The sequence below is a fragment of the Rhodococcus sp. 14-2470-1a genome (assembly GCF_002259425.1).
In the GTDB taxonomy this organism is placed as follows: domain Bacteria; phylum Actinomycetota; class Actinomycetes; order Mycobacteriales; family Mycobacteriaceae; genus Rhodococcoides; species Rhodococcoides fascians_E.
Window position 1 is genome coordinate 171817 of record NZ_NPFZ01000032.1, and the last position, 108897, is coordinate 280713.

At 64.5% G+C, this 108897-nt stretch carries 102 protein-coding genes and 1 riboswitch (1 of these 103 only partly in view); of the genes, 63 read left to right on the forward strand and 39 right to left on the reverse strand.

Annotation, left to right across the window (positions count from 1 at the left end):
• Window positions 1-215: the beginning of a carboxyl transferase domain-containing protein gene (locus tag CH292_RS21765; protein ID WP_020113272.1), read on the reverse strand. The gene continues 1363 nt to the left of window position 1, outside the view; 215 of the gene's 1578 nt are visible here — the first part of the coding sequence; the start codon lies at window positions 213-215; its stop codon lies off the left edge, out of view.
• 115 nt (window positions 216-330) lie between these two features.
• Between CH292_RS21765 and CH292_RS21770 the strand changes: the two genes are divergently transcribed.
• The gene (locus CH292_RS21770; RefSeq protein ID WP_037181186.1) at window positions 331-945 is read left to right on the forward strand and encodes a TetR/AcrR family transcriptional regulator; all 615 of its coding nucleotides are present in this window, start codon (window positions 331-333) and stop codon (window positions 943-945) included.
• A 76-nt stretch (window positions 946-1021) separates the two neighbouring features.
• Window positions 1022-1804, forward strand: a complete 783-nt coding sequence (locus tag CH292_RS21775; RefSeq protein ID WP_033188750.1) for an IclR family transcriptional regulator — start codon at window positions 1022-1024, stop codon at window positions 1802-1804.
• On the opposite strand, the gene CH292_RS21780 is transcribed toward CH292_RS21775, so the two are convergent.
• From CH292_RS21780 to CH292_RS21805, 6 genes are all read right to left on the reverse strand, one after another.
• Window positions 1792-2781 carry a D-glycerate dehydrogenase gene (locus CH292_RS21780; protein WP_094655729.1) on the reverse strand — a complete coding sequence of 330 codons (990 nt, stop codon included), beginning with the start codon at window positions 2779-2781 and terminating at the stop codon, window positions 1792-1794. The genes CH292_RS21775 and CH292_RS21780 overlap by 13 nt on opposite strands.
• Window positions 2778-3731 carry a hypothetical protein gene (locus CH292_RS21785; RefSeq protein WP_019667753.1) on the reverse strand — a complete coding sequence of 318 codons (954 nt, stop codon included), beginning with the start codon at window positions 3729-3731 and terminating at the stop codon, window positions 2778-2780. Before CH292_RS21785 ends, CH292_RS21780 begins: the two co-directional genes overlap by 4 nt.
• Entirely contained in the window at window positions 3731-4936 is a 1206-nt protein-coding gene (locus tag CH292_RS21790; protein ID WP_094655777.1) for a CaiB/BaiF CoA-transferase family protein, read from the reverse strand. The genes CH292_RS21785 and CH292_RS21790 overlap by 1 nt, the downstream gene beginning before the upstream one ends.
• 68 nt (window positions 4937-5004) lie before the next feature.
• Window positions 5005-6465, reverse strand: a complete 1461-nt coding sequence (locus CH292_RS21795; RefSeq protein ID WP_019667751.1) for a GntP family permease — start codon at window positions 6463-6465, stop codon at window positions 5005-5007.
• 264 nt (window positions 6466-6729) lie between these two features.
• Window positions 6730-7155, reverse strand: a complete 426-nt coding sequence (locus CH292_RS21800; RefSeq protein WP_094655730.1) for a hypothetical protein — start codon at window positions 7153-7155, stop codon at window positions 6730-6732.
• Window positions 7156-7275: 120 nt separating this feature from the next.
• Window positions 7276-8823: an acyl-CoA synthetase gene (locus CH292_RS21805; RefSeq protein ID WP_094655731.1), complete on the reverse strand. Its 1548-nt coding sequence runs from the start codon at window positions 8821-8823 to the stop codon at window positions 7276-7278.
• A gap of 207 nt (window positions 8824-9030) precedes the next feature.
• Here CH292_RS21805 and CH292_RS21810 point away from each other — a divergent pair, with 207 nt between their 5' ends.
• From CH292_RS21810 to CH292_RS21875, 14 genes are all read left to right on the forward strand, one after another.
• Window positions 9031-10428, forward strand: a complete 1398-nt coding sequence (locus CH292_RS21810; RefSeq protein WP_094655732.1) for a 4-hydroxyphenylacetate 3-hydroxylase N-terminal domain-containing protein — start codon at window positions 9031-9033, stop codon at window positions 10426-10428.
• A 29-nt stretch (window positions 10429-10457) separates the two neighbouring features.
• Window positions 10458-11648 (forward strand): thiolase family protein, encoded by a 1191-nt coding sequence (locus CH292_RS21815; protein WP_020113278.1) that lies wholly within the window; start codon window positions 10458-10460, stop codon window positions 11646-11648.
• 12 nt (window positions 11649-11660) lie between these two features.
• Window positions 11661-12491, forward strand: coding sequence for an NAD(P)-dependent oxidoreductase (locus CH292_RS21820; protein WP_033188746.1), 831 nt, complete (start codon window positions 11661-11663; stop codon window positions 12489-12491).
• 103 nt (window positions 12492-12594) lie between these two features.
• The gene (locus CH292_RS21825) at window positions 12595-13356 is read left to right on the forward strand and encodes a 3-hydroxyacyl-CoA dehydrogenase (RefSeq protein WP_094626729.1); all 762 of its coding nucleotides are present in this window, start codon (window positions 12595-12597) and stop codon (window positions 13354-13356) included.
• Window positions 13353-14126: an enoyl-CoA hydratase/isomerase family protein gene (locus CH292_RS21830; protein WP_033188745.1), complete on the forward strand. Its 774-nt coding sequence runs from the start codon at window positions 13353-13355 to the stop codon at window positions 14124-14126. The genes CH292_RS21825 and CH292_RS21830 overlap by 4 nt, the downstream gene beginning before the upstream one ends.
• A gap of 111 nt (window positions 14127-14237) precedes the next feature.
• The gene (locus CH292_RS21835; protein ID WP_037181198.1) at window positions 14238-15104 is read left to right on the forward strand and encodes a TetR family transcriptional regulator; all 867 of its coding nucleotides are present in this window, start codon (window positions 14238-14240) and stop codon (window positions 15102-15104) included.
• A gap of 38 nt (window positions 15105-15142) precedes the next feature.
• On the forward strand, window positions 15143-16021 hold the full coding sequence (locus tag CH292_RS21840) for a sulfurtransferase (protein WP_094655733.1): 879 nt from the start codon (window positions 15143-15145) through the stop codon (window positions 16019-16021).
• A 70-nt stretch (window positions 16022-16091) separates the two neighbouring features.
• Window positions 16092-17705 carry an ABC transporter substrate-binding protein gene (locus CH292_RS21845; protein ID WP_037181202.1) on the forward strand — a complete coding sequence of 538 codons (1614 nt, stop codon included), beginning with the start codon at window positions 16092-16094 and terminating at the stop codon, window positions 17703-17705.
• A complete protein-coding gene (locus CH292_RS21850) occupies window positions 17660-18730 on the forward strand; it encodes an ABC transporter permease (RefSeq protein ID WP_094655734.1) in 1071 nt (356 codons plus the stop codon). The genes CH292_RS21845 and CH292_RS21850 overlap by 46 nt, the downstream gene beginning before the upstream one ends.
• Window positions 18723-19544: an ABC transporter permease gene (locus CH292_RS21855; protein ID WP_033188743.1), complete on the forward strand. Its 822-nt coding sequence runs from the start codon at window positions 18723-18725 to the stop codon at window positions 19542-19544. Before CH292_RS21850 ends, CH292_RS21855 begins: the two co-directional genes overlap by 8 nt.
• Window positions 19541-20452, forward strand: a complete 912-nt coding sequence (locus CH292_RS21860) for an ABC transporter ATP-binding protein (RefSeq protein ID WP_094655735.1) — start codon at window positions 19541-19543, stop codon at window positions 20450-20452. The genes CH292_RS21855 and CH292_RS21860 overlap by 4 nt, the downstream gene beginning before the upstream one ends.
• A complete protein-coding gene (locus tag CH292_RS21865; RefSeq protein WP_094655736.1) occupies window positions 20449-21087 on the forward strand; it encodes an ABC transporter ATP-binding protein in 639 nt (212 codons plus the stop codon). The genes CH292_RS21860 and CH292_RS21865 overlap by 4 nt, the downstream gene beginning before the upstream one ends.
• A gap of 168 nt (window positions 21088-21255) precedes the next feature.
• Complete coding sequence (locus CH292_RS21870; protein WP_094655737.1) at window positions 21256-22287, forward strand: Gfo/Idh/MocA family oxidoreductase; 1032 nt, start codon at window positions 21256-21258, stop codon at window positions 22285-22287.
• A complete protein-coding gene (locus CH292_RS21875) occupies window positions 22284-23075 on the forward strand; it encodes a TIM barrel protein (protein ID WP_020113289.1) in 792 nt (263 codons plus the stop codon). Before CH292_RS21870 ends, CH292_RS21875 begins: the two co-directional genes overlap by 4 nt.
• Before the next feature lie 79 nt (window positions 23076-23154).
• On the opposite strand, the gene CH292_RS21880 is transcribed toward CH292_RS21875, so the two are convergent.
• Window positions 23155-24519, reverse strand: a complete 1365-nt coding sequence (locus CH292_RS21880; RefSeq protein WP_037139123.1) for an MFS transporter — start codon at window positions 24517-24519, stop codon at window positions 23155-23157.
• Window positions 24520-24699: 180 nt separating this feature from the next.
• Here CH292_RS21880 and CH292_RS21885 point away from each other — a divergent pair, with 180 nt between their 5' ends.
• Window positions 24700-25311 (forward strand): GyrI-like domain-containing protein, encoded by a 612-nt coding sequence (locus tag CH292_RS21885; protein ID WP_094655738.1) that lies wholly within the window; start codon window positions 24700-24702, stop codon window positions 25309-25311.
• On the opposite strand, the gene CH292_RS21890 is transcribed toward CH292_RS21885, so the two are convergent.
• Window positions 25293-26747 carry an MATE family efflux transporter gene (locus CH292_RS21890; protein ID WP_094655739.1) on the reverse strand — a complete coding sequence of 485 codons (1455 nt, stop codon included), beginning with the start codon at window positions 26745-26747 and terminating at the stop codon, window positions 25293-25295. The two genes, CH292_RS21885 and CH292_RS21890, sit on opposite strands and share 19 nt — an antisense overlap.
• A gap of 146 nt (window positions 26748-26893) precedes the next feature.
• A complete protein-coding gene (locus tag CH292_RS21895; RefSeq protein ID WP_019667730.1) occupies window positions 26894-27340 on the reverse strand; it encodes a MarR family winged helix-turn-helix transcriptional regulator in 447 nt (148 codons plus the stop codon).
• Between the two features lie 64 nt (window positions 27341-27404).
• On the opposite strand from CH292_RS21895, the gene CH292_RS21900 reads away from it, so the two are divergent.
• The gene (locus CH292_RS21900; RefSeq protein WP_020113293.1) at window positions 27405-28706 is read left to right on the forward strand and encodes an MFS transporter; all 1302 of its coding nucleotides are present in this window, start codon (window positions 27405-27407) and stop codon (window positions 28704-28706) included.
• A gap of 54 nt (window positions 28707-28760) precedes the next feature.
• On the opposite strand, the gene CH292_RS21905 is transcribed toward CH292_RS21900, so the two are convergent.
• Together CH292_RS21905 and CH292_RS21910 are read right to left on the reverse strand one after the other, a co-directional pair.
• Entirely contained in the window at window positions 28761-29714 is a 954-nt protein-coding gene (locus tag CH292_RS21905) for a hypothetical protein (RefSeq protein WP_094655740.1), read from the reverse strand.
• A gap of 123 nt (window positions 29715-29837) precedes the next feature.
• The gene (locus CH292_RS21910; protein ID WP_020113295.1) at window positions 29838-30869 is read right to left on the reverse strand and encodes a LacI family DNA-binding transcriptional regulator; all 1032 of its coding nucleotides are present in this window, start codon (window positions 30867-30869) and stop codon (window positions 29838-29840) included.
• 212 nt (window positions 30870-31081) lie between these two features.
• Between CH292_RS21910 and CH292_RS21915 the strand changes: the two genes are divergently transcribed.
• Together CH292_RS21915 and CH292_RS21920 are read left to right on the forward strand one after the other, a co-directional pair.
• A complete protein-coding gene (locus tag CH292_RS21915) occupies window positions 31082-32005 on the forward strand; it encodes a sugar phosphate isomerase/epimerase (RefSeq protein WP_019667726.1) in 924 nt (307 codons plus the stop codon).
• A 34-nt stretch (window positions 32006-32039) separates the two neighbouring features.
• Complete coding sequence (locus CH292_RS21920; protein WP_037181215.1) at window positions 32040-33065, forward strand: Gfo/Idh/MocA family protein; 1026 nt, start codon at window positions 32040-32042, stop codon at window positions 33063-33065.
• 10 nt (window positions 33066-33075) lie between these two features.
• Here the strand turns inward: CH292_RS21920 and CH292_RS21925 are convergent, their stop codons facing one another.
• A complete protein-coding gene (locus CH292_RS21925; protein ID WP_026348236.1) occupies window positions 33076-34266 on the reverse strand; it encodes an ROK family protein in 1191 nt (396 codons plus the stop codon).
• Between the two features lie 53 nt (window positions 34267-34319).
• On the opposite strand from CH292_RS21925, the gene CH292_RS21930 reads away from it, so the two are divergent.
• From CH292_RS21930 to CH292_RS21940, 3 genes are all read left to right on the forward strand, one after another.
• Window positions 34320-35507 (forward strand): MFS transporter, encoded by a 1188-nt coding sequence (locus tag CH292_RS21930; RefSeq protein WP_019667723.1) that lies wholly within the window; start codon window positions 34320-34322, stop codon window positions 35505-35507.
• A 94-nt stretch (window positions 35508-35601) separates the two neighbouring features.
• Entirely contained in the window at window positions 35602-36456 is an 855-nt protein-coding gene (locus CH292_RS21935; RefSeq protein ID WP_019667722.1) for a CPBP family intramembrane glutamic endopeptidase, read from the forward strand.
• 155 nt (window positions 36457-36611) lie between these two features.
• Window positions 36612-37982 (forward strand): MCE family protein, encoded by a 1371-nt coding sequence (locus CH292_RS21940; RefSeq protein WP_094655741.1) that lies wholly within the window; start codon window positions 36612-36614, stop codon window positions 37980-37982.
• Here the strand turns inward: CH292_RS21940 and CH292_RS21945 are convergent.
• Together CH292_RS21945 and CH292_RS21950 are read right to left on the reverse strand one after the other, a co-directional pair.
• On the reverse strand, window positions 37971-39125 hold the full coding sequence (locus tag CH292_RS21945) for an alpha/beta fold hydrolase (RefSeq protein ID WP_019667973.1): 1155 nt from the start codon (window positions 39123-39125) through the stop codon (window positions 37971-37973). The genes CH292_RS21940 and CH292_RS21945 overlap by 12 nt on opposite strands.
• A gap of 180 nt (window positions 39126-39305) precedes the next feature.
• Complete coding sequence (locus CH292_RS21950; protein WP_033190244.1) at window positions 39306-40073, reverse strand: PIG-L family deacetylase; 768 nt, start codon at window positions 40071-40073, stop codon at window positions 39306-39308.
• Between the two features lie 198 nt (window positions 40074-40271).
• On the opposite strand from CH292_RS21950, the gene CH292_RS21955 reads away from it, so the two are divergent.
• Window positions 40272-40556 (forward strand): DUF1490 family protein, encoded by a 285-nt coding sequence (locus CH292_RS21955; RefSeq protein ID WP_019667971.1) that lies wholly within the window; start codon window positions 40272-40274, stop codon window positions 40554-40556.
• A 2-nt stretch (window positions 40557-40558) separates the two neighbouring features.
• Window positions 40559-42790 (forward strand): cation-translocating P-type ATPase, encoded by a 2232-nt coding sequence (locus CH292_RS21960; RefSeq protein ID WP_094655742.1) that lies wholly within the window; start codon window positions 40559-40561, stop codon window positions 42788-42790.
• Window positions 42791-42835: 45 nt separating this feature from the next.
• On the opposite strand, the gene CH292_RS21965 is transcribed toward CH292_RS21960, so the two are convergent.
• Together CH292_RS21965 and CH292_RS21970 are read right to left on the reverse strand one after the other, a co-directional pair.
• Window positions 42836-43132 (reverse strand): protealysin inhibitor emfourin, encoded by a 297-nt coding sequence (locus tag CH292_RS21965; protein WP_019667969.1) that lies wholly within the window; start codon window positions 43130-43132, stop codon window positions 42836-42838.
• A 17-nt stretch (window positions 43133-43149) separates the two neighbouring features.
• Entirely contained in the window at window positions 43150-44337 is a 1188-nt protein-coding gene (locus CH292_RS21970; RefSeq protein ID WP_094655743.1) for a M4 family metallopeptidase, read from the reverse strand.
• Window positions 44338-44485: 148 nt separating this feature from the next.
• Between CH292_RS21970 and CH292_RS21975 the strand changes: the two genes are divergently transcribed.
• The 12 genes from CH292_RS21975 (at window position 44486) to gcvP (ending at window position 56098) form a co-directional block, all read left to right on the forward strand.
• Window positions 44486-46147, forward strand: a complete 1662-nt coding sequence (locus CH292_RS21975) for an FAD-binding dehydrogenase (RefSeq protein ID WP_218830197.1) — start codon at window positions 44486-44488, stop codon at window positions 46145-46147.
• Between the two features lie 138 nt (window positions 46148-46285).
• Entirely contained in the window at window positions 46286-46690 is a 405-nt protein-coding gene (locus CH292_RS21980) for a nitroreductase family deazaflavin-dependent oxidoreductase (RefSeq protein ID WP_019667966.1), read from the forward strand.
• Between the two features lie 49 nt (window positions 46691-46739).
• Window positions 46740-47357, forward strand: coding sequence for a CDP-alcohol phosphatidyltransferase family protein (locus CH292_RS21985; protein ID WP_019667965.1), 618 nt, complete (start codon window positions 46740-46742; stop codon window positions 47355-47357).
• Between the two features lie 43 nt (window positions 47358-47400).
• Complete coding sequence (locus CH292_RS21990; RefSeq protein ID WP_094628232.1) at window positions 47401-48192, forward strand: DUF881 domain-containing protein; 792 nt, start codon at window positions 47401-47403, stop codon at window positions 48190-48192.
• A gap of 101 nt (window positions 48193-48293) precedes the next feature.
• Entirely contained in the window at window positions 48294-48608 is a 315-nt protein-coding gene (locus CH292_RS21995) for a small basic family protein (RefSeq protein WP_094653437.1), read from the forward strand.
• Window positions 48609-48616: 8 nt separating this feature from the next.
• Window positions 48617-49375, forward strand: coding sequence for a DUF881 domain-containing protein (locus tag CH292_RS22000; protein ID WP_371828309.1), 759 nt, complete (start codon window positions 48617-48619; stop codon window positions 49373-49375).
• 51 nt (window positions 49376-49426) lie between these two features.
• Window positions 49427-49831: a glycine cleavage system protein GcvH gene (gene gcvH / locus CH292_RS22005; RefSeq protein WP_019667961.1), complete on the forward strand. Its 405-nt coding sequence runs from the start codon at window positions 49427-49429 to the stop codon at window positions 49829-49831.
• Between the two features lie 251 nt (window positions 49832-50082).
• The gene (gene garA, locus CH292_RS22010) at window positions 50083-50580 is read left to right on the forward strand and encodes a glycogen accumulation regulator GarA (RefSeq protein ID WP_019667960.1); all 498 of its coding nucleotides are present in this window, start codon (window positions 50083-50085) and stop codon (window positions 50578-50580) included.
• A complete protein-coding gene (locus CH292_RS22015; protein WP_019667959.1) occupies window positions 50577-51314 on the forward strand; it encodes a MerR family transcriptional regulator in 738 nt (245 codons plus the stop codon). Before garA ends, CH292_RS22015 begins: the two co-directional genes overlap by 4 nt.
• 116 nt (window positions 51315-51430) lie before the next feature.
• The gene (locus CH292_RS22020) at window positions 51431-51904 is read left to right on the forward strand and encodes a bifunctional nuclease family protein (protein ID WP_026348282.1); all 474 of its coding nucleotides are present in this window, start codon (window positions 51431-51433) and stop codon (window positions 51902-51904) included.
• Between the two features lie 297 nt (window positions 51905-52201).
• On the forward strand, window positions 52202-52891 hold the full coding sequence (locus CH292_RS22025; protein WP_371828046.1) for a MerR family transcriptional regulator: 690 nt from the start codon (window positions 52202-52204) through the stop codon (window positions 52889-52891).
• 12 nt (window positions 52892-52903) lie between these two features.
• A riboswitch (glycine riboswitch) is annotated at window positions 52904-53001 on the forward strand.
• 184 nt (window positions 53002-53185) lie between these two features.
• Window positions 53186-56098: an aminomethyl-transferring glycine dehydrogenase gene (gcvP, locus tag CH292_RS22030; RefSeq protein ID WP_094655778.1), complete on the forward strand. Its 2913-nt coding sequence runs from the start codon at window positions 53186-53188 to the stop codon at window positions 56096-56098.
• Here gcvP and CH292_RS22035 read toward each other — a convergent pair.
• From CH292_RS22035 to CH292_RS22075, 9 genes are all read right to left on the reverse strand, one after another.
• Window positions 56095-57234 carry a metallophosphoesterase gene (locus tag CH292_RS22035; protein WP_033190248.1) on the reverse strand — a complete coding sequence of 380 codons (1140 nt, stop codon included), beginning with the start codon at window positions 57232-57234 and terminating at the stop codon, window positions 56095-56097. The two genes, gcvP and CH292_RS22035, sit on opposite strands and share 4 nt — an antisense overlap.
• Window positions 57235-57237: 3 nt before the next feature.
• Window positions 57238-58980 carry a substrate-binding domain-containing protein gene (locus CH292_RS22040; protein WP_244164820.1) on the reverse strand — a complete coding sequence of 581 codons (1743 nt, stop codon included), beginning with the start codon at window positions 58978-58980 and terminating at the stop codon, window positions 57238-57240.
• A gap of 167 nt (window positions 58981-59147) precedes the next feature.
• A complete protein-coding gene (locus CH292_RS22045; protein WP_094655779.1) occupies window positions 59148-61352 on the reverse strand; it encodes a malate synthase G in 2205 nt (734 codons plus the stop codon).
• Window positions 61353-61414: 62 nt separating this feature from the next.
• On the reverse strand, window positions 61415-62314 hold the full coding sequence (locus CH292_RS22050) for a 3-methyladenine DNA glycosylase (RefSeq protein WP_094655745.1): 900 nt from the start codon (window positions 62312-62314) through the stop codon (window positions 61415-61417).
• Window positions 62311-63417 (reverse strand): hemolysin family protein, encoded by a 1107-nt coding sequence (locus CH292_RS22055; protein WP_037142184.1) that lies wholly within the window; start codon window positions 63415-63417, stop codon window positions 62311-62313. Before CH292_RS22055 ends, CH292_RS22050 begins: the two co-directional genes overlap by 4 nt.
• Window positions 63410-64792: a hemolysin family protein gene (locus tag CH292_RS22060; protein ID WP_094655746.1), complete on the reverse strand. Its 1383-nt coding sequence runs from the start codon at window positions 64790-64792 to the stop codon at window positions 63410-63412. The genes CH292_RS22055 and CH292_RS22060 overlap by 8 nt, the downstream gene beginning before the upstream one ends.
• Before the next feature lie 318 nt (window positions 64793-65110).
• A complete protein-coding gene (locus CH292_RS22065) occupies window positions 65111-66547 on the reverse strand; it encodes a GuaB1 family IMP dehydrogenase-related protein (RefSeq protein ID WP_094655747.1) in 1437 nt (478 codons plus the stop codon).
• A gap of 18 nt (window positions 66548-66565) precedes the next feature.
• Window positions 66566-67432 carry a DMT family transporter gene (locus tag CH292_RS22070; protein WP_094628228.1) on the reverse strand — a complete coding sequence of 289 codons (867 nt, stop codon included), beginning with the start codon at window positions 67430-67432 and terminating at the stop codon, window positions 66566-66568.
• Window positions 67429-68742, reverse strand: coding sequence for a DEAD/DEAH box helicase (locus tag CH292_RS22075; protein ID WP_037161774.1), 1314 nt, complete (start codon window positions 68740-68742; stop codon window positions 67429-67431). The genes CH292_RS22070 and CH292_RS22075 overlap by 4 nt, the downstream gene beginning before the upstream one ends.
• Before the next feature lie 178 nt (window positions 68743-68920).
• Between CH292_RS22075 and CH292_RS22080 the strand changes: the two genes are divergently transcribed.
• Window positions 68921-69445 (forward strand): DUF4262 domain-containing protein, encoded by a 525-nt coding sequence (locus tag CH292_RS22080; protein WP_230594195.1) that lies wholly within the window; start codon window positions 68921-68923, stop codon window positions 69443-69445.
• A gap of 96 nt (window positions 69446-69541) precedes the next feature.
• On the opposite strand, the gene gndA is transcribed toward CH292_RS22080, so the two are convergent.
• The 4 genes from gndA to CH292_RS22100 form a co-directional block, all read right to left on the reverse strand.
• Complete coding sequence (gndA, locus tag CH292_RS22085; RefSeq protein ID WP_094655748.1) at window positions 69542-70993, reverse strand: NADP-dependent phosphogluconate dehydrogenase; 1452 nt, start codon at window positions 70991-70993, stop codon at window positions 69542-69544.
• A 174-nt stretch (window positions 70994-71167) separates the two neighbouring features.
• The gene (locus CH292_RS22090; RefSeq protein ID WP_373454694.1) at window positions 71168-72826 is read right to left on the reverse strand and encodes a DEAD/DEAH box helicase; all 1659 of its coding nucleotides are present in this window, start codon (window positions 72824-72826) and stop codon (window positions 71168-71170) included.
• A gap of 264 nt (window positions 72827-73090) precedes the next feature.
• Window positions 73091-74053: a M56 family metallopeptidase gene (locus CH292_RS22095; RefSeq protein WP_033188817.1), complete on the reverse strand. Its 963-nt coding sequence runs from the start codon at window positions 74051-74053 to the stop codon at window positions 73091-73093.
• 24 nt (window positions 74054-74077) lie between these two features.
• The gene (locus tag CH292_RS22100; RefSeq protein ID WP_094655750.1) at window positions 74078-74485 is read right to left on the reverse strand and encodes a BlaI/MecI/CopY family transcriptional regulator; all 408 of its coding nucleotides are present in this window, start codon (window positions 74483-74485) and stop codon (window positions 74078-74080) included.
• A 173-nt stretch (window positions 74486-74658) separates the two neighbouring features.
• Between CH292_RS22100 and CH292_RS22105 the strand changes: the two genes are divergently transcribed.
• Both CH292_RS22105 and CH292_RS22110 read left to right on the forward strand, forming a co-directional pair.
• Window positions 74659-75960: an esterase family protein gene (locus tag CH292_RS22105; RefSeq protein WP_094655751.1), complete on the forward strand. Its 1302-nt coding sequence runs from the start codon at window positions 74659-74661 to the stop codon at window positions 75958-75960.
• Window positions 75957-78581, forward strand: a complete 2625-nt coding sequence (locus CH292_RS22110; protein WP_094655752.1) for a bifunctional lysylphosphatidylglycerol flippase/synthetase MprF — start codon at window positions 75957-75959, stop codon at window positions 78579-78581. Before CH292_RS22105 ends, CH292_RS22110 begins: the two co-directional genes overlap by 4 nt.
• Here the strand turns inward: CH292_RS22110 and CH292_RS22115 are convergent.
• The 3 genes from CH292_RS22115 to CH292_RS22125 form a co-directional block, all read right to left on the reverse strand.
• A complete protein-coding gene (locus CH292_RS22115; RefSeq protein WP_020113193.1) occupies window positions 78578-79438 on the reverse strand; it encodes an ABC transporter ATP-binding protein in 861 nt (286 codons plus the stop codon). The two genes, CH292_RS22110 and CH292_RS22115, sit on opposite strands and share 4 nt — an antisense overlap.
• Entirely contained in the window at window positions 79435-80430 is a 996-nt protein-coding gene (locus CH292_RS22120) for an iron chelate uptake ABC transporter family permease subunit (protein ID WP_230594197.1), read from the reverse strand. The genes CH292_RS22115 and CH292_RS22120 overlap by 4 nt, the downstream gene beginning before the upstream one ends.
• A 119-nt stretch (window positions 80431-80549) precedes the next feature.
• Complete coding sequence (locus tag CH292_RS22125) at window positions 80550-82025, reverse strand: iron chelate uptake ABC transporter family permease subunit (RefSeq protein ID WP_080738324.1); 1476 nt, start codon at window positions 82023-82025, stop codon at window positions 80550-80552.
• 246 nt (window positions 82026-82271) lie between these two features.
• Between CH292_RS22125 and CH292_RS22130 the strand changes: the two genes are divergently transcribed.
• From CH292_RS22130 to CH292_RS22170, 9 genes are all read left to right on the forward strand, one after another.
• Window positions 82272-82988, forward strand: a complete 717-nt coding sequence (locus tag CH292_RS22130) for a hypothetical protein (protein ID WP_230595725.1) — start codon at window positions 82272-82274, stop codon at window positions 82986-82988.
• A gap of 210 nt (window positions 82989-83198) precedes the next feature.
• On the forward strand, window positions 83199-83660 hold the full coding sequence (locus CH292_RS22135) for a PaaI family thioesterase (protein ID WP_019667618.1): 462 nt from the start codon (window positions 83199-83201) through the stop codon (window positions 83658-83660).
• Window positions 83661-83708: 48 nt separating this feature from the next.
• The gene (locus CH292_RS22140; protein WP_033188822.1) at window positions 83709-85007 is read left to right on the forward strand and encodes an aldolase/citrate lyase family protein; all 1299 of its coding nucleotides are present in this window, start codon (window positions 83709-83711) and stop codon (window positions 85005-85007) included.
• Window positions 85008-85102: 95 nt separating this feature from the next.
• Window positions 85103-85735, forward strand: coding sequence for an urease subunit gamma (locus tag CH292_RS22145; RefSeq protein WP_094655753.1), 633 nt, complete (start codon window positions 85103-85105; stop codon window positions 85733-85735).
• On the forward strand, window positions 85735-87456 hold the full coding sequence (locus tag CH292_RS22150; RefSeq protein WP_020113199.1) for an urease subunit alpha: 1722 nt from the start codon (window positions 85735-85737) through the stop codon (window positions 87454-87456). The genes CH292_RS22145 and CH292_RS22150 overlap by 1 nt, the downstream gene beginning before the upstream one ends.
• 23 nt (window positions 87457-87479) lie before the next feature.
• Window positions 87480-88109, forward strand: coding sequence for an urease accessory protein UreF (locus CH292_RS22155; RefSeq protein ID WP_033188863.1), 630 nt, complete (start codon window positions 87480-87482; stop codon window positions 88107-88109).
• 63 nt (window positions 88110-88172) lie between these two features.
• On the forward strand, window positions 88173-88865 hold the full coding sequence (gene ureG / locus CH292_RS22160; RefSeq protein WP_020113201.1) for an urease accessory protein UreG: 693 nt from the start codon (window positions 88173-88175) through the stop codon (window positions 88863-88865).
• Entirely contained in the window at window positions 88855-89532 is a 678-nt protein-coding gene (locus tag CH292_RS22165) for an urease accessory protein UreD (RefSeq protein WP_094655754.1), read from the forward strand. The genes ureG and CH292_RS22165 overlap by 11 nt, the downstream gene beginning before the upstream one ends.
• Complete coding sequence (locus CH292_RS22170) at window positions 89529-89912, forward strand: helix-turn-helix transcriptional regulator (RefSeq protein ID WP_033188824.1); 384 nt, start codon at window positions 89529-89531, stop codon at window positions 89910-89912. Before CH292_RS22165 ends, CH292_RS22170 begins: the two co-directional genes overlap by 4 nt.
• A 28-nt stretch (window positions 89913-89940) precedes the next feature.
• On the opposite strand, the gene CH292_RS22175 is transcribed toward CH292_RS22170, so the two are convergent.
• Entirely contained in the window at window positions 89941-91350 is a 1410-nt protein-coding gene (locus tag CH292_RS22175) for an NAD(P)/FAD-dependent oxidoreductase (protein WP_020113204.1), read from the reverse strand.
• 285 nt (window positions 91351-91635) lie between these two features.
• Here CH292_RS22175 and CH292_RS22180 point away from each other — a divergent pair, with 285 nt between their 5' ends.
• The 9 genes from CH292_RS22180 (at window position 91636) to CH292_RS22220 (ending at window position 99912) form a co-directional block, all read left to right on the forward strand.
• The gene (locus CH292_RS22180) at window positions 91636-93534 is read left to right on the forward strand and encodes a hypothetical protein (RefSeq protein ID WP_019667627.1); all 1899 of its coding nucleotides are present in this window, start codon (window positions 91636-91638) and stop codon (window positions 93532-93534) included.
• Window positions 93531-93764 carry a hypothetical protein gene (locus tag CH292_RS22185; protein WP_019667628.1) on the forward strand — a complete coding sequence of 78 codons (234 nt, stop codon included), beginning with the start codon at window positions 93531-93533 and terminating at the stop codon, window positions 93762-93764. Before CH292_RS22180 ends, CH292_RS22185 begins: the two co-directional genes overlap by 4 nt.
• On the forward strand, window positions 93761-94174 hold the full coding sequence (locus CH292_RS22190; protein ID WP_094655755.1) for a hypothetical protein: 414 nt from the start codon (window positions 93761-93763) through the stop codon (window positions 94172-94174). The genes CH292_RS22185 and CH292_RS22190 overlap by 4 nt, the downstream gene beginning before the upstream one ends.
• A complete protein-coding gene (locus CH292_RS22195) occupies window positions 94171-95496 on the forward strand; it encodes a hypothetical protein (protein WP_094655756.1) in 1326 nt (441 codons plus the stop codon). Before CH292_RS22190 ends, CH292_RS22195 begins: the two co-directional genes overlap by 4 nt.
• Window positions 95497-95706: 210 nt before the next feature.
• On the forward strand, window positions 95707-96693 hold the full coding sequence (locus CH292_RS22200; protein ID WP_019667631.1) for a substrate-binding domain-containing protein: 987 nt from the start codon (window positions 95707-95709) through the stop codon (window positions 96691-96693).
• Between the two features lie 63 nt (window positions 96694-96756).
• The gene (locus CH292_RS22205; RefSeq protein ID WP_019667632.1) at window positions 96757-97815 is read left to right on the forward strand and encodes an ABC transporter permease; all 1059 of its coding nucleotides are present in this window, start codon (window positions 96757-96759) and stop codon (window positions 97813-97815) included.
• A 6-nt stretch (window positions 97816-97821) separates the two neighbouring features.
• A complete protein-coding gene (locus tag CH292_RS22210) occupies window positions 97822-98634 on the forward strand; it encodes an ATP-binding cassette domain-containing protein (RefSeq protein WP_037181875.1) in 813 nt (270 codons plus the stop codon).
• 184 nt (window positions 98635-98818) lie between these two features.
• The gene (locus CH292_RS22215; RefSeq protein ID WP_094655757.1) at window positions 98819-99229 is read left to right on the forward strand and encodes an MmcQ/YjbR family DNA-binding protein; all 411 of its coding nucleotides are present in this window, start codon (window positions 98819-98821) and stop codon (window positions 99227-99229) included.
• Window positions 99230-99255: 26 nt separating this feature from the next.
• Window positions 99256-99912 carry a nitroreductase family protein gene (locus CH292_RS22220; RefSeq protein ID WP_019667635.1) on the forward strand — a complete coding sequence of 219 codons (657 nt, stop codon included), beginning with the start codon at window positions 99256-99258 and terminating at the stop codon, window positions 99910-99912.
• A 35-nt stretch (window positions 99913-99947) separates the two neighbouring features.
• Here the strand turns inward: CH292_RS22220 and CH292_RS22225 are convergent, their stop codons facing one another.
• On the reverse strand, window positions 99948-100742 hold the full coding sequence (locus CH292_RS22225; protein ID WP_033188830.1) for a HugZ family protein: 795 nt from the start codon (window positions 100740-100742) through the stop codon (window positions 99948-99950).
• 88 nt (window positions 100743-100830) lie between these two features.
• On the opposite strand from CH292_RS22225, the gene CH292_RS22230 reads away from it, so the two are divergent.
• A complete protein-coding gene (locus tag CH292_RS22230) occupies window positions 100831-101070 on the forward strand; it encodes a hypothetical protein (RefSeq protein ID WP_230595687.1) in 240 nt (79 codons plus the stop codon).
• Window positions 101071-101156: 86 nt separating this feature from the next.
• On the opposite strand, the gene CH292_RS22235 is transcribed toward CH292_RS22230, so the two are convergent.
• Window positions 101157-101426, reverse strand: coding sequence for a putative quinol monooxygenase (locus CH292_RS22235; RefSeq protein ID WP_019667638.1), 270 nt, complete (start codon window positions 101424-101426; stop codon window positions 101157-101159).
• Between the two features lie 49 nt (window positions 101427-101475).
• On the opposite strand from CH292_RS22235, the gene CH292_RS22240 reads away from it, so the two are divergent.
• Window positions 101476-101832 carry a VOC family protein gene (locus CH292_RS22240; protein ID WP_020113213.1) on the forward strand — a complete coding sequence of 119 codons (357 nt, stop codon included), beginning with the start codon at window positions 101476-101478 and terminating at the stop codon, window positions 101830-101832.
• A gap of 55 nt (window positions 101833-101887) precedes the next feature.
• Here CH292_RS22240 and helR read toward each other — a convergent pair whose 3' ends face one another.
• Together helR and CH292_RS22250 are read right to left on the reverse strand one after the other, a co-directional pair.
• Entirely contained in the window at window positions 101888-104083 is a 2196-nt protein-coding gene (gene helR / locus CH292_RS22245; RefSeq protein ID WP_094655758.1) for an RNA polymerase recycling motor ATPase HelR, read from the reverse strand.
• Between the two features lie 314 nt (window positions 104084-104397).
• A complete protein-coding gene (locus CH292_RS22250; protein WP_019667641.1) occupies window positions 104398-105048 on the reverse strand; it encodes a DedA family protein in 651 nt (216 codons plus the stop codon).
• A 179-nt stretch (window positions 105049-105227) separates the two neighbouring features.
• On the opposite strand from CH292_RS22250, the gene CH292_RS22255 reads away from it, so the two are divergent.
• The 3 genes from CH292_RS22255 (at window position 105228) to CH292_RS22265 (ending at window position 107700) form a co-directional block, all read left to right on the forward strand.
• Window positions 105228-106439 (forward strand): sensor histidine kinase, encoded by a 1212-nt coding sequence (locus CH292_RS22255; protein ID WP_094655759.1) that lies wholly within the window; start codon window positions 105228-105230, stop codon window positions 106437-106439.
• The gene (locus CH292_RS22260) at window positions 106430-107074 is read left to right on the forward strand and encodes a response regulator transcription factor (protein WP_094655760.1); all 645 of its coding nucleotides are present in this window, start codon (window positions 106430-106432) and stop codon (window positions 107072-107074) included. The genes CH292_RS22255 and CH292_RS22260 overlap by 10 nt, the downstream gene beginning before the upstream one ends.
• A gap of 77 nt (window positions 107075-107151) precedes the next feature.
• Window positions 107152-107700 carry a dihydrofolate reductase family protein gene (locus CH292_RS22265; protein ID WP_037164802.1) on the forward strand — a complete coding sequence of 183 codons (549 nt, stop codon included), beginning with the start codon at window positions 107152-107154 and terminating at the stop codon, window positions 107698-107700.
• On the opposite strand, the gene CH292_RS22270 is transcribed toward CH292_RS22265, so the two are convergent.
• On the reverse strand, window positions 107682-108446 hold the full coding sequence (locus CH292_RS22270; RefSeq protein ID WP_230595688.1) for a YqjF family protein: 765 nt from the start codon (window positions 108444-108446) through the stop codon (window positions 107682-107684). The two genes, CH292_RS22265 and CH292_RS22270, sit on opposite strands and share 19 nt — an antisense overlap.
• Window positions 108447-108897: the final 451 nt, after the last annotated feature.

Sequence of the window (108897 nt, forward strand, 5' to 3'; positions counted from 1 at the left end):
TACAGGCCGTTGGCTGCGAGCGGAGCGATCTCGAGGAAGGGGCTTCCCGGGTCGAGCAGTTCGTTCACGCGATCGCGGGGGAGCAGCTTGCCTCGGGCAACGTGACGTTCTCTCGACTTCTCGCTACCGCCGAGCGCGGCGCCGGCGAGGCGTTCGGAGAGTTCGGCGGTGAGGAGCTGGTGTTCTGCCCTGCTGGCGTTGGGTTCATGTGCCATGTGGTGCGCGCCTTCGGTCCGATCCTGCGAAACGAATGATTTCAGTTAACTAGAAATAACTGAACTTATAGTAAACTAGAATTAACCGAGTTGTCCAGGATGGGGAGGGGAATCGATGGCCGAACAGACCGTGGAAGGCGAGTCCAAGCCGGAAACGCTGCGCGAGCGCCGTAAGGCGGAACGGCGTGCGCAGCTACTGTCCGCGGCGGCCGAACTGTTCGCCGACCGCGGTTTCGCATCCGTGCGGCTCGAAGATCTGGGCGCTGCAGTGGGTGTCAGTGGGCCGGCCGTCTACCGGCACTTTCCCAACAAGGAGTCCGTTCTCGTGGAACTTCTCGTCGGCATTTCCGAGTACCTACTCGACGGTGGACGGCGAGTGGCAGAGCGCGAGCCTGCAGGTCGTACCGTGCTGGACGACCTGATCGAGTTCCACCTCGACTTCGCCTTCGAATCCCCGGCGCTCATTCGAATCCAGGACCGCGACCTGCAGAATTTGCCGGACGCCGCCCGGCGAAAGGTGCGCCGGATGCAACGTGAATACGTCGAGCTGTGGGTTGCCCAACTGAGGGCTCACGACACGAACCTCAGCGAAAGCGATGCTCGCACAAAAGCGCACGCGGTGTTCGGTTTGATCAACTCGACTCCCTACAGCGCCGGGCGCACTAGGTCCAAGAATGTCCGCCCGTTGCTGCGGGAGATGACCACCGGTGCGCTGGGGATCGATGCATGATGCTCGCCAGAATGCGGGCCGCTTCTGCGGTTCGGATGTGTCGGACCGTAGCGGCATATCGGGATACATTTGAGTCGTGAGCACGGACAACTCTTCGGGATCCAAGCAGCAGCCCTTGCTCGTTCTGGGCAAGATCACCGAGATCCTCGACGCCTTCTCCTTCGATCGTCCGTCGTTGACACTGGGTGAAATCCAGCACGCCACCGGTCTTCCGACGTCGACGGTTCAGCGGCTGGTCACCAACCTGGTGCAACAGGGTTTTCTCGATCGAAGCGGCGACCGGATTCGGATCGGCGTGCGAATGTCCTACTGGGCCGCGACTGCCGCCAAGGACCTCGACGTGTTGTCCATCGTGACCCCGATCCTGAAGAACTTGCGGGACGAGACCACCGAGACGACGTGCTTTTTTCGAGCGGAACAGAACTATCGAGTGTGTGTCGCGTTGGCGGAGACGCGGCATCCCCTCCGGCGCGACATGTACGTGGGCAAGATCGCTCCGTTGAACGCGGGTTCTGCGGGGCGAGTACTTCTTGCGTACGACGACGACTTGGCGGAAGAGATTCTGGCACAGGAACTTCAGCCGGTGACGGACCGAACGGTGACCGATACCGACATTCTTCGGGAACTGCTGCGGAAAACCAGATCCGACGGTTACGCCATCACGACGGGCGAGCGGGACACAGGAGCATCCGGATTGTCGGCCCCGGTGTTCAATTCCGCGGCCGACGTCATCGGCGCCGTGTTGATCAGTGGCCCGACTCTCCGGATGCCTCTCTCGAAATGCGAGGAGTGGGTGGATCTGCTGGTCTCGCACGCCGAGCAGATCACCCGAACTCTCGGTGGTCGCTACCCGGCGTGAGTCCACGCTTCGGGGTTGACCGGGTGCGGAGGAAGAGAACCTCCGAACATCGCGGCGGCGTTCTCGGCGCACAATCTGGCCATCTCCGATCGCACCGACACCGTCGCGCTGCCCACATGGGGGAGTAGCACAGCGTTCGGGAGCTCCGCGAGACCCGGCGCAAGTGCAGGCTCGCGTTCGAACACGTCCAGTCCTGCAGCGGCGATCGTTCGGTGTCCGAGTGCCTCCACGAGCGCGGCCTCGTCGACGACGGGTCCGCGAGCTGTGTTGATCAGAATTGCCGAGTCCTTCATCGCCTTCATCACGCCGGCGTCGACGAGGTGATGCGTCGCGTCGTTCAGCGGAACGTGAAGGGACAGAAAGTCACTTGTCGTCACCAGCTCGTCCCACGTCACGTGCTCGACGCGCCCGGCGAATTCACCGAGTTCGGCGTCGCTGACGTCTCGATCCGACGGTGGACGTGGGCAGAACTTGACCTGCATACCGAAACCGAGTGCACGCCGTGCCGTCGCGCGCGCAATCCGGCCGAAACCGGCGAGTCCGAGAACCCTCCCGGACACGTCCGTGCCGAGCATGAACTCAGGGGCCCACCCGGTGAAGCCTCCGGATCGCACGAGGCTGTCCGCCTCCACCGCGCGGCGTGCCGTCGACAGCATCAGAAGCAACGCGATGTCTGCCGTCGAGTCGGTCAGCACACCAGGGGTGTTTCCGACGGTGATGCCGCGCGCGGTTGCCGCTGCCACGTCGATGTTGTCGAATCCGACTGCGTAATTGGATATTCCGGTGAGCTTGGCCGATTCCAGCAACTCGGCGTCGAATTTGTCGCGAAGTTGGGACACGACGACCGAATACTCACCCGACGCACATCGTTCGACGAGGCCCGCGTGATCGAGCGCGAGCACCTCGACCTCACCGGCTGCAGCCAGGATGTCCATGCCGGGAGCCGGGATGGGGATCGTGACCAGAATCTTGCTCATATGACCCACTCGAATGCGTTGGCGGATCCGGTGCCCTCGGTGCGGGTGCCGCGACTCGAGCGTGCACCCTGAACGGTCTTGGACCGCATGGGTTCACCGAGCTCGGCAAGCAGTTTCTCCGATAGTTCGACCATGGTGGCGAGTTTATCGGGGTCGAACCAGTCCGGACGAGTGGCGAAGAGGATGTCCTCGGTCGAGGTGTTTCCGCTCGCACCGGGAGCGAACGGGCAACCCCCGAGACCGCCGAGAGACCCATCGACCAGAGTGGCACCTGCAGTGATCGCGGCGAGCGTGTTCGCAACCCCGAGGCCCCACGTGTCGTGACCGTGATAGACGATGCGTCGCTGCGGGGACTCGGCAGCAACTCGCTGAACGAGCGATGTCACCTGAGCGGGAACGGCCTGTCCGAGAGTGTCACAGATGACGATGTCGACCGATCCGGCCGTTCTGTCGTCGTTGGCGATGGACAGTACGCGATCCTCGGGAACGTGGCCGTCGAACGGGCAGGTGAACGACGTGGCGATGCACAGTTCGATCTTGCCCCCGACCGACTCGGCGATCGCGGTGGCGTCGGGCATCGCGGCGATCGAGGTCTCCGTCGAACGGCCGATGTTGGCCTGATTGTGTGCATCCGACGCCGACAGACAGTACTGGAAATTACGTGCACCGGCGGCTGCGGCCTTCTCGACGTGGCGCGGCGTGGCGACCCACACCCAGCACCGCTCGAGCTCCTCCGGTGTCAGTTCGCCGATCAGCTCGAGTGTTCCCGCCATCGGGGGAACCTTGTCCGGTCTGGCGAGCGAGCCCAACTCGATCTCGGGCACACCGAGAGCGATGAGCTGTCGGGTGATGTCGAGCTTGCGTTCGACGGAGAGCAACTTGCCCGTCAGCTGGAGTCCGTCGCGCAACGTGACGTCGCGCAAGTGCGCTGTGGGAGTGAACGTGTACATCAGGCGCCTATCTCTTCGGATTCTCTACCCAGTAGGTTTTTCAGTACTTCTGCTGTGTGTTCGCCCAGCTCGGGGCCGACGGATCGGATCGGTAGCGACGCGTCGCCGATGACGGGAACGATGCCCACGAAACCGACGTCCGCCGGTTCACTGTCACCGGTGTCGACCTGGAAGTTCTGAATCATGTTGCGCGCGTTGTACTGCGCGTCCGCCACCACGTCGGCGGCAGTGTAGATCGGGCCGGACGGAACACCGGCAGCATCGAGGAGCTTCAGGGCGTCGTCACGAGAATGCATCCCGGTCCACGCACTGATCGCGGCGTCGAGCTCGTCGCGACGCTTCCATCTGCCGGCATTGGACTGGAGGTCGGGATCTGCGCCCAGGTCGGGTCGCTCGATGGTCTCCATGTAGCGCTGGAAGATCGCATCGCCGTTACCCGCGATGATGATGGAGTGACCGTCGTTGCACGGGTAGGCGTTCGACGGTGCGATGCCCTCCATGCGGCCTCCGACGCGTTCGCGTTCGACGCCGTAGGCAAGATAGTCCGGAATCAGGGATTCCATCATCGACAGGATGGATTCGTTCAGGGCCACGTCGATGGACCGTTGTGTCAGAGACAGAGTGGATTTCGCGGTCTGCCGTTGGAACAGGGCCATGACGCATCCGAACGCCGCGTAGAGACCTGCGATCGAATCGCCGATCGAGACTCCGACGCGCACCGGTGGTCGGTCGGGATCGCCGACGAGGTTGCGGAAACCCCCGTATGCCTCGGCAACTGCGGCGAATCCGGGACGCTCGGACATGGGTCCGGTCTGTCCGAATGCGGAGATCCTGGTGATGATGAGGTCGGGATTCTTGCGGCTGAGAACTTCCGGCGAGATTCCCCATTTTTCGAGCGTCCCTGGGCGGAAGTTCTCCAGAACGATGTCGCATTTCTCGGCGAGGTCGATGACGTCCTGCCGGCCCTGGTCGGTTCGAAGATCGAGAACGATGGACTTCTTGTTGCGATTGATCGTGCGGTAGAGCATCGAGGTGGTGCCGGAGTACAGACGCCAGTTGCGGAGTTCGTCGCCGGTGCCCGGTCGCTCGACCTTGATCACCTCGGCGCCGAAATCGGCCAGCATACGGGCAGCAGTCGGTGCGGCGATGTAGTTACCGAGCTCGAGTACCCGTACTCCGCTCAGTGGTAGGGCTTGGCCGGTCATGGTGTTCCTTTCGGTACTCGGCACTGCATTCTGGTCGTGTGCACGGTCCGTGCGGCTCGAGTCGGGTGTCACAGTACGAGGCTCATCGGCATGATCAGCAGGATGGCGATCACGGAGGCGACGGACACGCCGACCGAGCACGTCTTGAGCGTTCCGCGGGTGGTCTGGCCCATCAGTGACTGCAGTAGCCAGAAGGTGTTGCTCGTGACGTGAACCGCGAACAGTGAACCGGCGCCTGCCGCAAGAGCGATGAAGACGGGGTCTAGTCCGATCAGCGGCGCGACAGGGGCCAGGATTCCGGCCGAGGTGATGGCGGAGATCGTGACGGAGCCGACGGCGATGTGCAGTGCGGCAGCGATGACCCACACCATCAACAACGGCGCTGCGGTGCTCGCGGTGAAGTACTGCCCCAGAATCTCACCGAGTCCTGCCTCGTTGATGACTGCCGCCAACGATCCGCCGACACCGGTGAGGATGAGGATCTGCCCACTCTCGGCGAATCCTCGTGCCAACGCCTTCTCGACGCGCTTCTGCCCGACGTGGTACCGGCCGATCAGGCACGTACCGACGAGACCGAACAGCAGAGCGATGACCGGGCTCGCTACGAACTCCACGATGGGCTGGGAAAGTTCGGCGACTTCGAAGACCGCGCCGGTGGCGATCAGGAAAAGCGAGAGCAGCAACGGGGAGAGCAACACGATGAGGCGGGTCTGCTTTTCCTCACGCACCTTCTCGGCGACACCGACCGCGCCCGAGCCACCGTTTCCGGACGCACCGTCGTTCGACGTACCGCTGACGGAACCTCCTGCAGCGGGCGTTCCGCCCAGCTCGTCGTTCGTGTCCGCACCGTCGATGGGCCCGACCGTCTCGTCGATGACCGCGACCTGCTCCTCGTCCTTCTCCTCGTTCCACCAGCCGTGACGGAAGACGAACGACATGATCGCGACCGAGAGCACGACGACGGGGACGATGAGGATGAGTCCGTAGATCATCATCTTGCCGAGCGGCACACCGAGTAGGCCCGCAAGAGCCAGGGCGGCAACACCGGGAACCATGAACACGATGCCGCACTCGAGTGCGATGGCCAGCGCCGTGGCCATGCGGGCGGTGCCGTACTTACCGATCTTGGGTCCGAGGTTCCGGGCGAGTGGTGCAGAGATGACGAGCAGAACGTCCAGGAAGATGGATTGAAGTACGGTCGCGATCGTCAGCGACAACGCGTACGGCATCCGTTTCGGGCCGAAGGTGCGCAGCAGTGTGCCCACCAGCCGTTGAATGGCGTTCATCTCCTGGAGCACGGAGCCCATGAGAACGCCGAATGCAATGAGTAGGCCGACTTCGGCCATGATCTCGCCGAAACCGCCGGCAATGGTGTCGACCGTCTTCTCGACGCCCAGTTTGGTGGCGAGGCCGAGGTAGGCGGCACCGAGAACGAGCGAAACGACGGGGTTGAAACGAAAACGCACGATGAAGATAACGACCGCCAGCACTGCTATGGCGGTGTTGATCACGATCCACATGTCGGACATCGGTTGGTCTTCCCACGAGTTGTGAGTGGCGTCATGGAGGAAACTTGGCTGTGACGCGCCACACTGTCACCCACATTATGGGCATACATTTACTTCGTGAGCAAGCTTGGATTCGGCGGAGTTTGCAACACTCCCGGGGTGCGCTGATAAGAGTCCAGAAGTGGTGCAGATATCGGCCGTGTGGGAGAGGCCCGCCCTCGCTCGCAGGCGCCTTCGATGTGTAGGGGTTACCGGCTCACCCGTTCGGTGCCCGTTGTAGCTGTTTCAGGGGTTCGACGTGGTGCTCGATTCGGTTGAAACGTCTGCATGCTCGCGTTGCCGGACGAGAACAAGAACGACGACCGCACCGACGATGCCGAGCGCACCGGCGGTCGCGAAGGCGCTGCCGTAGTGGTCGCCCGCGACGATGACGCCGGTGACGGTCGGGACGGTGGTGAACAAAGACATGTCACGGAGGCTGACGCCTTGCACGTCGACGAGATATTCGGGGAACCACGTCATGAAGAAGAACAGGATGTAGTTGTAGCAGAACAGGGACAACGCGATTGCGAGCACGGAGGGCTGAACCACTGCCCGCCAGGCCGAGTGGCTCGCACCGGCAATTTCCTGCGCAGTGCGCTGCTCGGTGCCGGCGTCCTTCCTGATCAATGCGAGCTCGGCGGCGTCGACCCGTGAACTGTCGCTGCACACTGCGGGAGGATCTCGTCGAGACCATCGGAGCGCTGGCCCTCGAGCGCAGGTCGAGGTCCTGCCGCATCGGTGAATCCTAGGGCAACGAACTTCCCGTTTTCGGGCGGTCCGATGTTGTGGTCATCCAAGTACGACGCTGTCGTACTTGCCCTTCAGGCGTCCCTTGACGAGCTTGCCCGTCGGTGTGCGCGGGAGGTCCGAAGTGAAGACGATGTGACGCGGAACTTTGTACCGTGCCAACGAGTTTCGTGCCTCGCTCAGGATCGACTCGGCCAGATCGTCGGAAGATTCGACACCCGGCAACAATTGCACGACGGCGAGCACCTGCTCGCCCATTTCCGGGTCGGGTACGCCGATCACAGCAACATCGAGGATGCTCGGATGCGAGGCCAGGACGTTCTCGATCTCCTGCGGATAGATGTTCACCCCACCGGAGATGATCATGAACGTTGCACGATCGGTGAGGAACAGATAGCGATCCTCGTCGAGGTAGCCGACATCCCCTGTTGTGGACCAGTTCTCGTGCAGTGGGTGCTGTGCGCTCTTCGTCTTGGCAGGGTCGTTGTGATAGGCGAACGGCATGACGTCTCGTTCGAAATAGACGTCGCCGATTTCGCCGGGAGGCAGGACCTCGCCGTCAGGACCACAGATGCGCACTGTGCCCAGAAACCCGTCCTTACCGACCGAACCGGGCTTCTTCAGCCACTCCGCAGATGTGATGCTCGTCAATCCGGCCAGTTCGGTGGAGGAGTAGTACTCGACGAGAATCGGCCCCCACCACTCGATCATGGCGTGTTTGACGTCGACCGGGCAGGGCGCCGCTGCATGGATCGCCACCCGCAGCGTCGACAAGTCGTACTTCGCTCGGACCTCGTCGGGGAGTTTCAGCATACGAACGAACATCGTCGGCACCCACTGACTGTGCGTGACAGCGAACTTCTCGATGTAGGACAGTGCGCGCTCGGCATCGAACTTCCCCATCACGACGACCGTTCCGCCGAGAGCCTGTACCGCTGCGGCGGTGCGAAGGGGAGCAGCGTGGTAGAGAGGGGCCGGCGAGAGATAGACCGTCGACGAATCCACACTCCAGATCGTCGACGCCAACGCAGCCATCGTGTCTCCGGGTTCTTCGATCTGCCGATTCGGAAGTGACGGCTCGATCCCCTTGGGCTTGCCCGTGGTTCCGGAGGAGTACAGCATGTCCGCGCCGCGCGGCTGATCGGCCAAGGGTTCGTCCGACAGGTCGACGATCGCGTCGTCGAGGTCGTCGAACCCCGGAACCGGACCCCCGAAGGCCAAGCGGATGTCCACGCCGTCGACCAAGTCGGCAACCTTCGTGGCAGTGTCCCCGAGCGCAGCGGAGGTGATGACAGCGCGGGCTCCGCAGTCGTCGACTATGTACGCCATCTCGGCGGGGGTGAGATGACGGTTGACGGCAGTGATGTACAGACCTGACCGGAGCGCAGCCCAATACACTTCGAACACCCTGACCGTGTTGTCGCTGACGAGCGCAATGTGGTCGCCTACGCGAAGTCCGGCGTCGCGCAGATAGCGAGCAATGCGGACGGACTGGGATTCCAGTTCGGCAAACGTCACTGTCTCACCGGTTTCGGCCATGACTACAGCAGCTTTGCTCGGGTGGGTCGCAACGTGGGCCCCGGGATACATGGCATGCCTTTCGCTGAACAGAGAACGTTCGATCGATGCAACCGTATCAACGATCGGGGTCGCACTCCGCGAGTATCAAGGTCAAGGATTGAAATTCAGACGTTGACACATAAATGCACCGCTGACAAACTAAACAGAAGTCGAACGATTGAACGGTCTGTTGTACCGTTGTAGTCATGTGCAAGTCACTTCCGAGAGGTTCGTCAGATGGGCATTCGCACAGCACGCCAGTACCGAGAGGGGCTGCGAGACGGCCGTAACGTCGTGTACCAGGGCCAGAAGGTCGACGACGTCACGGCGTTCTCCGAGTTCGACACGGCGATCTCTCACTCGGGGCTTGCGTACGACATCGCGGAACTCGAACCCGATCTGGCCATCGCCGACGATGGACAGGGTCCGTACACCGCGTTCTATCGAGTACCACGTACCGCCGAGGACATCGAGCGTCGCGGGCGGCTGATCGAAAGTGTGTGCAAACTCGGCACTGGCACGATCGTCTTGAAGGAGGTCGGTAGCGACGCACTGTTCGGTCTCCTGCGGGCTCTGTCCGGGGAGGGATTGGAGAACGCCAAGGCGTTCTACGAGCATTGCTGCGCGAACGACGTCGCGATCGCGGTCGCACAGACCGACGTCAAGGGTGACCGGATGCTCGCACCACATCAGCAGGCCGATCCCGATCTGTACCTGCACATCGTCGACGAGGATGCCGACACGATCACGGTTCGTGGCGCGAAGGTGCACACCTCCTTCTCCGCGAACGCAGACGAAATCCTGGTCCTGCCCACGCGCGCAATGGGTCCCGCGGACGCGGACTATGCACTCAGCTTCGCTGTGCCGGTGGACACACCCGGGCTCACCCTGTACGTCTCGCCCTACCTGCACGGAGACAGGGACGAGTTCACCCACCCGCTCTCCTCCAAGCACAAGCTTCTGGAGAGCCTGACCGTCTTCGACGACGTTCGGGTCCCGAAGAACCGCGTGTTCCTCGCTCGGCAACCCGAACTGGCAGGTCCGCTTGCGATCGCATTCGTCGACTACCACCGGTACACCGCCATCAATTACAAGTTGCCTCTGCTCGACCTGCTCGTCGGATCGGCGACGATGGTCGCCGAGGCCAACGGAATCTCCAAGGCCGGTCACGTGAAAAGCAAGTTGACCGAGCTGATTTCGTACACAGAAACCGTTCGTGGCTTCGGCCAACTCGCCGCGATCCGGTCGACACAGGGCGACAACGGCGTTCAGCTGCCCGACCCTCTCGCTGTGAACATGGCCAAGTATCACTTCGCACATGGATTCCATGCGGCGACCGCAGCGGTTCTCGACCTCGCAGGCGGACTGGTGGCCACAGGGCCCGGCGCGGGCGACTGGGCAGACCCCGACACCCGCAAGGTCCTCGAGAAGTACTTCGCGGCAGCAGTTCCGGCCGAGCAAAGACTTCGGCTGATCAATCTGATCGGCGATCTCTGCACCGGCAGCTGGGGTGGGTACCAGTCGGTACTCGCTACCCATGCAGAAGGTTCGGCCGAGGCCGAAAAGATGCAGATTGCACGGTCCTTCGACGCATCCAGAGCTCGGGGCTACGTGTCCGAGCTTCTCGGCTTCTGATATTCGATCAACTCCAGCGAGGAATTCCCATGAGTACAGCAGTCATCGTCGATGTCATCCGCACACCGTCGGGCAAGGGCAAGCCCGGCGGTTCGCTGTCATCGGTACACCCGGCCACCCTTCTCGCCGATCTGTTGGCGGAGCTGGTTCGCAAGCACGATCTCGACCCGGCTCTCGTCGACGACGTCATCGCAGGCTGCGTCACCCAGTCCGGCGAGCAGGCCGTGAACATCGCTCGTACCGCTGTTCTTGCTGCCGGATTTCCCGAATCCGTACCGGCCACCACCATCGATCGCCAGTGCGGTTCCAGCCAGCAGGCCGCAGCATTCGCAGCTCAAGGCGTCGCCGCGGGTGCGTACGACATCGTCATCGCCTGCGGTGTGGAGTCGATGAGCCGAGCTCCGATGTTCTCGAACGTCGGGGGCGCCGATCCCAACGTGGGACCGTTGAAGGCGCGATTCCCCGAGGGGCTCGTGTCACAGGGCATCGGAGCCGAACTGATCGCAGCACGGTGGAAGTTCGGTCGTGAGGAACTGGACGCGTACGCAGCCCGCTCGCATCGGCTCGCGTCGCAGGCAGCCGAGCGCCTGCAGGCAGACCAGATCGTGCCTGTCAGGACCACGGACGCATCAGGAAACGACGTATTGGTGAGCGTCGACGAGACCGTCCGATCGTCCACTACCGCAGAGTCGTTGGCATCGCTTCGTCCGGTGTTCCGCACCGACGAGATGTCCGCCCGGTTCCCGGAGATCGACTGGTCGATCACCGCCGGAAACTCCTCGCCACTGACCGACGGCGCGTCGGCGGCCCTCATCATGAGCGAGGAGAAGGCGTCGGCGCTCGGGTTGACCCCCCGCGCTCGGTTCCACAGCTTCAGCGTCGCAGGTAGTGATCCGCTCCTGATGCTGACCGGTCCGATTCCGGCAACCGAGAAGATTCTCGCCAAGTCGGGTCTGACGCTCGACCGGATCGACGCGTACGAGGTCAACGAAGCGTTCGCGCCGGTTCCGTTGCTGTGGCAGAGCCACTTCGACACCGACCCCGAGCGCTTGAACCCCGCAGGCGGCGCGATCGCGCTCGGGCATCCCCTCGGAGCGTCCGGCGGTCGACTTCTGGCCTCGATGCTGACCTACCTGGAGCACACGGGCGGTCGGTACGGCCTGCAGACCATGTGCGAAGGCGGCGGCATGGCCAACGCGACGATCATCGAACGAATCTGACGGAGGAACATCATGAGCGACCTACGCTTCGACGGACTCACCGCGGTGATGTCCGGTGGCAGCCGAGGAATCGGCTTGGCCATCGCCACACAGCTGGCGAAGGGTGGTGCCAACCTGGTCCTGCTGGCCAAGACCGACAACCCGGACCCCCGGCTTCCCGGGACCATTCACTCCGCCGTCGAACAGATCGAGGCCGCAGGCGGGAAGGCCGTCGGAGTCGTCGGAGACGTGCGCATCGACGCCGACGTTCAGCGAGCTGCCCAGACCGCGATGGACACGTTCGGCGGAATCGATTTCTGCATCAACAATGCGAGCGTGCTGAATCTCGCGAAGACAGAGGACCTGCCGCTCAAACGGTTCGACCTCATTCAGCAGGTCAACGTGCGCGGGACGTTTGCGCTGACGCAGGCGTGCCTTCCGCACCTGAAGAAGTCCGATTCCGCGCAGGTTCTGACGCTGTCTCCACCGATGAACATGTCGAACGAATGGTTGGGCAAACATCCCGGGTACATGCTCGGAAAATACGGAATGACCCTGCTTGCACTCGGTTTCGCCGCCGAGTTCGCCGAGTTCGGTATTGCAAGCAACTGCCTGTGGCCCGAGACCACGATCGCAACCGCTGCCGTCAAGAACCTGCTGGGCGGAGAAGAAGGCACTTCGCACGCGCGCGATCCGCAGATCATGGCGGATGCAGCGGCGCTGCTGCTGGCCCACCGCCCGAGCCGCCGAACGGGACGAACGACCATCGATGTCGACGTGCTGGCCGAGGCCGGAGTCACGGACCTGCAGCAGTACGGGGGAGTCGAACCACTCGACTACGACATCTTCGTCGATCCACGCTGACATCGCCGCGGTCCGACCGGACTGCTTCCCCCGCCCGTGCACGATCCGAACCAGTACTCATGACGGAACACACTCGTCGTGGACACAGAACAGGAGCTTTTCGTTGAAGACCGACAACATCACCGCATTGGTCACGGGAGGTGCGTCCGGTCTCGGACTGGCCACCACCGAGGCGCTCGTGGCTGCAGGAGCTCAAGTGGGCATCCTCGACCTGCCGGGATCACCCGGTGAGGCCGTCGCGCAAGCACACGCGGGTTCCGTCACGTTCCTTCCCGGAGACGTGACTTCGACCGAGGACGTGTCGCAGGCACTGGACGTACTGTCGGAGCAGGGACCGCTCCGAGTCGTGGTGAACTGCGCAGGCGTCGGCCCTCCCGGAAAGGTCCTCGGCAAGAACGGCCCGCTTCCCCTCGAGGACTTCGAACGTATCGTTCGGATCAACCTGTTCGGCACGTTCAACGTCATTCGCCTTGCAGCAGAGAGGATTGCGGCCACCGACAGTGTCGACGGCGAGCGCGGCGTCATCGTGAACACTGCGTCCGTGGCGGCGTTCGACGGCCAGATCGGTCAGCCTGCCTACGCGGCATCCAAGGGCGGCATCGTGTCGATGGCTCTCCCCATCGCCCGTGAGCTCGCGCGTCACCAGATCCGTGTCGCGACCATCGCACCGGGAATCTTCGACACACCTCTGCTGAAGTCGCTGCCGGAAGACGCACGGGCATCTCTCGGCGCGCAGGTGCCACACCCGTCGCGGTTGGGTGACCCGGACGAGTTCGGCGCGCTCGTACGGCACATCGTCGAGAACCCGATGCTGAACGGTGAGGTCATCCGATTGGACGGCGCCATCCGTATGGCACCACGATGACCGACGCGATCGTCGACGAGCCGGTGATTTACTCGACAGACGGCGCGCTTGCTCGCATCCGTCTCTCGCGCGGCGCCGCGTCCAACTCCATCGATACGGATCTGGCCGAGGCGTTCGAACGAGCAGTCGAGAATGTCGCCGCGGACCCGTCGGTCCGCGTGGTCCTGCTGAGCGGAGACGGCAAGAACTTCTGCGCCGGTGGCGACGTACGGCAGATGGCGGCGGCGGAGGACACTCCCGGATTTCTACGCGATCTGGCCGGTGTGGTTCACCGGGCACTGGCGAAGCTCGACACGCTGCCGGTCATCGTCGTTGCTGCCGTGCAGGGTTCGGCCGCGGGTGCAGGGCTCGGCCTCGTTCTCGCTTCCGATTTCGTCGTCGCCGGGCCGTCGAGCAAGTTCGCCGCGGCGTACTCGGGCGTGGGTCTGTCTCCGGATTGCGGAGTGTCCGCGCTGCTGCCGGCGGTCGTGGGCGCACGCAATGCCGCTCGGATGTTGCTGACATCCCGCGTCGTCTCCGCCCAGGAAGCGCTCGACACGGGCCTGATCACCGACCTCGTGGACGATTCCGACATCACCACCCGCGCAGAAGAACTGGCGGCAACCCTCGTTGCCGGCGCCCATCCGGCACTCGGTGAAACACGGCGGCTGATGCGCAAGGCAATGACGTCGTCGTATCAGGAGCATCTGGACGACGAAGCCGAGACGATCGCCAGGGTCGGTACGTCCGACGATGCCCAAGGCCGTATCGGCCGTTTCGCCGGCAGATGATCGATCCGGCACGGTGCGGGGTGCCAGAACGAGGGGATCAACCGCAGAACAGGTGGACCCGGCACCGCTGTTCAGTGCTGGTGAACGGCAGTGGGTTGGTAGGCTGAACGCATGACCAGTGCAGAATCGTCGACCAGTCCCGGCGCGTATGTCGGTGCCCGGGTCAGGGACATGCGTACTCAGCAGGGGATATCCCTCCGGGAGCTGGCGCGCCGGCTGGACCTGAGCCCGGCTACCATCACGGCTCTCGAGACCGGTCGAACCACGATGAGCATCGATCGTTTGCACGCTATCGCGACTGTCCTCGACATCGCGCCCGGCGATCTGTTCACGGGCGCCCCAGCAGCGTCCGGCAGCGCGAACTCGAACGCTGCTGGAGATCGGCCCCCGAACTGGCGTGAGTACGGTGAGCTCGACATGGACGTCGTGCTGCGAGCTGCGGTGGCGTGCATCGTGCGGAAGGGATACGAGGGCTCTTCCATTCGCGACATAGCCGAGGAAGCGAGCTCGAGTGTATCCGCTCTCTACCACTATTACCCGAGTAAACAGGCAATGCTCGTAGCCATCTTCGAGCTCACGATGACCGACCTCCTACGTCGTGTCACCGCCGCCCGTGACGAGGTGGAAGGAGATTCTCCGATCAGTCGATTCGCCCGGCTGATCGAGAGCCTGACGCTCTATCACAGTTACCGCAAGGAGCTCGGATTCATCGGGTCCAGTGAAATGCGTAGTCTCGAGGACTCCAATTACTCGCGCATCGCAGCCAAACGCGTCGAGGTCCAGCGCATGGTGGATGCCGAGGTCTACGCGGGGGTGGAGCAGGGGTTGTTCGGCACCACAAGGCCGCGTGAGGCCGCACGCGCCGTCGTGGCGATGTGCGTCGCCGTGGCCCAGTGGTTCGACACCGCGCGCAACGAGCGACCGGAGGACGTCGCAGCCGCATACATCGAGTTCGCATTGGACCTGGTCAAGCACTGATCGAAAGGTCTTAGTCTCACCAACCATAGGACAGAAAGATGACTTCGCAGACATCCCGCAGTTCGGTGCTCGTCAGCGTCGAGGAACTCGGTCGTGCCGCGTCTGCGGACGGACTCGTCGTGGTTCTCGACGTGCGGTGGGCACTCGGACGAAGCGACGGCCACGAGCTGTACCGGCAGTCGCACATACCGGGCGCAGTCTACGTGGACCTGGACACCGAACTCGCCGGGAACGCGGGGCCGGAAGCAGGGCGGCACCCGTTGCCGGACATCGCCGATCTTCAGGCGTCCGCCCGTCGGTGGGGATTGGACAACGGAGACGACGTCGTCGTGTACGACGCGGGTCCGAGTACGTCGGCGGCGCGGGCGTGGTGGCTACTGAGGTGGGCCGGAATCGCGAACGTGCGGATCCTCGACGGCGGTTTCGCTGCGTGGACCCGATCGCATCGTCCAGTCGAATCGGGCGAGGCATCGGTCGAATCCGGCAACGTGACGCTGAGTGCAGGCGGCCTCACAACGGTGGACGCCGATGGCGCGGCACGGTTCGCCGAGTCGGGCCGACTTGTGGACGCACGCGCAGCCGAACGCTTTCGAGGCGAGGTCGAACCGGTGGATCCGAAGGCCGGTCACATTCCAGGCGCGAAGAATTTCCCGACCAGCGCTCTGCTGGCGGAGGACGGGACATTTCTTGCCGACGACGAGCTTCGATCGGCGCTGACCGACCACGTGGGGGACGGCACCGACGTTGCCGCTGTGTACTGCGGATCTGGAGTCACCGCCGCTCATGTGATCGCGGGCTTGAACATTCTGGGCATGGAGGCGGCCCTGTACCCGGGTTCGTGGTCCCAGTGGTCGAACGACTCGACCCGATCTGTCGCGATCGGACCGGCGTCGGCCGGCGAATTGCGTCGCGAGTGAGTGCACCGCCGACGCGCATTTTCATCTGAACGTTTGTACATTTGAACTTCCGTACGAACGAAGAAGGTAGATGAACACACGTTTCGGACATCGCTGCGCCGCGGGAGCGGTCTGCATCCTCGCGCTCGCGTCCTGCGGTGCGCCCACCGGTTCGACAAATGTGTCGTCCGAGGGGGGCATCGTCCTCGCCGACGGGCATCAACTCGGTGGCTACAACCCGATCGCGGGTTACGGCTCCGCAGGCGAGGCCAAGATGTACGACGGGCTCCTACGCCTGGATGGCACACCAGGTCTCCCTGGGTTCACACCTGCTCTCGCCACCGAGATCCCTACAGCCAACGCGGATGCGACGGTGTGGACGGTGCCGCTGCGCGGCGGCGTCACGTTCTCCGACGGCTCGGAATTCGATGCCGCCGACGTGGTGGCAACCTACCGTGCGATCCTCGACCCGGCATCGGCTTCGGAAGCGCGGTCGTCGTTCGACATGATCAGCGACGTCGTTGCGGTGGACGACAGTACGGTCGAGTTCCGTCTCGCCTATCCGTACTCGGCGCTGCCCACGAAACTGCTGATCGGCATAGTTCCCTCGGAATCGGTGGCCACGCCGGGGCTTGCTGCGGAATCGAGCCTCAACACCGCGCCGATCGGCACCGGACCCTACACTCTCGTCGGCCTGACACCGGACCGCGCGATATTCGAGGCGAACGAGAAGTACTTCGGTGGCGCGCCCGAGGTGAAGAAATTGACCCTGCTGTACGTGCCGGACGACAACACGCGCGCCCAACGCATGGCGGCCGGGGAGATCGACGGTACGAACCTTCCTCCGCTGCTCGCCGAGTCGATCGGCGTGCGCGACGGAATGTCGCTGGCGTCCAACACTTCCGCGGACTGGCGCGGGGTGTCCCTCCCGACGGACAACCCGGTGGCGGGGGACGAGGCCGTGCGGATGGCGTTGAACCTCGCGGTGAATCGGCAATCGATGGTCGACGGCATCCTGGGTGGGTTCGGGCGGCCGGCGGCTACGCCGATCCCGGAGGTCTACGGTGACGCGTACGAACCGTCGGCGGTGTTCTCGTACGACCCCGGGAGTGCGGCGCGTGTCCTCGACGGCGCGGGGTGGCGGCTCGGCGCGGACGGGGTGCGCGCCAGGAACGGCACCCGCGCGGCGTTCACCGTCATGTACAACTCGACGGACACAGTACGTCGAGACCTTGCTCAGGCCTTCGCGTCCGACGCATCGGCGGTCGGTATCGACGTGAGTCTGGAGGCGTTGTCCTGGGACCGGATCGATACCAGGATTTCGTACGACGGGACACTCCTCGGCGGTGGTTCCGAACCGTACGACCCGGACACGCAGGCATACAACGCGTTGAACTCCGTGTTTCTTCGCCCCGATGTCGGCAGCGTGTACGACAACGCGAGCGATTACTCGAACGCGAACGTCGATGCTGCGTTGGAGCGGGGGCGTCGAAGTCTGGACACCGCGGAGCGTGACCGTGCCTACCGCGACATGCAGCGAGCCTACGTCGAGGATCCGGGGTACGTGTACTTGGTGTTTCTCGATCACACCTACGTCGCGAAGGACTCGGACTGGACAGTGTCGGGCCCGATTCTGGAGCCGCACTCTCACGGCGTCACGTGGGGACCATGGTGGTCCTTGCAGACCTGGACGACAACACCGTGACCTCCACACTGCTTCGGCGACGGGTGACGGCTCGGCGGGATCGCCACGCCCGACGGCGTTCGATCGTCGCCATGGTGCGTAGGCGACTGCTGTTCGTGGTGCCGGTCTGCGTGGCCGTCTCGGTCGGGCTGTTCGCGGCTGCGGCGGCGTCGCCGTTCGATCCTCTCGTGGCATACCTGGGTGTGCGGTACACCACGACATCGGAGGCGGACAAGGCTGTTCTCACCGAACAACTCGGTCTGGACCGTTCGTGGTACGACGCGTACGGACAATGGGTACAGGGCGTGTTCACCGGCGATCTGGGAACGTCGAGATCGTTCGGACAACCAGTGACTCAGGTGGTGGTGGAGCGCGTCCCGTGGACTCTGCTGCTCGCAGGACTCGGTCTGCTGCTTGCCGCGACCCTTGCGCTGGTGCTCGGCGTCCTTGCCGGTAGTCGTCGCCGAGGATGGCTCGACCGCGTGACGACCGGAGTCTGCCTAGCTGTGCAAGGAGTGCCGCCGTACGTGCTGTCTCTCGGCGCGATCGCGCTGTTCGCGCTCGGACTGGGATGGCTACCGGTAGCAGGACTCACCGAGGCTGGTGCCGACCCGACTCCTGTCGGAGTGCTCGAACACCTCGCGCTTCCGGTGTCGGTGCTCGCCCTGTCACAGCTACCGTGGTTGCTGCTGGCGGTGCGCGAATCGGTATCGACCTCTCGTGGTGAGGACTTCGTGGCGGGCGCTGTCGCGCGAGGAATTCCGGGCCGGACGGTCACGACTCGACATATCGTCCCGGCCTCGCTCGCCCCGTTCGTCAACGTCGTGGGAGCCCGATTACCGGAGCTCGTCGTCGGAGCCGTACTCGTCGAGGAAGTGTTCTCGTGGCCCGGCATCGCAGGCGCCCTCGTTCAGTCCGCGCGGGATCTCGACATGGCGTTGCTGGCCGTTCTGACGGTCGGTACGACCGTTGCGGTCATGCTCGGCTCCCTGATCGCCGACGTGTCCGCAGCCGTGTTGGATCCCCGGGTGAACACCGATGGCTAGGCGACGCTCGGTCGTCGCTGTCGCCGTTCTCTCGCTCCTCGCGCTGTACGCCGTCGGCGTTCCCTGGTTGTCCGGCGTCGACGATCGCATCACCGATTTCGAGCAAGCAAGGTTGGCGCCATCGTTCTCGCACTGGTTCGGTACCGATTCGGCAGGCCGAGATCTGTTCGTACGCAGCGCAAGCGCGATACGGACGTCCCTCCTGATCGCCGCGTCGTGCGCGGTGCTCGCCACGCTGATCGGGACCGCCGTCGGTGCAGCGGCCGGACTCCGTGGTGGCTGGTTCGACCGGGTCGTCATGCGGGGCACCGACGCCGTCAATGCGCTCCCGCATCTGCTGCTCGGTATCGTCATCGTCGCGATGTTCCGAGGCAGTGCGACCGCGGTGATGCTGTCGATCGCACTCACACATTGGACGCAGGTCGCTCGCATCGTTCGATCGGAGATACTCGGACTGAGGGGCAGGCCCTACATCGACGCCGCCATCCTCGCCGGCGCGAGTCGACGTCACGTCACAGTGCGGCACCTGCTGCCTGCAGTGATGCCGCAAGCCCTGATCGCTGTCGTACTCCTGTTGCCTCACGCGATCTGGCACGAGTCGACGTTGTCGTTCCTGGGCTTCGGACTTCCACCGCACCAGCCGAGCCTCGGAACTCTGTTGTCCGAAGCGAGAAGCTCGTTGCTCCTCGGAGGATGGTGGACACTGGTGTTTCCGGCGGGAATTCTCGTGCTCGCAACGATGTCCGTGGCGCTGGCGGGCTCGGCCTTGCGCTCGTCGATCGCACCACCCGTGCCATCGGAGCTGCGGTTGTGAGCGCTCTGACGATCGAGAATCTGACCGTCAGGATTCCGGTGCGCGGCGGTGGCGTCGTGCACGCGGCCAGCAACGTGGACGTCTCGGTCGAACGGGGTACCATCACGGCGCTTGTCGGCGAATCCGGCTGTGGCAAATCGATTCTCGCGTCTGCCGTGATGTCGATGCTCCCGAGGGAATCGTCGGTGACGGGCTCGATTTCGGTCAGGACCGACACCCGGACGGTCGACGTGTTCACCGACAAGTCCTTCCGCGGACGGGACGTTGCACTGATTCCGCAGTCGGCTTCGTCCTATCTGACCCCGGTACGGACAGCGCGCTCACAACTGAACGAAACGATTCGGGTGCTCGGGTCCACCCACACCGCGGACGACTTGGCCCTTCGAGTCGGGTTGGACCCGGCGGCGCTGGACTGCCATCCACACGAGTTGTCCGGGGGCATGGCGCAACGGGTCGCGATTGCCGGGGCGCTCGTCGGGGATCCCTCGGTGATCGTCGCCGACGAACCGACGGCCAACCTCGACACCGAACTCGCCGATCGCGTGCTGGCACTGCTGCGTCGGTCGGCGGACAACGGTGCCGCCGTCCTGCTCATCACCCACGACCTGTCGTCCCTCCTCAGATCGTCCGTCGCCGATCGAGTCGCCGTCATGTACGCGTCGCGCATCATGGAAACGGGTCCAGCTCGGTCCGTGCTAGACGATCCGTTGCACGACTACACCCGCGACCTCCTGAACGCCCTTCCGTCCCGTGGCCTGAACCCGATGCCGGGAATACCGCCGCAGCTGACCGACCTGCCCGACGAGTGCGTGTACCACCTCCGACGACCGGACACGATGTTCTCGGGTGGACCGACGAAGCTGATCACCGTCGGGGCCAGGTCCTACAGAACGAAGGCGACATCATGAGCCTCGACGCATCGGATATCACGGCCGCGTACCCCGGCACGAACGATGTACTCGTCCGGCAGTCCTTGTCGGTGCCTGCCGGCGAACTCGTCGGTCTCGCGGGACCGTCCGGTTCCGGCAAATCCACCATGGCGCGAGTCCTCGCGTTACTTCTCGCGCCGCGCGAAGGTGTCGTCCGCATCGACGGCGTGGACGTGAGCGGGGTGGGGTTCTCCGTCCCACCCGATGTGCGGCGGAAGGTTGCGCTGCTCTTCCAATCTCCGCGATCGGCGACCGATCCACGCATGACGTTGCGGTCGATCATCGAGCAACCCGCTGTGATCGCGCGTCGTGCCGCGGATGTCGACGAGCTCGCCGACAGTGTCGGATTGACCACCGACCTCCTGGCCAGGAAGCCTTACCAGGTCAGCGACGGTCAACTTCAACGTGCCTGCGTGGCACGAGCTCTCGCGCAGCAACCGAAGTATCTGATCTGCGACGAGGCCACGGCCATGCTCGATGCCGCGACCACGGCGGCGATCGTCCGTTTGATCCAACGAACTGCGGATGCGGCCGGCATGGGTGTGTTGATGATCAGTCACGACGTCGAACTCCTGTCTGCGATCGGCGCCGACACCACGTTCATCGGGAGCTGAAGACGAAGTGGCCCGAGGATTGTGATTCGCCGGCAACCAGAGCTGCCGGGAAGGTGGTAGCGCTTTAGAGCACTCTCGGACGCCACGTGGTTGACCGTCGACCGGTGTAGCCCTAGTCTGCACTGGAACGTACTACTAGTACGTACTAGTCGTCAGAACGGAATAACGATGTCCACGAAGAATTCAGTTCGACTGGCCCTGATCGGTGCCGGACGAATCGGCTCCAGCCACGCCGAACTCATCGCCCGCCACGTCCCCGGAGCCGAGCTCGTCGCCATTGCGGACCCGACGCCGAGCGGTGAACGGCTGGCCGATCTACTCGGCATCGACATCGCGGAGACATCCGCAGCGGCGATCCTCGCGCGCGCCGACGTCGACGCAGTTGTCATCACCACGCCGGCCAGGACGCATACAGAGCTCGTGGTCGCGGCCGCCGAAGCCGGCAAACACGTCTTCGTCGAGAAGCCGATGGCCATCACGCTGGCCGACGCCGATCGAGCGATCGCCGCTGCCGGCGCTGCGAACGTGGTGCTGCAGGTCGGGTTCAATCGCCGCTTCGCGGCCGGCTGGATCGCTGCTCGCGCCGCAATCGACTCCGGACGAGTCGGCACCCCTCAGCTTCTGAGGTCGGTGACCCGCGATCCAGGTCCATTCACAGCCGATCCGGCACGAATACCGCCCGGAACGATCTTCCTCGAGACACTCATCCACGATTTCGACGCACTGGCGTTCCTCAATCCGGGCGCGAGCCCCACGCGCGTGACCGCAATCGCCGATGCGCTGATCCGTCCCGACGCGAAAGCCGACGGCCACCTCGACACTGCCGTCGTCACCGTCGAATTCGACAACGGCGCAATTGCTGTTGCCGAGGCCAACTTCAGTGCGCTGTACGGGTACGACGTACGCGCCGAAGTGTTCGGATCGGGCGGCATGGTCACCGCAGGCAACGCACGGTCGAGCGACATGACCTACTACGGTCCGGGCGGAATCGGAGTCGACACTGCCCGTCGCGACACCGATCTGCTGCGCGACGCGTACCTGGGTGAGTTCGTCGCATTCGTGAATGCGATCCGTGAGGGAACCGATGCGCCGGTGACCGGTCAGGACGCGCGCACAGCACTGACCGTCGCACTCGCGGCCATGGAGAGCGCAGCCACCGCACGCTCCGTGGACATCGACGCAACCGGGTTCGACGCATGATCGGCGGGGTCGACCTTGCCGCGTGCGCGGAGATGCTCTATCTCGATCTGCCGATGCTCGAACGAGTTCGGCGCATATCCGACCGTGGCCTGCTGGTGGAAATTTGGGACTGGTCGAACAAGGACATCGATGCTCTCGCCTCGTCCGGGGCCGAATTCTCTTCCATGACAGGCTATCTCACCGGGAACCTGACCGAACCCGACGGTATCGCGGAGATACTCGCGTCCGCCGCGCGGTCCCTGGACGTTGCCGACCGTCTCGCATGCCCTCGGCTGAATCTGCACGGTACCGGCCTCGGCGAGGGCGGTCTGCCACTACGGCCCGTACAGGTGGTCACACCGACGATGTGGCTCACGGCTGCCGACACGTTGCGCACGCTCGCGGAGTTGGGGGAGAAGGCAGGCCGCACGTTCGTGCTCGAAAATCTCAACGTCGCCGTCGATCATCCCGGCACACCGTTCGCATCCGCCGCGGACACCCTGTCCCTGGTGCGCGCTGTCGACCATCCCCACCTTCGTCTGAATCTCGACCTCTACCACGCTCAGATCGGGGAGGGGAATCTGATCGAGTCGGTCACGGAAGCTCTGCCGTACATCGGTGAGATCCAAGTCGCGGACGTGCCCGGCAGGTGTGAGCCCGGTACCGGAGAGATCAACTACGCCGCAATTGCGTCCGCGCTGAAACGCATCGGCTACACCGGGGTCGTGGGGCTCGAGGCATGGGCGTCCGCAGACTCCGACGATGCTCTCGACGCGTTCGAGACAGCCTTTGCCGCAGCCAGGCGTTGACCTGGGACGACACAGACACGGACAAGGCCCGGGGACACCGTCGGTGGCGTCCCCGGGCAGTCGACCCGCTACGTGGGGGTCAGGTCATGTCCACAGCCTTCGTCTCTACGAGGGCCTTGGTGCAGGCGAGGCTGAGAACGGACAGCAGTGCAAGCATCACGCCGACGGCGATACTGCCGAACTGCGCGGTCAACGGGGCCGCAAGCAGAGGAGGAATCGCGCCACCCAGTACACCCGCCAGGTTGTACCCGAGTCCCGCTCCGGTGTACCTGAACCTGGTCTGAAACAGCTCGGGAAGCAGGGCGCCCGTGGGACCGTACGCAATACCGAAAATGGACAGAGTCACACACATCGCAAACACGTACGCACCGGGGTTGCCGGTATCGAGCAGCGGAAACAGGACGAGTGTCCACGGAATCGCCACCGAGCAGGACGCCATGATGACGCGGCGACGGCCGACACGGTCGGAGTACACCGCGGACAGCCCGATTGCGATGCCGAACACCACGGCCCCGAGGATTCCGGTCCACAGTACGAACGGCCGGTCGAATCCCAGAGTCTTGGTCCCGTAACTGGTCAGATATGCGGTGCCCATGTAGAAGAGGGAGAACAGCGATGCCAGTGCACCTGCGGCGAGCAGGACCTCGCGCTTCTGCACGTGCCACGCGTCGAGCACGGGGAGCTTCGTCGCGCGGGCCTGTACCTTCTCTTCCTCTGCCTGGTTCGCACGGAAGATCGGTGTCTCCTCGATCGCCAGCCTCATGTAGAGACCGATCAACACCAGCACCGCGCTGAGAAGGAACGGAATTCGCCAGCCGTAGTCGAGGAAGACCTCGTTGGTGTCACCGAACACCGCCCCGGTGATGAGGAACGTCCCACTCGAGAGAATGAACGCCGCCGACGGGCCGAGCTGCGGAAACATACCGTAGAAGCCACGTTTCTTCGCAGGCGCGTACTCGGCGGTCAACAGCGTTGCGCCCGCCCATTCACCACCCACTGCGAACCCCTGTCCGAACCGAAGAACGACCAGGATGATCGGCGCCGCAACACCGATCGTGGCAGCACCGGGCAGAAGTCCGATCACGAAGGTGGAGATTCCCATGAGGAGGAGCGTTGAGATCAACGTCTTCTTACGGCCGATCCGGTCACCGAAGTGGCCGAAGAGCACTGCGCCCGCCGGACGCGCGATGAAGGCGACCGCGAACGTCGCGAACGATGCGACCGTTCCTGCCGTCGAGCCGAGAGCAGGAAAGAACACCGTCGGAAAGACAAGTGCGGCGGCGGTTCCGTAGATGAAGAAGTCGTAGAACTCGATGGTCGTGCCGATGCCGCTCGCGACCGCGACCTTGCGAACACTCGTCGTCGGTACCGGATGCGGTGCGGACGACGGTGTCGCGTCGGGGGTTCGACGGGTGACCGCGTCGTCGGGTGTCAGTGATGTCATGTCTCTCCAGGAATCGGCGCCGAAAGGGTGGTCGGTTCAGGATCGAGACGTTATGTGACGCGCGCCATAGTCGACTACCCCCGCATGGGGGTATCCGGTCCACCGAGAAGATCGCACGCGAGGGACCCCTGGCGGTACGGTGATCCCCTGGCCACCTGAACGGCGCGAGGGGAGCAGGCGATGAAGGTCGACTTCAAGAAGACGATCCCGACCTACTCCGCGCGGCAGGGGCGCTTCGACGTCGTGGAGGTCCCGCCCCTGCAGTACATCGCGATCGACGGTTCCGGTGATCCCAACACCGCCCCGGAGTACCGAGAGGCGCTCCAAGCGTTGTTCCCCGTCGCCTACGCCATCAAATTCGCGAGCAAGAACGAGCTCGGGCGCGACTACGTCGTCATGCCGCTCGAAGCGCTCTGGTGGGCACCGAACATGAACTCCTTCACCACCGCCCGAGACAAGGTGCAGTGGAAGTGGACGGCGATGATCTTGATCCCCGACTGGATCGACGACGAAAAAGTTTCTGCCGCACAAGATTCCGTCGAGCGAACAGGTAACCCAGTGGGTCTTCGGCGAATCCGAACCATGACGCTGGACGAAGGCCGGTGCGTGCAGACACTGCACGTCGGCCCGTACGACGACGAGGCAGCAATCCTGGCGACGATGCACGACGACGTCATCCCACGAACCGGTGCGTCGATGACGGGGAAGCATCACGAGATATACCTGAGCGATGCACGACGGGTCGAACCGTCCAGGCTCAGAACGATTCTGCGTCAGCCCATCTCTCCCTGACCGGCACCGAGTACGGCGTCGGCCGGTTCGGCATCACCCTCGTCCAGGCCTCGTGCGATGGCGGTTCGCGAGGCGAGCCACAAAGCGACGCCCGCGACGAGCACGAGACCTTCACTGACGGTCAGCGCCCAGATGATGCCGTTCAGCCCGAACCAGAGGTTGCCGAGAACGACGATGGGGACGAACGCAAGACCCTGCGTCATCGACATGATCGTCGCCGGAAGTACGCGACCGGTTGCCTGGAACAGTGTAGTGACCAGTCCCGCGGCACCGTTGAAGATCATCGACACCAACTGAGCCGTGATCACGACACCGCCGAGGGCGAGCAGCGAGGTGTCTGCGACGAACGCTGCGAACACCTGCTCGCGGAACACGAACGCCGCAGCGGAGAAGACCAGCGCGATGACGCCGACGGCCACACCGGCACCCCGCACCGATGCATACAGTCGCCGCGCATCACCCTTGCCGTAGGCGTAGGCGAGCAGCGGCAGGCAACCGAGCGTGACACCCATGATGAGAAATTCAGGCACCTGCGCAATGCGTACCGCTACACCCATGGCCGCGAGCGGTCCGTCACCGTACGCAGCGGCGAGGTTGTTCAGAACCAACGAGGTGACCACCAGGAAACCTGCCTGAGTCAGCTCACCGACGCCGATTCCGAACACCGGCCCGGTGATCGACCGCGTCAGCCTCACATGCCTCGGCGCGAGGCTGACGTGTTCACTGTGCCGTGACAGCCACGTCACGAAGTACACGGCGGTGACAACGTTCGCGAGGCCGACCGACAGTGCCGCACCGGCGACACCGAAGTGCAGTACGAGAATGAACAGTACGTCGAACACCACGTTCGCGACGGTCGACAGGATCAGACCGGTCATCACCTGCCGCGTCGCGCCCTCTGCTCGCACCAGCTGCTCGAGGCAGAAGGACGTCGTCAGCACCGGAACGAACACCAGCAGCACCACCACGAACGCCGTCGTGGCATGGACCTCGTTGCTCTGCGCGCCGAGCATCGCAACGAGTGGATCGACGAAAACGACTCCGGCGGCACCGATCACGCCACCCACCGCGGCAGCTCCCCACACCGAGAACGAGGCCACGTGCTTGATCTCTCCGGCCTTCGACGGATCGGCCTCGGACCCTCCGAGCAGCCGTGAGATCAACGCGCTACCGCCGGTGCCGAACACTCCGCCCACGGCCATCACGATTCCCAGAACCGGTGAACCGAGGGTGACGGCAGCGAGGAGTGTGGCGTCGTGGAGCGAACCGATGAACCCTGCGTTGACCACGTTGTAGACCGCGGTCACGATCAGCGCGGCGGCCATCGGAATACACAAGTGCACGAGCGCACGAAAAATCGGTGCGGACGACAGATACCACCGGTTCGAACCTTCGGTCTCGGTGACGTTCTCGGTAGAGGCGGTGGAGGTATTCATGGCAACTCCTCGTGTGCAGCGGTGGGATCCGGGCATGGTTGGGATCCGGGCATGGGTGCGAAAGCCCTGTCCGACAACGCGGTACGCGGGCACGGTCGGTCGACGCATCGGCGTCGTCGATGCGTCGGAGGTGGGGGCGAGGTCGGTCAGTCGCGGGACGGGGGCGCGAGCTCTGCGGTGACCTTGCTCAGAAGCGTGTGCAGAGTGGTTCGTTCGTCGTCGTCGAGCGGCCCGAGGAGCTTGTCCTCGATCGCCCTCATCGCGTCGTCGAATCCGGCGATCAGTGCGCTGCCGGATTCTGTGGCGTAGACCCGTTTGATGCGTTCGTTCGTCGGATCGGGACGCCGCTCGATCAACCCTCGTGCCTCGAGTCCCTGCAGAAGACTCGACACACTGGCGGGCGTGGTCCGTGTCATGTTCGCGATGTCCCGCTGGATCGCCCCGGGCGACCTGGTCAGGTAACCGAGGACGAAACTTTGCTGGTGACCGAGGTCGCGTTCACGAATCCAGTCGAGGCCGGCCTGCTGCTGAGCCCATCCGATCCACCTCAGTAGGTCGAGAGTGCTGGTGAGATTGACGTCAGGTCCGGTCATAGTTAGAAATCTAACCGTTAGAGTTCAAACTGTCAACGGCGTGCTCGATCCCTGCCTCACTCCGATGTCTGACACGATGTCGGTCATGACGTTCGCGTTGCGGGGGACTTCGTTCACGGTCGGCACTCTCACGCTGCTCACCGCGCTCTATTTCGCCCAGGGTCTTCCCTACGGATTCTTCACCACTGCGCTGCCGGTCGTCCTGCGTGAGTCCGGATACTCCCTCGTCAAGATCAGCGCGACCGGGTTCCTGTTCCTGCCCTGGGCACTGAAGTTCCTGTGGGCACCGTACGTGGATCGCTACGGCACCCGGCGACGGTGGTTGCTCGGCCTGCAACTGGGCGCAGCTGCCGTGGCCCTGGGAATGGCCTTCCTCGAACTGTCCACGAGCCTGCGCTGGCTGTTCGTCGGAATCTTCCTCGTCAACGTTCTGTCCGCGACTCAGGACATCGTCACCGACGGCCTCGCCGTCCGACTCCTCGGTGTCCGACAACGCGGCGTGGGCAACGGAATTCAAGTCGGTGCATACCGGATCGGAATGATCTGCGGGGGAGGTTTGCTGCTGTGGCTCTTCTCGCTCGCCGGATGGCGCGCGCTGTTCGTCACGATGTCCGTGCTGCTGATCGCCACGACGATTCCGGTCCTGTTCGCCCGTCGACCACTGGCCGAAGCCGACGTGGACACCACCGACGAATCCGAAGCGGGCCCGCTCGTGCGGGCTTCGCTCCTGACCATCGGATGGTTGGCCAGGCTGCGACGCCCGGGGATGGTGGCGTTCATCGGGCTCGTCGCGCTGTTCAAGTTCGGTAACTCGATGGGCTCGGCGCTCGTCGGCCCCTTCATGTCCGACAGCGGCCTGACTCTCGCCCAGATCGCGTTCGTCGACGGGGGACTGTCCTCGGTGGCGGCGCTCGGCGGCGCTGCACTCGGCGCGTGGCTGTCTGTGCGCTACGGACGACGGCGGTCACTGCTCGTCGGTGGTGTCACTCAAACCGCAAGTCTGGCACTCTATGTGGTCGCATCGTTGGGCGTCGGCGGATTTCCACTCCTCGTCACTGCGAGCGTGGCAGAGCACGTACTCGGAGGCGCAGCGACCGTCGCGATCTTCGCACTGATGATGGATGCAGCCGACAAGCGTTTCGCAGGAGCCGACTACACACTGGTCGCATGTGCGGTGGTGTTCTCGCAGGGTGCTGCAGGGCTCGCTGCCGGCGTGGTCGGCGACGCATTCGGGTTCACGGCAGTCTTCGGCGTTGCACTGATTCTGTCCGGAATCGGATGCCTGGTCCTTCTCGTCGCGCTCGACCGAGGCATCGGGCCCAGCGGGCTGAAGGAGACCTTTCCGCCGCGTGTCACGCGCGCGTGAGCGCAGGGCCCGACAACGGCCCGGCCCCAACAGAAGTGGGGCCGGACCGCAGTATCAGTCGACGGCGATGATGGAACCGGCGATCGCGGCCAGTCTCGTCTGCGTCGCGGAGACCACACCGTGGCGGTTCTTGTGTGCTTCCTCGAACGCGAGAATCGTCCGAAGCTCCTTCGGATCACTCGAGTCCTTGATCGCTGCCACGGCTTCCGCGACGTTCAAGGATTCGTAGTCGTCGATCGGTAGCTCGTCGGCGTCCAGAACGCCTGCGGCGGAACGTGCAGAGTGGATGGCGTCGGCGACGCCGTCGACACCTTCCTCGCGCACGACGTCCTCCGCAGCCTCCAATGCCGCGTCGCGGCTCGCCGACAGCGTTCGAGCGGCGATGTCGCCCGCATGCGCGCCGCGGCCCAACAGCTCGGACAAACGATTCGGTGTGGATCGGGCGACATCCAGTGCGCGGTCGATGCCCCGAGCAGACCACGTCGCGGGCGCGTTCACGATCTTAACGGCCCCACCGGCAGCCGCTTGAAGCGGTGTCCTGCGCAGGGCGACGGGGCCTCCGAGTGCTTCCTCGGCGAGAACTGTCTCCAGCCACTCGACCGTGGCCGAGTGCGCACGAACGAGACGGTCTGCCAGTTGGACGACGCTCCGCTCGGAATCCGCCGTCGCAAGCGCCTTGATGTACTTGGAGCGACTGACCAGCTGGTGTTCCAGAGCGAGGTCGCCCAGAAGCGCCTCGTCGAACGGCTGGGCCTGCTCGGCGAGCGTCTTGAACAATGCAAGCGTCCGACCCACGAGAGGCCCGACGATGTCGGGAAGCCCGCCGAGATCACGCAACTCCGACTCGATGGCGGCCGCACGTTCGCGCCCGTTCGCGGCGTTCTGTGTGAGTTCGGTACGGACGGCATCCGTGCGGGCCTGCGCCACACGGGTTTCCGCGACCTGAATTTCGGTGTTGGTCAGCTGAAGTAGGGCTCGCAGCTGCGCGAGCAGGGTGGGTGTAGCCATCGTGCGCTCCTGTTGGTCGAGTGGGTGGTTCCGATCGGTGCCAACTGTCGTGCCAGGCACTGTGTCGTCGGGTAGCCCACGCACGACCACGGCAAACCGTGGAGCGGATGTGTGACCAAGCTCTCAGGCGCCGCGATAGTCGGCGGTACCGTCGGATCCCTCGCTCCTGGGCGGACCCGTCGTCGATCGAACGACCAGCTCGGGTTCGATGACGCACTCGAAGCCTTCGGTCCGATCGTCGTCCAGCCGGGTGACGGTGAACTCGAGTGCCCTCCTGGCCAATTCCTCGCCGTCCTGGCGCACCGTGGTCAGGTCGATACGCGCCAGCCGCGACAACGGCGAATCGTCGTAGCCGACGATGGACACGTCGCCCGGAATGGACACCCCCGCCCGGGTGAGTTCGTCCATGATGCCCAGCGCCGATCGGTCGTTGCCTGCCATGACCGCCGTCGGAAGCTGTGCCTCGGACAGAAACGATCGCGCAGCAGCGGCGCCTGCTTCTTCGTCGTGCGCACCGCCCACGACGCGGGCGAACGTATCGAGTCCGTGCCTTCGCATGGACGCGACGTAGGCGCGTCTGCGCGCATCCGACACAGCGTGATCACCGCCGTCGACATGGACGATGCGAGAGTGCCCCAGTTCGACGAGATGATCGACCGACGCACGGATGCCTCTGCTGTCCGCAGAACGAACCGTGTTGACCGGGGGAGAATCGGGCCCACGGGCAGGAATCTTGCGGCCCACGATCGTCAGGACGGCTCTGGCCGCGACGGACCGCAGGTACTCGGAATCGGAGAGCGGATTGAACAGAATCAGCCCCTCGCACCGGTGGCTGAGCAAGGCCTCGATCGCTTTGCGTTCGTCGCGAGTCGGGCCGCTGGCCGACAACAACACGTCGTATCCGGCGGTTTCGGCGGCGTCGTAGACGGTCCCGAGCATCTCGGCCTGGAACGTCTGCTTCACGTCGGTCAACACTCCGAGAGTGCGGCTCCGGCCACGAGCGAGCAATTGTGCCGCCCGATCCGGTTGATAACTGAGCTCGTCGGCCGCGGCGAGGACTCGGTCGCGTGTCTCCTGGGAAGCACCCGGTTTGTCGCTGAAGATCAGCGACACAAGTGTCCGCGACACACCCGCACGCTCGGCGACATCGGCCATCGTCGGACGTCGATGCGGCGTTGATTCCGGCGATGGATGCACGGTGTCCCCCTGGAAAGTGACCGCGTACGAAGCGGCGTTCAGAATGTCTTGACAATCACACAGTGGATCATCATAGTAAACGACTGAAGCGCGTCAGTAACGCGCGTCAGATCCAGCTCTTCCTCGGAAGCGCGTCGAGGCGCGCACCGAGACTTCTCGAAAGGACAACCATGAGCGTGATCCGCGTTGGATCTGCACCGGATTCGTGGGGCGTGTGGTTCCCGGAAGACCCGCAGCAGACGCCGTACACCCGATTCCTCGACGAGGTTTCGGCATCCGGTTACGAGTGGATCGAGCTCGGTCCTTTCGGATACCTGCCCACCGACCCCAAGCAGCTTTCCGACGAGTTGGCGGCACACAACCTCAAGCTCTCGGCGGGAACCGTGTTCGAACACCTGCACCAGGACGACTCCTGGGATGCGGTCTGGACCCAGATCGAGGACGTCGCCAAGCTGACCGCTGCGGTCGGTGGCAAACACGTCGTCGTCATCCCAGAGATGTGGCGTGACCCGGGCACGGGCGCCGTTCTCGAGGACCGCAACCTCACCGCAGACCAGTGGCGCAAGAAGACCGAGGGAATGAACGAGCTCGGCAAGCGCATGTTCGAGCAGTACGGCGTCAAGGCGCAGTACCACCCGCATGCCGACAGCCACGTCGACACCGAGGAGAACGTCTACCGATTCCTCGACGGAACGTCGAGCGAGTTCGTGAACCTGTGCCTCGACACCGGCCACATCAGCTACTGCGGCGGCGACAACATCGCCATCATCGAGCGCGCTCCCGAGCGCATCGGATACCTCCACCTCAAGCAGGTCAACGTCGAGGTCCGGGCCAAGGTCGAAGCCGAGGATCTTCCGTTCGGTGAGGCGTGCAAGCTCGGCGCGATGACCGAGCCGCCGCTGGGAATCCCGGACATGCCGCCGCTGCTCGGAACCATCGAGCGCCTTGCCGACGAGGGCAAGCTGACCGCGGACATCTTCGCAATCGTCGAGCAGGACATGTACCCGTGCGCTCCCGATGTGCCGCTGCCCATCGCGCAGAGGACCCAGAAGTACCTGAGCTCCTGCGGAATTCCCTCCGTCACCTTCAAGTAACGCGCCCGCCGCACCCTGACGAAAGAGATCTTCAATGTCGAACGAACTCCGCATCGCCGTACTCGGTGTCGGAATGATGGGCGCCGACCACGTCGGAAGAATCACCAACAAGATCGCCGGCGCGCGTGTGGCCGTGGTCAACGATTACTTCACCGAGAAGGCCGAGGAACTGGCAGCCACGATCCCTGGTGCTCGTGCCGTGGCCGACCCGTTCGAAGCCATTGCCGACCCCGAGGTGGACGCCGTCCTGCTCGCGACGCCGGGACCCACCCACGAGAAGCAGCTCCTCGCATGCCTCGAGCACGGCAAGCCGGTCCTCTGCGAGAAGCCGCTGACCACCGAGGTCGAAACCTCACTCGCCGTCGTGAAAGCCGAAGCAGCCCTGGGTAAGACCCTCATCCAGGTCGGCTTCATGCGTCGATTCGACAACGAGTACGCAGAGCTGAAAGCGCTCATCGACTCCGGTGACATCGGCCGCCCGCTCGTCGTTCACTGCGCGCACCGCAACCCCGCCGTGCCGCCGAACTTCGACAGCGCGATGATCGTCAAGGACTCACTGGTGCACGAGGTCGACGTCACCCGCTTCCTCCTCGACGAGGAGATCACGTCGGTCCAGATCATCAAGCCGTCGGCGAACGCGAATGCACCCGAAGGCCTACAGGATCCGCAGATCGCCATCTTCGCGACCGAGTCCGGACGCCACGTCGACGCCGAGGTGTTCGTCACCACCGGCGTTGCGTACGAGGTTCGCACCGAGGTCGTCGCAGAACTGGGCAGCGCGCAGATCGGCCTCGACGTCGGCCTCGTGCGCAAGACGAAGCCCGGCAACTGGGGTGGCACGATCACTCCGTCGTTCAAGGAGCGTTTCGGACAGGCGTACGACACCGAGATCCAGCGGTGGGTCAACGCCGTCAAGGCAGGCGCCGAGACCGGCAACTACATCGACGGACCCGGCGCATGGGACGGCTACGCGGCTGCAGCCGTCTGTGCAGCAGGCGTGAAGTCGCTCGAGTCCGGTGAGCGTGTCGCCGTCGACATGGTCGACCGCTCCAGCATCTGACACACCCGCTTCACCCGAGTCCGAGGGTGGACCACTCCGCGAGGGAGATATCCGTCGTGATGTGGTCCACTCCTCGGTGCACGGCCCCGTACAGCGGGCCGTCGTCGCCGTGTACCCCGTCGAGAACCTCGGGGGGAGCGGCTTTTCTGAAGGACATGAGGCCCTCGACGTACGCGCGGCGAAAACTGTCCTGCGCTGCGCCTCGAAGGGCAGGAGCGAGGCCGCCGAGCGTGACGACCTCCGGGTCGTGCAAGTTCACCAAGCCGGCGATCCCGCGCCCGAGGGACTCGGCGACCCAGTCGAACGCAGGGGCGAGTCCGCTGTCTCCGGCGTCCAGCTTCGCCACGAGGTCGCGGGCGTAGCCAACCGGATCCGCCGGGGGAGCGTCGCCGATCGACGACGCCAGTGCGCGCCCGTCGATCGACAGATCCCAGCAACCCCGCGCGCCGCACGGGCACTGCACGGCAGGGTCTCCGAACGGTATGTGGCCGTACTCGCCCGCCGCGCCGCGGGCACCGGTGGTCGGCGTGCCGTCGACGACGAGCGTCCCGCCGATTCCGACGGCGATGATCAGATGCAGAGCCGTCGACGCTCCTCTGGCCGCACCTGTTCTCGCCTCTGCCAACCCGGCCAACGTTGCATCGTTCCCGACAAGGAACGCCACATCCGACGGAAGCCCCGCCGTCATCGGTGTGAGGTCTGCATCCGTCCAGCCCCGCGGCGTGAACTGAACGAGTGTGTTGTCACTGACCGTGCCTGCCACGGAAAGGGATACCGCGCGGACCCTGCCGTCGGATTCGAGGTGGATGCGCTCGATCTCCTCGGCCATACCCGCCAGCACCTCGTCGGGATCCGGCCGCGAGCGAGGAGCGCGCGACACGATGACCGGATCTCCGAAGATGTCGGAGACAGCCAGCCGCCAATCGCTCGAGCGGAGTTCCGCAGCAAGTACCAGCGGACCTTGGGGGTGCGGTCCGAGGACCGTCGTCGGACGACCGCGGCCGCGTGTCTTCGCCGGTGTTTCGTCGAGGATGCGCGCATGCTTCAGTCGGGCGACGAGCTCGGTTGCCCCTCCGCTCCCGATGCCCAGACGCTGAGCAGCTTCGACCCTGGTGATGCCGGGGTTCGCGCGTACGACGGCCGTCAACTGGGCCGCGCCGAGCCATCGAGCGCGCGCAGACGTATCGGAAGTAGTTGCCATCGCGGATCATCTTCTCACTTGATTAAACTCAACAATTGAGTATATTACGTCCGATGTCGACCGGAGACACGAGCACGCGAACCGACGGGGGCCTGCGCACCAATACGAAGGGGCTGCTGTCCCTGTCGCTGGCGTCGTGCTTGGCGGTGACCACCGAGATGCTGCCGGTGGGGCTGCTCCCGGTGATGGGCCGATCGTTCGGCGTCGCGGAATCGTCGATAGGCCTTCTGGTGAGCCTGTACGCGGGTCTTGTGGCGCTTCTCGCCGTGCCGATGACCATCTGGACACGCCGGTTGCCACGTAAACCGATTCTCGTCGCGACGCTCGGCGGATACGTCGTCAGCAACCTCGTCGTCGCCCTGTCGCACTCACTCGAATGGCTTGCGTTCGGTCGCGGCATCGGCGGCGTCGCGCACGCATTGTTCTTTTCTCTGTGCATCGGGTACGTGCCCCGACTCGTCGGACCGGCGAACCTCGGCAGGGGATTGGCGATCGCTGCAGCTGGTGCCACGGCCGGTTATGTACTGGGAGTGCCGATCTCGACATCGATGGGCAATGCCATCGGATGGCGATCGTCCTTCGTGGTACTTGCCGTGCTGTCCGCCGCCACCGTCGTCGCCGTGACAATCCTTCTCCCTGCAGTCCCCGGCGACGCGGGCCGACGCGAAAAGTCTCGCGGCCACGGCAGTCTCTCGGTCGTGGTGACTTCCAACGCGCTCACCTTCCTCGGCCACTACACCGTCTACACCTACATCAGCATCCTGCTTCTGAATGCCGGAGTCGTCGAATCCGCGCTCGGACCGGTGCTTTTGATCCTCGGAGCATGCGGCGTGCTCGGATTGTGGCTCACCGGACGTACGCTCGACCGCAGTCCGCGCCGAACGATGCTCGTGGTGCTCGGTCTCGTCGCGACATCGATCGTGGCAGTCGGGAGCACACACCTGTGGTTGTTGCCGCTTCTCGTGTGCACCGCTGTGTGGTCCGGTGCGTTCGGGGGAGTTCCGTCGATGTACCAGTCCGCCGCAGTCCGAACAGAACCGACGTCACCGGAGACCGCAGGCGCGTGGATCAACGCGACGGCGAACGTGGGGATCGCGGGCGGTGCCGGGGTGGGAGGCATCGTTCTGCCGTGGCTCGGCCTCGGTGGCCTCGCACTCACGGGAGCAGCGTTGGTCGCCGCTGGTTTGCTCGTCGCATCCTTCGCCCGAACCAGCGTTTCGGCCTCCGCCACCTCGTCGTGACCGTGTCCCTCGTGGTAGACACAGGCCGGACCGCGCAGCACCTACCGAGCGACGCGGACGACACGAAGCGAAGGCGGGGTCGAGAATGTCTCGCATGTGGGGGCGCGCCGCCGACTGGTATCGCCCGAACCCGGCGGTCACGTGCGCGCTGGTGGTCGTCCTGGTGTCGCTGTGGACGGCCGTGTATTCGGTCAGCATCCTCGGCGCTCTCTGGCGATTGCGCGATCCGAACGCACCGATGCCGATCCTGAGCGTCCGAGATCAAGCCGCCGACCTCGCGGTGCTGGTTGTACAGCTCGCACTCGGCACGATCGCGATCACCGCGGTCGCCTACCTACGGCGATCGGACATCGGGGAACTTCTACCGCGCAGGCAAGGAACGGCCGTCGACGCAGCAGTCGCCTGGTGTGCCGCGATCGCCGCCGCGTCGGCCCTCGCTCTCGTGCTGGACCGACTCTCGGTGGCGCGGTTCGATTTCTCGGTGCCGGCAGTGGTCGAATCTCCGGCGTTGGCAGTGCTCACCGCCCTGTCCGCCGGACTACGTGAAGAACCACTGCTGGCAGCACTTCCTGTGTTGCTCTTGGTCGGTCGAATACCCATCGGGTGGGTCATGATCCTCGCCGGGTGCATGAGAGGCCTCCTGTACCTGTTCTTCGGCGGCGGCGGCTTCGTGTGGGCCGCACTGTGGGGAGCGGCCGCAGTATGGGTGTACTTCAAGTACCGGCGACTGTGGGTGCTCGTCGTCGTTCACGGAATCGCCATGAACATTCAGGTGCTGGACCGAGTGATTCCGCTCGACAGCGCCGCCACGCTTCTTCAGTGGGCGAACATATTGATCATGTTCGGTGCGTTGACGATGTGGTTGGTGCCACGCGCCCTCGGAGGGATTCCGTCCACCCCTGTGTCCGACGAGGTCCCGCGGCCGACAACGCCGCCCGTCGAACGGTAGGCGTCACTCCCGAATGGACGTGACCGGTTCAGCGACCGTACCCGCGGTAACCGACACCGTGAGTGTGATGCGCAGCACGTGGCCCTCGTGCAGGTGATGCAGGTAACCGTCGCCGCGTAGTGGGCGTTACCGCCGGTTACATTAAGCTCCGAACAATGATCGAATCCACCTCCGCGGTGAAGCGCAGGCTGCTGGGACTGCTGCTGTTTCTCATGATCATCGTGTTCGTGACGTGGTCGGTCACCTCGTACAGCAAGACTTTCAAGAAAGTCGTCAGTATCGACCTGGTGACCGATTCGGTGGGTAATGCGTTGCCCAGCAACGCGGATGTGAAGGTTCGCGGTTTGATCGTCGGTGAAGTGCGGTCGGCGTCGTCGGTCGACGGTGTGGTGACGGCGAAGTTGGCGATCGATCCGGACAAGGCCGATCTGATTCCGTCGAACGCGACGGCGCGGTTGTTGCCCAAGACGTTGTTCGGTGAGCGGTACGTGGCGTTGCAGATTCCCGAGAACGACACGGCGTCGCCGATCACCGACGGGACCGTGCTCAGGCAGGACACCAGTGGCAGTGCCATCGAGGTCGGTCAGTTGTTGGACAACTTGCTGCCGTTGCTCGAAGCGATTCCGCCGCAGGATCTGGCGAGTACGTTGGGTGCGTTGGCGCAGGGTCTGAGTGGTCGTGGTCAGGAGTTGGGGTTGACGATCGATCGGTTGGACACGATCTTCAAGGGTCTGAACACCGAGTTGCCGAACATTCAGGAGGATCTGCGTGGGTTGGCGGATTTCTCGCAGACGTATGCCGATGCGGGTCCGCAGTTGATCGATGCGCTCGACAATCTGTCGGTCACGGGGAACACGTTGGTCGAGCAGCGTCCGGCGGTGGATACGTTGATCTCGTCGTTGACGGCGACGAGTGCGTCGACGGCAGATTTTCTGCAGGCCAACGCGGACAATCTGATTCGGATCTCGGCGGATTCGCGTGAGGCGCTGGAGTTGTTGGCGCAGTATTCGCCGTCGTTCGGGTGCACGTTCGCCAATTTCGTGCCGGTGGTGCAACGCGCGCAGGACGTCATCGGCGTCGGCGACGAGTACCGCGGCATCAACGTGGACATGCCACTCATCAATCCACGTGGACGGTACCTGCCTAATCAGGACGAGCCGCGCTTCTTCGACGACCGTGGACCGACATGCCACGCTCCGGCGGACGCTGCCGCCGGTGAGTTCTTCCCGCAGTACCCGGGCGGATCGGTCAACGACGGTTCCTACCAGGTGCCGTCGAGGAACCCCGGACCGCAGGATGTTCCGGAACTGCCTGCGCCGCAGTACTCGCCGCTGCCGGGCATCGTCGAGCAGACGCCGGTGTCCTACGCGGGCTCGGATTTCGAACGTGACACGCTCGCCGTGATCTACGGCGGAGCAACGGGAACCGCTCCGCAGGACGTTCCTTCCTGGGTCACATCCGCGACAGCGCCCGCACTCCGAGGTGCCGAGGTCCGGATGACGGCAACCGGAAACTCACCGCGGTGACACCTCACCCCGCTCGGTGGGGTCGGGTCCGGCCGAGGACTTCCACGCGCGCGAACTGCTGGCGTCGACCATCGGCACGACCCGCGTCGTGATCGCCGAGTTGTACATGTCGGCAGCCTGACGCGGATTGGCGTGGCCGGTACCCGGCATGCGGACCACGCGAAGGTTTCCGTCGGGCCCTCCCGATCGCTCGAACAGAATGCGTTGGGAATAGTCGACGTCGACCACGGTGTCCGCAGCCCCGTCCCGCGGACGCAAGAACACGATCGCCGGAGCGGTCTTGCCGTCGACTTCGTCCGACAACGCGTCGAGGTTGTCCAGAGCACCGGAGGCGACAATTGTCTTGAACTGCGATTCGATGAAACCGTTGCTGGCCGCCGACGGATTCAACACCTTGTCGCGCATCACTTCGTCGAACGCCGAAGCAGCCTCCTCCCACTCGATATGCGGGAGCCACGACGACTGTGTGTCCACGAACCTGTCCTGTCGCGCAGCCATCTCGACGATCGTCCGTAGCGATCGGCTCTCACGCGCCCCCGGCAACCATCCGATCCACCGCAGCAAGTCCTCGCCCGCGTCTCGACTGGCCTCTCGGACAGCGTGCAGGTCGACCGGTGTGCAATCGAGCACGACACCCCCCACGGTCTTGTCGGAGTCCTCGTACAGATGCTGCGCAGCCTCGAGTGCGACGACTCCACCCATGCTGTGTCCGACGAGAACGATGTTGCTCACTCCTACAGCAGTTGCGCGTCTGTCGATGAGGTCGCTGATCACCCGCGTGTCGAGGCCACGATTGTCGTACCGAACGGACCAGACCCGGCCGAGGTCCGCCAACGCAGGCAGAGTCGCCGCCGTGGGCGCCGCATCGAGATTACCCAAGCCGACCAGGTCCACGACAGCCGTCGTGGCGTCCGCGGGATCACGTGGCCCGTAGATCTCGTCGATGCTCGGGCGGGTGTCGGCGAGGCGCCGTTGCTCCGGCGCGACATCGACACGCCAGTACACACCGAACAGGACGAGCAATGGAATCGACGCGAGCGACACGCGAAGCAGGCACCGACGCGTTCTCCCCAGTACTCGCCAATCGCGTCCCCATCGAGTCTCGATCAACCGCGCCTTCCGGCGCTCGTCGTCCCAGTCCACGGGAAGAATCTCCGGTTCGTTTATCGACCGACGCCCCCACGTCGAGTCCTGATCAGATACATCGTCCACCGTACGCGCCGATGTCCCGACCGCACCCGGACCAAGAACGCGGTCGACTCGATATCCGGTGCGCTGCAGAGTGATTCGGCTATCCACGCGGTGTGCTGCTACGACGGAATCCTAGCGAGGCAGGAACGGATCCCTTGCAGGGTCGACCCCGACGGGCGCTCGATGAACGAACCATTCGGTACCGAGCGCTTCCCGACGAGTCGCAACGTCCATATTCGCGAACTGCGACGCACCACCACCGCGTTCGATCTCGGAACGGTGTTGGCTGAACGCCGACCACTTGGTGTCGAACCAGGCGCTGACGTCGATCGCCAGGTCGACGTCACTGTCGGCAATGCCGGGGACTCCTGGTCCGGGGGCCGGGGCCGCCGTTCCGAACAGGGTCTGCCACTTCGACTCGATGGCGGTTCGAGGAAAAGTCGCGAAGCACAGATGGGCCGGACGCCACGGCTCGCCGGCCTCGGGAAACAGCTGCTCGTAACCGGACGCTTCGAACGCAGCCAGTGTCACCCTGTGCGCGTGAACATGATCCGGATGTCCGTAAGACCCGAATCCGTCGTAGGTGACCACGATGTCGGGCCGAAACGATCGTATGTGCGCAACGAGTTTGCCGACCGCCTCGTCGAACGGCGCAGCACAGAAGAGGACACCGCCTGACAGGGCGTTGTCGGTGTAGCCGAGCAGGCGAGGTTCACCAGCACCCAGAACCTCGAGAGAACGGCGCAGTTCCTCGACACGTTCCTCGCCGTCACGCCACGTACACGTCACCACGGCTGTGCGTGCACCCGCCGCAGCGCTTCGCGCCAGAATCCCGCCGGTGAACAGTGCCTCGTCGTCGGGATGAGCGTGAACGCACAGGACACTGGGAACGCTGGGCACATCCCAAGAATATCCCCACCCGTCCGGTGCGCGTCCCCGACCGAGAATGTCGGCCGACAGATCACAACACCGCGAACCGCCGCTTGTGCACGGTCCAGTCCGCAGGGCATTCCGCATGCGTCGATGCGCACGTTCGCACACGAGAAACGCCAGCACACAGGTGGGACAGCACGCCTACGCCCGTCATATAGTGAACGAATGGCATTCCAGATACTTCTGTCGAAGGCACTGACCACCGTCGTCACGGGAGCAGTCGGCGTCGCGGCGTACAACGGCGCAAGAACCCTGATCGCGAAAGCACCCATCAGGGGAGCGGCTGTGACCGCAACCGAGTGGGGCCTTCGCGGTGTGCGCAAGGCCGAGGAGGGTGCCGAATCGGCACGTCTGCAGGTATCGGACGTCGTCGCCGAGGCCAAGGAACGACTCGGGGAAGAAGTTCCGCCGCCCGCTGTCGGCGAGACCGGTCACGGACACAGCCACTGACCGTGGCGACCGAATCCGACGTCATCGACTTCGCCCCGAACCGGGCGGGCAACAGCACATCGGCAGCAACGTCGTCGGCTGACATTCGTGTGCTGTCCGACGCGGCAGGACGAATAAGATTCGACGTTCCCTGGCTCCGTTCGAGCCCGGGCCGGGCAGTGGCAATCGAGAACGCCCTCGACAAAGTGGTCGGTGTCCGTGCAGCGCATGCGTATCCGCGTACCGGCTCCGTCGTGGTGTGGGTGTCTCGTACTCGGGTCGACCGCGATGCCGTTATCGCCGCGGTCCAGGAGGGCAAGTCGACGGCTCGGTCCGCCGTGCCGGACCGCACTCCACGGTCCGCCGACATCGCCAGCGCCGAAGTTCTCCGCATGGCCGTCGGCGGCGCCGCGCTGGTTCTGCTGGGCATCCGTCGCTACGGACTCGGACGTCCGCCGATTCTGGGTCCCACCAGTCGGCTCGTGGCCACGGGAGCCACCGTCTTCACCGGATACCCGTTCCTGAAGGGTGCCCTCCGGTCGATCACGGGGAACAAGGGCGCAGGCACCGACGCTCTGGTGTCGGCCGCGACCGTAGCCAGCTTGGTTCTGCGCGAGAACGTCGTCGCACTGACCGTCCTCTGGTTGCTCAACATCGGTGAGTATCTGCAGGAGTTGACCCTTCGGCGGACCCGACGCGCCATTGCCGACCTCCTCGGCGGGACTCAGGACACCGCATGGATACGGTTGGCCGACGGCAGTGAGATCTCCGTCGACACCGAGTCCTTGACCGTCGGCGACGAGGTCGTCGTGTACGACCACGTTGCATCCCCGGTCGACGGCATCGTCGTCGACGGTGAATCCATCGTCGATCAATCGGCCATCACCGGAGAAACGCTGCCCGTGTCCGTCGTTCCGGGCGCACGTATTCACGCCGGGTCGGTCGTGGTACGCGGACGCCTCGTCGTACGCGCCACTGCCGTCGGCAAGGACACCGCAATCGGCCGCATCATCTCGCGGGTGGAAGAAGCTCAGGAAGATCGAGCACCGATTCAAACCGTCGGCGAGAACTTCTCGCGGCGCTTCGTGCCGACGTCCTTCCTGCTCTCGGCTCTCACACTGATCGTCACACGGGATGTGCGGCGCGCCATGACAATGCTGCTCGTTGCGTGTCCCTGTGCAGTCGGTCTGTCCACACCCACCGCTATCAGTGCGGCCATCGGAAACGGTGCCCGCCGCGGCATCCTCATCAAGGGCGGGTCGCACCTCGAACTTGCCGGCCGCGTCGATGCTGTCGTGTTCGACAAGACCGGCACGCTCACAGTCGGCCGACCGGTGGTGACCAATGTAGTTGCCTTCGCCGACGATTGGCTCCCGGAACAGGTCCTGGCGTACGCCGCGAGCTCCGAGATCCACTCACGACATCCTTTGGCCGAAGCCGTCATTCGCTCCACCGAAGAGCGTCACATCGAAATTCCTCCACACGAAGAATGCGAGGTGCTCGTCGGACTGGGAATGAGGACATGGGCCGACGGACGGACCTTGCTTCTCGGAAGTCCGTCCCTGCTCAGGAGCGAGAACGTCGAGGTGTCCGAAGACGCCGCATCGTGGGTGAAGAAACTGCAGCGCCAAGCCGAAACGCCGCTTCTGCTTGCGGTCGACGGCACCCTCGTCGGGCTCATCAGTCTGCGCGACGAAGTCCGCCCCGAAGCGCTGAACGTGCTGGCTCGGCTGCGTGCAGACGGCGTCGAACGCATCATCATGCTGACCGGCGACCACCAGGACACCGCGGCTGCAGTCGCTGCGGAACTCGGTATCACCGAGTGGCGAGCAGAGGTCATGCCGGAGGACAAACTGACGGTCGTTCACGATCTTCAGCAGCAAGGTCACATCGTGGCAATGGTGGGAGACGGGACCAACGATGCGCCTGCACTGGCGGCCGCCGACATCGGCATCGCGATGGGTCTCGCCGGAACCGACGTTGCCGTGGAAACCGCCGATGTTGCACTGGCCAGCGACGATCTGAATCGCCTCCTGGACGTTCGTGACCTCGGTGGACACGCTGTCGACGTGATCCAGCAGAACTACGGCATGTCCATCGCGGTGAACGCGGTCGGATTGCTCGTCAGTGCTGCCGGCGGATTGTCACCGGTCCTGGCTGCGATACTGCACAACGCATCGTCCGTCGCCGTCGTGGCCAACAGCTCCAGGCTGATCACCTACCGAATGGATCCACCGGGTCGACGGGCCGGGTAGCGCGCCCGGCCACCTGAACCTCACCGGCTGCCCGAACTGAGACCATCAGGGTGTCCGACCCTCGCGCAGCGTGCGTTGTGCGAGGGTGCGGAGCGCCCCGGTGATCGACGAATCACCCAGACGGCACGTCGTGTCGTCCACCGACACAGTCCATTCGAACGCGTCCCGACGCCTCGACGCGCTCCCGGATCGGTCTTCGGTGGACGTGAGCATCGGCCGTGCCTGTTCGACGAGTTCCTGCCACTCGCGCACCGATGCGTCGTCGTCCAGCACATCGGTGTCGATCTGTGCTCGGCGAGTGAGGCCGGCCACGCCACCTACACGAACGACTTCGATGAACATGCCACCGTCCTCACGTCTCAGACTCGACGCGTGGACGACTCCGCCGGTTCCTGCGCGTCCACGACCACTCCCACGGTAGCCCAACCTGCGGCAACGGCCCGGTGAACATCTGACTCGGCGCCGTAACGCGTGACCGCCGCAGACACCGTGGCTGCTGCGAAACCTTCGAAATCGACGGTCGACGGCAACGACGAATCGGTGGCGACGTCGAACCACACCTGCCCCGCCCTGTCCCACGCCGGTCCGCCGAGCGCCCTGGCTGCAGACGCGAATGCGCGGTTGGGGATGGATGAGTTGATGTGGACACCTCCGTTGTCCGCCGTGGTCTCGACGTACCCGTCCATGTCCTTCGGTTGAGGGTCTCGCCCGAGGATGTCGTCGTCGTAGGCCGTGCCAGGGTCGATCATCGACCGAAGCGCCCGTCCCTCGACCGCAGGGAGAAACAGACCCTCTCCCACGAGCCACGATGCAGTCTTCGCGTCCTGCTTCGACGAATACTGTTCCACGAGAACGCCGAACACGTCCGATAGAGACTCGTTGAGCGCGCCCGCTTGGCCGAAGTACTCGAGCGCGGAAGTGTACTGAGTGAAACCGTGCGTCAGTTCATGGGCGATGACGCTGAGCGAGGCAGTGAACCGGCCGAACACTTCGCCGTCCCCGTCTCCGAACACCATTCGCTCGCCATCCCAGAACGCGTTGTCGTAGTCGCGGTCGAAATGCACGGTGGCGGAGAGGGGGAGGCCCTTTCCGTCGAGACTCTCGTAGCCGTACACCTCCCGAAAGAAGGCGAACGTGGTGCCGAGGCCGTCGTAGGCCTCGTCGACCGAGACGTCCCCGGAGGCGGGCTCACCCTCGGACCTGACGAGGCGGCCGGGTAGCGCGTCACGGTTCTGCGCATCGTGGATCGACCGAACCGGACCCTCGGCAGCTGCGGCCGAGGAGGCGCGAACGGTGGACCGCAGGGGAGAACGTCCACGCGCGAGCTGACGGTCGATGGCGAGGGTGCGTGCCGCGCTCGACGACGCATGGTCTGCCACCACTCCCTGGCCGCGGCCGGACGACGCGCTCTCCGCGATCCGCTCCAGCAGGAACGGAGGTACGACCGTTCGCAGCTGCGAGGACGGGAAAGTGCCTGAGCCGGAGGCGTTTCGGTTGAAGGGTGAACCGGAACCGGATTCCGAGGACGAGTTGGATTCGATTGCCACACGAGCACCTTCCAGTCGAGTTCCGTAGACACTAGACGACGGCTACGACATCGTGTGGTCGCGCGATCCGACGGTCGGGTTAGAGTCGAGGCCGACATCGAAGTGATCGCCGACACAGGTGAGCATCCAGGACTGGGGGGCAACAGTGGTGAACGGAACCGCCAAATCGACACGCACCGCCGATGCGATTGTCGTCGGGGGTGGACTGGCGGGCCTTGTTGCCGCAGCCGAATTGGTCGACAAGGGAAAACGGGTGATCCTGGTCGATCAGGAAAACGAAGCCAACCTGGGTGGGCAGGCATTCTGGTCGTTCGGCGGCCTCTTCTTCGTCGACAGCCCCGAGCAGCGGAGACTGGGAATCAAGGACTCCTACGACCTCGCTCTCCAGGACTGGATGGGTACTGCGGGTTTCGACAGAGAAGAGGATCTGTGGCCGCGACGGTGGGCGCAGGCGTACGTGGAGTTCGCCGCGGGCGAGAAGCGTAGCTGGCTGCGACAGCGAGGGCTGAAGATATTCCCTCTCGTCGGCTGGGCCGAACGAGGTGGTTACGGGCCGGACGGTCACGGCAACTCCGTGCCGAGATTCCACATCACCTGGGGGACCGGTCCCGCTCTCGTCGACATGTTCGCCGCCACGGTGCGCGACGGCGCCGACCGCGGGTTGGTCGACTTCGCGTTCCGTCACCGCGTCGACGAGCTTCTCGTGAGCGACGGTGTGGCGACCGGAGTCCGAGGATCGGTGTTGGAGCCGTCGGACGTCGCTCGAGGCGTTCCGTCGTCCCGCCTCGCCGTCGGCGAGTTCGAGTTCACTGCCGGGGCAGTCGTCGTGACGTCGGGCGGAATCGGCGCGAACTGGGATCTGGTCAAGAAGAACTGGCCCGCACGCCTCGGCACACCCCCGCAGCACATGCTGACGGGCGTTCCCGCGCACGTGGACGGTCGGATGCTCGAGATCAGCCGTCGAGCGGGAGCCAGCCTCATCAACTCCGACCGGATGTGGCACTACACCGAAGGCATCACCAACTACGACTCGGTGTGGCCGAACCACGGAATCAGGATTCTGCCCGGGCCGTCGTCGCTGTGGCTCGACGCGACCGGCAAGCAGCTCCCCGCGCCGCTCTTTCCCGGGTTCGACACGCTCGGCACCCTCGAACACATCGTCCGTACCGGATACGACTACTCATGGTTCGTGCTCGATCAGAAGATCATCGAGAAGGAGTTCGGGCTTTCGGGCCAGGAGCAGAATCCCGACCTGACGGGCCGCAGCGTGCGCAAGCTGCTCGAGCGCATTCGGCCCGGTGCGCCCGGTCCCGTGGAAGCGTTCAAGCGTCGAGGAGAGGACTTCGTGGTCGCGGACTCGGTGCGTGAGCTGGTCGCGGGCATGAACAAGATCGGATCGGTCGATCTGGACGCCGACGCCGTCGAGGCCACACTGATCGCCCGAGACAGAGAAATGGTCAACGGGTTCAGCAAGGACCTGTCGGTGTCGGTCATTCATGCCGCACGCAAGTACAAGGGCGACAGAGTCGCCCGCATAGCCAGCCCGCACCGACTCCTCGATCCGGCGTCGGGCCCGTTGATCGCGGTCAAGCTGCACCTGCTCACGAGGAAAACCCTCGGTGGACTCGAAACCGACCTCGATTCACGGGTGTTGCGCACCGACGGAACGCCGTTCGACGGATTGTTCGCGGCCGGCGAGGTCGCCGGCTTCGGCGGCGGCGGAGTGCACGGCTACCGGTCGCTGGAAGGCACGTTCCTCGGCGGCTGCATCTTCTCGGGCCGTGCGGCCGGACGCGCCGCTGCACGATGACGCCGACCGTCCGCCCCGCGGCAGGACTGGAAGAACGGAGTTTCCGGCATCGAGTCCGGCGGTAGGGTAGTGACACTGGACAGCGGACGCGGTGGCAGCGGATCACCGTGGACAACAGCAGCGACGTCAGGAGAATCGATGCCGGATTTCAACGATCAGGTCGTTGCGGAGTTCCGTGCCAACCACGGTAAGGTCGGCGGCCCCTTCGAGGGGGCGCCGCTGCTGTTGTTGCACACCGTCGGCGCGAAATCCGGTGCGGACAGGCTCAGCCCGCTCATGTACCTTCCCGACGGTGATCGGTACGTCATCTTCGCTTCGAAGGCAGGGGCGGACACCAACCCGGCGTGGTACCACAACCTTCTCGCCAACCCCGCCGCACGAATCGAAGTGGGAGACGACACGATCGACGTCGTCGCCCGGGAGATCGAAGGCGACGAACGAGACGCCCTCTACCGGAAGCAGGCGGAGCTGTACTCGGGATTCGCCGACTACGAGAAGAAGACCACGCGCGTCATACCGGTGGTTGCGCTTTCGGCATCGTGATCGCACGTTCACCTGCACACGCGGTCGACAGCGGGAACGGAAGTAACCGGTGAGCACCGACAACGAGGGCGGAGTCCTGAGCGACCGCGTGCTCACGCTCCCCAACGCCCTGAGCGTGATCCGGCTGTTGCTGATTCCGCTGTTCCTTTATCTTCTGTTGGGTCCGCAATCCGACGGATGGGCTCTCGCCGTGCTGTTGGCCAGCGGTGCCACCGACTGGCTCGACGGCAAACTAGCCCGTGTTCTGGACCAATCGTCACGGCTCGGCGCGATGCTCGACCCGCTCGTCGACCGTCTCTCGGTCGTCACGGCCCTGGCTGCCTTCGTCGTGCGCGGGATCATTCCGTGGTGGGTCGCGGTGATCCTCGTCGGCCGGGATCTTGTGCTCGCGGGCACCATGTTCATCTATCGCCGGCGAGGTCTGCCGCCACCCGAGGTGATCTATCTGGGCAAAGCCGCCACCTTCGTCATCATGATCACGCTTCCGGTGCTGCTCGCGTCGACGGGTGAGTCCCCAGTCGCGGATCTGCTGTGGCCCGTCGGCACGGCGTTGCTCGTCTGGGGGACCGCGCTGTACGTGTGGACCGGCGGTCTGTACCTGTACAAAGCATCCTTGGTTGCACGGCACACCGCACCGCCCTCGCGTGAGGAAACACGAAGTGCGTGAACCGGTTTCTCGAAACCCAGTTCCGTCGCTGCTTCGCTCGTTGATGTCCGAGCATCTCGACCCCGGCTACGCCGCAGCATCGGCATCCAGGCGGGGGACGCCACGCGGCGGCAAGGACATCGCGATGCTGGTGCTCGGCGCCGTGCTGGTCGGGTGCGTGTTCGGCATCGCACTGTCCCAGGTGTTCGACACCTCGGGTGGCGAGTCCCGGCAGGACACCCTTGACCGCGTCCGAGACGCAGAATCGCGAGCCGCAGAACTCGATTCGACACGACAGGACCTCAGCGCTCAGGTCGACCGCGCGCGCGACGACGCACTCAGGAACGACGATCGCGGCACAGCGCTTCTCACGGATCTGCGCGCGCTCGAAGTAGCCGCAGGCGCCGACAGTGCGACCGGACCGGGAATCGTGGTGACCGTAGCCGAGCCGCCCGCACCGTCGGACTTGTCCGACGTGTCGGTTCCTGTCCGAGGCTCATCTGATTCGGCCGTGCTGGACCGAGACCTCCAGACAGTGGTGAATTCGCTGTGGGTCAGCGGCGCCGAGGCGATCGCGGTCGACGACGTCAGGGTCGGTCCGGGAGTCACGATCCGCCAAGCCGGAGGCGCAATGCTCGTGGACAACCGGCCGGTGTTCTCTCCCTACACCGTGACCGCGATCGGATCGCCGACGCGCCTGGAAGCGCAGTTCTCGGTCAGTGACGCTTACCTGCGCATGGCAGGGCTTGCGCAGCTCTATCGAATCGGCTTCGCGACGGAGGCCTCGGACTCTCTGAGCGTGCCACCCGCGGCCGTACGCGCAGTCACCACAGCAGGACAGGACGAAGGACGTTGAGCGAACACCAGCATCACGCGGCGGCCGACCGTACGGTCGACGGGAACGATCGGAGACCGTCGGGCCGAGGATCCGGACTTCTCGTGTTGGCGGGCGTCGCGATGATCGTGGGCATCGTCATCGGATCGGTGTCCGGACCGGAAGTCCCCGTCGGCGTCGCACCCTACCTTCCGATCGCGGTCGTTGCCGCACTCGATGCGGTGTTCGGCGGTGTACGTGCGTTTCTCGACGGCATCTTCGACGCCAAGGTCTTCGTCGTGTCCTTCGTGTTCAACGTCCTCGTCGCGGGACTGATCGTCTGGCTCGGTGACCAGTTGGGCGTGGGCACTCAACTGTCGACTGCCATCGTCGTCGTCCTGGGCATCAGGATCTTCGGCAACGCCGCAGCTCTCCGTCGACGACTGTTCGGTGCGTGAGCGAGCGAATGAACACACGGTCCGCACAGCCTTCCGACGGCCGGCACAGATTCCGACGGAAGGGCTCGTCCCGCGCGTTCGGCGCCCTCGCTGTTCTGTTGATGGCTGTTCTGGGATTCGGCATCGTGGTGCAGGTCAGGGAAACAGGCAGCGGTGATGCACTCGATGCTGCCCGACCGGCGGACCTCCTGGTCGTCCTCGACAACGTCGGGAGGCGAGAGGCCGCGCTGCGCAGCGAGATCGCCGAGTTGCAGACCACTCTGTCTGCGCTTCGGCAGTCAGACGGTGGATCGGGCGCTGCCCTCGCCGAGGCGCAGGACCGGCTTGCGTCGTTGTCCATTCAGGTCGGCACTGTTGCCGCCGCCGGGCCGGGCGTCACCGTCACCGTGACAGATCCGGACAAGGGGGTCGGATCCGACGTCCTGCTCGACGCGCTGCAGGAACTGCGGGCCGCGGGAGCGGAAGCCGTGCAGCTCTCCGGTGGCGGACAGCCGCCCATCCGCATCGGAGTCGACTCGTGGATCGCAGGAAAGCCGGGTGATGTGATCGTCGACGGCCGACCCACGTCCGCGCCGTTCGTGTTCTCCGCCATCGGCGACCCGGCGACACTGGCCGCAGCGCTCGACATTCCCGGTGGCGTCGTGGACACGGTGTCTCGCTTCGGCGGACAGTGCGGCATAGCTCAGTCTCAGCAGGTGACTGTCTCCGCCTTGCGGGATCTGCGGTCACCTCAATACTCTCAGCCCGGAAACCAGCCGGGAAACTAGTGTGGACGTCGGTGCACGAGCACCTGCCCTCCTCGAAAGGACAGCCGAACAGTGACCGACACCGAGCCCTCGGGCGACTTGCACTACACCCCCGAACACGAATGGGTTCAGCGGATCAGCCCCACCGCCGTACGGATCGGAATCACCGATTACGCGCAGGAACAGCTCGGTGACGTGGTGTTCGTTCAGCTGCCGTCGATCGGGGACGAGGTGACGGCCGGAACGTCGCTCGGAGAGGTCGAATCGACCAAGAGTGTGTCCGACGTGTTCTCGCCCCTCACCGCGAAAGTCATTGCCGTGAACGCAGATCTGGACACGTCCCCGGAGAAGGTGAATTCGGGTCCGTACTCGGACGGGTGGCTCGTGGAGCTCGAGACGGAGACATCGGAGGCTTTGGACGCGTCGCTGTCTCAGATGCTCGATGCCGCCGGATATGCTGGAATTACGGCTGAGTAACCGCACGCGAACGCAGCGTGAGCAACCGTATGCACCCGCACGGGCGGGCAAGGTACGGTTTGTGTAGCTGCACGCGTGGTTGCCGTGGCGAGTCCGCTGCGCCGTGGGGGCCTGTAGACCCTTCCGGGGCAACCGTGGGTTGCCAATCGGGTGAGGCGACGTAGGTCCGCAAGAAGTACAGAACGTGCAAGTTGGTTACTGCGTAACTCGGGTGCAATCGACCCGGGCGATCGGACTGAGAAGGAGAAACGGTGAGCGAGAACGACAACGACGGCATCTACGGAGAGTCGCCGGCGGAAACCACTTCGGTTTTTCGTGCAGACTTCCTCCAGGAGCTGGACAACTCGGCGACCAGCCAGAGCTCCGAGGCTCCGGTGTCGGGCGTGGAAGGCTTGCCGGTCGGTTCGGCTCTTCTCGTCGTCAAGCGTGGACCCAATGCCGGGTCGAGGTTCCTGCTCGATCAGCCGACGACGTCGGCCGGACGCCACCCCGACAGCGACATCTTCCTCGACGACGTCACCGTGTCTCGTCGCCATGCCGAGTTCCGCCAGGAAGAGGACTCCTTCCAGGTCGTCGACGTCGGCAGCCTGAACGGCACCTACGTCAACCGCGAGCCTGTCGATTCGGCAGTCCTCGCCAACGGTGACGAGGTCCAGATCGGCAAGTTCCGTCTCGTGTTCCTCACCGGCCCACGTGCGGGTGCCGATGCACCTGCAGGCGATTCGTCGGCAGGTGCAGGCAGCCAGTGACCGCCGTCGGGCAGCAGTCTCCCGGGGGGATGTCGATAGGCTCCGTCCTGGATCGACTTCGGCCCGACTTCCCCGATGTCACGATCTCCAAGATCAGGTTTCTCGAGGCCGAGGGCCTGATTTCTCCGGAGCGCACGCCATCGGGATACCGGCGCTTCTCTGTTGCGGACTGCGAGCGTCTTCGGTACGTACTCACCGCACAACGAGATCAGTACCTGCCGCTCAAGGTGATCAAGGAGCAGCTGGAGGCGATCGACAGCGGAGTGGCACGCGTCGAGAGCGCTGAGCCCGCACCGCGCAAGCCGCGAACCCTGTCGATCGCTCCGGGCGAAGTGTCTCCTGAGGAGTTCCTCGTCGACCGGGAAGTACGTGTGTCCAAGGTGGACCTGCTCGAACGGGCGGGAATCGACGACACTTTTCTGACGGAGTTACTGCGCGCAGGGCTCGTGGTTCCTGGCCAGGCCGGGTTCTACGACGAGGGCGCCGTGATTCTGGCTCGAACAGCACACGCGATGTCGCGCTTCGGTCTGGAGGTGCGGCATCTGCGTGCGTTCAAGCTGGCAGCCGACCGCGAGGCGGGACTGGTTGCTCAGATCGCAGGTCCCGTCGCCAAGGGGCGGGATGCCGGTGCACGTGATCGCGCGGAAGAAATGATCCGCGAATTGGCCGCGCTGTCGTTGACTCTGCACACCTGCCTGGTCAAAGCAGCGGTGCGCGGCGCGCTGGACAAATGACCTGACGCAGAACCGTTGGTGGCGCCGCATGGTCATCGATTCCAATAGAATCGGCTGTAGTCGGGTCGAGACACAGCCGGGGCCGAATCTTCAAGCGCATGTGGGAGGCAATCGCCATGAGTGAAATGCGTGTAGTCGGTATTCGCGTGGAGCAGCCGCAGAACCAACCTGTGCTTCTGCTCCGTGAGTCCGACGGTGAGCGTTACCTGCCCATCTGGATCGGGCAGACCGAGGCCGCGGCGATCGCGCTGGAACAGCAGGGGGTTCAGCCTGCTCGTCCATTGACGCACGATCTGATCAAGGAGCTGATCGGTGCCCTGGGGCATCGCCTGAAGGAAGTGCGAATCGTCGATCTGCAAGAGGGGACCTTCTACGCGGATCTCGTGTTCGACAAGGACATCCGTGTGTCGGCACGTCCGTCGGATTCGGTCGCGATCGCCCTCCGAGTCGGCGTGCCGATCATCGCCGAGGAACCGGTTCTGGCGGAAGCCGGTCTGCTCATGCCGGACGAGCGTGAGGACGAGGTGGAGAAGTTCAAGGAATTCCTCGAGTCCGTCTCGCCCGACGACTTCAAGGCTACGGACGGCTGACAGCCTCGACTTGGTAACGGAAGAGTCTCAACCTCAACTTTAGGTTCAGGTTTACGGCGCGTTGCGTTGACCTTGCCTCGGTGGACCCATAGCGTTCCCGTCGTGAGGTAAGCAGTCCTCGATCGTGTGTCGCTCGTCCCTACCTGGGCGTAGTCTGGCTTACGAACGCGGAGTGGAACTTCACGCGAGAACACCGCCGGGACCCGTCCCGGTCGGCCTGGGCCAACCGGGACGTACGCAGTGTCGAGACATCCGAAGAGGGAGCAGTCAGTGGGAGATCAGCCGCAGGATCGCCTCGTGCGAGATCAGCCGCAGGATCGTCAGGTGTCGGAGTCCGCTGTGTCGGAAACGATTGCGCCGCAGGTCCCCGCCACCCCCGACGGGTCCGTGAACACCACCCCTTCCGAATCGACTCGACCGGAGCCGTCCAGCGCGCCCGCCCGCGAGTTCCAACCAGGGCTGTTTCCGGACGATTCGGTACCGGACGAGCTGGTCGGATACCGAGTGCCGAGCGCATGCCAGATCGCGGGCATCACCTACCGCCAACTGGATTACTGGGCACGCACCGGATTGGTCGTACCCTCGATCCGGAGTGCTGCGGGATCGGGCAGCCAACGCCTGTACTCCTTCAAGGACATGTTGGTCCTGAAGATCGTCAAGCGCCTGCTCGACACCGGAATTTCACTTCAGAACATCCGAGTCGCGGTCGACCACCTGCGTCAACGCGGTGTGGGCGACCTGGCCAACATCACCCTGTTCTCCGACGGCACCACCGTCTACGAATGCACGTCCGCCGAAGAGGTCGTCGACCTGCTACAAGGCGGTCAGGGAGTATTCGGCATCGCAGTCAACGGCGCGATGCGTGAACTGACCGGCCTGATAGCCGACTTCCCTGCAGAACGAGCCGACGGCGGAGAATCCGAGCCCAGTCCGGAAGACGAATTGGCGTCACGCCGCAAGAGTCGCGCAAATCGAAAGACCGGCTAGGATCGAGACCGTCGCGCTCGCGCGGGAGAGTTCCGGGGCAGCCAGTTCCGGACGCCGAAGGAGCAATACCTCCCCGTCAATCTCTCAGGCACACGGACCGTGTGAGCTTGGACGTCTCTGGAAAGTGGTGGGATCACCCACCCGCCCAAGGGGAAAGCACCTCCGAGCATCGCGTGCGCGGAGCGCGAATCTCTCAGGCGCTCGCCCCGGGTGAGCATGCGACAGAGGGGGAGGATCGGCCGCGCAGTGCGCGTGGTCACTCCACCCGTCAGCATGCATCCACCGGAGCGTCTCATGACCGAACAGAGTTCTCGCCCGTCGTTTTCCGACCGACATATCGGACCGGACGGTGCGGCACTGTCCCGAATACTCGACGTCGTCGCCGCCGGATCGCTCGACGAACTCGCAGAGCGCGCGGTGCCTGCCTCGATTCTCGATGGGTCCGTCGACGGCATTGCCGCCGGACTCGCCGGACTCCCACTTCCACTCGGCGAACACGAAGCGCTGGCCGAACTCGCGGCCCTCGCCGCACGGAACGTGGTCGCCACGTCGATGATCGGTCTCGGCTATTACGACACCCTGACACCGCCGGTCCTGACTCGGAACATCCTCGAGAACCCCGCGTGGTACACGGCGTACACCCCGTATCAACCGGAGATCAGCCAAGGCAGGCTCGAAGCGCTCCTCAACTTCCAGACGATGGTGTCCGACCTGACCGGAATGGACGTGGCCGGTGCGTCGATGCTCGACGAGGCCACGGCCGCCGCCGAGGCCATGACGTTGCTCAGGCGCGCCAACCGGGGTTCGACGTCCCCGCGGTTCGTGGTGGACGACGACGTCTTCCCGCAGACCTGGGCAGTCCTCGAGACGCGCGCGGAGCCCCTCGGTATCGAGCTCGTGCGGCACGACGTCACCGGCGGACTTCCCGACGGAGAGTTCTTCGGCGTCCTCGTTCAGTTCCCGGGCGCATCCGGAGCCGTCGTCGACCACTCCGCCATGATCGACGACGCACACACCCGTGGTGCCCTGGTGGCCGTCGGAGCCGATTTGTTGGCGCTCACCCTGCTCACGTCCCCGGGCGACATGGGAGCGGACGCATGTTTCGGCACCACCCAACGATTCGGTGTCCCGATGGGATTCGGTGGACCGCACGCCGGTTACCTCGCCGTACGGAACGGCCACGCACGTCAGCTTCCGGGACGGCTCGTCGGCGTGTCGGTGGATGCCGACGGCAACCTCGCGTACCGACTGGCGTTGCAGACCCGCGAACAGCACATTCGACGCGAGAAGGCGACCAGCAACATCTGCACCGCGCAGGTCCTTCTCGCGATCGTGGCCGCCATGTACGCCGCGTATCACGGAAGTTCGGGACTCCGCGACATCGCTCGCCGAGTCAACGCCCACGCTGTCGCGCTGGCCGACGGGCTCGCAGCGTCGAACATCTCCGTCGAATCCGCGTCGTTCTTCGACACGATCACCGCGCTCGTGCCGGGTCGAGCTCGGAGCGTCGTCGAGTCAGCGCAGCGCTCTGGTATCAACCTGCTCACGGTCGACGACGACCGTGTCTCGATCGCATGCGACGAAGCGACCACCACCGACATCGTCGAGCAGGTACTGGCCGCGTTCGACGCCGCGCCGAGCGCGGACTCCGCACGTTCGTCGTTGCCCGACTCGCTGATTCGAACGTCCGAATTCCTCACCCACCCTGCGTTCACCCGGCACCGAACCGAGACGTCGATGCTTCGATACCTTCGGATGCTGGCGGACAAGGACATCGCCCTCGACCGCAGCATGATTCCACTCGGGTCGTGCACGATGAAGCTCAACGCGACAGCCGAGATGGAATCCATCACCTGGCCCGGATTCGCCCGGCTGCATCCGTTCGCACCCGACAGCGACACCGAAGGAATCCGCGCCGTCATAGCGGACGTCGAGAAGTGGCTGGTCGACATCACCGGCTACGACGCGGTGAGCCTGCAACCGAATGCGGGAAGTCAGGGCGAATACGCCGGCCTTCACGCGATTCGTGACTATCACCTCGGCCGCGGTGATTCTCACCGCGATATCTGCCTCATCCCGTCGAGTGCGCACGGCACCAACGCGGCATCGGCGGTCATGGCAGGTATGAAGGTCGTCGTCGTCACGTGCCGCGCCAACGGCGACGTGGATGTCGACGACCTGCGCGCCAAGATCGGCGAGCACGCGGATTCCCTCGCCGCGATCATGATCACCTACCCGTCGACTCACGGCGTGTACGAGCACGACATTGACGAGATATGCGCTGCTGTGCACGACGCGGGAGGTCAGGTGTACGTCGACGGCGCGAACCTGAACGCACTCGTCGGACTCGCACGTCCCGGGAGGTTCGGAGGCGACGTCAGCCACCTCAACCTGCACAAGACCTTCTGCATCCCGCACGGCGGAGGAGGACCGGGAGTCGGTCCGGTCGCCGTGCGATCGCATCTCGCACCGTATCTGCCGGGGCACCCGCTCCGACCGGAACTGGGCAGCGGAGCGACGATCTCGGCCGCGCCGTTCGGAAGCGCGTCCATTCTGTCGATCACGTGGGCGTACGTGCGGATGATGGGCGCCGAGGGTCTACGACGCGCCACCCTCACCGCGATCGCGTCGGCCAACTACATCGCCCGACGCCTCGACGAGTACTTCCCCGTTCTGTACACGGGAAAGAACGGGATGGTTGCGCACGAGTGCATTCTCGATCTCCGCGGGCTGACGAAGGCGACGGGCGTGACCGTGGACGACGTAGCGAAAAGGCTGGCCGACTACGGATTCCACGCTCCGACCATGAGCTTTCCCGTGGCGGGAACCTTGATGGTCGAGCCGACGGAAAGCGAGGATCTGGACGAGATCGACGCATTCTGCGATGCCATGATCGCAATTCGCGGCGAGATCGATCGGGTCGGTTCGGGGGAGTGGCCGTCGACGGACAACCCGTTGCGCGGCGCTCCCCACACGGCTCGGTGCCTGGTCGGGGAATGGACTCACCCGTACACACGCGAAGAAGCCGCGTATCCGTGGGAAGCCAACGCGAAGAGAGGATCGATCGCTGCGGGACGGGCCAAGGTGTGGCCTGCAGTACGCCGCATCGACGGCGCCCACGGCGATCGCAACCTGGTGTGCTCGTGCCCGCCGATCGCGGACCTCGAGTGGAGCCCCCGGAGCGACTCGGCGTCGCCTCGGGGTTAGCTGGACGTCAGGTTCAGCATCGCGATCTCGGGCGGTGCTGCAACCCTGACGGGCGGACCCCAGGCGCCGGCCCCACGCGTGGTGTAGAGCGTGGTGTCACCGACACGATCGAGGCCTTCGACGCTCGGCTGCTGCAACGGGACGAGATACCGCAGTGGCCAGATCTGTCCGGCATGCGTGTGACCGGAGACCTGGAAGTCCACCCCCATGTCCGATGCCTCGAACGCCTGCAGCGGCTGATGTGCCAACAGCAACACGAACCGAGACGCATCCCTCCCGTCCAGGGCAGCACCGAGATCGGGTTCGTACGGCGCCGGTGCGGTTGCGTCGTTGATGCCGGCGATGTCGATGGAGGCACCGGACTTGCTGATCGTCTCGTGTTCGTTCCTCAGAACGGTCACACCCAGCGTCTCCCACAGGTCCAACCATTTCCCACCGTCGTCCGCATAGAACTCGTGATTACCGCTCACGGCGAACACTCCGAGGGGAGCGTCGAGCTGCTGCAGCGGAGCGAGGTCTGTTCCGACGAGGTCGACGGTGCCGTCGATCAGATCGCCGTCCAGGATCACGAGTTCGGGCGACTGTGCATTGACGTCGTCCACCACGCGTTGAACGAAGCCGGCTCCACGGGCCGGTCCGACGTGAAGATCGGACACCAGAGCCACGCGCGTACCGTCGAATTCGGAGGGCAACCGATCGAGCGCGACGCGAGTGTCGGTCACCTTCGGGAGTGCAGCCTCGACGAGGCCGTACCCGACGGCCACCACAGCGACGGACGCCGCGATCGCGGAGCCGATTCTGTGAATGCGTAGCCGAAGCGCGCGCGACTCACGACGGCGTGCCGCCGACACGATGCGTACGAGGAGGGTGACGACGCCGACCAGCACTGTGCCCAGCACCAGGTACAGCACCACAGCGAGCCAACTGAGACCGACGAACGCCGGAACTCGCGCCCATGCCGGATCGAAGACCTCGCCCGATCCGATGCCGACCAGAGCCAGTAGCCACATGACGACCAGCACAGTGTCCGCTGCAGTGGAGTACGGACGACGAAGCTTGGTGGCCCGAATGTAGCGAAAATGGAGCACGAGACCGATGACGGCAAGGAACGTGCCGAAGGCAAGAAGGCGAATCATGTTTCAGTACAGCAACTTTCGAAGAAGGTCGGGGAGTTCCTCACCGTCCGACGACGCAACGGTGTTGAACGAGCCGCCCGTGGCATCGGACACTGACTGCAACGTCGAACTGTCCGGATTGGTTCCGATCGCGACGACATCGACTGCCACCGGACGCTCCGGATCGATCAGATCCGACACCATCTCCAGGAATCGACTCGCCGAGATGGTCGGATCGTCGTTCGGACCGTCGGTGATGAGGACGACGCTGTTCGGCTTGCCGGGGACGTACGTCGACAGAGCGTCGAGATAGGCGGCGAGCACCGACTCGTACGTCGACGTCGCAGTGGCGGGTCGAACCGCCGCGGCCTCGGCCAACAGACGTTCCCGACGAGTCTCGCTACCCAGAACTTCCTCGACCGGGCCGGTGGGCACAAGGGTTCGGAACGCGCGTGTGCCGTCCAAATCCTTGCTGTAGATCCACAACCCCAATTCGGTGGTATCCACGACCGAGTCGAACTGGCGATCCAGTGCTGCAACTGTGTTCTGCAACCGAGTCTCCGAACCCTCCGCCGTGTCCATCGACCCGGATGCGTCGAGAAGTGTCGTCACTCGCCGAGGTGTAGCAGGCTCGAGAACTGCATCGACGAGCGTCCGGCCGAACTCGGTGTCCTGCGGCGGCAGCGACGCCGGCGACCGAGCGGCAACATCGAACCCCGCGTCGGAGAACACCGAAGTGTTGTCCGGCCCGGACATGAAGTCGACGAACTGTGCTGCGGCGCGGCTCGCCGTGTCGTCCGTCCACGCTCCGGCCAGCACCACGGCCGGGTGGTCGAACACGGGCCCGTCACCTCGCGGAGTGAATGCCGTGACACCACTCTGGGACGACGCGGTGAGTTGCCTCGCCGACACCGGAACAGTGTGTGCGTCGGCTGTCGGTGAAGTGTCGGCGCTCAGCCGGGCAAGTGCCGAATCGGTCGAATCGCTCGTCGTGGAGGGCGTTCCGAGATCGGTGGTCGCGAGCGCGGACATCGCGGAGACAGTGGGCGCGCTTCGGGCGACGTCCGCACTGGCAACGCCCGATTCGTCGTACACGGAGGAGTCGTAGGTGGTTGCCGCTACCGCTCGCAGCGCGGCCGTCGACGCATCGGATTCCGGCCCGAGGGGAAGAAGAAGGCGAAGCCCGCCCCACCCGGGAAGTCCGATCGCGTCGAGCCCGTCGGGTGCCGCCTGCAGGCGAGGAATATCGGCCCACCCGATGTCCGCGGCCTCCAGCACATCGGCTACAGCGATCGGTGCAGCCAGGACAACCGGTGACGACGCGACAGAACGAGGCGTGCCGTTCACAGCGCCGGCCGGTAGATCGGCAACGGAATCCGACGACCGCGGGATCCACAACGCCGGTTGCGGACCCAACGCAGCAGCGTCCCACGCGCTTTCGCCCGCAGCCAGGGCAGGTCCCACCACAGCGGAATCGTGAGTGGACACCTCGAGCGACACGCAGTGATCGCGTACCACAGGAGAACTGTCGGTGAACGCCGCCGCCAACTGTGTCACCTGCGACGAGATGTCCGGGTCGACGACGATCGGCACCACCGCCGGACCTTCGACACAGGTATCGGCCGCTTCCGTGCCCTGATCGGCAATACGGTCGCGGAGTTGGAACCAACCGAACACAGCGAGCACCACCACGAGGATGGTGCCCGCCGCGACGACGGGTCCCTTGCTCACTCCACGGGATCCGCCGGAGGTTCGATGTTCGCCCACGACAAGAGGTTACTTGTCGCGCCCCAAGTGACCGCACAGTGTCATCCGGTCACTCCGCGGGCTCCGCTCCTGTAACTGCCCGGTCACTCCGCCGGCTCCGCTCCTGTAACTGCCCGGTCACTCCGCCGGCTCCGCTCCTGTAACTGCCCGGTCACTCCGCGGGCTCGTCAGCGTGTTGCTGCTTTGTACTCGCGGCGGCGGCGGTGCAGGATCGGTTCGGTGTAGCCGTTGGGCTGGCTGGTGCCCTGAAAGATCAGGTCACTGGCTGCTTGGAAGGCGATGTTCGACTCGAAATCCGGCGCGAGGTTCTTGTACGTCGGGTCCGATGCGTTCTGTCGGTCCACCACCGGCGCCATCCGCTCGAGCGAGGCACGCACTTGATCCTCGGTGACGATGCCGTGCCGTAACCAGTTCGCCAGGAACTGACTCGAGATACGCAGCGTCGCCCGATCTTCCATCAACGCGATGTCATTGATGTCGGGAACCTTCGAACACCCCACACCGTGATCGATCCACCGCACCACATACCCGAGGATCGACTGGGCATTGTTGTCGAGCTCGCGTTGCTTCTGCTCCTCGGACCAGTCGGTCGCAGGTGCCAACGGAATCTCGAGGATCTCCTCGACAGTGGCGCGCTTGGACTTCGCGATCTCTTCCTGACGGGCGAACACATCGACCTTGTGATAGTGCAAGGCGTGCAACGTCGCTGCCGTCGGCGAGGGCACCCACGCAGTGTTGGCACCGGACTGCGGATGCCCGATCTTCTGCTCGAGCATGTCGTGCATCAGATCCGGCATCGCCCACATGCCCTTGCCGATCTGCGCTTTGCCTTCCAACCCGGCAGCCAAGCCGGTGTCGACATTGAAGTCCTCGTACGCCTTGATCCAGCCCTGGGCCTTCATCTCACCCTTCGGCACAACCGGTCCGGCCTCCATCGAGGTGTGGATCTCATCGCCCGTCCGGTCGAGGAAGCCGGTGTTGATGAACACCACACGTTCCTTCGCAGCCTCGATCGCAGCCTTCAAGTTGACCGTGGTGCGGCGTTCCTCGTCCATGATGCCGACCTTGAGGGTGTTGACCGGCAACCCGAGAACCTGCTCCACCCGGCCGAACAGTTCCGCAGTGAACGCAACCTCGTCGGGACCGTGCATCTTCGGCTTGACGATGTACAACGATCCGGTGCGGCTGTTCTTCAGGACATTGTCCGCACCGAGGGAATGCAGACCCGCGAGCGAGGTGAACAGGGCATCGAGGATGCCCTCGGGGACCTCGTTGCCCGCGGCGTCGAGGATCGCATCGGAGGTCATCAGATGCCCGACGTTGCGGACGAACAGCAGCGACCGACCGTGCAGGACGAGCTCACCGCCGTCACCTGCACTGCCGTCGACCGCGGTGTAACTGCGGTCCTGGTTCAAGCTGCGGGTGAAGGTTTTGCCGCCCTTGGAGACCTCTTCGGTAAGATCGCCGCGCATCAAACCGAGCCAGTTGCGGTAGCCGAGAACCTTGTCGTCGGCATCGACCGCCGCGACCGAATCCTCGAAGTCCATGATCGTGGTCACCGCGGATTCGAGGAGGACATCCTTGACGCCTGCGGCGTCGGTCGCGCCGATCGGAGACTGCGGGTCGATCTGGATCTCGAAGTGCAACCCGTTGTGCACGAGAAGAATCGCCGTCGGCGCATCCGGTGCGCCCTGGTATCCGAGCAGCTGCGCCGGGTCTGCCAAACCGACTGTGGATCCGTCGGCGAGGGTCACCGTCAACGATGCGGCCCCGGTAGCGGAGGTGTCGACATCGTACTTGGTGGTGCCGACGTGTGAACCGGAGGACAGGGGAGCAGCCTCGTCGAGGAACTCGCGAGCGAAGGCGATGACCTTGTCGCCGCGGACCTTGTTGTAGCTGGTGCCCTTCTCCGCGCCGCCGTCCTCCGGGATGGCGTCGGTGCCGTACAGGGCGTCGTAGAGCGATCCCCAGCGTGCGTTGGAGGCGTTGATCGCGAAGCGGGCGTTGAGAACCGGGACCACGAGTTGCGGGCCCGCGGTGGAGGTGATCTCGGTGTCGACACCGGAGGTGGTGATGTGGAAGTCCGCGGGCTCATCGACCAGGTACCCGATTTCCTTCAAGAACGCCGTGTATGCGCTCCTGTCGTAATTCGGTCCGGCGTGCTCACCGTGCCACGCATCGACCTTGCCCTGGATTTCGTCACGAACACCCAGCAGGGCCTTGTTCTTCGGGGCCAGATCCGTGATCACGGCCTCCACGCCGCTCCAGAACTTCTCCGAATCCACACCGGTGCCCGGAAGCGCTTCGTTCTGCACGAAGTCGTACAAAACCTGGGCAACCTGAAGACCACCAACAGAAACACGATCGGTCATGAATCCCTCGCTCTTTCCGGTCAAAACGCGCACAAGGCGCCTCGGCGACAACTCCGCCTATGTTACTCGGCGGTAGCTCGGGCGGTGGCACCGCCGCTCACCAGTAGATTCTGGCATCGGCGGATAAGTTCCGAGCGGAGAGGGGCAGCCCTGTCCATCAGTCGAGTCTGCGCACGCACGTACTCCGCTCGTCCTGACGGGGTTTCGATCTCGATGGCGTCGACGCCGTAATCCGACAGATCGTAGGGACTTGCACGCATATCGACGGTTCGTGCGTCCAGTGCGAGCTCGAAGCAGTCCGTGACCAGGGCCGAGTTCACGAGGGGTGACAGCTTGTAGCTCCACTTGTACAGATCCATGCTGGCGTGGACGCACCCCGGCTGTTCACGGTCCACTCTGCCGCTCGGCTCGAGGCGCAACATGTTGCGAGGTACCGCGTCGTCGGTGAAGAAGCGAAAAGCGTCGTAATGCGTGCACCGAAGGTTCATTTTCTCCACGACGCTGTCGGTACCCGCGTGACCGAGGCGCAGTGGAACCGTTCCGTGCCGGAGGGCGGCTTCGCCGCCCCGGTAGACCATCGCCCACTCGTGCAGGCCGAAACACCCCAGGTTCGGTGGGCGAGTAGTCGTCGCGGACAGAAGGCCGTGCGTGAACTCGACCGCGGACAGCCTGCGCTCGAGCAGTGACTCGCGTACCCGATAGCCTCCGCTCGGCGCCGGTTCATAGGCTGCGAACTGGGCATATTCGTCGGCTCTCGGCCCGGTCAGCGTGACGCCGTAACCGGGACTCCATCGCTTCAGGTGTCCCGGCTTGAAGCTGTAGTACGTGAACAGAAAGTCGAGGACCGGGTGGTACGCACCCTCCGCGCGCTGCACCAGATAATCGCCGATCAGGTGCTCGACGCGCGCGAAATGCATCTCCCTCGACGCCGTCCACTCCGCCTCTCGCAACTCCGATGTCATGGTCGCCGAAGGACTCCACCGGGGGCAGGACCCGCGATCCGGTGAGTGCCGTCTCGAACGGTACCGACGAACTCCTCGACCAAATCCTCCAGTGCGACGATCCCGATGGTCGAGCCAGTCGAATCGTGCACGACACCCAAGTGGCTACGCGTCCGCCGCAGACGCGTCAGCGCATCGTCGAGCGTCGTGTCCGACGAGACCACAGGCAGGGGGCGCACCTCGGAACGCGGAATCACCGACTCGGGGCCTGCCGCGTCGTCGACCATGTATTCCAGAACGTCCTTCAGGTGCAGGTATCCCACCAGCGAACCGTCGGGAGCCTGCACCGGATACCGCGAGAATCCCGTAGCGGTCACTGCTTCCTCCACGGAACCGAGCGTCGGTCCGGCTGCCCTGTCCGATACCGCGAGACGCACACTACGTACCTGCGCAGACGGAATGAGAACATCCGCGACGGTCCGGCCCGACGTGTCCAGAGCCTGCGTCAGACGCCGATGCTCTTCTTCGTCGATGAGACCTTCCGATCGCGACTCGCCGATCATCTGCGACAACTCGTCCGCGGAGACCGAGGAATCGAGCTCGTCCTTGGGCTCGATCCTCAGCGCACGCAGCGTCAGGTTGGCGCACACGTTGTAGAACGAGATCAACGGCTTGGCCAACTTGATGAACATGAGATGGATCGGCACCAGAATCATCGCAGTCCGCTCCGGACCAGCAATGGCGATGTTTTTCGGAACCATCTCACCGATGAGAATGTGCAACACCACCACGAGACCGAGCGCGATGGTGAACGAGATGGGATGAAGGAAGGCGTCGGGAATGCCGACCCACTCCATCGGTTTCTCGAACAGGTGCGCAACCGCCGGCTCACCGACCCTACCCAGCAGAATCGAGCAGATGGTGATGCCGAGCTGGGCGGCAGCCAACATCAGCGACAGGTTCTGGCCCGCCTCGATGACCGACTTCGCCCGTTTCTTGCCCTGTGCGAGAAGGGATTCCAGACGATCGCGGCGCGCCGAGATCAGCGAGAACTCGGCACCGACGAAGAACGCATTGCCGGCGAGCAGAAAGACGGCGAGCAGAACAGCCAATACGTCACCCACGGATTCTCGCCTCCTTGCCCACCGTCGCGATACGTTCGGCGTCTACCGGCTGGAGCAGAATTCGGTCGATACGCCGACCGTCCATGCGCGTGACCTTCGCGATCCAACCACCGTCCGACTCCGACGGCTCCTCGAACGGACCAGCAGGAAGGACGGTGGTGTCTCCCTCGGTGGGGATCCGCCCGAGTCGGGTCAGTACGAGTCCGCCGATGGTCTCGTACTCCCCTTCAGGGGCGCGATAACCGGTGGCCGTAGCTACCTCGTCGATGCGCAGCAGCCCGGAACAGATCCAACTGTCACCCACCCGCTGCACGTCGACTTCCGGTTCGTCGTGCTCGTCGCGGACGTCTCCGACGATTTCCTCGATGAGGTCTTCCATCGTCACCATCCCGGCGGTTCCGCCGTACTCGTCGACGACCAGGGCAACCTGCATTCCGTCCGCCCGCACCCGTTCCATCACGGTGTCCCCGTCGAGACTCGAAGGCACGACCGGCACGTCCTGAGCCAGGTCGGCGAGTCGGGTAGTGCGGCGGTGTGCGCTCCCGACAGCGAATGCATGCTTGATGTGAACCACTCCGACCGTGTCGTCCAAGTCGCCGTCGACGACGGGAAAGCGCGAAAAGCCGGTACGCGCGGCGGTTTCGATCAAGTCGAACGCAGTGTCCGACACCGACAACGACTCCACCTTCACCCGGGGAGTCATCAATTCCTCGGCTGTGCGCTCGCCGAACTGCAACGACCTGTCCACCAGGCGGGCCGTTCCCTCGTCCAGCGCTCCGAGTTGTGCCGACGTGCGTACGAGCGAGCCGAGCTCGCGCGGCGAACGCGCCGACCTCAACTCCTCGGCAGGTTCGATGCCCAGTCGCCGAACCAGCCAGTTCGCCGACCCGTTCAGACTCTTGATGGCCCATCGAAAGACCGCCGAGAACCCTGACATCGCTCCGGCGGTCGCACGGGCAGTCGCCATGGGCAGTGCTATGGCGATGTTCTTCGGTACGAGCTCACCGAAGATCATCGAGAACGACGTGGCGATCAACAAGGCTGCCGCCAGAGACACCGCAGAGGCGACGGTGTCGGAGGCACCGACCGCCGTCGCCAACGGAACGAAGAATCCCGCGAGGATCGGCTCGGCCAGATACCCGGTGATCAGCGTCGTGATCGTGATGCCCAGTTGTGCACCGGACAGCTGGAAGGACAACGTCTTGTGCGCACGCTGGACCTGCCGGGCGCGCATGTCACCGAGATCGGCGGCCGCCGAATCGACTGCACTTCGCTCCAGCGCGGTCAGCGAGAATTCCGCTGCCACGAAGAGCGCTGTGCCGGCGGTCAACGCCACGAAGCCGAGTAGGCCGAGAATGCTGATCGCAATCTCCACCGGTCATCGCCGCCGGAGTTGGGAGAGGCGCATCGCGCCGTGAGTTTCGCCGGGTCGTTCACCCGGCTCGATAGAGGAGCCCTCCGAAGTGGAGCCCTCGTCGTTGGACTCGCCCTGAGCGGTCACAACAGTGCTGATAACGGGTGCCTCGGGCACCTTGGTCCTTTCTCTCGCTTCCCCCAGCCCGCCTCGAGCGGACACTGTGCGGAGGAAGTCCGCGTATTGCCGAAGCCCTGATCTTAACGGTTTCCCGCCGAGAACACGGCTCGGGCAGCGCCCGCGGACAGCCTCGACACGTTCACCAGCCGGTCGGGATACTCACCAACCTGTCGGCAATGGCCTTCCCTCGGCGAAACCTGCAGCCGACTGCACCCCGAGCACGGCGCGGTCGTGCAACTCGGAAAGGTTACGAGCACCCGCGTACGTGCAGGTACTGCGCACACCAGCGCAGATGTGGTCGATCAGATCCTCGACCCCGGGGCGGTCCGGGTCCAAGCGCATCCTCGAACTGGAGATCCCCTCCTCGAACAAGCCCTTTCGTGCACGGTCGAACGCACTGTCGGTGGCCGTCCGTGCAGCAACCGCACGCTTGGACGCCATTCCGAAACTCTCCTTGTAGGCGCGACCCGACGAATCGGTACGCAGATCACCGGGAGACTCGTACGTTCCGGCGAACCACGACCCGATCATGACGTTCGCAGCACCCGCAGCCAGCGCAAGAGCCACGTCGCGGGGGTGCCGCACGCCGCCGTCGGCCCAGACCGATCCACCGAGATCAGCTGCCGCCGCGGAGCATTCCGCAACAGCGGAGAACTGAGGTCGACCCACACCCGTCATCATCCGGGTGGTGCACATCGCGCCAGGTCCGACGCCGACCTTCACGATGTCCGCTCCGGCTCCGATCAGATCGCGAGTGCCTTCGGCGGACACGACGTTGCCCGCAGCCAGAGGAACACCGAGGTCGAGCGCGGAGATCGCAGCCAACGCGTCCAGCATCTTCTCCTGATGACCGTGCGCAGTGTCGATGACCAGAACGTCGGCCCCGGCCTCGACGAGTGCACGCGCCTTCGCGGTGACGTCACCGTTGATGCCGACCGCTGCGGCGATACGCAACCGATTGTTCGTGTCGACGGCAGGCGCATAGATCCCCGCGCGCACCGCGCCTGTCTTCGTGAGCACACCGGCGAGAGTCCCGTCCGGATTCACCAGCACGGCAAGGTTCTCGTGGGCGGCCTCGAGGGCATCGAACACCTCACGCGGCGACGCATCTGCCGGTGCCGTCACGAAATCCGTTGCCGCAACGGACTGCACGCGAGAAAAGCGGTCCACATCGGTGCAGGACGCCTCGGTGACGACACCGATAGGACGTCCCTCCTCCGTGATGACGACGGCGCCGTGAGCGCGCTTGTGTACGAGAGCGAGTGCGTCGGACACCGAGGCGTCGGGCGCCAGCACTACCGGGGTGTCCGCGACGAGATCGCGGCTCTTGACGAAGGCAACTGTGTCCGCGACTGCCTCGATGGGCAGATCCTGAGGTAGGACAGTGATCCCACCGCGTCGCGCAACGGTCTCGGCCATCCGCCGACCGGACACCGCGGTCATGTTCGACACGACGATCGGAATGGTGGTACCCGTGCCGTCGGAGGTCGAGAGATCGACATCGAAACGGGAGGTGACATCCGTTCGGTTCGGGACGAAGAACACGTCGTCGTACGTCAGGTCGTATGGGGGCCGGTGGCCATCGAGAAACTGCACGTTGCGCCAGCTTACCTGTCAGGCGCCGGTTACGCTCTCGGCCAGTTGGGCCTGCGACCGAGACAGCGCGATCGTCGCGACGATCATGACCAGGACCGAGCAGCCGATGATCACCAAAGCGCCGGGGTCGTCGCGAACGCGCTCGTCGAGCACGGTGATTCCCAGGAACGCCGCCCCGAACGGTTCTCCGATGGTCACAGCGGGGAGGGACGCGGAGAGCGGACCAGCTTGGAACGCAACCTGCTGAAGGTAGAAACCCAGAACGCCGCACCCGACGAGTGCGTACGTCTGCCACGCGGTGATGGCAGAAACGATGTCTTTCTCCACGAGGTCGGTCACGAACTTGGTGAACGCCACCGCCACTCCGAACAGAAGCCCACCGGCGGCGCCGAGCAACAGCGCTCGGTATCCGGGGTTGTGCAGGACGAATCCGGCCACCGCGAACACCGATATCACGACCGTCGTCACCAGCAGCGGAACCAGCCAGTCGGCGAACGGTGCATTGGAGTGGCCTTCGGTCGGATCACCGACGACGATGAAGACCGCAAGTGCGAGCGCCAGAGAAATCGCCAGCAGCCACGTCGATCGGGTCATCTTGAAGCCGGAGAACTTCGCGGACAAGGGGAGTGCGAAGAGCAGCATGGACACGACCAACGGCTGGACGATAAGCACACTTCCCACCCACAACGCGGCGACCTGAACCGCATAGCCACCGACGTCGCCGACAACCCCTGCCCACCACCGCGGGCTTCGGAGGAGCGTCGACATCAAGGATCGGCCTTCCGGGACCGCGGCCGCGGCGCTCTGTTGCGCCACCGAAGCGCACGCGAACAGCATCGCCGCGACGAGCGCGAGTGCCACGGTCAATACCGGAAACCCGTTCATCGGCGTCCGCTACGACGCCCGGCCACGCCTCGGCGTGACGCACGCGAAGATCCGGGCGTTCGGCCGGGGCGCGACCTGCCGGGCGCAGCGGTGCTCGTTCCGGTCGCAGTCGCCGGAAACGGGTCGGTGACCGGTCGCCCGGGGGGTCGCCGCGCGCCGACGACGGACACGAGAACCGGATCGTGTTCGGTCACAGCCACGAAGTGCGCGTCGATGCCTGCCGCGGTAGCCGCGGCCACGGCAGCAGGCACCTGGGACTCGGTCGCCAACGTCACCACGACCCCCGAGGCGCCGGCTCGTGCTGTTCTGCCGGCGCGATGGGTGTACTCCTTCGCATCGGCGGGTGGATCGACGTGGACGACGACCGAGACGGAATCGACATGGATTCCCCGTGCCATCACATCCGTTGCAACCAGGACCGGGACATGTCCAGCCTCGAACGACGCCAGCGTTCGGATGCGATTGGCCTGCGATTTGTCGCCGTGTAGGCCGGCTGCGTTCACCCCCACCGAACGCAGTGACTCGGTCAGGCGATCGACCGCGAACTTGGTTCGGACGAACAGCATGGTCCGTCCGTCTCGCGAAGCGATGGACGCCACCACGGACTCCTTCTCCGATCCGACGACACGGAAGAAATGGTGTCGCGCTGTGCGCTCCGCGATCGGGAGCACGTCGACGGTGTGCGTGACCGGAGAACGGAGATATCGACGGATCAGGTCGTCGACGTCGCCGTCGAGGGTGGCCGAGAACAACATTCGCTGACCCGTCGAGTCGGTACGATCCAGCACCGAGACGACTTGGGGCAGGAATCCCAGATCCGCCATCCTGTCGGCCTCGTCGACCACGGAAATCGTCACCGAACTCAGATCGACGAAGCCTCGGGCAGCCAGATCGTCCAGACGCCCGGGTGTCGCCACCACGACATCCACACCTCGAGCGAGGCGCTCCGCCTGACGCCGGACGGGAACGCCACCCACGACAGCCGCGACTCGCACCCCCAAGGCCAGAGCAGCCTCGTCGAGAGCCTTCTCGATCTGGAGCGCCAATTCTCGCGTCGGAGCCAGTATCACCGACCGCGGACGGGAGGGTCGGCTACTGCCTCCGCTCAGCCGTTGAAGCAGCGGCAACCCGAACGCCAAGGTCTTACCCGACCCGGTCGGGGCACGCCCGAGAATGTCCGAGCCGGCCAACGCATCTTGTACCACCGCCGCCTGAATCGGAAACGGTGACTCGACACCGCTCCTTCGGAGAGCGTGTACCACGACAGGTTTCAGCCCCAGGTCTGCAAATGTCGAGTGGTGGTCGGGCATAGCGGAACAGTACCGCTCCTCATCCACCCGGCCGAGGGACATTCCCATCCGTTCCTCGCGCCGACCGAACCTCGTCGGTGTCGGCGTTTCTGTCGGACCTCTGCGTCATCATCTACCCGCTCGAACGTGAGTTCGAACACGACGGGGCTACACGACTTCAGGGGGCAGCATGTGCGGGATGTGCAACGGGCAGTCGATCGACGACTACGTCGACTCGGTGGAGACCTTGATCGGGCGATACGGGTGGGCGCTGCAATACGTGTCGTCCAGCGCCGCCACCGCCCTGGACGGTGAATTCGGGAACAGCGGCCACACCGACGACGACTACGCCGGTGACGGGATGGTCGATCCTGCGTTCTGCTACACGGTGGGACTTGCCGGCATGGGCCACCCCGAGATCGTGATGACGGGTCGGTCACCGGGTGAGTCGGCAGCAGTGCTCAACGTACTCGCTCGTCGAATTCAATTCGGAGGGCAGCACTTCGAGGCAGGCCAGTACTGCACCGCCGGCGGGTTCGAGGTGTCGTTCGTCGACGTCGCCTATCCGGAGGAGTGGCTTCTGATGTGCCGACGTCTCTATCCCGACGGCGCGCTACGCGCCGTACAGGCTGTCTGGCGGGATCACTACGGCAATCTGCCATGGGAAGGGGAGTACCCCTCGACGATCGTGCAACCGATACTCGGTCCGCCGCCGGGGTGGTAGTGGCGATGGAGGCGAACAGCGCCGCTCACGACGGCGACGATCGTGGTACACCGGACCGCCCACGGTTCGGTGCACCACGATCGGAACGCCTACGCGTCAGGCTTGGACTTCGCTGCGGTCACCGCTCCAGCGAGTGTGGAACTTGCCTTCTGCATCGACGCGCTCATAGGTGTGGGCGCCGAAGAAGTCACGCTGTCCCTGCGTCAGAGCAGCGGGTAGACGCTCTGCACGAAGCGCGTCGTAGTACGCGAGCGAGGAAGCGAACGCCGGGACCGGAATCCCGAGCGAGGCTGCCGTGACGACAACGCGTCGCCAACTGTCGATCGCGTTCTCGATGGCTTCACGGAAGTACGGCGCGAGGATAAGACTCGGCAGCTCGGCATTGTCGTCGTACGCATCCTTGATCCGATCGAGGAATCGAGCGCGAATGATGCAACCGCCGCGCCAGATGGTGGCGAGGTCGCCCGGGTGAAGGTTCCAGTCGTACTCGGTACTGCCGGCTGCGATCTGGTCGAAGCCCTGCGCGTACGCGACGATCTTGGATGCGTACAGAGCACGAGAGATGTCGTGGGTGAACTGCTCCGCGTCGGTGGGCTTGGCTGCGAGTTCACCGGACGCGAGACCGACAGCTGCTTTGCGCTGCCCACGCGATCCCGAGAGTGCGCGGGCGAACACAGCCTCGGCAATGCCGGTCACGGGAACGCCCAGATCCAGGGCGGCCTTGACCGTCCAGCGACCGGTGCCCTTCTGCTCGGCTGCATCGACGATGACGTCGACGAGCGGCTTGCCCGTCTTGGCGTCGACCTGGTTCAGCACCTCGGCCGTGATCTCGACGAGGTAGCTCTCGAGGTCGCCCTTGTTCCATTCCGTGAAAACATCCGCGATCTGCTCAGGCGTGTAGTCCAGAGCATCGCGGAACAAGTTGTAGGCCTCACCGATCAACTGCATGTCGGCGTACTCGATACCGTTGTGCACCATCTTGACGAAGTGACCCGAACCGTCGGGGCCGATGTGCGTGCAGCACGGCGTTCCGTCGACCTGAGCAGCAATCGACTCCAGCAACGGGCCGAGTGCCTTGTACGAGTCCACGGGTCCACCGGGCATGATCGACGGGCCGTTGAGTGCACCTTCTTCACCACCGGAGATTCCCGCTCCGACGAACAGCAGGCCGCGCTTCTTCAGCGCAGCTTCACGGCGAATCGTGTCCGTGTACAGAGCGTTTCCACCATCGATGATGATGTCGCCCTCTTCCATCGCTCCGGCGAGCTCCTCGATCACCGCGTCGGTTGCGTCACCGGCTTTGACCATGATGAGAACCCGACGCGGCTTCTGCAGTGCCGCGACGAACTCCTCGATGGTCTCGGTGCGAACGAAGTTGCCGTCGCTGCCGTGCTCGGCAAGAAGAGCATCCGTCTTGGCGATGCTGCGGTTGTGAAGGGCAACGGTATGACCGTTGCGCGCGAAGTTGCGGGCGATGTTCGAACCCATCACGGCAAGTCCGGTGACACCGATCTGGGCGAGGTCTGACGATTCCACTCCTGAAGTCATGGGTACAGCTTTCCCTGCGACGCCCGGCAATGGAAGTTGGGGGCGATATCCGTGGTGCGAGTGTCGTCACCCCGGACACCGTTCGAACCGAAACGCAGGAGGGCGCCGCCACGAGAATCGTGACAGCGCCCTCCGGCGTCGGAATGCGTTACTCGTCAGTAACTTTGGGGCCGATCAGCGATTGCGAGCGGGCCCGTCGAAACCTTCGTACTCGCGGCGGTCGGTGCGACTCCGAAAACCACCGGACCGCGGAGCGTCGTGCACTGCGTTGGTACGGGGGCGGTCGCCCTGGTAGCCGCCGGTGCGAGGGCGGTCGCCTTGGTAGCCGCCGGTGCGAGGGCGGTCGCCTTGGTAGCCGCCGGTGCGAGGGCGGTCGCCTTGGTAGCCGCCGGTGCGGGGACGGTCGCCTTGGTAGCCGCCGGTGCGAGGGCGGTCGCCTTGGTAGCCGCCGGTGCGGGGACGGTCGCCTTGGTAGCCGCCGGTGCGGGGACGGTCGCCTTGGTAGCCGCCGGTGCGAGGGCGGTCGCCTTGGTAGCCGCCGGTGCGGGGACGGCTGTCGCGGCGGTCACGGGGAGCGGAGCTCACCGCGCGCAGCGGCTCGCCGGACGGCTTCTGCGCTCCCGTGATGCGAGCGAGTTCGTCGGATCCGGGTGACACGTTCACCGAAGTCGACTTCACGCCTGCCATGCCGGTCAGACGCTGAATCTGACGACGTTGGTTGGGCAGGACGATTGCGACGACTGTGCCCTTCTCTCCCGCGCGGGCGGTACGCCCGGCGCGGTGAAGGTAGTCCTTGTGGTCTGCGGGCGGGTCCACATGTACGACGAGGTCGATTCCGTCCACATGGATTCCGCGTGCAGCGACATCGGTAGCGACGAGCACAGGTGTGCGCCCGCTCTTGAAGCGTTCGAGGACCCGCGTGCGCTGGTTCTGAGCCTTGCCGCCGTGCAGGGACTCGGCTGCGATGCCGAGTGCACGAAGGCGGTCGGTGATTCCGTCGCAACCGAGCTTGGTACGAGCGAACATGATGGTGCGACCTTCGCGGGCGCCGATCTCAGATAGGACGATGTCCTTCTGGCCGCGATCGACCATGAGCATGTAGTGCTCCATGGTGCGGACGCTTGCCTTGCCGTCCTGAGTGGAGTGCTCGACGTGGTCGGGCAGGAACTGACGGACGAGTGACTGCACTTCGCGATCGAGCGTGGCGGAGAACAGCAGGCGCTGGCCGTCCGACGGAGTGTCGGCGAGGACTGCGCGCACCTCGGGCAGGAAGCCCATGTCGGCCATCTGGTCTGCTTCGTCGAGAGCGGTGATCTCGATGGAATCGAGGATGCATGTGCTCTGACGGAGGTGATCTGCGAGGCGTCCCGGGGTCGCGACGAGTACGTCGACGCCACGGCGAAGTTGTTCTACCTGCTTGTTGAACGGCATGCCGCCGACGGCTGCACGGACCGTGAGGCCCAGCGCGCCTGCGTAGGGAGTCATGGACTCGACAACCTGGAAAGCGAGTTCGCGCGTCGGTACGAGAACGAGCGAACGGGGACGCTTGGCTGCGGGCCTGTCGGTGTGGCGAGCGAGCCTGGCCAGGATGGGAAGGCCGAAGGCGAGTGTTTTGCCCGAGCCGGTCTGAGCCCGGCCGAGGACGTTCTTGCCGGCGATTGCGTCCGGGAGTGCCATTGCCTGGATGGGCGAGGGCACGGTGATGGAGTTGCGCGCCAAGGCGGCTACCACAGGTTCGGGTAGGCCGAGTTCGGCGAAGGTGACCACGGCGGGATCGCTCGTGGCGTCCGACGCGTCGGGGGTGGATGTACTAGTCGAAACAGCGTGAGTCACGCAGTTGAACCTCTCCGGTTTACGGGCGCGCCAAGAAGCACAAGCTGGGAGAACGCCCACGGAAAGAGGGCACAAACAACAGCTGGAACAAATATCTGACGAGCCAGGGCACTGTCACCTGGCCATCCGTGCGCTGAATCGAATGCGCAGAGTGGGGCTGTTTGTGCCTTTTCGAGTTGCTCGGCCGCAATGGCGACCGATGATCGAGTCTACAAGACAAGTGTTCGATTCGCCGATTCGAACGACTGTGAGCTGGCCGACCCCTCAGGAATGACGCATGAGACGGCTGAGTTCTTCCAGCCAGGGCATGGCGACGAAGATCGTGGGTACGACCAGAATGACCGCAGCTGCGGCATACGCGGCCACCGACGTTCTGACATCCGTCCTGGGTCCGTTGAGGCGCTTCACTCGAATGAGAGTGCTCGGCCCGCCGGCCGCCATCGCGCCGCGCGGCGCTGTGGAACCGGCACACGTGACGAGCGCTCGGGCGAGGGGAGTGGGTCCGGTGACTTTCACGGCCGAATCGTCCGCGAGAAGTTCGACGAGAAGCTGCACGCTGCCGAGTGCGGACTTGCTACGCACGATCCGCGGGAACGCCTCGTTGACTGCGGTGAACGCCTCGAGTACCAGGTCGTGCCGTGATCGGAGGTGCGACCGTTCGTGGCTGAGGATCGCTTTCACTTCGGCACGGCTGAGATTGGTCAGTACCCCTTCGCTGAGGACGACTCTCTGCCTGAGACCGGGAAGGCAGTAGGCAATGGGCTCGACGGCGTCGAGAACACGAACATCGGCATCTCGGATTCCGGGAAACGGCCGCTCGTCGTCGCTTCCGCGGTCCAGCAAGTCGACGAGCATGCGGTGACGGGCACGCCGCCGCCTGGTCTTCACCGCAACCTGGACGATGGAAAACATCAGTTTCGCGCCGATTCCGAGAGTGATCGCCAGCACCACCACGTACAGAATCCACAGCGGGAGGCCCAGCGCTTCTATTTCGTCGGTGGGCGCCGTCGTCGGCCGACCGTCCGGGCCTGGAACCAGCAACAGTCCACCGATGGCGAGGCCGGAGCTGAAGGCGGAGAACACGGCGGCGACGGCGATTGCCTGCCACAGCACAAGGGCCGCCCGCGGGGCCCGATAGGGCCACGTGGCTTTGCTCAGGAATGCGGGAATCGGACCCGTCAGCAACAGGGCGAGAACCGCGAAGACCAGTGCTGTGGTGGAGTTCATTTCCTCACTAACCGAGGGCAGGAATCAATTCGTGTTGCGATCTTCGATCGTGGGCGATTCCGATTGTGCCACTTCCAGTGCGGCGAGTGCTTCGCGGAGGGCCGCGGCCTCGTCTGCGCCTACCTGCCCGACGAAGTGAACGAGGGCGGCCGCGCGCCCACCGGACTCGGGGGCCTGCGACAAGGCGTCGACCATGAGGCTTGCAACCAGTTCGTCCCGCCCGTGCAGGGGTATGTAACGGTGCGCGCGGTCGTCTCGCTGCTGGACGACAAGTTGCTTCTTCGCCAGACGTTGAAGAACCGTCATGACGGTGGTGTAGGCGAGTTCACGATGAGTCGCGAGCGCCTCGTGGACCTGCCGCACGGTTTGCGGTTCCGATGAATCCCACAAATGATCCATCACTGCACGCTCGAGTTCGCCTAGACCTGCCATTCGTCCGAGTCTACGGCTAGTCCGACACAAATGCGTACTACTGCCGGTAGTAAGGTCGCCCTGGGCGTGTGGGATGCGTCATATCCGACGTTCCGCCCACCCGGAGGATGACTTTCCGGTGGACTTCGATCGCGTTCACCGAACCGCATCCACTCTGTGTTTATTCTGCAGTCATGAACTGGTTCGTGTCAGCTTCGCTCGTCGACGACACGACGTCTTGGATCACCCTCGCTCTGGGTGCACTCGGCGCCCTGTGGCTGATCGTCAGCCGAACGAAGTGGTACGTCCGCCGAGCACTTCCAATCTGTCTACTCGTTGCGGCCCTCGTCGCAGTGGCGCTCTATTACGTCGTCGAGAAGGTGTGGCGACCGTTCCCCGATCCGATCGAGATCCCGATCTACGTGTGGATCGGGGTGGGACTCGCGGCTCTGTTCGCGGTCGTCCCGCGCGCCGTCGCATCCAGTGGGCTGATCGGCAGGATCGTGTCGGTGGTTGCTGCCGTTCTGGTGGTGGCGGCCGCCGCCGCGCAGGTGAACCTCGTGTTCGCCGCCTACCCGACGGTGGGAACGTTGCTCGGTCTGGAGCAATCGGATCGTGTCGATCTGAGCAACGTGCCAGGAACCCAATCGAATCCGGTCACCGGCGATCCACTGGACGCTTCGTGGACGGCGCCCGCATCCATGCCGTCGCAAGGGCGGTTGACGTCGGCGACGATCCCCGGGACGGTGTCCGGATTCTCGGCGAGACCCGCACAGATCTACCTGCCCCCGGCCTACTTCGCAGATCCACGCCCTCTTCTGCCCACCATGGTGCTGATGGCAGGCCAGCCGGGGGAGCCGGAGGATTGGTTGAACGGCGGACAGCTCGCGAGCACGATGGACGCATTCGCCGCCGATCATTCCGGTCTGGCGCCGGTGGTGGTCGTCGCCGACGCCACGGGCTCGACACTGGCCAACCCGTTGTGCGTCGACTCGCCTCTCGGAAACGTCGACACGTATCTCGCAACGGACGTTCCGAACTGGATCGGATCGACGCTCCAGGTGAATCCGGATCCGCGCAGTCGCGTCATCGGAGGACTGTCCTACGGCGGGACTTGTTCCATTCAGGTGGCGACCAACCACCCCGACGTCTACCCGACCTTCCTCGACCTGTCCGGTCAGGCCGAGCCGACTCTCGGTGACCGCGGCCGCACCGTCGCCGAGGCGTTCGGCGGGAACGAGGCCGCGTTCGTCGCCGTGAACCCGATGGATCTCCTGAAGACCCGACAGTTCCCGCAGTCGGGGGGAGCATTCGTCGTCGGTGCCGACGACAACGACTACAAACCCGGCCAGAAGGCGATGTACGAGGCCGCGAAAGCCGCAGGCATGGACGTGGTGTATCTCGAAGTGCCGGGGGGACACAGCTTCGCCGTGTGGTCCGAAGGACTGAAGCAAGAACTGCCCTGGCTGATGCAGAGAGTAGGACTCATCTCGTGAACGACATCATCGACGACGCTCAGGCGACCGAACCGTCGGGACCGTCCGGACCGTCGTGGACGGCGAAGCGGAAAGAGCGACTGTCCGCGGCGTGGCGCGGATTCAGCAGGCAGGCCGTTCGGCTGGCCTCGCTGATCGGCTTCGGAATCAAGGGAGCACCGGTCAGTCTGGGTTTGCTCGTCGTGGTGCTCGCGCTCGGTGTGATCGCAGCCGTTGTCGGCGGAAACACGGTGCACCACGCCCTGGCTCTCGGGATCATGCCGGTCGAGGAATGGAAACTGTGGACGGTACTCACCGCCGGTCTGTTCGCCCCGGGAATCTTCGGTTACGTGGTGTTCGTGGTTGCGGTGTTCGTCGCGGCCGCGCCGATCGAGCGCCGGATCGGCGCGGCGAAGTTCGCCCTCGCGGCCGTCTGCACCCAGGTGCTCGGTGCCGTGTTCGGCCTCGGGATCGCGGCGCTGGCGAAGACGTTCGACGCGGACTGGGGTTTCCGGTTGCACGTCGGGACGGCAGTGGGACCGACGACGTGGATCGTCGGAGTTCTGATGGTGGCGAGCGCTCGCATGGACACGTTGTGGCGGCGACGGATACGCGTCGGGCTTCTGGCTCTGTTGATCACGTCGGCACTGTTCAGCGGGCACCTTCAAGATGTGGTGCGACTTGCCGCGGCGGTCGTCGGACTCGTGCTCGGACCGGCGATCGTCGGGCGGTCGGCTCGCGGGCCGCGTCTGGCGGGCACACAGCGTGAAGGCCGCGTCCTGGTGGCGTTGGTCGTCGCCGCCAGCGCGCTCGGTCCCGTACTGGCTGCGCTGAGCCCGGACGCGGTCGGGCCGTTCGCAGTGCTGCGGGACGTCGTCAGCGGAGTGCCGTACACGCCGGCAGAGGTCCGGGAAATCTGCGCCGATTCGGCAACCGACCCCGAGTGCCGCACCGGCCTCCTCGAGCTGAGACTCGGTGGTGTCGGTCCGACGATCCTGTCGTTGATGCCCTCGATCTTTCTGCTGTTCCTCGCCGATGGACTCCGACGAGGCCGTAAGTTCGCGTGGGGTGCCGCGGTGGTGGCGCAAGTGGTGTTGCTGATCGTGTCCGTCGCGAACTACGCCATCCGGTTCATCGACGCAGGTGACGACGAGTCGGTGTTCTACGGGCTGGAGTCGCCGACCGCGTATCGCACCATCGTGCCGTTTCTGCTTCCGCTGGCAATTCTCGTCGTTCTGGCGCTCACGCGGAAGTACTTCGATGTCCGCGCACCGCGCGGGACCTATCGAAAGTTCACGATCTCGGTGCTGGGTACTGCGGTGATTCTGTGGGTTCTGTACGTGCTGTTGGGGTTCGTCGGACGCGGTGGTTTCGATCAGAAGGCATCCTTCCTCGGCTTGATCGCGGACTTCCCGCAGCGTCTGGTGCCGCCGGTGTATCTGCAGTGGCTCGAACCGAGATTGCTTCCGGACAGCATTTTCACCACGTTGCTGTTCGAATGGACCGGGGTCATCTTCTGGGTGTCGTTGTGCGTGTTCGTGCTCTCGACGTTCCTTACCCCTGTCTCACGCGCGGACAGCGCCGCTGCCGAACGTGCACGCGCCCTGCTGACGACCAGTTCCGGGAGCGCGCTGTCGTGGATGACGCTGTGGAAGGGAAATTCCTACTGGTTCTCCGCCGACGGATCCAGTTTCGTTGCCTACCGGGTTATCTCGGGTGTGGCGCTGACGACAGGTGATCCGGTGGGACCGCGCGGGGAACTCCGATCGGCGGTGGTCGACTTCGCGGAGTTCGCATCGAAGAACGGGTGGATCCCGTGCTTCTACTCGGTGACACCGGACGTTCGTGCCATCACGGACAGCATCGGCTGGGGCGGCATCCAGGTGGGGGAGGAGACTGTCCTCGATCTCGCGGATCTGGCCTTCACCGGCAAGAGATTTCAGGACGTCCGTACCGCGCTGAACCGGGCGAAGAAGGTGGGAATCGAGGCCGAGTGGATCAGCTTCCCCGACGCACCGCTTGCCATCACGGATCAGATCACAGCGATCTCCGAGGAGTGGGTGGCGGACAAGGGGATGCCCGAGATGGGGTTCACGCTCGGTGGTCTCGAGGAGGTGGACGATCGAGAGGTGCGCTGCCTCGTCGCTGTCGACGAACACCGGACCGTCCACGGAATCACGTCGTGGATGCCCGTGTACGAGGACGGCGTCGTCGTCGGTTGGACTCTCGATTTCATGCGGAGGCGGTCGGAAGGTTTCAGACCGACGATGGAGTTCTTGATCGCATCCGCTGCAATTATGTTGAAGGAGGAGGGCGTTCGATTCCTCAGCTTGTCCGGTGCGCCGCTCGCGAAGGTGAGCGACGGCAGTGCGTCGGATGCACCGTCGGATGAGGAAGTCACCTTCTACACGCTGCTCGATCGACTTCTCGACGTGCTGGGCAAGACGCTCGAACCCGTCTACGGGTTCAGGTCGCTGCTGGCCTTCAAGTCGAAGTTCCAGCCGCGGTACGAGCCGATGCACATGACATTCGCCGACCCGGCCGCGTTGCCGAGTATCGGCAATGCGATCGGACGGGCCTATCTCCCGGATGTGTCCCTCGGCCAGGGTTACCGGTTGGTGCGCACGATGATCGAACGTTAGGCGTCCGGCTCGGCGGATGCAGCCGCGGTCTTGGTCGGACCTCCGACCGCTCCGTACACGTGGCGCGTTCCTATGGGGACGATCAGGGGGCGATCGGAGACCGGGTCCTCGATGACGCTCGCCTCGAGACCGAACACGTCCATCAGAAGTTTCTCGGAGATGATGTCCTGAGGCTTTCCGGACTCGACGATTTTGCCCTGCGACATGACGATCAGCTGGTCGCTGTAGCGTACGGCGAGGTTGAGGTCGTGCAGCACCATGATGACGGTGCGGCCCATCTCCTCGTGCAGACGATCCACCAGGTCGAGAACCTCGACGGAATGTGCGAGGTCGAGGTAGGTCGTGGGCTCGTCGAGCAGCAGGATATCGGTGCCTTGCGCGAGCGCCATCGAAATCCATGCTCGCTGGCGTTGACCGCCGGACAACTCGTCGACCGGCCGGTCCGCCAGGTCTCCGACGCCGGTCAGTTCGAGCGCGTTGGCGACCTCGGACTCGTCGTCGGACGACCACTGCCGCACCCAGGACTGGTGCGGGTGTCGGCCGCGGGACACCAGATCGCCGACGGTCAGTCCTTCAGGCGCAGTCGGTGCTTGCGGCAACATGCCGAGGACACGGGCGACGTCCTTCGTGCGCATCGACGAGATCGCTTTGCCGTCGAGTACGACTTTGCCCGCTTTCGGCTTCAGCAGTCGTCCGAGGGAGCGGAGGAGGGTGCTCTTGCCGCAGCCGTTGGGTCCGATGACCGTGGTGATCACGCCGGTGTGCACGTCGAGATCGAGGTTCTCGACGATGATCCGGTCTCCGTAGCCGAGCGTGAGATCTTCGGCGACGAGGCGGGAGGGTTCGGTTGTGGTCATGCGGAGACCTTTCGGTTACTGCGGACGAGCAGGTAGAGGAGGAACGGCCCGCCGAGCGCGGAGGTCACGATTCCGACAGGCAACTCGACCGGAAGGATCGTGCGGGCGATCAGATCGCTGCCGACGACGAGCAAGCCGCCCATCAACCCGGACGCGATGATCGGCGGGCCGGGCGTGCGCAGAATGCGCAGTGCAATCTGAGGTGCCGCCAACGCCACGAATCCGATGGGACCGGCAGCGGCGGTAGCGATGGCCGCGAGCGCCACCGACGCCAGGAGCAGCGTGGCCTGACCCGACTGGAGGCGCACACCGAGCGAGCGGGCGTTGTCGTCGCCGAGTCGGAGGGCGCCGAGTGTGAACGTGGAGATGATGGTGATGCCGCCGATCAGCACCAGTGCACACAGAACCGGCCAGACCTTGCTCCAGTCGGCACCGTTCAAGGACCCGTTGAGCCACAACTGGGCACGGGAGACGTCGTTGATGTCCGCACTGATCAGCAGCCAGCCGATGGCCGCGGTGAGCATCGCGTTGATGGCGATACCGACGAGGATGAGCCGGAATCCTTCGACGCCACGCTTCCATGCCAGCGTGTAGATGAGCACCGCTGTCAGGACACCACCGACGAGCGCTGCCAGCGGAAGGCCGACGGTAGCCAGGATGCCGACGAACGTGCCGCCGCCACCGAGAACGATGAGTGCTACTGCGGCCGCGCTCGCACCGGCGGTGATGCCCAGAATGTCCGGGCTGGCGAGTGAGTTGCGCGAGATCGACTGGGTCACGGCGCCGGAGATGCCCAGAGCCATTCCCACCAGAAGTCCGGTGAGTGAACGAGGCAGCCGAAGGTCCATCACGATGAACCTGTCGATGCGAGAACCGCCCCCGAACAGCACTTCTGTCACCTGAGGTATGGACAGCGGAAAGTCGCCGCGGCCGATGTTGATGCAGACGACCAGGAACAGCGCCGCGAGCATCACGAGGTTGACGAGAACCATGAGGGGACGCCGAACCAGAGACAGCGGCCCGAGCCGGAACGGCGGACGTGACGGGACCGTACGGACCGCGTCGGGTCCGGCAGCGCCGTTCGCCGACGCGTTCTTGGTCAAGGACGAGGTCACAGGCTTGCCAACTTCCGACGACGAACGAGAGCGATGAAGAACGGAGCGCCGAAGAGGGCGAGCACGATCCCGACCTGCAGTTCTCCGGGGCGAACCACGACGCGGCCGATGACGTCGGCGATCATCAGCATGACGCCTCCCATGAGTCCGGCGTACGGAACCAGCCATCGATAGTCCGGGCCGGTGACCACCCGCGCGACGTGCGGCACGACCAGGCCGATGAAGGCGATCGGACCGCACGCGGCGGTGGCGGCACCGGTGAGCAGGGTGATGGCGATGATCCCGACTGTGCGGGTGAGCGCGATGTTGGTGCCCAGGGAGCGAGCGACGTCCTCACCGAGACTCATCACGTTGAGGCCGGGCGTGCTGGCGAGCGCGATGAGAACTCCGACGACGAGGAACGGCAGTACCTGCCAGAGGACGTCGAGCCCTCGACCGGCGACCGAGCCCACCGACCAGAAGCGGTAGCCGTCGAGACTTGTCTGATCCAACAGGACGATGGCATTGGTCATCGCGGACAGGAAGAACGCCACGCCCGCGCCGGCGAGCGCGAGATTGAGTGGACTGGCTTTGCCGTTTCCGGCGGAGGACAGACCGAACACCACCACACTGGCGATGGCCGAGCCGGCGAAAGCGAACCACAGGTACTGGCTGGGCGAGTTGAAGCGGAAAAGGTAGATCGACAGGACGACGAGGAACGCTGCACCGGCATTGAGTCCGAGCAGACCCGCGTCGGCGAGTGGGTTTCGGGTGTGGCCCTGGATGAGTGCGCCTGCGATGCCGAGCGCGATTCCCACCACGAGCGCGAGGAGTGTGCGCGGTATCCGCAGACTGCGCACGATGATGTCGGTGTCGGTTCCCGTCGAACTCCACAAGGCGTGGCCGATTTCAGCGAACGTCAGCGGGCGCGCTCCGATCGCGATGCTCGCGAGGATCGCGGCGGCGAGAGCAACCGCCAGGATCACGAGGCCGAGGATGCGTCGTTTGCGGATGCCCGCAACGGAATTGTCGCGTGCTATCGGCTCGAACAGTTCGTCGGCGGCTGTCTTCTCGCGAACTACCTCGGTACCGCTTCGCCCGATGCCGAATTGCCGCAGCATGGCCCGGCGCACGCCGAGCGCGTTGCCATCGGCACCATCCCGAACGATCAGGTTCGTCCAGCGCTTGCCGGTGCTCTGGCCGTCCTTGCCTTCCCGATATCCCTGATTCCACAGGAGGAGGCCGACTGCAACCGCGACTGCAATTGCACCGAAGACGAACCGGTCCGCTTGACCACCACCGTTGTCGTCACGGAGCGAGTCGACGATCGACCATCCGATACCCAACGGAAGAAGCACAATCGCGAGATCGACGATCGTCGCGGCGATGCGCGGAGCCCATGGCGCCGGCCCGCGGGGAATCTCTTCCTTGGCGAAATCGTCGTCCGGGGCGGGGTGAGTGTTTCCCGAACCCAGCAATGGTGCCGTCGTCACTGTGTTCGTGACTCCTCACTGTGGTTGATGGATCAAGCGTTAGGTTACGGAACCCTTGTTCATTCTGCGCGTCCAGGTAAGGCAAGCCAAGCCGAATGGGGTGACATGTCGTACATTGCGCAGCCTTCTCGTCGAATCTGCACTTGGTTAGGCTAACCTACCTAAAGCAACGCAACGAAGATCGACCGTCACGAGAGGAGTGTTCCGGTGTCACTTGCAACAGCTGCGTCCGATGCCTGGGCCGATGTGCACCGTTCGTACGAACACAACGGAGGGGGCAGCCCCCTGGCGCGGTCGTGCACGCGCCTTCGGGCGCTCAATCCCGACTACCCGCGCATGTACGCAGTCGCCGCGATGGCCACCGAAGGCAAGCGGCGGTGGTGGCACCTCGCGACCGGACTCGAGGACGGCCGGGTCGACTCGATGCTCGGCAGATCGCTGGAGGATCTCGGCTCGATGGAGGCTGCGGCCCATCAGGTCGCGACGGCGCTGGTGCACGCGGTCGTCGGGCGCGTCGCCGCGCTGGTGGTACTCGAGGGTCGAGCGTGGGACCCCGGAATCGACAACCTCTGGATTCACATGGACAGCGACGGCGGTATCGACTGGGCGGGCGTGGGGTCACCGAATTTGCGCGTGCTGCCGGACGACCCGCTCGAGTCGACGCCCGGCACGGTTACTCTCCCGTGCGAGGAAGCGCTGCTCGTGTGGACCGCGCACCGTTGCATCACCTCGCTGACTGCAGTTCTGAGGTCCATCTCCGCCAGGGCGCCGTTCGACGCGTCCACGTTCTGGAGCCTCGTCGGCGATTCGATCCTCGGTGCCTCGACGTACATTCCGGTGCTTGCGAACACCTTTGCTTCCGACAGTGCGCGGCGTGGGCAGGCATTGCTCGACGCGTTCGTCGCCGCGGGCGCACCGGTCCGCGCCCGGCCCTGGCCACGTACGCGACTACGTGCCTCCTAGCCCTTGCTAATTCAGGTAAGGCTAGCCTACAGTTCTGGGTGAACCACCGGACCGCGCCGGAGTCCTGAGGGCTGCAGAGACTCCCGGTCCTTGCCACGGCGGGCCTCACATTCCTTCGAATGTGAGGCCCGCCGATTTTTGTCTCGACCTTCTGGTGTAGTCCTGATCTGCGCGTCGAACGCGACGACGCCAGCCGAATCAGGAGAGTCGATGAGCGAGACGCAAAGCCCCATCACCCCGAACGTCGATCCCGCGGAGATGACGGAACTCTGCGCGCAGGGTTTCGACGGCGCAGTCGGACTCGTGTACACCGAAGTGTCCGCAGACCGCGTACGCGCAACGTGGGACGTGACGCCGAGGCTGCACCAGCCGGCCGGGATCATGCACGGCGGCGTCCTGTGCTCCGTCGTGGAGTCGATGGCCAGTATCGGGGCGAGCGTCTGGCTCGGTTCGCGCGGACACGTCGTCGGCGTGAACAACAACACCGACTTCCTGCGGGCATCGAGAGAGGGAACCCTCGTCGCCGAAGCGCGTCCGATCCATCGCGGTCGCACCCAGCAGTTGTGGCAGGTGGACATCACCAACGAGGCCGGAAAAGCCGTCGCGCAGGGCAAGGTTCGGTTGGCCAACATCACCGACACCGCAGCGCTCGGCCACGGAACCACCGAGTGAAGACCGGACGAGCCGCACCATCGGTAGGCGTTCTGGGGCACTGACACGGTGAGCAACGCACCCATCTCCGGATCACCCGACGACCAGAACGAGTCCGCGCGGCAGCGAGCACGCTTGTCCGACGCTGCGCTCGACCGCATCGAGTCGATTCTCGGTCCCGTCGACGACGCTCTCGCCGCAGATTTCCCCGGTGACCGGATCGGTGGGCAGCCCATCCACACGATCTACGTAGCCGCATCTGCGGCCGGGGTGGACATTCCGGCAAGGTGGGGACAGCAGGCGCTTAGCCTGATCGACGAGAACCAGGAGGTGTTCGATTCGATCGACTCGGTCGGTGTGCTGCCGCGCGTTCGAGAAGCGTTGGCGACGCGCCCGATTCAAGATCTGCGCATCGACTTCGAGGACGGCTACGGCTGGCGTGCGGACGAGACCGAGGACGCACACGCCCGCGAGGCGGGACGAATTCTCGCATCCCTGGCTGCCGACCCCTTGGGCCCGCAGTGGTGCGGAATCCGCCCCAAGGGACTGGCACCGCACGAACGCCGCCGGGGTATCAGGACTCTGGAGCTGGTTCTCGACGGAGCCGGGGGAGTGCCGTCGGGATTCGTGTTCACGGTGCCCAAACTACGAGCTGCCGAGCAGGTCGACGCAGTGGTCGCTCTGTGCGAGGAGATCGAGCGAGCGCATGGACTTCCGGACCGAGCGCTTCGATTCGAGCTTCAGATCGAGAGTCCTCAGGCCGTCGTCGGCAGCGACGGGACCGCAACACTCGCGCGTGCCCTGGGACGCGCGGACGGTCGGTGCACCTCACTGCACTACGGAACGTACGACTACAGCGCGGCATGCGGAATCACGTCCGCTCAGCAATCCCTCGAACATCCGGTGGCGGATCACGCGAAGGCGGTGATGCTGGCAGCCACGGCACAAACGGGGATCTGGGTGAGCGACGGCTCGACGCAGGTGGTTCCGAGTGGGACACCGGCCGAGGTCGACAGCGCCATCCGGCGCCACGCCGGCCTGGTCACCCGATCCCTCGAGCGCGGCTTCTATCAAGGGTGGGACATGCACCCGACCCACCTCGCGACGCGATGGACTGCGACGTTGTCGTTCTTCCGGTCGGCGATGCCGACGGCCGCGTCGCGGGTTGCGGCGTACCTCGACACAACGTCGGGCGGCATGATGGACGAGCCTGCCACCGCTCAGGCACTGGCCGCGGTCCTCGTTCGCGGTCTGGATTGCGGGGCGGTCGACGCCGCCGAGCTCGAGTCGCTGTCACCTCTCGTCACTCGGGACGTTCTGCACGGACTGCTGGCTCGTACCGTCGGCGGGCCTTCGGCCCAGTCGTAGCGGTCGGCCGGCCGTACCCTGCCGCAAACGAGCACACGTGCCAGAATGTCCGGTACTGCCTGCGTCGGGCAGGACGGGTTACGGATGGAGATCGAATGCGGCTGACTCCGCACGAGCAGGACCGGCTGCTCCTCAGTTACGCAGCCGAATTGGCACGTAGGCGTCGTAGTCGAGGTCGGCTGCTCAATCACCCGGAAGCAGTCGCGCTCATCACCGATCACCTTCTCGAGGGCGCACGCGACGGAAAATCTGTTGCCGAGCTCATGGCATCGGGGCGCGAGGTCCTGTCGGCCGACGACGTCATCAGCGGAGTTCCCGAACTACTTCCCGAGGTTCAGGTCGAAGCGACGTTCCCCGACGGCACCAAATTGATCACCGTCCATGAACCCATTTCTCCGAAACGGGGTGACGGGCATCTGATTCCAGGTGAAGTCCTCACCGAGGACGGCGTCATCGAACTGAACGAGGGTGCGGACCTCGTGACGCTCGAGGTGGTCAACACCGGTGATCGTCCGGTGCAGGTGGGAAGCCACGTCCATTTTCCCCAGGCGAACGAGGCGCTGTCGTACGATCGCGCGCAGGCGCACGGACGACGGCTGGACATTCCCGCCGGCATTGCGGTGCGGTTCGAGCCCGGCATCACCATGACAGTCTCACTCGTTCCTCTCGGCGGAAGCCGAGAAGTGTACGGACTGAGTTCGAATCCTCCCGGAAAGCTCGATGCCTGATGGCCCAGCTCAGTCGTTCTCGATACGCGCAGTTGTTCGGCCCCACCACAGGTGATCGAATCCGGTTGGCGGACACTGACCTTCTGATCGAAGTGACCGAGGACCGAAGTGGTGGTCCAGGACTGGCCGGGGAAGAAGCAGTCTTCGGCGGCGGGAAGGTGATCCGCGAGTCGATGGGGCAGTCGCGCGCAACGCGGGCCGACGGAGCCCCCGATACCGTCATCACGGGAGTCGTCGTCGTCGACTACTGGGGAATAATCAAGGCGGACATCGGTATTCGCGATGGGCGGATCGTCGCGCTCGGCAAGGCCGGCAACCCCGACACGATGACCGGTGTCCATCCGGACCTCGTCATCGGTCCGTCGACCGAGATCATCGCAGGCAACGGCAAGATCGTCACGGCCGGTGGAATCGACTGCCACGTGCATTTCATCTGCCCGCAGATCATGGACGAAGCGTTGGCGGGCGGAATCACCACCGTGATCGGCGGAGGAACCGGACCTGCCGAGGGCAGCAAAGCTACAACCGTCACCCCGGGTGCCTGGCACTTGTCGAGAATGTTGGAAGCACTCGACGGCTGGCCGATGAACATCGTCCTGCTCGGCAAGGGCAACACCGTCAGCACCGAAGCGATGTGGGAGCAGCTGCGCGCCGGCGCATCGGGTTTCAAACTTCACGAGGACTGGGGCTCCACTCCCGCTGCCATCGACGCGTGCCTTCGTGTGTGCGAGGACGCAGGCGTGCAGGCCGCTCTGCACTCGGACACACTCAACGAAGCCGGGTTCGTCGAGACCACCCTGGATGCGATCGCGGGTCGCGGCATTCACGCGTACCACACCGAAGGTGCGGGAGGTGGGCACGCACCCGACATCATCACCGTCGCGTCGTACGGGCACGTGCTGCCGAGTTCGACCAATCCCACTCGGCCGCACACGGTCAACACGCTCGACGAACATCTCGACATGCTGATGGTGTGTCACCACCTCAGTCCGTCCATCCCGGAGGATCTCGCCTTCGCCGAGAGCCGAATTCGGCCGTCCACCATCGCCGCCGAGGACTTGCTGCACGACATCGGAGCAATCTCCATGATCGGCAGCGACGCACAGGCCATGGGCAGGATCGGGGAGGTCGTGTTGCGCACCTGGCAGACGGCCCACGTGATGAAGAAACGACGGGGGTTCCTCCCCGGGGACACCCGCGCGGACAACAATCGTGTGCAGCGCTACATCGCGAAATACACGATCTGCCCTGCCGTCGCGCACGGTCTCGACGCCGAGGTCGGTTCCATCGAACCAGGCAAGCTGGCCGACCTCGTGCTGTGGGATCCGGCGTTCTTCGGTGTCCGGCCGCACGCGGTGATCAAGGGCGGGATGATCGCATGGGCGCAGATGGGGGACGCGAATGCGTCGATCCCTACCCCTCAGCCGGAGCTGCCCAGACCGATGTTCGGCGCATCACCCAAGGCCGCAGCAGCCACATCGGTGCACTTCGTCGCCCCTCAGGCGATCGAGGACGGTTTGGCGAATCGACTCGACTGCGACAGACGGCTGGTTGCGGTCGGGAACGTTCGGGCGGTGGGCAAGGCCGACATGCCGCTCAACGACGCGCAGCCCCGCATCGAGGTCGATCCCGATTCGTTCACCGTGAAGATCGACGGCGACGTCTGGACCGAGCAGCCTGCTACCGAACTTCCGATGGCGCAGAGGTACTTTCTCTTTTGAGCGCGGTCGTGCACGAAATCTCCATGATCATGTCGCTGGCGGATTCACGGTTGCCTACCGGTGGTCACGTCCACTCGGGCGGCATCGAAGAAGCCATCGAACAAGGGCTCGTGCGGGACATCGACACCGTGGAAGCATTTCTGATCCGTCGACTCAGGACCAGCGGTGCGGTGACGGCGTCCCTCGCGGCCGCGGTATGTGAGTCGGTTCTCGACGTGGACGTCGCCGAGGACGAATGCGACGCACGTATTCCGTCGCCGGCTGCGCGGGCCGCGTCGCGGGCACAGGGGAGAGGATTGCTCAGGCTCGCCCGTGCGAGTTGGCCGCATCAGCAGTGGGAGTCGGTACCGCGTCGACCCCACCTGGCCGTCGTCGCCGGTCTCGTCGGTCGCGCTGCGACACTGCCGGGCCAGGCCATCGCGTCGGTGCAGGTGTACACCACGATGACCGGGTCCGCGATCGCAGCACAGCGACTGCTCGCCCTCGATCCGTCGGACGTCGCGGCATGCACGTTGCGGCTCGCTCGCACCTGCGACGAGGTGGCGGACGAGGTGTGCGCCTTGCTGCCCACCTTGGTGGATCTGTCCGACCCGCTGCTCGACGTGCTGGCGGAGAACCACGCGGCGCGCGAGCGGCCGCTGTTCGTATCCTGAAGACTGACCCGTTCATTCGAACGACATCATCTGCATCACCGAGTCACGAAAGGCCGAAACACAATGCCTCCGCATCTCATCGACGGCGAGCCGCACGACCACAGCCTCGACCGACCGAAGCGCACTCGAGTCCCCGGCGAAGCACTCCGCATCGGTATCGGCGGTCCGGTGGGATCCGGTAAGACCGCTCTGGTCGCTGCGCTGTGCCGCGAACTGCGCGACGAACTGTCGCTCGGAGTGCTGACGAACGACATCTACACGACCGAGGATGCCGACTTCCTCCGTCGGCACGCCGTCCTACCCGACGAGAGAATCACTGCGGTTCAGACCGGCGGATGCCCGCACACCGCGATTCGCGACGACATCACGGCGAACCTCGATGCCATCGACGACCTCGTCGACGAGAACCCGCCACTCGATCTGATTCTGGTCGAGTCCGGCGGTGACAACCTGACGGCAACCTTCTCGTCCGGTCTCATCGACGTCCAGATCTTCGTCGTCGACGTTGCCGGCGGCGACAAGGTACCGCGTAAAGGTGGTCCCGGCGTTACCTTCTCGGATCTCCTGGTGATCAACAAGACCGACCTGGCGCCGTACGTGGGTGCCGATCTGGAGGTCATGCGAGGTGATGCGGAAAAGGTACGCGAGGGCCGACCGACCGCGATGATCTCCCTGACGGACGACCCGTCGGCATCGACAGTGCTCGAATGGGTCCGGGCGCGGCTGAAGGAGACGGCCGCGGCCGATGCGCACTGAGCTCGTCATCGTCGCCAGTGCCGAGCGCAGTCCGCGGATCATCTCGTCCGGCGGACTGTCCGGGCGCTTGACCGGTCCGGACACCGTACACATGATCGGCACGGCCGCAACACCTCTGGGCGGCGACGAGATGCGAATCCGCGTCGAGGTGGGAAAAGGTGCCAGCCTGGCAGTCCACAGTGTCGCGGCGACCCTGGCATTGCCGAGCGCCGCGACTACCGAGTCGCATTCGTGGTGGTCGTTCCACGTCGAGGACGGTGGCAGGCTGTTGTTCGACCCGGAACCCATGATCGTCGCGGCCGACGCGCGGCACCACTCGCGCACCGACGTTCGCTTCTCGGACTCGGGGGCGATCCACATCCGTGAGCGCATACAGATCGGCCGGGCCGGGGAGCGTGCAGGTTCCTGGTACGGCACAGTCTTCTCGGATGTCGACTGCGGCGAGGGCCGAGTCCGCCCGCACTTGCGGCACCGTGTGGAACTCGGCGTCGGCACATCGGGACACGACGTCATCTCCGCACCGATGGCGATGTCGAGCACCATCCGTTTCCCAGACGATCGCACTGCGGAAGCCGGACGATCGTGGGTTCGGATGCCACTGGCGGCCGGCGGCAGCCTCTCCACCGCAACCGGCAGCAGAATAGACACGCTAGCGTTGCCCACATGACGGACGGAGATGTGCGCAACGCGCAGTCGCCCGGCACTGCCCCGTTCGAACCCGAGCACGTGGAGCAAGCGCGCGCCGCGGTGGACGCGGTACACAATCTGGACGATTGGGTGCAGCGGTTCGATCTATTGGGTGATCCGACGCGGTTGCGCATTCTGCTCTGTATGCACCGCGCGCCGGGAATTTGCGTCACCGACTTGGCGCTTGCCCTGTCGATGACGTCGACCTCGGTCTCGCACGCGCTGCGCCTGCTCAGGAACGAGGGGTGGGTTGCAGTGCAGCGGGACGGCAAGAGGATGACGTACCGGCTCGACGACGACACCGTTCATCGCATGCTTCACGAACTCGGCGCCACCCATGCACATCATGTGCACGAGTGACGCCGAGGAGGAGTGACTGCAGACGGGGTCAGCCGGCTGCTTTCTGTTCTTGTTCCGCCCTGGCCTTGCGACCCGACTCGCTGTCGCCCGGACTTTCCGACGCTTCGATCGAATTGAGTTGTTCGATGGCCAACCTCGCGAAGACCTGCTGTTCGGTCGACGCCATCTGTGCGCGTCCGCGTCCGAGGAAGGTCACGAACCAGGAGATGACGGTGGTGATGCGACTGCGGTACCCGACGAGGTAGTACAGGTGCAGCGCGAGCCACATGACCCACGCGATGAAACCGCCGAACTCGAGCTTGCCGACCTTGGCGACCGCGTTGAAGCGCGAGACGGTGGCCATCGAACCCTTGTCGAAGTACTTGAAGGGCTGACGCTGACTCGGATCCTCGCCTTTGAGCGACGCCTTGATCTGCTTGGCCGCGTAGTTCGCACCCTGGATCGCGCCCTGCGCCATTCCGGGTACATCCTTGACCGACATCAAGTCACCGACGACGAACACGTTCGGGTGGCCCTTGACCGTGAGGTCCGGCTCCACGATGACGCGGCCTGCACGGTCGGTCTCGGACTCCGACTGGTCGGCGAGCTGCTTGCCGAGCGCGCTTCCCTGGACGCCGGCGGACCACACCTTGCACTGTGCTTCGATGCGGCGCGTCGTGCCGTCCTTCTCCTTGACGGTGAGTCCGTCGTTGTCGACGTCGGTGACCATCGCGTTGAGCTGAATCTCCACGCCGAGCTTCTCGAGCCGGTCCGCGGCCTTCTTGCCCAGTTTCTCGCCCATCGGTGGGAGCACAGCGGGGGCCGCGTCGAGAAGGATCACGCGAGCGTCGCGGGGGTCGATGTTGCGGAACGCCCCGTCCAGCGTGCGATCTGCGAGCTCGGCGATCTGGCCTGCCAGTTCGACTCCGGTCGGTCCGGCGCCGACGACGACGAACGTCATCAGTCGGTCGCGTTCTTCTTGGTCGTTGGACAGTTCGGCCTGCTCGAATGCGCCCAGGATGCGGCCGCGGAGCTCGAGAGCGTCGTCGATGGTCTTCATGCCCGGCGCGAACTCGGCGAAGTGATCGTTGCCGAAGTAGGACTGCTGCGCGCCCGCTGCGACGATCAGGCTGTCGAAGTGCGTCACCGTCACGCGCTCGAGGAGCTTGGACGTCACTGTCTTCGCCGACAGATCGATGTCGAGGACTTCACCCATGAGTACTTCGGCGTTCTTCTGCTTGCGCAGGATGACTCGGGTCGTGGGAGCGATCTCACCGACCGAGAGAATGCCCGTCGCGACCTGATAGAGCAGTGGCTGGAAGAGGTGGTGCGTGGTCTTGGCCACGAGGGTGATGTCGACGTCGGCCTTCTTGAGTGCCTTGACGCCGAAGAGACCGCCGAACCCGGAACCGATGACAACGACGTGATGGCGCTTCGATTCGACCGGTTGGATGCTCATTACCTGCTCCCTTGAAAATTAGATGTAGCTGCAACGGTAGTCGCCGCCGATCAGGGCGTCTCGGCAAGGTTCCCATGCGGCGGCTCGTCACGCCCGGCAGTTCGGCTCGTACACGCGGTGACCTGGGATGCGTCGACCCTCGATGGTTGCGGAAGCGGCAGGGTGTGTGGTGAGTGCGCTCTTGATCGCTTCAGAAGCGGATCCGATTCTGTGGCGGAACACAAGGAGTCGACGCGATTGGCCCAAAGCCTGGTTTTTCGGTTCCCTGGGGTTCATACTCTGACCATGTTCGAGATAAGTGTTACCGAGAGTAACCTCAACACGTCGGTCGTCACCGTCGCTCAGGGGAGCGGCGGTCAGGGCGGGGGAGCCGCACTCGACCAGGTCTTCGGTATGAGCGCCGCGGCGGGAGTGATTTCACTCGGCCTGCTCTACCTTGCCTTTCTGCACCGTACTCGCCGCATCACCTGGCTGGGCCGACTTGCGGACTACGCCGGCGCGAAGACCAACCTCCCCGGGTGGGCAGCTCTGCCGTTGGTGATGTTCATATCGACGATTCTGACCGCGTTCCTTGGCTTCATCTGGGACGTCAGCCTGCACATCGGACGCGGACGCGACGAGGGGCCGCTCGCCAACCCGGCGCACTACTTCATCCTGGTCGGGTTGTTCTTCCTGTTCATCGCTGGTGCGCTCGCGATGATCCTGCCTCTCGACGAGAAGCCCGGCCGCGCCGCGATCAAGTTGACCCGCACGTGGTACGTCCCGACCGGTGGAGTGCTCATCATGGGGGCCGGCCTGTACGCCCTCATCGGATTTCCTCTCGACGACATCTGGCACCGCATCTTCGGTCAGGACGTGACGCTCTGGGGACCGACTCACCTGATGTTGATCGGCGGCGCCGGACTGTCCCTCGTCGGTGTGATTCTGCTCGAGCACGAAGGTCGAATCTCCATGGGCTCGGACGCCGATGGTCCCGATCCGCGCTGGCATCGGAGTCCGGTCCTGACGTGGTTGTTGCGCAGCTCCGCGTTCGGCGGATTGCTGATCGGTTTGTCGGTGTTCCAGATCGAATACGACTTCGGCGTCGAGCAGTTCCAGCTGATCTTCCAGCCGATGCTCATCGCGGGTGCGGGTGCCTTCGCGTTGATTGCCGCACGCTTGATGGTCGGGCCCGGTGCCGCGGTGTTCGCTGTGGCGTTCGCCGCCGTCGTTCGAGAAATCACCGCTCTGCTCGTCGGACCGGTGTTCGGGGAGCCTCACAATGTGTTCGCTCTGTACCTGGGTGCAGCGATCGTCGTCGAGGTTATCGCGCTCACCCCACTGGTGAAACGCCGTCTGCTGTTCGGTGCAGTCGCCGGCCTGGGAGTCGGAACCGTCGGAATCTGGGGCGAATCGCTCTGGGTCGACGCCGTTCATCTGTTTCCGTGGACATCGAGCATGTGGCTCGACACCCTGCTGATGACCGTCCCGGTCGGTGTCACCACCGGCCTCGCCGCGGGTCTGTTCGCGCAAGCGCTGAGCGGCGACGGGCTGCCCGGACCGGCCGTTCGCCGAACTGTCGTGTTCGCGATGATTCTCGCCCTCGGTGGCACCGTGGCCAACGGCCTTGCCTTCGAGGTGCCTACGGACGCCACTGCGACAGTGCGGTTGACGGACGCGGAACCTGTGGACGGTTTCCGCATGGTGACCGCCGAGGTGGAGATCGATCCGATAGATCTCGTCAGCGACGACCCCGAATGGGTCTCGATTCTCGCGTGGCAGGGCGGGGGAGACACGCTACGCGGCTTGGTGGTCGACCGACTGGAGGCCACCGGACCCGGCACCTTCCGGTCCACGAAGCCGGTCCCGGTCGACGGCACATGGAAGACCGTCCTCCGCATTCACGACGGTCGCACCCTGACGGCGGCACCGGTGTTCATGGCGGCCGACGAGGGCATCGGAGCAGAGGAGGTGTCCGCCGACGCGTCGTTCACTCGTGACCTGGTCTCGGAGATCACGCTGTTGCAGCGAGAACGGAACTTCGACCATCCGACGTGGTTGTTCGCCGCGGCGTCGCTCGTCGTTCTAGTGTGCACACTGCTGTTGGTCTGGGCTCTTTCCTGGGGAACGGTGCGTATCAGCTCGGTCACTCCCCGGAACTCGCTGCGCACCTCGAGTGAGCACAGAACACCCAGTCGCACATGACAGTTCATCTTTCGAGCTCGCAAGACGTCGTCTACCTCGCGGATCACTCGGTCGTGCTGGCGCTGCCGGCTCTGATACCGGCGTTCATCATCGTCGCAGTCGTTCTGTACATCGTCGCGAAGGACCGACGTGCGGAGAGAAACGAGAACGCCGAGAACGAATCCGCCGACTTGCCCGACCGGAGCTCGGACGACCTGCCCAAAGGCCACGACGATGGGAAGAAGAAATGAAGTACGGCCGCTGCGCCGCTGTGACGGGCGCTGCGATGTTGTTCCTCACTGTCGGATGCTCGTCCGCTTCGGACACCGGCAGCAGCACCGCGGCGACGTCCTCGGCCGCAGAGGAGTCCTCGGTGGCCGATCCGCAACCTGCCGGCACGGTCATCGATGTCACCATCATGGGCGGTGACATCTCACCCACCAACGAGCGTCTGGACGCAGTCGTAGGTGAGCCCATCACGCTGCGGGTGAACAGCGACACGACGGACGAGCTGCACATACATTCGGTGCCGGACCACACGTTCGAGGTGGAGGCGAAAGCCGATCAGACCTTCGAGTTCACCGTGGACGTGCCCGGTTCGGTGGCGATCGAGCTTCATCACGCCGATCGCACCGTCGCGACGCTCGCTGTCAGGCCGTGATCCTCGCCCACGGGTTGGGCGGTTCCACCGATCTGCCCCTGCCGGTCACGTTCGTCCTGATCGGCGGAGCCTGGGCATTGTCGATTTCGTTCGCCGTTCTGATCTTCGCTTGGCGCACACCACGACTGGATCCGCGCAAGCGGTGGGCAACCGTTCCTCCTACGGCGCAGCGTTTCGTCGATGCACCCGCCACTCGATGGACGCTGCGTCTCGTGGCGCTCGCTTTCTCGGTGTACGTAGGGTGGGCTGCGTACGCAGGGCCGGAAGATGCGACGAACGCGCTCCCCGGGGTGTTCTACGTTCTCCTGTGGGTCGGCCTGCCGATCGCGTCGGCGTTCCTGGGCCCGGTGTGGCGCATTGTGTCGCCGGTCCGGACGATTCACGCGCTCGTGTGCAGAGCGCTACGCCGCCCCACCGCTACCGGACTGATCGAGTATCCCGCTCGGTTGGGTGCATGGCCTGCCGTCGTAGGGCTGTTCGCATTCGTCTGGCTCGAGCTCGCGTACTCCGATCCAGGTTCCGTGGACGCCATTCGGACGTGGTGTTCGGCGTACGCAATTCTGATGCTCGCCGGGGCTATGACGTTCGGAGACACGTGGTTCGACAACGGCGATCCGTTCGAGAAGTACAGCGACACGATTGCACGCCTGGCCCCGCTCGCCAGATCACCCGAAGGCCAGCTCGTGCTGCGAAATCCGCTCGACGGTCTACCGACGTTCCCGGTGCTTCCGGGTTCGGTGGGGGTCGTGGCCGTTCTCCTCGGATCGACTGCATTCGACAGTGCGTCGCAGCTACCGGCCTGGCGCAATGTCGTCGACGACGTATCGGGATCCAGCGGCGGGGCGGTCGCGTTCCGCACTGTCGGTCTGCTCGCCCTGGTGTCGATCGTTGGGGTCGCGTTCTGGCTCTGCTGCCAGGCCACCGGCGGAGTGTCCCGAACCGAACGTCGAGCGCTCCCGGGGGCGTTGGCGCATTCGCTCATCCCGATCGCATTCGGCTACGTGCTGGCTCACTACCTGACCTATTTCGTCGAGAAGGGCCAGAGCACCGTTCTGCTACTGACCGATCCGCTCGGTGACGGGTGGGATCTGCTCGGGCAGCAGGGGTGGGAAGTGTCCTACGTGTTGTCCGAGCACCCTGGCGTCGTGTCCTCGATCAAGGTTCTGTGTGTTCTGCTCGGCCACATCCTCGGAGTCGCCGCCGCCCACGACGCATCCCTGCGAATTCTGCCGCGCGCCCACCGATTGAGTGGTCAGTTGGCTCTGATGGTGCTGATGGTCTTTTTCACCTTCGGGGGCCTGTTTCTGCTGTTCGGGGGCTGATTTCCGACCCGTCTCTCCTTACTCGACCAACGAGTTAAATGAGCGAACTTTCTATTGTCAGGACAAATGCTTGACATTGGCGTGTGATCCGGATTACATATTGAGCGCAACATCGATTGGTTCACCCGTTCCATGGCGGAACGGCGTCGAGAAAGAGAATTGATGAAACTTCAGACGAGTCACGGCACAGGCCGACCAGGTTCACTCCGCGTGCTCCGTACCGGCGCCGTCCTCGGGTTGGCGCTGTGCGCCACCGTGGCTGCGGGATGCTCCAGCACCGGCGGTGCTCCGGAGAGCTCCGGCGGAGGCTCCAACGCAGGTACCGCCGACACACCCCGCGCGACCATCGCAATGATCACGCACGAAGTTCCCGGCGACACGTTCTGGGACCTGATCCGCAAGGGCGCAGAAGCCGCAGCTGCAAAGGACAACATCGAGCTTCGCTACTCCGCGGACCCGGAAGCTCCCAACCAGGCCAACCTCGTGCAGAGCGCCATCGACTCCGATGTCGACGGTATCGCCGTCACGTTGGCCAAGCCCGACGCCATGGCACCCGCCGTGGAAGCGGCCACCGCCGCTGGTATCCCCGTCGTCGCCTTCAACTCCGGCTACGACGCGTGGGAAGGTCAGGGAGTGCAGCAGTACTTCGGCCAGGACGAGACCCTCGCCGGACGCACGGCCGGTGAGCGACTCACCGCCGACGGCGCCAAGAAGGTCCTCTGCATCATTCAGGAGCAGGGACAGGTCGCCCTCGAATCACGTTGTGCAGGCGTCACGCAGGGCTTCTCCGGTGGCAGCACCGAGATCCTGAACGTCAACAGCAAGGACATGCCGTCCGTCGAGGCGACAATCACCGCCAAGCTGCAGCAGGACCCGACCATCGACCACATCGTCGCGCTCGGTGCCCCCATCGCACTGACCGCCGTTCAGTCGAAGTCCAACGCCGGCAGTGATGCCACCGTCGTCACGTTCGACACCAACGCTGCCCTCGTCGACGCCATCAAGGCCGGCGACGTCCAGTGGGCCATCGACCAGCAGCCTTATCTGCAGGGCTACCTCGCAGTCGACTCGTTGTGGCTGTACCTGAACAACGGCAACACCATCGGTGGCGGCACCCCGGTTCTCACCGGTCCCGCGTTCATCGACTCGTCCAACATCGACGCCATAGCCGAGTACGCCCAGAACGGAACTCGCTAGGCGCGCGCCCGACGCGGCCACCCCTCGGCCGCGTCGGGCGCCACCAGCACGGAAGGATTTGTCATGAGCACACAGGCCGATTTGGATCTGTCCAAGCACACCGTCGTCACCGATGAGCGGGTCAAGAAGCAGAAGCCGTTGCAGCGGTTGCTGGTTCGTCCGGAGATCGGCGCGCTGTTCGGCGCGATCGTGATCTTCGTCTTCTTCTGCATCGTCGCTCCACCCTTCCGATCCCCGGAAGCTCTCGCCACCGTCCTCTACGCCTCGTCGACCATCGGCATCATGGCGATCGGAGTGTCGCTGTTGATGATCGGCGGAGAGTTCGACCTCTCCACCGGTGTCGCGGTGACGTTCTCCTCCATCATGGCCTCGATGATCGCCTACAACCTGCACCTGAACGTCTGGCTGGGATCGCTGCTGGCGCTCGTACTCGCTCTCGGGGTCGGATTCCTCAACGGCTATCTGGTGATGAAGACGAAGATTCCCTCGTTCCTGATCACCCTGTCGAGCTTCCTGATGCTGACCGGTATCAACCTCGCGGTCACCAAGCTCGTCACCGGGCAGGTCGCCACCCCGTCGATCTCGGACATGGCCGGCTTCGACTCGGCGAAGAAGGTCTTCGCCTCGTCCTTCCAGATCGGAGATGTCTCGATCCGCATCACCGTCGTCTGGTGGCTGTTGTTCACCGCCATCTCCACCTACGTGCTCATGAAGACCCGCATCGGCAACTGGATCTTCGCCGTCGGCGGCAACCAGGACTCGGCTCGCGCCATCGGTGTTCCCGTGACGAAGGTCAAGATCGGGCTGTTCATGTTCGTCGGATTCTGCGCCTGGTTCGTCGGCATGCACCTGCTGTTCGCGTTCAACACCGTCCAGTCCGGTCAGGGCGTGGGCAACGAATTCCTCTACATCATCGCCGCCGTCATCGGTGGCTGCCTGTTGACCGGTGGTTTCGGTACGACCATCGGAGCGATGATCGGCGCATTCATCTTCGGCATGGCCAACCAGGGCATCGTCTACGCCGGATGGAACCCGGACTGGTTCAAGTTCTTCCTCGGCGCGATGCTGCTGTTCGCCGTCATCGCGAACAATTCCTTCCGCAACTACGCAGCAAAAAGGTGACCGGTCATGACCACACACGCACAAACCCCGATCGAGAACGTCCCCTCGGGCGGCAAGACACCGCTCATCGAGCTCAAAGGCGTCGGTAAGTCCTACGGCAACATCATCGCCCTCAAGGACATCAACCTGCGCGTCGGCGCCGGCGAGGTCACCGGTGTTCTCGGTGACAACGGCGCCGGCAAGTCCACCTTGATCAAGATCATGGCGGGCCTGCACCAGCAGACCGAAGGCGAACTGCTCGTCGACGGTGTCGACACCAAGTTCAGTTCCCCGAAGGACGCACTGGGCAAGGGCATCGCGACGGTCTACCAGGACCTCGCGGTGGTCTCCCTGATGCCGGTCTGGCGCAACTTCTTCCTCGGCCAGGAACTGCGCAAAGGCCCGTTCCGGACACTCGACGCCACCGCGATGCGCGCGACGACCATCGAAGAGCTGCACAAGATGGGTATCGATCTGCCCGACGTGGATGCACCCATCGGATCGCTGTCCGGCGGCCAGCGTCAGTGTGTGGCGATCGCCCGAGCTATCTTCTTCGGCGCACGCGTGCTCATCCTCGACGAGCCGACCGCCGCGTTGGGTGTCAAGCAGTCCGGCATGGTTCTGCGATACATCTCCGCCGCGAAGGAGCAGGGCTTCGGCGTCGTGTTCATCACCCACAACCCGCATCACGCGTACATGGTGGGTGACCACTTCGTGCTCCTCAACCGTGGTCGCCAGAAGCTCGACTGCACCTACGACGAGATCAGCCTCGACGATCTCACCAAGGAAATGGCGGGCGGCGACGAACTCGAAACCCTCACCCATGAGCTGAGGCGCTGAGTCACGTCGCAATTCGGCGACATGGCCGCGTTCGACCGGGTCGGCCCGCTTGTCTCCCACCGGAGACAAGCGGGCCGACCCATTTCTCGTCCGCAATACGTACACGCATCCGCCGTGTGCGCGTCGGTGTCGCGCGATAGGTTCTCTGGCACGAGGCCCGACGAACACCTGCGGTGAGGCGAGCATGAGCGACTATCCCGATGTGCCGGAGAGCATCCTGAAGGTCATCAGAGCGGTGTGTTCGAGGTTGCCCGAGACCGTCGAGGAGCGCGCGTGGACCGGGGTGCGCTGGCGGGTACGCACCAGGACGTTCGCGCACGTGTTGGTGGTCGAACCGGGCAGGCCGGCGTCCTACGCCGACGCTGCGGGACTCGTGGAACCCGCCACGGTGTTGACGTTCCGATCCGAGGCACCCGAACTGGACGTGCTGCTGCGGTCCGGGCCGCCGTTCTTCGCGACGCCGTGGGGGCAGGGCACGGTGGGAATGCTGGTCGACGACGCCGACGAGGACGAACTGTCCGAGCTGCTCACCGACAGCTACTGCCTGCTCGCTCCCCGGAAGTTGGCGGAGTCCGTGGATCGTCCGGGCGTCTGAGTCGTGCCGGTGACACACTCGAAGACATGACAGCGTTCCCTGTACTCGACCTGACCCCGGACGAACTGCTGACCACGACCCGCACCGTGCGCAAAAGACTGGACCTCACCCGTGACGTCGACCCGGATCTGATTCGCGAATGTCTGGAGATCGCGTTGCAGGCACCGTCGGGTTCCAATCGGCAGGGCTGGCAGTGGATGGTCGTCACCGACCCCTCGCTGCGTGCGCAACTGGGGGAGATCTACCGCCAGGAGACCGAGAAATACCTGGCGTCGCGGGCGTCGGCGGCGAAACTGTTCGCCGACGACCCCCAGCGAGCACCGGTGCAGAAGCGAGTCGGTGACAGCGTGGCCTGGCTGGGTGACCACATGGGGGAGGTGCCGGTTCTGCTCATCCCGTGTATCCGCGGGGCCGCCCGGCTCCCGGCCGGCAATCAAGCCGGCCTGTGGGGATCACTGCTGCCCGCCGCGTGGAGCTACGCGCTGGCCGCCCGAGCGCGAGGACTCGGCACGGCGTGGACGACGCTGCACCTGTCCCGGGAAGACGAGGTCGCAGAATTGCTGGGTATCCCGCAGGGCTTCCATCAGGCCGCGCTGATCCCCACTGCGTACTTCACCGGTGAGACGTTCAAGCCCGCTCCGCGTGAACCGATCGATTCGGTTCTGCACATGGACAGGTGGTAGGCGCGGTCGTCGGCGGGCCAGTGGTGCAGGGTACTTCAGCTGCGAGCCCTACGCGCGAGTTCGACAGTAGCTGCGCGGAGGTCGTCGATCTTGGTTATCGGTGACGCGTAGCCGACTCTGGTCGTGGCATGTCCACGAGGTGTGGTGACGCTGAGATCGAGGCCGTACCGATCGGCCGTCGTGCATGTGGCGACGGTTGCATCGGGATAACCGCCGAGGTTCTGCGCCATCGCCAGTAGCGAATCGGCATGATCCTCGTTGAGATGCGAGATCGCGTACGCCGCTCCGGGTGACACCGGATCGGCAGTGGCGGTCTCGTAGTCGGCGGCTGTGGCCGAGTCCATTCGCCCGTAACCTCCGACCCAGCGGGCTCGTTCGACTCGGAGCACCCACAGCGAGAAATCGCTGTAATCGATGTAGTACTTCGCCGCGGGCACAGCATCGAGGTGTGCGGCTCGAGCGGCGTCGAGTTCGGGTCCGGTGGGAGCGTCCACCCGGCCGGCAAGCGTCACCCGGGAGATCGCCAGAGGATCACTCGCGGTTTCCGGGGCGACGATCGAGACACTTGCGCGTCGATCACCGTGCAGGTTGCGTCCGTGTTCGGCCATCCGAGAGACACACAACACGGGCGAGCCACCCAGAAGTCCGTAGGTGACGTACGACGCCCACGGATCACCGTCGGCGGTCAGGGTGGCGAGCGTCGCGATGTTGGTCGACGCGGCGACGGTGCGAGCTTCCTCTGCAGGCGTCGGTCGGCGGACGTCCTCGACATCGACGAGCGGGGGAGGAGTCGACGGTGCATCACCTGGGTCGCCATGATCGAGTGCCATGCCGGGCAGTCTACGGAGTCGCCGTGTGGCACGGGCAACTGTGTGACGCCGTTTGGAGACCGACCCGTCTGGGCATGTCAAGGCCGTGATGAGGGTGTTGCGCACCAACCGGACGGTGCGAGCGGTAATGGCGGCGATGGGGTTGTTCGTGGTGGTCGCTGCAATCTGGGCCGGCGTGGGGTATGTCTACGCCGACGACAGGAAGGCGGCGTCGGCGACGACGGTCGGTTTGTGCGTGCTGGGTGTGGGGTGGCTTCTGGTGGCGCTGGCCGTGACGATCAAACTGGTTCGGCTCAAGCTGAGGCGCAAGGCCAGCACCGACGAGTAGTCGGGGGGCGCCCCGGATCGTTCGTCGATTCTGCACTGTCACGAAGTCACGAAGTCCCGAAGTCCCGAAGTCCCGCACTCCCGAAGTCACCGGCACTCGAACTCACGTACGTCGGCGGAGAGAATTGCGGCCTGCTGACCGGCATCGGGACCGGAGCCACGAAACGCGTGAAGATGCTCGACGTCGTCCCACCTCTCGTAGATGTCGATGCGCCCGCTGTCGAGCAGGTCGGCAGCGATGGAGAAGTCCAAGCACCCTTCCGATTCCCTGGCCAGCCGCACTACCTCCACACAATCGGACAGGTAGGAATCTCTGGAGTTCGGTTCCACGGTGAGGTGCCCTGCAACGATGATCATGTGGGTACCGACATCGCGGTAGCCGAGAACTCATCGCCGAGGAGCAGCCGTGCGAGCACGAAAGATCGTCACCAACCTCACCGTCCCCGACATCGACGCAGCGAAAGGTTTCTACGAGCAGTTCCTGGGCCTGGAGACCCAGGAATTCAGTCTTGGATGGGTGGCGCGGTTCACCGCACCCGACGGCGACACCAGCGTCCAGCTAGTCACCCGTGACCGAACCTCACCCGTCGACTCCGTGATGTCGGTGATGACCGACGATGTCGACGCCGCGTACGACGAAGCCGTCGGCGCCGGGTACGAGATCGTGCATCCGGTGACGAACGAGCCCTGGGGCGTGCGGAGGTTTCTCGTCCGCGCGCCGGACGGAAACGTCGTGAACATCGTCCGTCACCACAGCGACTAGGCCTTCACCCGGCGATGAGGGCTCCACGGCGGCTGAGCTTCACGGCGACTGGGCCTCACTGCTGTACGGACTCCAGTACCGCCAATGTGCGGGTCGCTCTGGTCATCGCGACGTACCGATCGACTGCGCCCTCGATGCCGCGGCCGAACGCGGCCGGTTCGACGAGAACCACCAGATCGAACTCGAGCCCTTTGGACAACGACGGGGTCAACGACCGGATGCGATCGGTCTCACGGAACGTCGCGGCTCCGATGACGCATCCGATGCCGTCCGGGTTGTCGGCGAGCCAACGCTCGGTGATCGACGCGAGTTCCGACGGGTCCCCGTACGTCACCGGGACACCGCCGGCCCGAATGGATGTGGGTACGTTCGCGTCGGGGAGCACTCGTCGAATCTCGGGTTCGGCGACGGCCATCACCTCCTCCGGGGTGCGGTAGTTGATGGTCAGTTCCTGGATGGTCACGCCTTTCGTGTCGGTGTCGGTGACGCGTCCGATGCCCACTCGTTCGAGTCGGTCCATCCACGTCTCGGTGAATCCGTGGCGCGCCTGCACCCGGTCGCCTACGATGGTGAAGCTTCCGGACGGGCAGCGCTGCACCAGCATCTGCCATTCCGCGTCGGTCAATTCCTGTGCCTCGTCGACGACGATGTGCGCGAACGGCCCGGCCATTCGGTCCGGTTCGGTGTGCGGAAGCACGGAATCGTCGACCAAGGCGTCGCGAATTCCGTCCTGCCGGAGTTGGGCGTACAGGCCGTCCTCGTCGTCGAGCTGCAGGAGTTCCTCGACGACCCGGTCCATCCGCCGTCTCTCGGCGGCTGCCGCGGCCGCGCGTCGGCGCAGGATTCGCCCTGATTCGGGGTCGCCGAGGCGGCGACGGGCCGCATCCAGGATCGGAAGATCCGCCGTGGTCCATCGAGAAGGGTCGCTTCGCTGCAGAAGCGCGACTTCGGCCGGGGTCAGCCACGGCGCGCACAGACGCAGGTATGCGGGTACGGACCACAGGTCGGCCACCAGGTCGGCCGCCTCGACCGACGTCCACGAATTGTCCAGAGCTGCACGCAGTTCGTCGTTGGCCTGAAGCGACGCACGGACCTCGGACTCCGGGGCCTCACCGACGTACTTGTCGACGAGGATGCTCACCAGGACGTCCCACACGAGCTCCCGAGCGTCGTTGTGCGGCGTCGTCGAATCGGCGGCGTCGAACGCTTCTTTCCAGTCGGCAGCCGAGAGGTGAAGATCCGCCCACTCCGTCTCCACCGTCATCGGCTTCGTGGGGGGCTGCTCGTAGAACCGAACAGCTCGTTCGACGGCCCCGACCATGTCCACCGATGATTTGAGCGCGGCGACGGCCTGGTCGTCCTCGATTTCGGCGGTCTCGCCTTCGGCCACGAGGTCGGGCAGCGTGCACGTGAGCACGCCCTCCTCACCGAGGCTGGGAAGAACATCGGAGACGTAGTTCAGGTACGGCTTGTGCGGTCCGACGAAGAGCACCCCGCCCCGATTGTGGCCCAGCCGCGGATCCGAGTACAGCAGGTAGGCGGTGCGATGCAGCGCCACAACGGTTTTGCCGGTACCAGGACCGCCGTCGACCACGAGCGCACCGTCGGATCCTGCTCTGATGATCGCGTCCTGGTCGGCCTGAATGGTGCCGAGAACGTCACGCATCCTCGGAGACCGTGTGGCTCCGAGGCTCGCGATGAACGCAGATTGGTCGTCGAGTGCTGCAGATTCGGCGCCTTCGCCCGCGCGGTCGGTGAACACCTCGTCCCAGTAGTCGGCGACGCGGCCGTTCGCCCATCGGTATCGGCGACGTCTAACCAAGCCCATAGGGTTTCGATGAGTGGCACCGAAGAACGGTTCGGCAGCGGGGGAGCGCCAGTCGAGCACCAGTTGCTCGCCTGCGTCGTCGAGCAAGCCGACGCGTCCGACGTAGATCGGATCGGAACCGTCGGCGGGCTGCATGTGTCCGAGGCACACGTCGAGGCCGAACCGTCGTAGAGAGCGAAGGCGTTGGGTCAAACGGTGGACTTCGAAGTCTCGTTCCATCGCTTCCTGACCCATTCGCCCGGTGGACCGCCGCGTGGCGTCGAGCCGAGCCGTGGCGTCGGCGATCGACGACGCCAGGCTGGATCGAATTGCGGCGAAGTGCTTTTCGTCCTCGTGAATCAATTCGGCTGCGGCCTTTCGAGCCCGGTTTCCGGTCAGGTCGAAGGCCGAGGTCGACGTGTGGTCGCTGGTCGAGGGTGGCATGCGCGCACGCCTTTCGTTCCGGTGAGTGTCAGGTTCGGTGCGCTATTCTGCGGCACTACCGGGGTCTTGCCACAAGCCCATGGGTGCGCTATAGATTGATAGTGGAAGAGACACGTCGTCTCGATTCCGCTTCAGCCTCCCCAATTGCCACCGGCGCTCCACTCGCCGTGCTGGGCGCTCTGTAATTCGGAACTGCAATCGGATTGCCCTGAAAATACACTGATTACAGTGGTCGACGCCGAGAAATTGTGCCTCGAACCCTGTCGAGGGTGGGGGAGGCGTCCCTCCGCCCGGACTCCGCGACGAGGGTCGGCTCAGGCCTTCTCGGCGGTGCGCAGCCGCAAGATCACAAGGATCACTACGGCAACCGACGCCGACACGACGACGACCTTCTGCAGAATCCCGGCGTACCCCTCCACGAGATGCCAGTTCTCGCCGAGTCTATAGCCGGCGGTGACGAAGACGGTGTTCCATATCAGACTGCCGACCGTGGTGAGCAGAACGAATTTCAGCGGCCCCATCCGCTCGATCCCGGCCGGCAGCGAGATGAAACTGCGAAACAGCGGGATCATTCGTCCGAGCAGGACTGCCTTGGAGCCGTGCTTCGCGAACCAAGCCTCCGATCGATCGAAGTCACGGGCTTGAATCAGCGGCATTCGCACCACCAGCGCGCGAGTACGTTCCCGCCCGACGATCGCGCCGACGGCGTAGACGACGATCGCGCCCAGAACCGACCCGAGCGTCGTCCAGAAGAGCGCGGCACCGAAGGAGAACACTCCGTTGCTGGCGGAGAAACCGGCGAGAGGCAGGACCAGTTCACTCGGGATCGGCGGGAACAGGTTGTCCGCTCCGACGACCAGGGCTGCGCCGGGGCCACCGAGGGCATCCATCACGTCCACCGCCCAACCGGCGAGCCCGCTTGGAGGTTCCGCCTCGCTGGCGGCTGCAATCAACATGTGGGACATGACATTTCTCCTCGTTCGTAGATGACGTGGCTCCTCCAGGAAGGACACCGAGAACGTTAGGAGCGCCGGGCCCGTAGGACATCGAGGACAGCCGTCGATCGTCGCGGTGGTACGCCCCCGTGCACATAGTGCGGTTTTCCGCAGTGTCGAGACCCGATGTGCTCGGTTACTCTGCATGCGTGCCGGGGAACCACGTCGAGTACCCACCCGAGCAGTCGGATCGTATCGCCGTCAGCTCGCTTATCGGGCGATGGCTGCTGGCTCTGGCGGGAGTACTGCTCGGTGGTCTCACGTCGGTTGCGGGCTTGCTCTTCATCGCGGTGGCGTCGGTTGCCCTCGTCTCAGGGCACGTGCTCGGAAAGCGTGGGGAGCCTGTTCGTGCCGCCGTTGCGGAGGGTGCGCTGACGTTGACTGCGCTCGAGGTTCGGAGGATCATCCGCTTCCACGGTCGGTTACGGACAGACGCACTCACTCCACGACGATGCAGGACATATCTTGGAATGCGCTGGGCTGTAGGGCTACTCGGACTGGGCGTGGTTCTTCTGCTAGTGCTGTGTCTCGCCGTGGCCGGGTCGATGCTGTCTGCATGGCTTCTGAACGGCAGTTGGGGCTTGATCGAGAGTTCGGACCGAGTCGCCGCGCTACTCGTGGCAAGTGCGGCGCTGCCTGGAATCTTGTTGATGTTCGTAGCCGCCGTCGGGGTGGTAGGGGTGGGGTCGCTGGATCGATGGTTCGGCGCTCGAGTTCTGGGACCGCAGACCGACAGGTTGCTGCGCCACCGCGTCGCAGAACTGACGAGCAGTCGGAACCATGTGGTCGATGCCATCGACGACGAACGGCGCCGAATCGAGAGGGACCTGCACGACGGTGTGCAACAGCAACTGGTCGCACTCGGGATGCTCATCGGCCAGGCACGACGCGCCGACGAACCCGGCGAGCTACTCGATCGCGCGCGAGCGACGGCGCAGGAAGCGATCGGGGAACTGCGCGAAGTCGCCAATCGGGTGTACCCGATTGCCCTCGATCACTCCGGTTTGCACCAGGCGCTGGAAACGATGGCCGAGCGAGCCACTGTTCCTGTCCGAATCACGTACGAACTGAAGGAGAGGGTGCGGCCCGCGGTGGAAACGGCACTGTACTTCGTGGTCGCGGAAGCGGTGACCAATGCAGCCAAGCACGCATCCGCTCAGGTGGTGAACGTGACTGTCACTCGCCAGAAAGTCGAACGCATACGTGTCGTCGTCACCGACGACGGTGCCGGAGGAGCGGATCCTTCGGGCACCGGTCTGTCCGGGTTGGCTCGGCGCGTCGCGGCGTTGGACGGCACCTTGACCGTGGACAGCCCCTGTGGCGGACCGACCGTCGTGACCGCGAGCATCCCATGCGGGTGATGGTCGCCGAAGATTCGGCCTTGCTGCGCGAGGGACTGGTGCGCATGCTCGCCGACGAAGGCCACGATGTGATCGCGTCCGTTGGCGATGCGGACGCACTCCTGGATGCCGTCGAGGAGAATCGCCCGGACATCGTCGTCACCGATGTGCGCATGCCCCCGGATCACACCGACGAGGGTCTGCGGGCTGCACTGACCATCCACACACGATGGCCCGATGTCGCGGTTCTCGTGCTGTCCCAGCATGTGGAGACTCGATACGCGGGGGAGTTGATCAGTGGTTCCGACGGGAAGGTCGGGTATTTGCTCAAGGACCGCGTGGTCGAGATAGACGAATTCCTGGACGCCCTGAACAGAGTTGCCGACGGCGGAACCGTGTTCGACCCCGAGGTCGTGCGACAACTGTTGTCGCGCACGAGCAAATCGAACCCCGTGGACCGTCTCACTCCGCGCGAACGCGACGTGCTCGAACTGATGGCTCGGGGCTTCACCAATGCGCGGATCTCTGCCGATCTGTTCATCTCCGTCAGTTCGGCCGAGAAGCACATCAACTCGATCTTCGAGAAACTCGGACTGTCGAACTCCGCCGGCCTCAGCCGTCGCGTCATGGCCGTCGTGACCTACCTTCGTAGCTGACGATCGGTATCGGGGCGTTCGATGGTTCACCGAGACATGCGCTTCCCAGTCTGCCGACCGAGTGGTATCCATGAAGTGTGCGCAAGCTGGTCATCACACAGAACATCACCATCGACGGCGTCATCGAAGCAACCGACGATTGGTTCACCCAAGCCGGGAGCGACCCGGAGCTCGACGCGGCATTGGCGGCTCAACGCGACGCCTCCGACGGCTTCCTGGTAGGCCGAGTGACCTTCGAAGGTATGCGTGACTACTGGGGACCGAAGACCGACGACACAACTGGCGTGACCGATCATCTGAACCAAGTCGCCAAGTACGTCGTGTCCACGACACTGCAGGAACCCGGGTGGGCGAACTCGACCGTATTATCGGGTCCGCTGGTCGACGAGGTGACACGGATCAAGAAGACGACCGGTTCCGACATCGTGTGCACCGGAAGCATCACGTTGTGTCGCAGTCTGATTGCGGCGAATCTCGTCGACGAGTACCGATTGTTCGTGTATCCGTATGTTCGCGGTCACGGCGAACGGTTGTTCGACGGTGCACCATCGCTCGGGGTACGCCTGCTGGAGTGCCGGGCGTTTCCATCCGGCGCATCGTTGATGCGTTATGCGTCCCCGTCGTGACGTAGAGGTACGGTGTACGGTCTGCCGAACTGCGTGGAGACACCTGGTGCGTACAACACCGAGTCCGGTGGACTGTCGGATACGTTCGGAAGTCCCGCTGCACCGAGGAGTTGGTCGTCGCAGTGGGTGACGGCGGCGTCGTACAGCTGCCAGCGGCGATGGACATTCGGCACGTACAGAAGCCGTCCTGCCAAGGAAGTGTGCAGACCCCAACGCGCGGTGAGGAATTGAGCAAGTGGGTCGTCGGACATGTCGCAGGAGCCACGATGCACCCCGAAACTCGTTGTGCTTCCGCGCTGCGGCGGCGCGAGACGATTGCTTCGGTAGGCAATCGACGTCTCGTCGTCCTCGATGGTGATCGACGCCCAGCGATACGGAACACCGACGAGGTTGGTCCCGGCAACCACCGCGAGACGGCTGGCTTCCAGCGATCGGAACACCACGCCGCGTCGGCCGTTCGCGTCCACCGAGTACAGCCGAACGTTGATCTCGGGAAACGTACCGAAATAGGGGACAGGACGACCGTATCCGAGCCCGGCTCCCACCATCCGAAACCCGATCAGTCCGACCCACGACGTGCCGTCGAACTCGTCAGGGACAGTGCCTGCAGGCAAGAGCGGTGCAACACGCCGACTCGGAACGCGCCAGTGCAGGAACACCAGGCGTTCCCAGCGCTGGTCCATGAGAATCGGGCGTGGTAACAGCGGGGGCCTCGGCCACAGTCGTCGTCCATCGTCGGGATTCATTTGATCAACAGTAGGCGTGCACATCCGCGCTCAACCGAGAACTTCCTCGGCGCCTCGGTTCGACGCTCCAGCCGATTCGGATTCGCTCGTTTGCGTCGTCCACGAACCTGTGGGTCGATCGGTGCACTGCCGGTCGCCTCCACCGTGGTGTAGTCGGCGGATGGGAATAGATGCGCGCACCGTCCTTGTGGATGTTTCCGAGCAGGTTGGCGTAGGGGGGAGTAGTTTCCGCATTCGTCGAGCTTGCGGCGCACTAGCTGAAGCGTTGAATCGCGTGCGGCGGAAATTTCACGACACGCCTGCACCGCCAACGAGGCGGAGGGGCGCCGCATCGTCCGTCACGGCAGGTCGCGTGTCCGTGGCCATGACAAAGTACCCACTGGTGGCCAGGTTGAGGTCCCCACTGGTGGCCAGATAAAAGTCCCCACCCCGTGTTCGTCGTGTCGATCAG

What these genes read in the sequence shown, in the direction of transcription:
- CH292_RS21770 (WP_037181186.1), top strand. Translation starts at nt 331, where the DNA reads ATGGCCGAACAGACCGTGGAAGGCGAGTCCAAGCCGGAAACGCTGCGC.
- CH292_RS21780 (WP_094655729.1), bottom strand. Translation starts at nt 2,781, where the DNA reads ATGAGCAAGATTCTGGTCACGATCCCCATCCCGGCTCCCGGCATGGAC.
- CH292_RS21785 (WP_019667753.1), bottom strand. Translation starts at nt 3,731, where the DNA reads ATGTACACGTTCACTCCCACAGCGCACTTGCGCGACGTCACGTTGCGC.
- CH292_RS21790 (WP_094655777.1), bottom strand. Translation starts at nt 4,936, where the DNA reads ATGACCGGCCAAGCCCTACCACTGAGCGGAGTACGGGTACTCGAGCTC.
- CH292_RS21795 (WP_019667751.1), bottom strand. Translation starts at nt 6,465, where the DNA reads ATGTCCGACATGTGGATCGTGATCAACACCGCCATAGCAGTGCTGGCG.
- CH292_RS21805 (WP_094655731.1), bottom strand. Translation starts at nt 8,823, where the DNA reads ATGTATCCCGGGGCCCACGTTGCGACCCACCCGAGCAAAGCTGCTGTA.
- CH292_RS21810 (WP_094655732.1), top strand. Translation starts at nt 9,031, where the DNA reads ATGGGCATTCGCACAGCACGCCAGTACCGAGAGGGGCTGCGAGACGGC.
- CH292_RS21815 (WP_020113278.1), top strand. Translation starts at nt 10,458, where the DNA reads ATGAGTACAGCAGTCATCGTCGATGTCATCCGCACACCGTCGGGCAAG.
- CH292_RS21820 (WP_033188746.1), top strand. Translation starts at nt 11,661, where the DNA reads ATGAGCGACCTACGCTTCGACGGACTCACCGCGGTGATGTCCGGTGGC.
- CH292_RS21830 (WP_033188745.1), top strand. Translation starts at nt 13,353, where the DNA reads ATGACCGACGCGATCGTCGACGAGCCGGTGATTTACTCGACAGACGGC.
- CH292_RS21835 (WP_037181198.1), top strand. Translation starts at nt 14,238, where the DNA reads ATGACCAGTGCAGAATCGTCGACCAGTCCCGGCGCGTATGTCGGTGCC.
- CH292_RS21840 (WP_094655733.1), top strand. Translation starts at nt 15,143, where the DNA reads ATGACTTCGCAGACATCCCGCAGTTCGGTGCTCGTCAGCGTCGAGGAA.
- CH292_RS21845 (WP_037181202.1), top strand. Translation starts at nt 16,092, where the DNA reads ATGAACACACGTTTCGGACATCGCTGCGCCGCGGGAGCGGTCTGCATC.
- CH292_RS21855 (WP_033188743.1), top strand. Translation starts at nt 18,723, where the DNA reads ATGGCTAGGCGACGCTCGGTCGTCGCTGTCGCCGTTCTCTCGCTCCTC.
- CH292_RS21865 (WP_094655736.1), top strand. Translation starts at nt 20,449, where the DNA reads ATGAGCCTCGACGCATCGGATATCACGGCCGCGTACCCCGGCACGAAC.
- CH292_RS21870 (WP_094655737.1), top strand. Translation starts at nt 21,256, where the DNA reads ATGTCCACGAAGAATTCAGTTCGACTGGCCCTGATCGGTGCCGGACGA.
- CH292_RS21875 (WP_020113289.1), top strand. Translation starts at nt 22,284, where the DNA reads ATGATCGGCGGGGTCGACCTTGCCGCGTGCGCGGAGATGCTCTATCTC.
- CH292_RS21880 (WP_037139123.1), bottom strand. Translation starts at nt 24,519, where the DNA reads ATGACATCACTGACACCCGACGACGCGGTCACCCGTCGAACCCCCGAC.
- CH292_RS21885 (WP_094655738.1), top strand. Translation starts at nt 24,700, where the DNA reads ATGAAGGTCGACTTCAAGAAGACGATCCCGACCTACTCCGCGCGGCAG.
- CH292_RS21890 (WP_094655739.1), bottom strand. Translation starts at nt 26,747, where the DNA reads ATGAATACCTCCACCGCCTCTACCGAGAACGTCACCGAGACCGAAGGT.
- CH292_RS21895 (WP_019667730.1), bottom strand. Translation starts at nt 27,340, where the DNA reads ATGACCGGACCTGACGTCAATCTCACCAGCACTCTCGACCTACTGAGG.
- CH292_RS21900 (WP_020113293.1), top strand. Translation starts at nt 27,405, where the DNA reads ATGTCTGACACGATGTCGGTCATGACGTTCGCGTTGCGGGGGACTTCG.
- CH292_RS21905 (WP_094655740.1), bottom strand. Translation starts at nt 29,714, where the DNA reads ATGGCTACACCCACCCTGCTCGCGCAGCTGCGAGCCCTACTTCAGCTG.
- CH292_RS21910 (WP_020113295.1), bottom strand. Translation starts at nt 30,869, where the DNA reads ATGGCCGATGTCGCCGAGCGTGCGGGTGTGTCGCGGACACTTGTGTCG.
- CH292_RS21915 (WP_019667726.1), top strand. Translation starts at nt 31,082, where the DNA reads ATGAGCGTGATCCGCGTTGGATCTGCACCGGATTCGTGGGGCGTGTGG.
- CH292_RS21920 (WP_037181215.1), top strand. Translation starts at nt 32,040, where the DNA reads ATGTCGAACGAACTCCGCATCGCCGTACTCGGTGTCGGAATGATGGGC.
- CH292_RS21925 (WP_026348236.1), bottom strand. Translation starts at nt 34,266, where the DNA reads ATGGCAACTACTTCCGATACGTCTGCGCGCGCTCGATGGCTCGGCGCG.
- CH292_RS21930 (WP_019667723.1), top strand. Translation starts at nt 34,320, where the DNA reads ATGTCGACCGGAGACACGAGCACGCGAACCGACGGGGGCCTGCGCACC.
- CH292_RS21935 (WP_019667722.1), top strand. Translation starts at nt 35,602, where the DNA reads ATGTGGGGGCGCGCCGCCGACTGGTATCGCCCGAACCCGGCGGTCACG.
- CH292_RS21940 (WP_094655741.1), top strand. Translation starts at nt 36,612, where the DNA reads ATGATCGAATCCACCTCCGCGGTGAAGCGCAGGCTGCTGGGACTGCTG.
- CH292_RS21955 (WP_019667971.1), top strand. Translation starts at nt 40,272, where the DNA reads ATGGCATTCCAGATACTTCTGTCGAAGGCACTGACCACCGTCGTCACG.
- CH292_RS21965 (WP_019667969.1), bottom strand. Translation starts at nt 43,132, where the DNA reads ATGTTCATCGAAGTCGTTCGTGTAGGTGGCGTGGCCGGCCTCACTCGC.
- CH292_RS21980 (WP_019667966.1), top strand. Translation starts at nt 46,286, where the DNA reads ATGCCGGATTTCAACGATCAGGTCGTTGCGGAGTTCCGTGCCAACCAC.
- CH292_RS21990 (WP_094628232.1), top strand. Translation starts at nt 47,401, where the DNA reads ATGTCCGAGCATCTCGACCCCGGCTACGCCGCAGCATCGGCATCCAGG.
- CH292_RS21995 (WP_094653437.1), top strand. Translation starts at nt 48,294, where the DNA reads ATGATCGTGGGCATCGTCATCGGATCGGTGTCCGGACCGGAAGTCCCC.
- CH292_RS22000 (WP_371828309.1), top strand. Translation starts at nt 48,617, where the DNA reads ATGAACACACGGTCCGCACAGCCTTCCGACGGCCGGCACAGATTCCGA.
- CH292_RS22020 (WP_026348282.1), top strand. Translation starts at nt 51,431, where the DNA reads ATGAGTGAAATGCGTGTAGTCGGTATTCGCGTGGAGCAGCCGCAGAAC.
- gcvP (WP_094655778.1), top strand. Translation starts at nt 53,186, where the DNA reads ATGACCGAACAGAGTTCTCGCCCGTCGTTTTCCGACCGACATATCGGA.
- CH292_RS22035 (WP_033190248.1), bottom strand. Translation starts at nt 57,234, where the DNA reads ATGATTCGCCTTCTTGCCTTCGGCACGTTCCTTGCCGTCATCGGTCTC.
- CH292_RS22045 (WP_094655779.1), bottom strand. Translation starts at nt 61,352, where the DNA reads ATGACCGATCGTGTTTCTGTTGGTGGTCTTCAGGTTGCCCAGGTTTTG.
- CH292_RS22050 (WP_094655745.1), bottom strand. Translation starts at nt 62,314, where the DNA reads ATGACATCGGAGTTGCGAGAGGCGGAGTGGACGGCGTCGAGGGAGATG.
- CH292_RS22070 (WP_094628228.1), bottom strand. Translation starts at nt 67,432, where the DNA reads ATGAACGGGTTTCCGGTATTGACCGTGGCACTCGCGCTCGTCGCGGCG.
- CH292_RS22075 (WP_037161774.1), bottom strand. Translation starts at nt 68,742, where the DNA reads ATGCCCGACCACCACTCGACATTTGCAGACCTGGGGCTGAAACCTGTC.
- CH292_RS22080 (WP_230594195.1), top strand. Translation starts at nt 68,921, where the DNA reads ATGTGCAACGGGCAGTCGATCGACGACTACGTCGACTCGGTGGAGACC.
- gndA (WP_094655748.1), bottom strand. Translation starts at nt 70,993, where the DNA reads ATGACTTCAGGAGTGGAATCGTCAGACCTCGCCCAGATCGGTGTCACC.
- CH292_RS22095 (WP_033188817.1), bottom strand. Translation starts at nt 74,053, where the DNA reads ATGAACTCCACCACAGCACTGGTCTTCGCGGTTCTCGCCCTGTTGCTG.
- CH292_RS22100 (WP_094655750.1), bottom strand. Translation starts at nt 74,485, where the DNA reads ATGGCAGGTCTAGGCGAACTCGAGCGTGCAGTGATGGATCATTTGTGG.
- CH292_RS22105 (WP_094655751.1), top strand. Translation starts at nt 74,659, where the DNA reads ATGAACTGGTTCGTGTCAGCTTCGCTCGTCGACGACACGACGTCTTGG.
- CH292_RS22115 (WP_020113193.1), bottom strand. Translation starts at nt 79,438, where the DNA reads ATGACCACAACCGAACCCTCCCGCCTCGTCGCCGAAGATCTCACGCTC.
- CH292_RS22120 (WP_230594197.1), bottom strand. Translation starts at nt 80,430, where the DNA reads ATGGTTCTCGTCAACCTCGTGATGCTCGCGGCGCTGTTCCTGGTCGTC.
- CH292_RS22135 (WP_019667618.1), top strand. Translation starts at nt 83,199, where the DNA reads ATGAGCGAGACGCAAAGCCCCATCACCCCGAACGTCGATCCCGCGGAG.
- CH292_RS22145 (WP_094655753.1), top strand. Translation starts at nt 85,103, where the DNA reads ATGCGGCTGACTCCGCACGAGCAGGACCGGCTGCTCCTCAGTTACGCA.
- CH292_RS22150 (WP_020113199.1), top strand. Translation starts at nt 85,735, where the DNA reads ATGGCCCAGCTCAGTCGTTCTCGATACGCGCAGTTGTTCGGCCCCACC.
- CH292_RS22155 (WP_033188863.1), top strand. Translation starts at nt 87,480, where the DNA reads ATGATCATGTCGCTGGCGGATTCACGGTTGCCTACCGGTGGTCACGTC.
- ureG (WP_020113201.1), top strand. Translation starts at nt 88,173, where the DNA reads ATGCCTCCGCATCTCATCGACGGCGAGCCGCACGACCACAGCCTCGAC.
- CH292_RS22165 (WP_094655754.1), top strand. Translation starts at nt 88,855, where the DNA reads ATGCGCACTGAGCTCGTCATCGTCGCCAGTGCCGAGCGCAGTCCGCGG.
- CH292_RS22170 (WP_033188824.1), top strand. Translation starts at nt 89,529, where the DNA reads ATGACGGACGGAGATGTGCGCAACGCGCAGTCGCCCGGCACTGCCCCG.
- CH292_RS22175 (WP_020113204.1), bottom strand. Translation starts at nt 91,350, where the DNA reads ATGAGCATCCAACCGGTCGAATCGAAGCGCCATCACGTCGTTGTCATC.
- CH292_RS22180 (WP_019667627.1), top strand. Translation starts at nt 91,636, where the DNA reads ATGTTCGAGATAAGTGTTACCGAGAGTAACCTCAACACGTCGGTCGTC.
- CH292_RS22185 (WP_019667628.1), top strand. Translation starts at nt 93,531, where the DNA reads ATGACAGTTCATCTTTCGAGCTCGCAAGACGTCGTCTACCTCGCGGAT.
- CH292_RS22190 (WP_094655755.1), top strand. Translation starts at nt 93,761, where the DNA reads ATGAAGTACGGCCGCTGCGCCGCTGTGACGGGCGCTGCGATGTTGTTC.
- CH292_RS22205 (WP_019667632.1), top strand. Translation starts at nt 96,757, where the DNA reads ATGAGCACACAGGCCGATTTGGATCTGTCCAAGCACACCGTCGTCACC.
- CH292_RS22210 (WP_037181875.1), top strand. Translation starts at nt 97,822, where the DNA reads ATGACCACACACGCACAAACCCCGATCGAGAACGTCCCCTCGGGCGGC.
- CH292_RS22215 (WP_094655757.1), top strand. Translation starts at nt 98,819, where the DNA reads ATGAGCGACTATCCCGATGTGCCGGAGAGCATCCTGAAGGTCATCAGA.
- CH292_RS22220 (WP_019667635.1), top strand. Translation starts at nt 99,256, where the DNA reads ATGACAGCGTTCCCTGTACTCGACCTGACCCCGGACGAACTGCTGACC.
- CH292_RS22225 (WP_033188830.1), bottom strand. Translation starts at nt 100,742, where the DNA reads ATGGCACTCGATCATGGCGACCCAGGTGATGCACCGTCGACTCCTCCC.
- CH292_RS22230 (WP_230595687.1), top strand. Translation starts at nt 100,831, where the DNA reads ATGAGGGTGTTGCGCACCAACCGGACGGTGCGAGCGGTAATGGCGGCG.
- CH292_RS22235 (WP_019667638.1), bottom strand. Translation starts at nt 101,426, where the DNA reads ATGATCATCGTTGCAGGGCACCTCACCGTGGAACCGAACTCCAGAGAT.
- helR (WP_094655758.1), bottom strand. Translation starts at nt 104,083, where the DNA reads ATGCCACCCTCGACCAGCGACCACACGTCGACCTCGGCCTTCGACCTG.
- CH292_RS22250 (WP_019667641.1), bottom strand. Translation starts at nt 105,048, where the DNA reads ATGTCCCACATGTTGATTGCAGCCGCCAGCGAGGCGGAACCTCCAAGC.
- CH292_RS22260 (WP_094655760.1), top strand. Translation starts at nt 106,430, where the DNA reads ATGCGGGTGATGGTCGCCGAAGATTCGGCCTTGCTGCGCGAGGGACTG.
- CH292_RS22270 (WP_230595688.1), bottom strand. Translation starts at nt 108,446, where the DNA reads ATGAATCCCGACGATGGACGACGACTGTGGCCGAGGCCCCCGCTGTTA.